The organism is Gimesia sp., assembly GCF_048262075.1.
Classification (GTDB): Bacteria; Planctomycetota; Planctomycetia; order Planctomycetales; family Planctomycetaceae; genus Gimesia.
In genome coordinates this window covers 1-115343 of the sequence record NZ_JBLXFK010000001.1, presented here as the reverse complement: position 1 = coordinate 115343, position 115343 = coordinate 1, and the positions used below count along the sequence as shown (strand labels likewise).

Below are 115343 nucleotides of genomic sequence, written 5' to 3'. Positions count from 1 at the left end.
TCGACGTGTCCGTGCAGGCACAGGTCTTGAACCTGCTCAAAGATTTGCAGGAACAATACAACCTGACTTACATTTTCATCAGTCATGATCTCAGTGTGGTGAAGTTCATGTCCGATATGATGGCTGTGATGAATGCCGGAAAACTGGTGGAACTTGGTCCTTCCGAAGCCATCTATCAGAACCCGCAACAGGATTACACACGCAAATTGATTGAATCAGTGCCTGTCGATGATTTGACACAAATTAAGGCACGAGTTGCACATAGGAAAGAACAGGCAACTAAGCACAAATAAGAAAAGATATGTGGATATGTCTATATGATTAGAGGTCTCCCATTTCTGCTTTCCGTACAGTAGACCACAGGAATTGCCATTGCTAACCTTGCCCTGCAGTCTACGGAACCGGCAAAGTTTATGCTGGTGAAATATTTTAACATCCTAGGTACGGAAAGATTAGGAAAGTGGTAATGACTATAAAACCATCATGGAAAGTCGTTTTAACAGGTCTGTTTTGTCTGCTGTTCATCCAGCCTGCTTTTTCAGAAGAAGAAAAGAAGGAAGGTGAACACGACTGGTTAGTAAAAAACCCTACCATTCAGAAGTTGTTAAAACTGCACAATGCAGAACGTGCACGCAATGGAATGCCCGCATTGACATTGAACACGAAGATGTGTCTACAGGCGCAGGAACATGCCAAGTGGATGGCTGAAACGGGATACTATCAGCACAGTAATCTGCCTTGGCCTGAAATTATTTTTCAAGGTCCCACTTCAGCTGCCGCGGCCGTGAATGGCTGGATCGCTTCGCCCGCTCATCATTCAATCATGTTGACTGGTAGCCAGGCAGGATTTGGTTTCATGGTTTTGAATGGCAACTATTACTGGGTCGGTGTTTTTAAATAAGCGCACCTGATGAATGAGCTGATTCGAAAGCAGTCGGCACAGATTTAAAAAAACAAGGCTGATTTTGGTTGACGGTAAGTCTAAATGTAACTTACCTTTAAACCAGAATCAGCCTTGTTCTATATGGATGAGTCTGCCACAATCTACGGATAGCGTCTCACACTCTGGTTCTGGATTAAAAAAACCAATTGACCTCCCGTGATTTTTCCGACTTTTCAATGGAGTAATTGAAGGAATATCCATGCATCAATATCGCCGTTTCAACCTGTTCTTCTTATCCCTTTTCCTGATGATGAGCCTGACAGGCTGCCCTGGTCCTGCTCCTGATGATGAAGGTGATAAACCAGATTCAGAAAAGAAAGAAGTACTACTGGAGCCCTTCGACGCTCCCAAACTTGCTGATTTAGATGCCGAGGTGGAGTGGGAAGAACAGCCCGTTCTGGACAGCCTGGAACTTTTACGGGAACGCCAGAGTCAGGAGAAGCCTCTGGTAAGTGTGAACGAAGCTCTTAAGCTGAAAAACACCAATCAGGAGATCAATGAAAAAATCCTGAGCGCTCTGGGGAGATTACCCAAAAACGACGAAGAGGTAGACTGGGGCGCGACGATCAACCGACACGTTGGTGCCGACCTGAAAAGTACCAACCCGATTATGGGAAGCTCGGCAGTTGAATTTGAAGTCTCTTCTCTCACTGGTTTTGGTCTATTCAGTTTTGACTGGAACTTCAAACCATTCGCTGTTTCCGACACGGTGGTTTCCTGGCAGTCCAGTAAAGACAAACTTTATGACAAAGTCGTTCTGCGGGATGACCTGACCTGGTCCGACGGAACCCCCATTACAGCCCATGATATCGTGTTTACTTTCAAGACGATCATGAACCCGGATGTGCCTGTTCCTGCGGTTCGTTCTGGAACAGACCAGATTCGCTGGATTCAAGCCTATGATGACCAGACCCTGGTGTTCTTCCATAAAGAATCCCTGCCAACCAACGTCTGGAATCTGAACTTTCCGATTATCCCCAAACATATTTATGAGAAAGAACTCAAATCAGATCCCACACTGCAGGATAGTCCCTACCATGTGAAATTTGAAAATGACCCCGTCACGGGGGGGCCTTATGAAATTGAGAAGCGAGAACGGGGACAGGAAATTCTGTTAAAACGCCGTGAAAGCTGGTACATGCAGGATGGCAAGCAGGTCCGTACAAAACCTTACTTTGAACGGGTGCGTCTGCGAATTATTGAAGATCCCAATACCGCGCTGCTTGCTTTGAAAAATGGCAAAATTGACGAGATGGCACTTAATCCTGAACTGTGGAAAACACAGACTGAGGATGATGATTTTTACAAGACCTGTACCAAAGCGAATGGCCTGGAATGGGTTTACTTCTACTTTGGCTGGAACTGTGAAACGTTGTTCTTCAAAGATAAAGAAGTACGACAGGCGATGTCCTACGCGTTCAACCACAAAGAGATGCTGGATGAACTGTGTTACGGGCTCTATCAGCCTTGTACCGGTATTTATCACGAAACGGCCTGGATGTCTCCCAAACCAATGAGCAAACCCTACACACAGAATCTGGCGAAAGCGGAAAAGCTGCTAGACGATGCCGGCTGGATTGACCACGATGGTGATGGTATCCGGGACAAAGAATTTGATGGAAAAATCATCCCGTTCCGATTTAGTATTATGACATCCAGTCAGCCGTTGTCCCTCTCGATCTGTACGCTGCTGAAAGAGAATCTTGCCCAGATTGGGATTATTTGTGAAGTCAAACCGACTGAATTCACCGTCATGCAGGATAAGGCCCGAAACCATCAGTTTCAGGCCATGTTTGGTGGGTGGGGAACGGGAACGGACCCAGACACCTCCATCAATCTCTGGAAAACGGAAGCAGCTCGTAATTACGTTAATTACTCCAATCCCGAAGTGGATAAGCTGTTCGAAGAAGGACGCCGCGAATTCGACAAAGAGAAACGTGCGAAAATCTACGGCAAAATCCATGAGCTGCTTTATGAGGATCAGCCTTATACCTGGCTCTACTTCCGTAATTCCTTCTATGGCTTCAACAAAGATCTGAGAGGCTATGTATTCAGCCCCCGCGGCCCTTATGGGTATGGGCCGGGCTTTTCCAGTCTCTGGAAACCTGTCGAAAACTAGTCTGTTACTGGCTCACCAAACTGATCAGCAGCCATTTCTGTTTTCATGCAGAAATGGCTGACAGATCTCTGGAAGTATGCTGTTACTCATTACGGATTGATTAAAAAGCATGTTCAGCTATCTCGTGAGAAGGCTATTCATCGGGTTAATTACCCTGTTGTTGATCACCTTCATTATTTTCGGCCTGATCAGAAACATGCCGGGATCTCCAATCTCTGTCAACATGGCGATGATCGACCCGGGAAAAGAACTGAACCCCGCAGATATCGAGCGTATGAGAAAAGCTTATGGTTTGGATAAGCCATGGCCTGAAGCTTATGTGCTCTGGGTGAGTAATGTCTGCCGACTGGATCTGGGACGTTCCATTTCCCGTAAGCAGCCTGTTACGCGACTGATTCATGAGCGCATTGGCCCAACACTGATTTTATCAATCACGTCTCTCTTTCTGACTTATCTGCTGGCAATTCCCTTTGGGCTGTATTCTTCAGCGCGCCAGGGAAAACTGGATGAGCGTACGCTGGGAACAATCTTGTATATGCTTTACTCGTTTCCCAGTTTTGTCGCCGCGTTATTTCTGCAAATTTACTTTGCCAACAAACTGGGATGGCTCCCCCTGTATGGCATGAAAAGTGATAATTATGCTTCGATGACCAGTAGTCAGCAGGTCTGGGATGTTTTCCAGCATGCCCTGATGCCGGTCATCTGTTATACGTATGGCAGTCTCGCGTATTACAGTCGTTTCATCAGAGCGAATATGCACGAAGTCCTGCGTCAGGATTACATCCGCACTGCACGGGCGAAAGGTCTGGGGCCGATCAACGTTCTGGTTAAGCATGCCTTTCGTAATACCTTTATCCCCCTGGTGACGTTAATTGGACTAACGCTGCCTTCGTTGCTGGGAGGCTCCGTGATTATTGAGCGGATCTTCAGCTGGCCTGGCATGGGGCAGTTGTACTTTGAGTCGATTCTGGAACGAGACTATCCCACGATCATGGGTTTGACATTGATGTTTTCAATTCTGACGCTGGCAGGCCAACTGCTGGCTGACATCTTTTATGCCCTGGCAGACCCCCGGGTTAAGATTTCAGATCACTGAGAATAATTGACAGTAAATTCTCGTGTTTATTGCAGATCATTTTTAAATCATTAAGCCACTATGCAAGAACCATCAGAAAACAATACAGCAACTTCAGCAGAGCTGAAAACCGTTAAAAAATCCCCGAGTTTCTGGGCCGAAACCTGGCAACGTTTCAAGGGGCGAAAAATGGCAATGATGGCATTGTTCTATATCGGTTTCCTCTGTTTTGTTGCGATCTTTGCCCCCGCCATTGCCGGGACAAAACCGATCATTTGCAAATATAAAGGCCACATTTATTTTCCAGCGCTGGGTTATTTCAGACGACAGTGGGAAAACCCGGTGTTTTATAAAGACCGCTTTCGCAATCGCTATCCGGAAAATCTGACACAGAAGGATCCGGATAGCTGGGCGATCTGGCCTCTGGTGTACCAGGACCCTTACCGTCGCGTCTATGACGATGAGTGGAAAGGGCGGCCTGGAAATCCGACACAGGATAATGGGGCCCCCAGTCTGCGAAACTGGTTTGGGACCGATCAACGCGGCGTCGATGTGTTTGCACAAATGGTGCATGGTACCACGATCGCGCTGCTGGTGGGTTTTGTCTCGATGGGAATTGCCGGAGTGATCGGTATTCTGGTCGGCGCTTTAGCCGGGTTCTACGGTAAATGGATCGATATGGGACTCAGTCGACTGATTGAAGTGGTGATGTGTATTCCTACCCTGATCTTAATTCTGGCTATCATTGCCATCATTGAGTCGCCGACCATCTGGCATATGATGGCCATTATCGGGCTCACCGGCTGGACCGGGATTGCGCGACTGGCGCGGGCGGAATTTATGAGACTTCGTGAAAGTGACTTTGTACTCGCGGCCAAGACCACGGGCGTCGGTCAATTTCGCATTATCTTTCGTTATATTCTCCCGAACTCACTGGCCCCCGTCCTCGTACCGATCACGTTTGGGATAGCGGCCGCGATCCTGATTGAAAGTGGACTCAGTTTTCTGGGCTTTGGTGCCCCACCTCCCAATCCCAGTTGGGGAACCCTGCTTAACCTGGGACGCCAGAACCTGCAGATGTGGTGGTTGATTTTCTTCCCCGGTATGGCGATCTTCCTGGCAGTCCTGGCTTATAACCTGATTGGAGAAGGTTTACAGGAAGCATCTGACCCGCGTTTACGGGACGCCTGAACTCACCTTTACTGATTTTCTGTCTGCTCTGTCCTGGTCAAAGCCGACTCCAGTTCTGCCAGCTTCTGCTGCAGTTCCTCTGACTGCTGCGGATTCAGCGGGTGATCGCCATAGCGAACCTGGTAAAACAATTGTGTGAACAGATCGGGAGTCTCATCCAGATGTGCCTGGGACAGTTCGGCTCTCAAATCGCTTTTGACATGATTTGTAAATTCTTTCTGCGTTTCAACAGGATTACGCACGAGACCACGGTTAGCCAGTAAAGCCTGAAACCTTTCGTAGAATGCCACATTCCCGGCCCGTAGTTGTCGCGACTGTTCTCCCTGACGCTGTAGCAGCTTTCTGATCAGCCTGAAAGCTACACCAAACAGCCATTTTAGTCCAAAGAACAATCCCGCAATGATAAAAACGGCAGCGCCCCCCTCCCAACTGAACCAGCGTCGCGGGGATGAAAGAAAGGCTTTAATCGACCTGACCAAGCCAACGACTGTTTCACGAAAGTCATAGAGTCGATTTCCTAATCGTTTCCCGGCTCTCAGCATCGGATCGTAGAAGGCTGATTTCTGGCGTTGAAATGAGACACCAATGACATAATCGGACCAGAATTGCGAAAGCGTATTAGAGATCCCTTTCCAGCTGCCCAGTGATGCCGCATTCTCGGCAACGCTTTCTGCGCGCTGCAGACTGGGTGTCGCATCCAGCGTCTGCCAGCGATCATCCAGAAAAGCTTCAACCCAGGAATGGGCGTATCGCTGCTGTACTTCAAACTGATTGGACAAATACTTCTGCTCGCCCCCTTTAAAACCACTGATCACGCGAGTCGGAATCCCTATGGCCCGTAACATTAAAGCCAAAGTAGATGCGTAATATTCACAATGCCCCGATTTTCGGTTAAAGAGAAAATCCTCAACCGGGTCAATTTCAGGGTCCTGAATTGACATATTCAACGTGTAACTGAACTCCCCGGAATCACGAAGATAAGATTCGAGATACCTGGCTTTTTCAAGATCGGTCTTCAATTCCGGGTGATCTGCGATTAGTTTCTTCGTAAATGCAATCAGTTGTTTCAGATCCTGCTCGGGTAATTCAAGATAAAGTGCTTCATTATCTAACTGATCCATTACGATATTTTCAGGCTGTTCTTTCGCAGTAAAGACATTGTACCTGGTTTCACCGTCATCCTCAGGCGGTTGTGTCTGCCGAATTTCCAGTGTCTCCAGGTTTAAACTGTTTTCAGTTTTGCTCAACATATCCATCCCGACAAAGGGTTGCATAATAAACAGAACCTCGGTTCCGATTGAATCCAGCACTAATTCCTGTCGGTAAAGCTGCTTGATGTCAAGTTCTTTCGAGTTATAGAGCCGCCAACGTGATCGTCGCCGTATTTTAGTCCAGCTCCCGTTTTTGTAACTCGAAAGTACCGCTCCTCGAAACAATGGCTCGTCTAAACCAAACTGCGCTATAAAATCTGAGACCGGCACGGGCTCATCGGTTTCGTTATCGAAAATGGAAAGTTGCAGAACGCGTTCGGAACTTTCCAGAATTTCTCCCATTTCTCCCAGCTGAACTTTTTCTGCAAACCCAACCAGCGGTTTGTCACTAGCAGCCAGGGATTCATTGTCGAATAGTGATCGATTCGCCCATAAGCGTGGAATTAACAAAAAGAAGCACATCGAAATCAGCAGAGCACTGAGAAAGTAACCAAAACAGGCACCCATAAATTCTACGGACAGCCATTGCCTGGAGAGATCAGACTGAATGCCACCACGAACGTAACTTTTTTGATTGAATGGAGTCTTCTGGGGATCGTGTGTGACAGTTGAGGGCTTTGGAAAAGGGGAACTCGAATCATGCTGCAGGAAGGAATTACGTGTTCGATGCAGTGAGAAGACGGAAAGCGTCCAGATTGACAGGAACAGATAAATCACCAGCAAGAAACCATAGTAACCTGATTCAGTCAGTACGGCGCCCACTGCAATTTGCAGAAAACCGAGCGCGCACAACCACCAGTACTGAGTATCCCCTTTTTTCTGCAGAAGAATAATCCAGGTCAGATAAACCAGGAAATGCGCTCCAGAGAGCAACCGACCTTCAATATTGGAAGAAAACTCAGCACAGACCATTAAAAATGCCAGCAGCCCCAGAATATTTGCCCAGAGTGGGCTGAGACTGAATTTATCCCAGCGGTCCGTAAAAAACAGCGTGATGAGCCCGAGAGGAATCGTCACCAGTTGCGGAAAGACTCCCCCCTCCGCCATCATGAACATAGTGCTTGATAGCGCTATAAGCAGGTAGATACTGATCTGAAAAGTGAGGGTTAATTTCACCAGTCACGCTCTCGTTTATAAAGTAGTTTCCGTCAGTTATTTTCCAGTACCAGCCAGCGACTGAGAATTTCGGGATCGGCCTCAATCGTTTTACAGGAACCAGGGATCTCTTTTCCCCGGGAGCCCAGCAGCGAACTGAAGCTGAAACGATTGGAAGAACCGTTTTCATCCCGGGTCGTCACAAGTACTGTGCGTGTGCGTGGTGAGGCTGTCTCGGAGACAGTTTTTGCAAACTCTCCTAACGCAGAGCCTTTTCCAGCATCCAGAGTTGCCAGAAAATCCAGCAGATACTCAAGCCCCTGTGAACCGATCCCAACTTCTAACACTTCCAGGGTTGCTGCCTGCGAAACGAGTGTTAATTTTGTATCTCGACTGTTCTTGAGGTGTTCTCGACACAGCGTTCCGACAAAAGAAACGGCCCACTCTACACGTTCCCGCTGTTGCTGCTCAGGAACGCCTGGCAGCCACAGGTCCAGACCAATTACCAGGTCATAGTTCCGGTTCTGATGATATTCCTGAACCATTAATTCTCCCTGTCGGGCCGAACTGCGCCAGTGGATCGCCCGTTGACTGTCTCCGGTACGATATTCGCGAATATGATTGAATTCGTCATCAAATACACCACGACGGCTGCGATTCTGTTGAGCCATCTCTGCGATCGAAAAAAAGTCCTCTGCCCAGTTTGAACTTAAACGTCCAATCTGTGGGTGTACTATGATTTCATTTTGTTCGTGAAAGATAGCCCCTCGTTTGACCAGCCCCAGTGGATAACGAGTCGAAACGTGAAGTGGTCCGAACTGATAAATCCCCCGATGCATCAGTTTCACATAATAATGCGCAGAGAGTTGCTGCCGAGGCCCGACGCGGCGAAATACGACCGAGGCTTCCAGGTCTTCATTGTTATTCTTAAACGTGTCGTTGACCTCCATCAGGTAGGCGGCGATGACCCGTTTATGATTCTCCATCAGAATTTCTGCCGTGAAAGTCTCTCCCACCATTACCCGTTGAGGAATAATCCGTTTCAACTGGATGTTCTTGAGCATGCTGTAGGTAATCCAGCCATTCAACACAAAAGGCCCGGTCATCATGGCGAAGACCAGCATCAGCATATTTTCACGAGACAAAACCGATCCGATAAATAGCACGGTCATCATTAATAGATAGACAACACCATCGCGGGGGAGTGAAACTCGATTTCGCCCGATCCGTTTTACCTGAAATCGTTCTAAATCAGGGAAAATGACCAGCAATATGTTCGACAGGCCCCACAAGACTAATCCCGCGCTGGCGAACCTCAGGATCAGAGGGAGATTGTGGTGTATTTCTTTCAGAGTCAGCGGGAACTGAAAGGTATAAGTAAAGATGAAGATTCCCACAAGCATTAAGATCAGCCAGGGACGCCATTCTCTTCTTTTGTGCCAAAACTCAAGCAGGTTATTTATCATGTATGGTCAATACTGCAGAATATCCTGAAAGGCTGATTATTTCACGAGAAGGAACACTCTCTTGATACATTTATTCTAGCAGCAACCGAAGAAAGATCTACGCTGAAAAGAAGAGAGATCCAGTAAGGTTTTGAATGCTGTCTATCCTGTCCAGATCGATTGAAGCCTTTATTTCAGCAGATGCAGACCGGCTTCACGCCGACGTTGATTGATTGCTGCGAATGCGCGAGGTTCTTTCTTTAGAAACTTGATTAACTGGGACGAAGAACAATTCAGAAACTCACTGGCGGCTTTCAAATCGAATTGATAGTACGTGATGGTATCCAGAGCCTCGGCAAGCAGTGCCGGAAACTCATCATGTTCTGAATTTACTTTAAGAGTTCCATTCATGATTCTGCGCTGCCAGAGCAATGAAGGAGAAGCAGAGATTTCCGGGATGCGATATCCTAGCGCCAGATTCACGCGCAAGCGGAATAAGGCCATCGACCGGTTTCTTCCCTGCTGTCGTCGTTCCGAAGCTTCTCCCACAATATTGGTGGGGATATGTTTGATGACAACTCCCGTTTCGACTTTATTTCGATGCTGACCACCAGGACCGGACCTCCTGACATGTTCAATCTGACAATCTTTCAACAGTAATTCCAAATTACAACATGCGGGATGTGTTTTTCCATAAAGTTCTCGGTCCGAGTCAATTGCTGCCATCATAGGTCACACTCACTTGAATTCATGTTCATGGCAATCGAATCAAAATTCCGGCAGCCATTCAATTTTAACAGTTAATTTTTAGTTGATAAAAGAAAGCGGGAGTTGTTTCAGCGTGCTTCACAGATCAGCAGTTACGGATTATGATGCACGAGTGACCTGTCATTATAGGCTGCTTTCTATTGTTTTCGCCAGCGTGTATTCAGGTATATATTATTTCGACTCTCAGGCCTGTCTGATTGTAATACGGGAAACATATTCTCTGTATTCAGGTACAGTGAATCCAGTTGCCGTTCACTCTGAAGCCTGGCCCTTGAAGATACAGGTATCACAGCATGCAAGCCATTTTCAGACCATCAAAATCAAGCCTCAGGCTGCTATGTGTACTGTTTACTGTCTGTGGACTGGTCGCAGGCTGTGGTAAAGCACACGATCCGAACAGTAAAGAAGCCACCGAATATGTACTCAAACTAGGTGGGACCGTGATACCGGTACATAGTGAACTTCCGATCGATACTCCAGCCAAAATTCCCGAGGGAAAATTTGCAATTCGTGAAATCGATCTGACCAATGCTAAGTTTAAAAATATTGATCTCGTAAAACTCTCAAACTTACCCTATCTGGAATCCCTGAACCTGCATCGAACGAACCTGACCGATAAAGGTCTGTCTTCAATCACTGATTTACCCAAACTGAAATCGCTGGAAATAGCCTATACACGCGTCAGTGATGCAGAAATCAGTAAGCTGACCCGATTTCCACGATTGCGCAAAATCTTTCTGTATGGAACCGCTGCAAAGGCTCAAACGCTTGAGGACCTGAAATCAAATCTGAAAGGCTGCGTCATCTATAAATGATCGTGCAGCATGTGGCTTCAATCTTTGGAATACGGCGAAAGTGGTTTTTGCCAGGGGACACTGCCATACCGCTGAATCTCTGCTCTTAATAATACTGAGAGCTGATTGAATTTTTGACGATTACTCTTCGCCAGATTGTTCTGTTCCAGAGGATCGGCCTGCAGGTCATACAGTTCCAGCGGTTCAAAGGGACTGTTCTGCAATAGCTTCCAGCGCCCACTGCGCACCGCTTCGATCGTTTTTCCTCCATAGCGATTTCCCCCTTCGCGTCTTCGGAAAAACCAGTGCTCGCGTAATGGCTTCTGCTGTTTCCCCTGCAGGGTGGGCAGAAAGCTGACGGCATCTAACCCTGCCGGAACTGGAATGCCACTTGCTTCACAAACCGTGGGAAAAATGTCCATACTCATTGCCATAAAATCCGTGTCTGATTGCGGAGTAATGTGATTCTCCCAGACCACGCCCGTGGGAACTTTTAATCCGCCTTCGTACATACTTTGCTTGCCATCACGCAATGCTCCGTTATTGGCGCCCACACTCAATTGCCCTCCGTTATCAGAACTGAAGACAATCAGAGTATTGTCACTCAAGCCCGTTTCATCCAGTGTCTGAACGATTTTCCCGATTCCAGAGTCCAGATGCTCTATCAATGCCACGAGTTTTGCCCGGTCGGGAGCAATCCCTGCTTCGCGTTGTTTAACTTTATCCAACCAGTCCCGGGGAGGCTGAATGGGAGTATGCGGTGCATTATATGCCAGATATAGAAAGAAGGGGCTTTTAGATTTCGACTGCTGCTTTAAATACTCACAGGTCCAGTCAGTAAACAGATCCGTCGCGTGCCCCTGGGGGTCGACTGTTTTCTGATTCCATCGCATATAGTTTACTTTGTGACGACGATGCAGATAATAATCGTCCATCATATCTCCCAGAAAGCCACGAAAGAGATCAAAGCCTCGTTCGTTGGGCGTATTCGGTGATTCCAGTCCCAGATGCCATTTCCCTATGATTGACGTCTGGTATCCCGCCTTATGAAAGACATCCGCCAAGGTGACTGCAGACGGCTTGAGATAACCCCAGCTGTTTTCAGGATGAGTACGAATCACTCCCGGAACTCCCACCATATCCTGGTAATGTCCGGTTAATAACGCAGCCCGGGTTGGAGAACAGACGGGGCAGTTCGCATAGAAATTTGTAAACTTCATACCCCGGTTTAGTAATCCGTCAATGTGTGGCGATTTTAAATCGGTGGCTCCATAACTGCTTAAATCGCCATACCCCAGATCATCCACCAGAATCACCAGAACATTAGGGCGAGTCTGTTGCGCCCCGGTTTCGCGTGCAATCGAGTGTGAAAACAGAATCAGTAGAATAAATAAAGTGGCTCTCGACAGGTTTGATTTTTTCATCTTCAGAGTTACTTTCTGATTGCGCGAAACCAGGGATTCAATCATTAATTTGACCGATATTATTATACATTAAAATCATTCCATAGTTTTTCAAATTCAGATTCAAAACGTATCAGCAGTTGCGGATCATTGGTGATCACCAGATTTTCTGAATTGTTGTAAGAAGCGCTGCGCGTCCAGTTGTAGCTGCCCGTTAAAACAAACTCGGAATCAAACAGGGCAAATTTATGATGCATATGAAATTCAGTCTGGTCGATTCTGACGGGGATGCCTGATCTTTCCAGTCGTTCAATGTCAGAGCCTCGATCAAACGATTTATCATTATCGGTAACGATTCTGACTTGAACCTGTCGTGTGTGAGCATCCAGAATGGCCTCTGTCACGCGATCATCTGTAATGGTAAACACGCAAATGTCGATCTTCTTTCGGGCGGAAGAGATGAGCCTGCAGATTCGATGCGAGCAGTCATCATGCGGACTGAATAATGCTTCCGAGCTGAGAGTGGATTCTTTTGTATTGGCGTTTGAGAGGATTTTCATCACATCTTCCAGCCAGGAAAGTGCCCGTGTATCGGGAATATCAGTGGGCTTCTTTTCACGAAAGATCTGAAACGCTTCATTGCGTATCAACGAGAGATTATGTTCTGTGAGGCTGATATGCGAGAAAATCTGATTTAATGCGGAACGTTCGCTGCGCGTCATCTGAAAATCTTCAAACGTCTGCAGTAACATATTCCGAATTTGTGAGCGATCCATATCCGATCGTTGCCTATAATGTTTGTGTAGGATTAAGGAATCGGCAGCTTGTGATCATGTACCCAATCTGCTTCAATTCATACTAGCGTGAATACTCTCTATCGAAAAGACACTCGAATGAAACTGTTGATTTCAGGCAGCTCCGGACTCGTCGGTTCTCACTTATGCCAAAAGCTGGATTCTGATTCTACCTATGAAACAGTACGGCTGGTTCGAAAGCAATCTTCAGAAAAGCAGGGTGCGACCGTTGTGTGGAACCCCAGCAGTGACAGCCTGGATTTGGGGCTCTTTGCAGGCGTCGATGCGGTGATCCACCTGGGTGGCGTGAATATTGCGAACAAGCGCTGGTCACCCGAGATAAAACAGAAAATCTATAACAGTCGTGTCCAATCCACCAGTCTGCTGGCAAATTCCATGGCCCAACTGGAACAGCCCCCCTCAATCTTTATCTGCGCTTCCGCCATTGGTTTCTATGGTGACCGTGGTGATGAACGACTCGATGAAAACAGTCCTCATGGCCGCGGATTCCTCGCAGATGTCTGTGCAGGCTGGGAAGCTGCTACTCAGCCGGCCAGAGATGCCGGGATACGGGTTATCAATACGCGGTTTGGCATGATACTGGACAAGCAGGGGGGCGCTTTGGCGCAAATGCTGACGCCATTCAAATTTGGTGTAGGAGGAAAGTTGGGAAGCGGCTCACAGTACTGGAGCTGGATCGCTTTGCCCGATGTCGTGAATGCGATTCTGTTCTGCCTGCAGCATTCCGAAATACACGGGCCTGTGAATTTTGTCGCTCCCGATGAAGTGACCAATCTGGAATTCACCAAAACGCTGGGAAAAGTCCTCTCGCGACCGACATGCCTGCCGGTTCCTGCCTGGGCGATTAAAACGATCTTTGGGGAAATGGGGCAGGAATTAATGTTGTGTAGTGCACGCGTCACTCCACAGAAACTTCAGACAGCAGGTTATGAATTCACTTATCCTAAACTGGAAGATGCATTTCGCGGCCTGCTGTGATGATCTGTAAGATTACTGCAGGATAGGCAGAGAGGAGCCGGGGTTGTGTTGAAATTCTTTTGTGACAATTCCGCCAATCAGAGTCGTCGGGGTCACATCGAAGATTTCCACACGTGCCAGGGATCCTGCTAATCGCGGGTTCCCATCAAAGACCACAATGCGATCGCAGTTGGAACGCCCCACCAGTTGCTCTGCCAGTGATTCTTCGATCGCTTTCTGAGCTGACTTACTGGGGCCTTCGACCAGGACTTCTACCTGCTTGCCAATGAATTCCGCATTATCTTCTTCACTGATCTGATTCTGCACATCCAGCATTTCATTGTTGCGACGTTTTTTGACCTCATCAGGAATCTCATCTTTAAACCGTTCAGCGGCTTTGGTACCCGGACGTTCGCTGTATTTGAAAATGAAACTGTTCTTAAAACGAAACTCGCGAATCGATTCCAGACTGAGTTGATGTGATTCTTCGGTTTCACCGGGATGGCCGACGATGAAGTCACTGGAAACAGAGCAGTCGGGGAGAATCTCGTTCACACGCTGCATCATCTCCCGATAATCTTCTACGGTATAACCGCGTTTCATGATTTTCAGAACATCATTACAACCATGCTGGAGTGGAACGTGCAGATAACGGGTTGCTTTCGGCAGATCCCGGATCGCTTCCAGTAAATCCGTTGTCATGTCTTTGGGATAACTGGTGACAAACTTGATTCGCTTGATCCCTTCCACATCGTGAATTGAGTACAGCAAATCAGAGAGTCGAAACAGTTTGCCATCCTGTGTGTGTTTATAGCTGTTGACGGTCTGACCGAGTAGCGTGACTTCCTTGACTCCCTGATCGGCGAGTACTTTGACCTCAGAGAGAATCTCGCGGGGGGAGCGGCTCTGTTCGGGACCGCGAGTCGAAGGGACGACACAGTACGAGCAGAATTTGTCACAGCCAATCATGATTCGCACGAATGCCTGATAGGGAGAAGGGCGCATCTCCGGATCGCGCAGTGGATCATAACTCTGAAAACTGTTGGTGATTTCCGCGAGTTTCCCATCTTTGCGTCCCAGTCCCACCGCCAGTTCACGGCTGCGCACATTCTGACTGTGATTCACACGTGCTTTGTCGATCAGGCTGGAAACCTGTGCCAGCTGGCCGGTCCCGACAACGAAATCGACCTGGGGCGCTTTTTGAAAAATCAGCTTCTGATCTTTTTGTGCCATACAGCCCATGACCCCAATTACTTTTCTGGGATTCTTCCGGGCCCCGTAACGCAGTCTGCCTAAGGAACTATAAATTTTATGTTCCGCATGTTCCCGGACACTGCAGGTATTAAACAGAATGGTTTCAGCTTCTTTCACATTCTGTGTCAGTTCATAACCACGTTTCCGCAGATCAGCCACAACCAATTCACTGTCCAGCATATTCATCTGGCAGCCAACGGTTTCAATATAGAGCTTGTGGTTATGATCCGTCGCTACCTCCGCCTGCCCTTCAGCAGTTTCAGCCGGCGTGTGTTCGGAATTCGAGTCAATGGATTGATCAACGTGAGACATGGACTGCTTTTACTACTGTTTAAAATGAATGGGTCAATGTTCGTGCCGTAAACGAAATTACTGGCGAGTACAAAACAGCGACGCCAGTAGTTAAGCTGCCGAAGCTTTTTGATCTGTAGCGTTCCGTTCGCTCTGCAGCTCGGAGGGATTATTTCCGGCCGCCTGGTTCCCTGATTGAGAGATTTCCTGGGTATATTCAATCGCCAGTTGCTGGACAACCACTTTCTTGTGATGCGTCATCAGAGAAGCCAACGACTTCAAAGCCAAAAGTGATGCGACGACATACAAAACCAGATTCCAGACATCCATGTCAATCCTCCTTGAGATCCATGGTGGCGTTCAGTGCGAATACCGTGAGATTCTACTTCGTAACTCCCTTAAACTCTTCGCTCAGTTACTGATACGAAGATGATTCAGCTATTTTTGGCGACACAAGTGAATAATTCAATATCATTTTCGCCTGATTCATGAAACCTACGCAAAAGAATCATAAAATCTAAGCATTCAGGTGCTATTCAGGGGCTTTCAGTTACAATTCAGGCAGAAAACTCAGAATTCAGCGTCCGACCTGCCCCCTTCTCAGTCGCGAATTCGCTCAACATACGAACCAGTTGCCGTATCCACTTTGATTTTCTCGCCGACATTAATAAAAGCAGGAACCTGTACCGTGCCACCCGTTTCAATCGTGGCTGGTTTAGTCACATTGGTGGCTGTATTCCCTTTGGCAGCGGGTTCTGTATAAGTGACTTCCACCACGACCTGCTGAGGAGGGTCCATACCGATTAACTGATCATTCCAGAACAGCAGATTGCAGATGGCACCATCCAGCAGATAATCAGCTGCATTTCCACAAACCGACTCATCAATTGTATATTGTTCGTAGGATTCATTATCCATAAAGTGCAGGCCGGTTGCATCCTTATAAAGATACTGCCCGTCTCCTTTACGGATATCGGCCTGTTCCAGGCTTTCGCCACCACTTTTATAGGTACGGTCAAGGATCGTGCCTTTGAGCAGATTCCGCAGTTTCGTACGGTAAAGGGCCTGGCCTTTGCCCGGTTTGACAAAGTTGACTTCAATCATTTCATAAGGATCACCGTCGACGATCACTTTGACACCCTTGCGAAAATCGCCTGTACTGATTTGTGGCATCGCTTAATTTCTCTGACAATAAAAGTGTTGGGAAAAGGTCATTTGAGTTTTGTTTCCAAGGGCGAGAGAATAACATATCTTCGAACCGTTGCAAACGGAGAGCAGCCGAAATGTCGTTCAATTTCTTCTGCCTGATCATTCACCGCTTCTCTCTGAAACCCTGAGATCACATACTGGATTACGAATTTTATAATGGCAACATCGCTTTCCGAAACAACCTGGCAAAAATCACTTTCCCAGGCGATCCGTGATCCGCGGGAACTACTTTCACGACTGAATTTGCCGCAAGAACTGCTGGAACCAGCTCGCAACAGTGCCCGTATGTTCCCTGTTATAGTCCCGGTCAGTTATCTCAATCGGATCGAGCCTGGTAATCCCAACGACCCGCTCCTGAAACAAATCCTGCCTGTGGAGCAGGAAAATGTTGATGTCCCGGGGTTTGAATCAGATGCAGTCGGAGATTTGAACGTTCGCTCCACACCCGGAATCCTGCAGAAATACCATGGCAGGGCATTATTGATGGTCAGTGGAGCTTGTGCGATTAACTGCCGCTATTGTTTCCGCAGACATTATCCTTACGGAGAAGAACCCCGCACGCTGGCAGAATGGGAACCGGTCTGGCAGTCTCTACAGGCTGATTCAACGGTTCAGGAAATCATTTTGAGCGGTGGGGACCCACTTTTACTCACCGATCTCCGCCTGAATGAGCTCTGTGAACGGATCGCTGCGATTCCCCATGTGAAGCGACTCCGAATCCATAGCCGTCTCCCCGTTGTATTGCCCGATCGAATTCATGCTGGCTTGCTGGAAATGTTACAACGTCTTTCAGAGCAGGGCACGATGCCCTGGATGGTGATTCACGTGAATCACCCCCATGAGATTGCCGCTGATGTAGAACTTGCCATCAAACAGTTGCTGCAGGCTGGCATCCCGGTTCTGAATCAGTCCGTATTATTGAAAGGGATTAATAACACCGCTGAGACTTTGATTGAATTATCCGAAAAATTGGTCAATCTGGGTGTGATTCCCTATTACCTGCATCAGCTGGATCGCGTAACCGGTACTGCCCATTTCGAGGTTCCAGAAGACCAGGGGCGGAAGCTGATTGAAGTACTCCGCACCCGTTTGCCAGGCTACGCGGTGCCCCAGTATGTCCGGGAGATTTCCGGGGAACCTCATAAAACATCGCTCCTGGGTTAGTCTGATTCATCATGCGTAGAAAGACGCCGGAACAGCGCAATAAAGCGCTCACCACGCTCGACGAAACTGGAAAACCAGTCGTAGCTGGCACAACCGGGTGAAAGCAAAATCACATCCCCTGGTGCCGATTGTTGAAAGGCCCAGTCAAACGCAGCTTCAAAAGTAGCCTGAGGCTGAGAAATCAAGGCGTATTTCTTATTCTGATCCGAACCCCGCTGTACCTGCAGTGAATCATGCATCAGTTTCCCGGTTTGTCCCATCAGCGCAGTGGCCTTGGTCTGGGACTGAAGTTGAGCCACAAATTCCGTGAGATCCACCTGTTTATTTGAGCCACCTGCCAGCAAAATGAGTGGATCATCCTGAAAAGCTTTCAGAGCACAGATGGCTGATTCCGGGGTCGTCGCCAGGGAATCATTGTAAAACTTTCTCTGCTGATATTCACCGATAAATTCCAGGCGATGCGGTAATCCCGTGAACGACTCGAGCCCCCGTTTCAAATCATGATGAGCAATGCCCGCTACCCGACATGCCAGCATTGCGGCTGCTGCATTCGTTCGATTGTGAGCACCTGGAACTTTTAACCTGGGGGTAAGTGAGACCATTTTTTCTTTGAACAGAAATTGCTCCTGGTCGACAACCAGATCAGGGTCAAGTTCAGCATGTGTACCAAAATCGAGAATGTTTCCACGAGTATGCCAGGTATGTAATTCGGGATCATCCTGGTTCAGGACTGCCACATCCGATCCCGTCTGCCAGCGCAGGATTGTCTGTTTGGCTTGACGGTAATGCGCCAGGGTCTGATGCCAGTCCAGATGATTGGGGCTGAAATTGGTAACCACTGCGATTTTTGGGCTGACATGGATACGATTGAGAGCGTCCAGTTGAAAACTACTCAACTCCAACACGACCCAGTCTTCGGATTGAACCTGCTCCAGTACAGGTAACAGGCTGATGCCTATATTGCCTCCCAGCCAGCAGCGCTTCCCAGCTGCTTTCAAGATGCAGTGAATCATGGCTGTCGTCGTCGATTTTCCATTGCTCCCCGTGACACCGATGACGCGTCCCGGATTTAGCTGCCAGAACAGCTCAATCTCACTGGTGACCGGAATCTGTTGCCGAGCGGCTTCCCTTAACAGGGCATGACCAGGGGGAATCGCCGGGTTAACGACCAGCAAATCTGTGTCAGGTAATCCTGGAGACTGGTCTCCCAGTTGGAAGGTCACGTCGGAACAGTCTTTCAACTCTTGCAGGGAAGCCTGCAAGGCCTGAGCTGGTTTGGCATCTATGACTGTAACCCGCGCCCCTCTCTCGACCAGAAACCGAACGGTTGCCACGCCACCACCAAATTTCCCGAGACCGAGCACAGCCACATGCTTCCCGACCAGGTCCTCATTCTGAATGAAATAGGGTAAAATTCTCATGGAACGTGTTTATGCTCTTTTGCTCTGCTCTGAAAGATCTATGCTGAAAAAACAAGCGTGGGATCGCTGGACCCTGCTAAGACATCAGTAGGTTTGCATATTTTGTGAATCCGCGGTAGTCTGATTTCGAAACAAAATTTACGAACTCACTCTTCTCATTGAGGGTCAGCCAATGTTGCTTGAAGCCGAAAAGAATACCTGGTTGGGACTACATACGGCCGACTGGATCATACTGGCTCTGTACTTTGTTGTCATTCTCGCCATTGGTCTCTGGTCTGTCAGAAAAGTCAAAGACATGGCAGACTTCTTCATGGGAGGCCGCCGATTCGGCAAGGTCTTCATGATGTTCTTTGCCTTTGGATCGGGAACGAGCAGCGAACAGGCCATCAGCGTCGTCGCTGGTACGTGGCGAGCTGGACTGGCGGGCATCTGGTGGCAGTTTCTCTGGTTGTGGGCCACTCCGTTTTACTGGATTGTCGCGCCACTTATGCGCCGCATGCGTGCCCTGACGACGGCGGATTTCTTTGAGACCCGTTTCAACGGTCCGACGGCAGTCATGTATTCGTTTTACGGGATTGCCATTTCGATTACGTTTATCGCCGGCGGTCTGTTTGGCACGGGAAAGATGGTCGATGCATTAACCGGAAATGAATTGGACCGGCTATCTGTAGAAGCCAATATCATGGTTCCAGCAGCAGAATGGGACACCACTGAAAAAACATTTCACATCACAGAACGCCGACTGCAGGGTTATGAATTTGCAATTCTGGCCGTGACAGTCATGTTTGTAATTTACGGTATGGCGGGCGGACTGGGAGCCGCTATTATCACCGACTTTATCCAGGGAATTTTGACGATCGTATTTTCATTCCTGCTGCTGCCGTTCGTGTTTTTCGAGATCGGCGGTTTTGGCATGCTCCATCAGCAGTCTGACCTCAAGAAGGGGATGCTGGATCTGACGGTCAGCCCCGAACTGGCTGCCACCATGGGGGAACCGATTACCCCGTTTTACGTCTGCATGCTGTCTATCACTGCGCTCGCGGGAATTGTAATTCAGCCACACATCATGGGTGTCTGTGGAGCAGGGAAGACCGAATACGAAGGCCGCTTTGGCTTCACCGTCGGTAATTTCCTGAAACGATTCTGTACGGTCGCCTGGACGTTTACCGGACTGGCCTGCATTGTCTGGTACATGGGGGATAACAGTCCGCTGAAAACTTCACCAGACCCGGCAGACCAGGCGGTTTACCAGTCTCTCATGCTACGAGCCAGCCCTGAATACGATCAGCTTTCTGACGAGGAAAAAGCAAAAGTTGAGACGACAGATAAGAATTTTGCAGACAAGCTGTTCGGGATGGCAGCCCATGATATTCTCCCTCGCATTGCCCCCGGACTGATCGGGCTGCTGCTGGCATCCCTGCTGGCAGCTGTCATGAGTACCAGTGATGCCCAGATGATTATATCCAGTGGTTTATTCACGGAAAATATCTATCGAAAGTGTATCGCCAAAAACAAGTCACAGCGACACTACCTTTGGGTCGGGCGCGTGGCGGGGCTGGTCATTGTGATCCTGGCACTGATTCTGCAGACGACATTTACCGACATTATCGATGCCTTGAAAATCATCGTAAAAACGCCGGCCTGTATCGGCATCAGTCTCTGGTTAGGCATTATCTGGCGTCGCTGGAATGTGATTTCCGTCTGGGTCTCGACGATTACAGGAATCGTGGTCTGGACCTTTGTCGCGTTTCACGCGGATACATTATATAGCTCGGGGCTATTGCCTGAGAGCATGTTCAAATCGGCAACGGAAATGAAAGATGTCTGGCAGATGTTCTGCTTCATGAGTCTGGCGATTCTCAGCGGGATTATCGTTAGCTTCCTTACGCCTCGGCAATCACAGGAAAAGCTGGACCATTTCTTCAAGCTGATGCATACGCCTGTAAAACTGAATGAAGTAATTGACTCTCCCTGTACGCTGCCAGCAGAGCCGGAACCGATGGGTAGAAAGATGTTTCCGAATTCGAAGGACATTGAGATCCCACGCCCCACTTTTCAGGACCTGGCAGGGTTTGCTCTGGCATGGGTTGCGGTTGCGGCGATCATTTTCCTGACCCAATTCCTGGCTAAAGTTGCCTGAACCGCATGCAGATCGTCTTAAATCAAGTCGGGAACAATCACTAATGAATAAAAAAACAGCCGAAAACAAAATGGTTTTCGGCTGTTAAATATTGTGATGAAGCTACTACTCTTTAGTTTAGCTGCGGTAAGTCACAGTGACTTTTCCACGGCGTGATTCGACAACCACGCTGTATTTCCCGTAATCAAAAATCTTGCGTCGTCCATCTTTAGTACAGCGAACGCATTCGCAGGCACAGGTGGGAGCACATATTTCCACAGCCACACATCCTGGTTCGCAACAGCTGTGTTTAGGTGCACAAGGATCAACAATCAATACAAGTTTTGGATTTGAACAGGGAGCAATGTTGCGAGAACGCTTGTATTTGACACAGTCAAATACGGGAATCTCTTGTGAAGCAACATGGTGTTCATACGGCTGGGGTGCCAACTCAGGCATCGGAACAGGACCAACTGACGGCGGTAATGCAGTCGTCTGATTCAGTACTAATGCTTGTCCCAGATTAAATGCAGGACCCTGAGCTTGCGCTGTTGAAACGGTCAAGGCAATCATGCCTAACGTGTAACAAACAATCTTGTTCATCTCTGAATACTCCTTTTGCTACCTTGGTGAACTCCATTAAGGTAGCTGATTGATAAAAATCAATGTTGTTTCCCCCGACAACGTGCTTGAAGCATTCTCCAGAATGCAGGTATCAAGCGGGTGAATAGTCAGTTCGTTTTCGCAGTTGTCCACCAGACAAATTATACTCCACTATCATTGCGAGTCGCCAATTAATCAGTCATGCAGGTGAAAAACTGGTATCAGTTACGTACCTGATAATGGTCAGAGATAATAAGTGGAGTTTGAGATGACAAGGGTGGGTCAACATTTTTTTGCGTAATCCACCAAACAGCCCCTGTCTTACTGACCGAAATATTTTTACAGGGGGACATAATTTATCTGTTCCTGTTCCAATGTCAGACTGGTTTTGTTTTGATTTAGACACATGGGATATTTGAAAAAGTCATAATCTGAATTACAAAACCTGTACAGAACAGAATAAGATTTTTACAATCCTGCAGGGATGCAGTTGCAAGCTGTGCTCGGATAACACATAATCTAATTGGTTTAATTTCAAGGACTTGAGGGAGACATCCATGAACAGACCGGCCTTCCAGTGGCACGGGAAACCGTTCTATTACACGCTTGCATTGATTTCTGGTACGCTATCATCTGTTTTTTTGACAGGATGTGGAGGAAGTGATCCTGCACCAGTTTCCACACAGGCAACTCCCCAACCATCAACGCCTGCACCCGCTACGCCCCCTCCGCAGGTCGCGCAAAGCACACAGACTACACCTGAGAAAAAAGAATCAGAGCAGGATGACGGTCGTAAAATGATCGATGGCATTCCCTACGATGTCTGGTTTGATAACCCTCTCGCTGTAGCAGGGAATCAACAGGCTGTCACTCCCGTCGCACTGCCGGGTAATACTGTGGCTGCAACTCCTGGTAGCACCACACCCGCTGCAGAAATGAAACCGGCAGGCACGCAGCCTCCCGCCGCATCTGGTGAAGTTGACTGGAAAACGATTATTCCAATGCCTGTTCTCGATTCGATAGTAAAAGATATTCGGAATCGATTGACGAAAAACATGCAGTCTGTCGGTACATATAATACGAGTTATCTGGAATTGCCTACCTTTACTTCAACCCTGGCGGCGCTGGCCGGTATCGCGACGGAGCACCCGGGTGACATCGGCTGGAAAAAAAACGCCAAGTACCTGCGTGATCTGGCAGCGGGTATTTCATCGAAGCAGTTGATACGTGGTGCGAAATCGTATCGTGAAATTCAAGTCCCTTATGAGCAGATGATCGTAATTATGAACGGTAGTCTACCCGCAGGGGTGCCTGATTCAGAGGATAAAAAACCGCTCAGTGATGTGGCTTCGATGGGGGATCTGATGAAGCGGGCAGATATTGCTTCCAAATGGTTGAAATCGAATGTTGGAAATGCAGATGCCTTAAAATCAGATAAAGAAAAAGTCATCGAAGAAGCGCATCTGCTGGCGGCGATTGCCAAAATCATCACGACGGAAGGCTATGGATATGTCGATGACAAGGACTTCCTGGGCCATGCTAATCCGATGACGGAGGCCAGCCTGCAGATGGTGGAAGCCGCGAAAGCTGATAACTTTCCTGAATTTGACAAGGGTTTAACCCGCGTTTACAAGGCCTGCACTGAATGTCACAGTGAATATAAAGAGTAGTACTTCCGGATATCAAAATTTTTGATCACATCAAATATCTGTACAACACAGTAATAGAGGAAATCGACGGAATGATTCGCAATTTATGGCACCTCGGACTACTGCTCGCTATTTCTATGACATTGCCTGCCTTTGTCAGTCACGCTCAAGCAGACTGGATTGAGCTGGTCAGTGGTCATAAAATCGAAGGTGATGTACTCAAGCAGAGCAACGATTATCTTCTGGTTGATATCGGGTTTGAAGTGTTAAGGATCCCGCTGGAGCAGATCCGTTCTCGGAGCAAATCGGAAAAAACAGCCGACGGAAAATCACCGGTTTCCAAAAGTAAGAACAAAATATACTCCGTAGCGGAACTGCCAGTCAAAAGTATCAAGGAACTGGCCCGGCTTTATGGAGAAGCGGTGACCCTCGTTCAAACTCCCAGTGGTCTCGGATCCGGTTTCATCATCAACGACCGGGGGTATTGTGTCACCAACTATCACGTTGTTGAGAAAGAGACCCGGATTGCCGTTACGATTTTTCACAGGACCGCCAATGGTGAGTTTCAGAGGCGTCAGATCAAGGATGTCGAGATTCTCGCATTAAATCCTTTTTTCGACCTGGCACTTCTTCGCATTCCGCAACAGAAGGATTTTGCGTTTCGCACGGTTTACCTGGCAGAAAATGATCAACAACGGGAAGGCGAGGAAGTTTTTGCCATTGGTAATCCTCTGGGACTGGAACGATCCGTTTCCCGCGGAATCGTCAGCACGCGTAATCGAAATATGCAGGGAATTGTTTATATTCAGACGACCACCCAAATCAATCCGGGGAACAGCGGTGGGCCCCTGTTTAATTCCCGGGGGGAAGTCATCGGTGTCACAAATATGAAGCTGATTCTGGGAGAAGGTCTGGGATTTGCGATCCCGATCACCTACGTGAAACATTTTCTTGATAATCGGGATGCATTTGCCTTCGATAAAACCAGTCCTAATACTGGCTATCGGTATTTTGATGCACCTCGCAGAAAAACTCCGATTTCCGAAAAGTAAATTCAAAAACTTGCAACCATTGTCTCAGTTTGATGGTATTTCCCATAGAGCGATGCTCGAAATCGTTTTTTGCCTCGGACCAGGATGAGCGTCAGGTTGGGGTTGTCAGAAAAAGTAGAATTGCTACAAATAAACAGTATGATTTTCGTCACGCGTAAAAGAATTAGACAGGGCCATAAAGTCGGATCTAGCGTGAGGTTCCCTTAATATCCCCTCTGAAAGAGAAAGAATGAAGGCTCCTATGAGAAAGCCACTTTTGTTACTCACCATCATGTTCATGCAGGCGATGTTCCTGCTGACTGCCCAGGACAGTTATGCGCAAGATCGTGTTTCCGCAGCACAGAGACTGCCTGAAGATTCGCTGTTTTACTTTTCCATCCCGGACGTTGAAGTCATGGAAGAAAAGTGGGCAGAGACTTCAATGGCTGAAATGATCCGCGATCCTGCTTTTGCTGGAATGCGTGAGGACCTGATAAAACTGGTGGAAAAATACTCAAAAATGTTTGAGGATGAAACCAGTCTGGGACTGAGTAATGTTCTAAGCATACCCAGTGGCGAGTTCTGTATCGCTTTCGTTAAAAGCAGCGAAGGTAAATTTGGTGGGCTGGCCTCACTGGAGTATGGAGAGAGCGGCGAAGTCCTGGAAAAAATTCTGGAAAAAACGGCTGATGCTCTGGATAAAGAAGGTGCCCAGCGATCCATTCGCAGTGTTTCCGGTACAAAGATGGTAATTTTTTCCTTTGAAGCAGAGGATGCTGACGACGAGCCGGTTAAAGTCCCCCTCGCCAAGCAGTTCTCCTACTTCCTTAAAGACAAAACGTTTGTTGCTTCCAATGATGATAAAATCCTGGAAGCCGTTCTGGCTAACTGGGATGGTCAGGACCAGCGATCTCTGGCTGCGAAAAAAGAGTACCAGTACATTCAGAGTAAGTGCACTGATCCCCAGTCTCCCGCAGTCGCAAAATGGTACCTGAATCCGATTGGCGCTCTGCAGTCGATTCTGGGAGTGGCCAGTCGCGTCAATCCTCAAGTTGGAATGGTCCAGGGTTTCCTGCCTGCGTTGGGAATTACCAACCTGAAAGCCGTAGGGGGAGCCAGTTTCATGGCGACCAAACAATTCGATGCCATCTCTAAAACATTCACCTATGTCGAGATGCCCACTTCCGGGATTATCGAAATGTTTAAATGCCCCGCCGTGGCTCAGCAGCCCCCTGTCTGGGTCTCAGACAAAGTCTCCTCCTACTATTCGATCAACTGGAGTATTATCGGAGCATATGATTCGATTGAGACTCTATTCGATGGTTTCCAGGGGCGACCGGGTGCCTTGGGTGCGGTAATTGATTCGATGGCAGATAATCCGGATGGCCCCAAAATTCACATCAAAAAAGATATCGTTGATAATCTCAGTGGCCGCATTCAGGTAGCGACTCAGATTGAAGAGGGAGAACAGCTGGATCTGACAAAAATGTCAGGTCAGTTCACTGTGGCGTTGGGGCTGAAGAATTCCGATGCCTTCCAGAAAATTATCGCTTCATTGACCGTCCGTGATGACTTTCCCGGCCAGGCACGCGAATTTCAGGGAACGACACTGTATGAAATTCCCGGTGCACTCATCAGCTCTCCCACTTCAGCAGCCTTCTGTATCTCAGAAAACCAACTGTTTGTCTCAAACGATGTACAGCAGATTGAAGGTATCCTGAGAAAAGACCGTGGCGCAGGGGCCCTGATTAACGACGCAAACTACAAACTTATTGCCGAAAACTTCCCTGAAAAAACGTCCATGATCACCTATCAAAATGCAGATGCCCAGGTACATGCCGTTTATAACTTCATTAAGAAGAATCAAGGAGAGATTGATATTGAAGGAATTGATATGTCAAAATTGCCTCCCTACAGCTTCTTCCAGAAGTATCTCCCTATCACCGGTGGTTATACGATTCCCGACGACCAGGGATTCTTTACCTCGACTTTTTCAGTCAGGAAAACAAAATAAGTTATTGATTTCGATAAATGATTAACGAAAACCCGGTGAGCTTTCTCGCCGGGTTTTTTACTTGAGCGAAGCGGTTTTTCAGAAAGGAGCAATACTTTTTTGACCGGGTCGAGTTAAATAGGGAGTAAAGGACTCTCACGGTTTTGGTCCTCGTCTGATTTCAGCATTCCCATGAAAGGGGCGACAATGCATTATTCTTTCTATTCACTGGCGGCACTGGCAGTACTGGGTTTCTCTGCAGGCAGCCTTTCAGCCGCTCCGGAACAGGACGAATCGGCGTCCCAGAATATTTTTCAACAACTTGACAAAAATTCAGACGGCACTGTTTCAGCCGAGGAAGTTCCACAGGATAAAGAACGTTTTTTTGACCATCTCATTCGAACTGGTGACCAAAACAAAGATGGGAAACTCACGAAAGCTGAGTTTGAATCGAGTCTGAAAAAAGAGGACCAGAAATTTCCTGCTGCAGGGGGAGGTGATCAAGGCCGGAATCGTCGTGGTATGCAGGACTTCATGAGTCGCCTGGACCGTAATGGCGACAAAAAGATATCCCGTGATGAATTACCCGAACCACTGCGTGATCGTATGGAACCCCTCTTCAAACGTATGAACACCGACGCAATTCCCCTCGATGCTCTACAGCGTTTGGGAGGAATGAATCGAGGCAGACCAGGTGGAGACCGTAAAGAACGTCCGCGCCCCGGTGATGATAAAATGTCCCAGGATCGGTTCGAGCGTTTTTTCCAGTCCCTGGATACGAACAAAGATGGCAAACTGACCCTGGACGAAGCTCCTGAAAGAGGAAAGCAGATCCTGAAGCAGATTTATCAGCAAGCCAATAAAGATCCTGATGCTCCTCTTTCCAAACAGGAATTCACAGAAGCGGTCAAACAATCTCGGCCTGAGCGGAGACCTGGCAACCGTGGACCAGACACCGAAATGAAACGCCCTGAAATGAGCGGTCGCCCGGAAGGCAGACGCGGCGATTATCAAGGAAGAATGCCTCAACCGGCGTTCATGAAATCACTTGATACGAACCAGGATGGAAAACTGGATTCCAAAGAACTGGAACAGATGAAAGATCTGTTGAAAAAGCTGGACCGTAACGAAGATGGTTCACTTGATCTGAGAGAATTGATGGGCGGCGACCGTGGTGGATTTAATCCCCGTGGCCGGGAACGCGATCGTATGAATCGTCCGCGACGCCCCTCTGCTGACACACAGGAAAAGGAAAAACAGTCAGATACTGATTCTAAAAAGCCAGATGCTTAGGCACAGAGTCATGAACTTCGCGTGAGATCATGACTGATCTTGAGAGGCAGTTTGCTCCAGCGCGGGTGAACTGCCTTTTTCTTTCTGCAGATGTTGAACCCAGGCGGGAGGCAGGTTGCACCAGACCCAGTTGCGGCGAATTCGGAATTGACGCGTATAGTCGCCCATAATCTGATCAATTTCACGAATTCGCTGATTCTCGTCCCCCTTGGATACGACCTTGCGGACGGGGCGTACATACATGTATTCAAAATAAGTCAGTACGCCTCCCGGTTTCAGCAGGCGAAAGTACGCTTTGAAAATTTCGCTGACCAGTTCCGTCGGAAAGTTATTTAACGGCAGTCCGGAAACAATATAATTATATTCCTCTGCTGCACCATAATCCTGTAAGGGACAATTATGGATCGCGGTCTGATGCTTGATTTCCTGAAAGCCTCGTTCGGTATCGAAGCGTTTATGCAGGATTTCGACAAATTTATCATTCAACTCGACCAGATCGAGTTGGTCTCCCGGACGAATCTGCTTGACGATCTCCCGAGTGACGGCACCGGTACCAGGGCCTATTTCCAGAACTTTCTTGGGCCCCTGATGTTGCTTCATCGGCCCGGCCATATTCGCGGCCAGAAAACGGCTACTGGGAGCAATGGCACCTGTGGTTTCAAAAGTGGTCCGAAACTGCCGGAAGAATTCCAGATAATGTGACAAGATTGTAATTCCTGATCGCTACTCAATATGAATTGGAAAAGATACCTGACTGTTATGAAAGTGCCTGGCGGCGCGCTGCCCCGATTTCCCGGGCCTGCTGTAAAATATCAACTCCCACCGCCTGGCTCCAGGCGGTAAGCAGTTTCTGGTAAACGGGGCCGGGAACTCCCTGTGACAGCGGGCGATCTTCAAAGCGGGTGACAGGCATCAGACAATATGCTGTCGAAGACGTCAATGCTTCGTCCGCTTCATGTATCATATTGGGTGAAATATCTGTTTCCTGATAGTCCAACCCCAGCTGTTTTGCTAACCGAATCACCATTTTCTGACTGATTCCCCCGAGAACATATTCAGGACGCGGAGAGAGAATCTGATTTCCCTTTACCAGAAAAAAATTACCTACTGTCGTTTCCGCCACATATCCTGCCGGATCAAACAATAAGGCGGATGCCTGCGGATTTTTCTGGCGAACCAGTTTGTCTGCGCGATAAAGATGGATTCTGCTGCGTGATTTTACACCCGGATCAAAAATAGCAGCGTTGAGTGGCTGAACCTCTGATCTTAGCAGATTCTGTCCATTTGAGTACTTTTGATCCCAGAGTTCAAAAGCCAGTGGGAACGTGTGCACACAAACTGTCGGGGTTTGACAGGCCTCAAGTTCAGCCAGCCCCAGGTAAGGCAGATTGTGACCGGCTGTTATAAAGACCGTTAAACCCAGATCATGCTGGCGAGGTAACAACGCTGCATTTCTCCCCACCAGAGTTTCGCAGACCTGCTTTAATTCCGAGAAAGGAACAGGAGTTTCAATGCCGACATACTCCAGCGCCCCAGACAAACGCTCCAGATGGTCTTCGAGCATAAACAGCTGATGTTGAAACGTACGTACCATCTCTGTGACAGAAGCGCCATACACGATTCCCAGATCCGTTACCGACAGCCTGGCTTCCGCGTCGGGAATGAAGACACCGTTCAAATAAGCCTGAGCTTCGGACATGGAGAAAGATTCATTCTGGAAAGAGAGACGGTAAGACAAATCAGGCAGTTGGTCATCTGCAGATCAGTATCCGTAATATGCAACAGGAGTCACATAGACAGGATAGGGCTGGGGAGGCGGATATGTCGCGGGATATTGTGAATTCAAATAAGGTCTCCTGCCAAATAACCGGGTCTGTAAATACATGGTATTGGCAATCATACGGCACCCCAGAGGGAAAACAGAACTGTCACACCTTCGATGTAATTCATTCCGGAACTGCAAATCACAATACCGCCGATTGATACCCGGAATCTGATAGCAGCGGTCATGCTGAGAGCAGCCGCCGCGAAAATCTGCTCCCATAAATCCCTGGGGAGTCAACATCTGTAGCAGGGGGGCGCCATCCGGACCGCAGGGATATCCGTTTCCGCAGGTTTGTGCCTGTGATTTAGAACTCACCAGGCAAATGCAGGCAAAACAGAACATCCACACCACAATATATTTCAATTTCATGACATAACCTGAACCTGCATCTGAAATGTAGTCAACCAGGATCTGGTACTGTTCAAAAGCTCGCACCCGATCGTTCGTTCGATTTTCTCTATTTACCTGTCCAATCGCAAGTTTCTTTTGCCCACGTCGCTGAATTCCTGTCAGAAAAGGGGGTACAGGCATGATAGTTGACAAAAAAATGAACCAGTCATATGACTTCTGGGTCCGACCTCGATATACTGCGAAGGAGAATGATTGGTCTAACTTGAGATATACCAATCATTTTTTTACGATTTCAATGAATGTAACGGCATTGAGAATTAAGTAATTCAACGAAACGGAATCAGATAAAAGGATTGAACGAGATGGCGATACCAACCATTCAACCAGGTCAGACAAAAATTGGCTGGATTGGAACGGGAGTGATGGGAGCCAGTATGGTTGGCCACTTGATGGATGCTGGTTTTTCGGCAACGGTGTATAACCGCAGTAAATCCAAAGCAGAGCCACTCATCAAAAAAGGGGCAAACTGGGCGGATTCTCCTAAAGCAGTTGCCGAAAACTCAGATGTCATCTTTTCGATTGTTGGTTTTCCTGCAGATGTCAGAGAGGTACTTCTCGGAGAGCAGGGGGCTTTGGCTGGTGCGTCAACTGGCAAGATTCTGGTGGACATGACAACCAGTGACCCGTCCCTGGCTGTAGAAGTGGCCGAAGCATCCCAGGCTCAGGGAATCTATAGTGTTGATGCCCCGGTTTCCGGCGGAGATGTCGGTGCCAAAAACGGAACCCTGTCCATCATGATTGGTGGCGAAGAAGCGGTTGTGGATGCACTCAAACCCTGCTGGGATGCCATGGGGAAAACAATTGTCTATCAGGGAGGGGCGGGATCAGGGCAGCATACCAAGATGGTCAATCAGATTCTGATCGCGACCAATATGATTGGTGTCTGCGAAGCGTTGCTCTACGGCTACAAGGCAGGCCTGGATCTGCCCACAGTACTGGAATCCGTCGGCAGTGGAGCAGCCGGGAGCTGGTCTCTCTCGAATCTGGGGCCACGCATTATGGATAACAATTTTGACCCGGGTTTCTTTGTAGAACATTTTATCAAAGACATGGGAATTGCATTGGCAGAAGCCAAAGCGATGAACCTGAGTCTTCCCGGCCTGGCTTTAGGGCATCAGCTCTATCTGGCGGTCCAGGCACAAGGTCATGGACGTGACGGAACCCATGCTTTGCAACTCGCCCTGGCATCATTGTCGAACGTCGACTGGGAACAGCGCGCATAGCATCAATCATATTCCACTGATCATAAAGAAGAACTAATCCAGCCGACTTGCACTGGCTGTAAGAATTTGTATTAAGGTATTATAAGCATGGCGAATCAAAGTGACCTGTTCGCAGGTCTTGCGGTAGCAATGATCACCCCGTTTCAGAATGGTGAAATCGATGAGACAGCGCTTCGCGCTCTGGTCGATTATCACGTGGAACAGGGGACAGACACCTTGTGCCCGGTGGGGACCACTGGTGAATCACCGACATTATCCCACGATGAACACAAACAGGTGATTTCGATTGTCTGCAAACACGCGGCTGGCCGGATTAAAGTGATGGCTGGAACCGGATCAAACAGTACACGTGAAGCCATCGAATTGACTAAATACGCACAAGGGGCAGGGGTAGATGGTGCTTTGCATGTAGCTCCCTATTACAACAAGCCGACACAGGAAGGGTTCTTCCAGCATTATCAGGCAATTGCGGAATCAGTGGATATTCCCATCGTCATCTATAACATTCCCGGACGGACAGCGAAAAACATTGAGCCGGAGACGATTATTCGACTGGCTGATATTCCGAATATTGTCGCCGTCAAGGAATCTACGGGCTCCATGGATCAGGCCTCTCATATCCTGTCTGCCTGTGACCTGGCTGTTTTATCAGGCGATGACAGCCTGACTCTGCCGTTGATGGCATTAGGTGGGAAAGGCGTGGTTTCTGTCGTGGGAAATATTGTTCCCGGCGATGTAAAAAGCATGCTGAATGCGTTCAACGCGGGAGACTTAGCGCTCGCCCGCGAATGGCATTTCAAACTGTTTGCTCTCTGCCGTAATCTGCTTGGCCTGGCGACTAATCCGATTCCCATTAAAGCCGCCATGCAGTTACTGGGGCGTGACAATGGCGAAGTTCGTCTACCCATGACTCAGTTGGACAGTGGTTCAATGCAGGTTCTGGAAAAAACCCTGCAGGATTATGGTCTGCTCTAAGAATTCCGCTAAACTAAACAGCTTCAACAGTTGCTCCGGGTAAGAGACTCCAGGAACAATATTCAGTTAGGCACTTAACCTGTTTCAAGAGGTATCTCTGGTGATATTTGGCTTTGGAAAATCCCGGGAAGAAGATGATGATGATTTCGAAGATGAAATCGAACCGGTCTCGTTTCAAGGGGCGCTCAATGGTCAGCCTGCAAATCTGAAAGACAATGCCCGGCTGGTAAAAGCAGGTCTGATGGCTGCTAAAAATATCGTTACCGACGGACTCGCATTGCGGGCAGAACACATGCGATTTGAACCCAAGGGTGAGCGGTACCAGGTTCTGTTTTATGTTGATGGAGTTCCTAATCCAGGACCGAAGCTTTCCAAACAACAGGGGATGGCCGTTGTCCAGGTTCTTAAACTGTTATCGGGTTTAAATATCCAGGAACGCAAACGCCCTCAGTCAGGGGGAGTCGCTGCGGAACTGGAGGAAGTATCCTACCAGTTACGGGTGGCAACGACGCCCACACCGGGCGGTGAGCGTCTTTCCATCAAAGCCATCAACATGAAATATCCTCTCGATCGTGCAGATGATATTGGCATTAGTGATGAATTCAAAGACAAGATCCGCGAATTGAGTCAGGGACGCAATGGGCTGATCTTGGTCAGCGGCCCTCCCAATTCCGGTACTACCACAACGACTGTCGGTGTAGTCCGTTCAGTTGATGCTTACCAATACACGATCTTTGCATTGGCCGACCCCGAACATCGTGAACTGAGTCATATTGCGACCCTCGACAAAAAAGAAGGCGACACATTTGATGATGAATTGCGGAGAATCATCCGCATGGAAGCAGATATCATTTATCTGAATCCCATTACGGATGAACAATATGTCGCGAGCATCCTGAATGTCGCTGACGAAATCACGATGATTGCGGAAATTTCGGCAAAAGATGCAATCAACGGTATCATGAAATACTGCAAACTGGCAGGCAGCCTGGAAAAGGGAGTGAATTCGCTAAAAGCTGTGGTAGGACACAAACTGATCAGAACCCTGTGTGATCAATGCAAAGAAGCGTTTCGCCCGAATCCGAAACTCATTGAGAAAATGGGGCTCCCGAAATCCACTAAAATGCTTTATCGTCCACCACGCGAGACCGTAGATGAGGACGGTATTGAGATCGAACCCTGTGAAAAGTGTGATGGCCTGGGATACTACGGTCGGACGCTCATGCTGGAAATGATCGAAATGACGGACGACATGAAGAAACTGATCATCAGTGGCGCCGAACCTGCAAAAATTAAAGCCTTTGCCAAAAAGCAGAATATGCCCAGCTTCCAGAAAGATGGAATTCGACTGGTTGCGGAAGGTAAAGTTTCAATGGACGAACTGCAACGCGCTTTTAAATCATAATTGATGCCAGAGCAAAGTAGTGAAGTACAACCAAATGCTTTACCTTAATTCTATAGCAGAGATGTAGTACAGTATTTCCCTGTCGGTGTTGAAGAACAGCTAACTAACCAGCGTGAAATACTGGAAGCATATCAAAAAGAACGCGCCCGTAAGTCTGCTCAGCCTGAACTGCGGTGAACTTTCGATGGACGAAGTCACTGGTTTCACTTCACGCTCCGCCTGTCCGTGTAAAACTGGAGAGATTTAGTAGCACACGTAACTTTCAAGCAGATCGAAACGCAGGTGCACTCTTGGTCACATTCCGCCATATCTATGTTCTACAGACTTTCTTTATACAAAATCTTGTCCGATTAAGCAGAATATACCGAAGATTCCGGTTTTACGTGTCGATAATAGAAGTACACACGTTGTAGTTTTGTGTGGCCTTGCAATCACTTTACATCGAAGTGACTGGATTCAGTACAAGGATGGACTGTTCCCAAGGTGTTCCCGGCTCCTGTCTTACCCTGTTTACACGTCTCCCCAACAGGTGCCTTTCGACAACTTTATCATTCCGAGGAAAATCATGGTGATTCGCCAGCTAAAAAATTGGTCAGGTGTTGGTGTTCTGGGTTTAGCATTAATCGGTTTAACCAGCACCGGTTGCCAATCCAGCATTGGTGGCCAGACATTGCCTTCAGCGTATTACCTGAATGACGATGTGCAATTCTACCCGGCAGGCCCTGAAGAACAGCTCTATAATCAGCGGGAAGTACTCGAACAATACAAGCTGGAACGCAAAATCCAGCAGGATCAATAATCATTCGATGAAAACTCCAGCAGGTGTGGTTTCGGCCCGCCTGCTGTTTTCACCCTTAGCGACTCCAAACAGGGGGGACCCTTTCGCGTCTCATGACAGTTCAATGCGCTGAATTATTTGAGCTGTCAGCGAAAGGATATTAGCCGGACGCAGAGAACGGGACTCTCGCCCGGCTTTTTTTATTTTACCGCTGCCAGTCTCTGTTTCAGTTTACTGCAGTGCTTCCAAAGAGCAGTGAGAACAGAAGACGCTTCGATCACAAGCAACACACGCTAAAGTGTTTTCGACATTTTATCTGCCAGGCGTGTCAGAGCCGGGCTCACATCAGTTGGCTTGAGATGCACGTTGATCACACTCAAACTGTCCTTATTCGCCAAGGCGGCTTTGACAGCTTTCTCCAGGTCCCCTTCCGTACTGACTTCAAAGCCCCAGCCACCTCCAATCAGATCGGTAATATTATGATATTTCCAATCGGGAATATCATTGAACGGACCTTCCTGCAGAAATCGCTCGGTAGTGTACCCCTTATTATTGAGCACGATGACAATCGGATTGAAACCCAGCTTGAGTGCCGTCGAAAGCTCCAGACACGTCATTTGAAACGCGCCATCGCCAACCAGCACGATTGGCCGCAACTTGTGATTAGCCACCTGTGCTCCCAGAGAAGCAGGAATTGCAAAACCCATTGATGTATAATAGGCAGGGCTGAGAAACTTGGTATGTGTATTGATCATCAAGTCGACCGCACCGAACAGGCAATCACCGACATCGGTTACCACCACAGTCTCATCAGTCAGAATCTGATTTATGCTTTCAAAAAGATGTTTTGTCGTGACAGGCTGTGCCGGCTTGACTTTGAACTCTACCTGCTGGGGACGGACATTATCAGGAATTTTCCGGGTGACCACTTTCATTTTCTGTTTTTCCAGTGCTGTGACAAAGTCCGAGAAAATCACGTCATGGAAATGATGATAACTGATTCGCAATTTTTCGCTGGTCGCATAGATGCATTTTCCCGGATCCAGATGCGCTGTATAAATCCCGAGATTTATGTCTGTCATAAATGTCCCCAGGAGAATGACACAGTCACTCTCTTCGACATATTTCTGAACTTCGCTGCGCCCCATTGCACCTTCATAGACTCCGAGGTAAAGCGGGTGAGACTCGCTCACCACGGACTTACCAAGAATTGTGGCACACATCGGAATTTTGAATTTTTCAGCAAACCCGAGCACTTCTTCCCGTAAACCAAAGCGATGGACTTCAACCCCTGCAATGATCACCGGCTTTTTACTGGCTTCGATTAATTCCTTTGCCTCTTCCAGCGATTCTCGTAATGCATTCTGATCACTGACTGGCTGACTGTCATCAGGCACATGGGGTATCACAGCCTGCTTGTGAACGCAGTCGCGAGGCAACTCCAGATAGACCGGCCGCTTAAATCTGACACAGGCTTCCAGACATCGATCGATTTCCTGGAAAGCCGTCATCGGATTATCAAGTAAAGCGGTTGCTACTGTAATTTTTTCGAACACATCTCGCTGTGTATGAAAATCTTTCACACGGTGATGGAGCAGGGGGTCCGTCTCCCGTTCTGACATGCCCGGCGCCCCACTGATGACAATCACCGGGGACTTTTCTGCATAGGCTCCTGCAATCGAATTACACAGACTCAACCCACCAACACAGTATGTGACACAGACTGCGCCCAAACCGTTGACCCGCGCGTAGCCATCGGCTGCATATCCAGCATTATCTTCGCGGGTTGTTCCCACAACACGAATCGGACTTTCTTCCAGCATCCCGTAGAACTGCAGAACAAAATCGCCGGGAATCCCAAATAGATCCGTGACACCATAATCCTGTAACCTCTGCACCAGATAGCTGCCAATGGTGTGCACCTTACCATTTTTCTTCTCTGAAGTGGTGCGGGAAGCGCGTTTTGAGGTAATACGCGATTTAGTTGAGGTGGGCTTTGAACCGGTAGTGGATTTGCGAGCTGACATCTCAATTCCTTCCTTACAGATATGATAATTCAATCAGAGAAATTGTGATCAAAGAACTTTATATGCCTATTATAACATACATGTGAGTACGAATAAGAGGCATTCACATAAGCCACTGCCAGACCAGGACTTATGGGTCAACGAAATCGCGGAAGACAGATACGTCAGATCCAACACGTTTAACGCTGGAGCAGTTTTCTGATTCCCCGACGTTCTGCATGTTTTACCGGATTCTGCTCACCAGCAGGTATGGCTGATGGTTCAACAGTCTCACCAAACTGGCCCCAGTAGCTGGTTAAGAGACGATAGCAGTCGAGATAGCGCTGTGAATCCCAGGCAAGAGAAAGCGTCGAGACCAGCTTCGTCAACTGGCGATCATCTTCAGGCGAAATCTGATGGATCTGCAGATCAACATCATCAATCCATAATTTTTCTGCCCCCAGCTTTTCGACTACAATATGGGCATTCCGGATTTGATCTGCGGGTATATCTTTCACACGAAACAGATACTTGCGCCATTGCTGATCTACAGAAATAATGGCTGATTGCACTTTCAGCTTTCCATTCTGCTCCGCCTCTAATGCAATCCGAACCCGCATATCACTGGCGGTTGACTTCATCCAGACACTCATATTCAGATAACGTGAATCCTGAAGCGGAATTTCATTTGTGCGCAGAAAGTTATTTCCCGGCGCACTTCCCAGAACCAGTGATGTTTTGCCCGAATGCGACTCTGTCGAATCAATGGTCCAGGCGTTTCCCTGGGAAACCTTTGATTCCCAGCCAGCCAGAATATAGTCCCGCGAACTTTTACTTTCAAAATCGGCATGAAAGACTACCGCTGTCAGCTCATCCATCGACTGATGAAGCTGTACCAGACTTTGTTTCTTCTGTTCAATTTTGGCCTGCAGATGCTTACGGTCCTGTTCCGCAATATTACATCGAACCGTTTCGATCTGAATCTGTGAATCATCTATCCGAAATGCCTGAAAATCAAATGGCTCCAGAGTGACTGTGTACCGCCTCACTCCTCCCCCCGACTGTATTGCTGTCAGCGCTTCACCAGATTTCAGATGAATCACCGGCGCCTTCGAAGGAACCAACATTTCGATTGAAACCTCGCATTGATAAGGAAAATCGTTCACGACATAGAAAAATGCTTTTTCTTTACCGCGGGACAAACGGGTAATTACCGGTTGTGATGCTGCGTGAACTGTCTGAAACGGGCGCGGAGGAAGTTGCTGAAACTGACTGCGGATTGATTCGGTCGCACGTTCCTGGCCAAACGGGATTGTCCAGCCTCCATCAAAGATGAAATAAGGATCCTGCCTGGCAATCGAATGAATATATCTAATTCGATTACTTTCCTCAGCGGGGGTGACTTGTGAAACCAGCCAGGTAAATGCCGGCTGCCAGGGCGAGATTCTGTCAAATTCGGCGATCCGGATTTCGACAGGGTTGTGATAAAACAAGGCGCCACTCAAGCGGGACTTAAATGCGTCATCGACTGACGGATGCGTATTCAGAACACGTATTAGAGAGGAGACCTGCTGTTGTGAATCGTATTGACCGGGCCTGAGCACAACGGCATTTTCGATCTGATCATAATGGGAAAAATCCAGCCCCAGTTCCATTAAGATGGGACGAAACATCGTTCCCGCCTTAAGCGCGGTGATCACATCACCTTCGTGACTGCGGGAAGGCAGTAACTCCCGGGCAGAGAAAACGATCTGGGCATCAGGTGATTCTGCCTGAAGCACATCGGCTAACAGTTGATGCAGCTCCCTGATTTTCTGGCAACGCCATAATGTCCATTGCGGTAAAGCTGTTGTCGTCAGATATCGAAAACGATCCTGGTACTTATTTACTTCCGTGCTAAAGGGAATCTTGATTCCGGTCTCTTTCTGAAACTGCTGAACAGTCTGATCATCATAGCCCCATTCCAGTCCGGGAAGCTGAAGGTAACCATTCAGGCTCAACTGAACGGCAACCCCTTGAAATGAGGGATGTTGTTTATAGCGAATCACCAGTTCTCGGAATATTTTGACTATCTCAGCCTGAACGCGCGGATCGAGGGGGTTATAAAAAGGAGCCTGTCCGCGTGAAGTCCCTTTCGCTTCACGCCAGGTCTGCCCGGTTGAATTCACCAGCTCAATTCCCGCAGATCTGTCGGACTCATCCTGCAGCATCAGTTCCAGTGAATACAACATGGAAGAAAACTGCAACTCCGGAACCAGTGTTAACTGCTCCCGGTTAAACATCTGAAATAACAGTTCCAAAACATCCTTACGCACAACATCCTGTCCTGATGAATGATAGACACCGGAATCATAACGGGGTGTCGGTGCCAGGAACCCGGAAGGATAGATTGTACTTCCATCTGCTGAAACAGCCATCAGAGCACTGTTGAAACGGTGGTATTTTAAATAGTAAACCAGGCGCTCACCCGCTTCTCGAAAAGTCTGCCAGTCGTCCAGACTACGATTACTTTTGCTGTCTAACACCTGTGTTGCACCAAATATTTCTGGCAACAATGGTTTCTGCAGGTAAGGTCCGGTCAGCCGACTCTTTTCTTTGCCAGAGCTGACTTCATGCTGAGACACAGATTGGGAATATAACTGTGCAGGGAGCTCGTAAACCTCAACTCGCGTGGCTTGTGCAGGATCTGCAGACCCCAGACTGTGAAACAGGAGTATCGGATTATCAACCTTAGGCCAGAATAGTATTTCAGCCTGTAACCCTTCGGACCGGTCTTTAACCGTCACTTCAGTATCGGCCTGATAGACACCTGAATCAATACCGACGGGAACCAGTTGTCCCGCGGCATCAGGTTCCAGAATACTGAATCCCAGTTTAGCGCCAGCGCGTCGCGGATAGGTTACCAGCAACTTGTGAGGACAATGTAGATTTTTAACCCTCAAGTGACAGGCTGACCAGGGAAGAGACTGTTGCCCCGACTGTTCACCCGCTGGATGGGAATTAAAAAATGACTTCAATGAATTCCTGAACCGACTGCCTGGACGCCGTTTGATCAGATCACGGTGATCAAGAGCACCATGCAGAGATAATTCATCTACCAGGATTCCGTCATCTGGAATTAATGCCTTAATGTGAGGCCGAGGTCGCGATTGCGAAAGAACGGCAAACTGAACCACTGCCTGGCGACCTCCCATTGTCACCACCAGATCATACTCACCTTTCGCAGGTGCCTTAACAGCCAGACTGACCCCCTGTTTCAGCAGTTCCGCGCGATCCAGCGTTGGTAACGCAAGCACTCCTGCTGCAACAGACTCCCCTGTACGTGCTCTCTGGATGTTCCAGTTTAATTCCTTACCAGGTGTGACTGCTTCATTGAAAAGAAAGTGGGGAAAGGCCTGAACTCTAATTTCTTCTTCTGGCTTGAAAACAAGATGAGGATGCCTGATGCGTAAGGCAAACGAGTCACCAGGTGACTGTTGTACGATCAACTGGGCAGCGGTCTGATTGACGGGAACAATAGCCTTTTGAACCAGAATGTCCTTCAAGTCGAATTGCTGTTTCAATGAAACAAGGGGATCATCTCGATCCTGCACCTGAATCTGGAGCTTTGCATCAGCCACTCCACGAACCATAAACTCAACACTGTTAAACACACGCCGTGAGTGTGGCTGGTATCGAATTACCTGGCCTGCTGTCTTTAAGACGGCGGCTTCATCCGCATCGACGCCCAGGGATTTCACTGAAAGCAGTTCACAGCCAGTTAAATCGAACTGTGCCCCCCAGTGACGGGGAACTGATTCTCCCCACTCAATTCGAAATTTAACGGGAATGGCAAGCGCATCTTCAGCCCCGGCGTGCGCGGGAAGTAACAGCACCAGCCAGAAGACAGAGCAAACTAATAATAAGGTTCGTTTCACAGAAACCTACTTTTCCGTGTGAGGGAGGACCGGAGATTCGGGGCCGCTCGAAATGAGCAATCGAATGAATGCCAACAGGCTGTGAAGAAATGAACTTAAAGGTGAGTCGCTGGATTATAGGAATTTTCTGATCTGGGCCAAGAGCAATAATTTTCTTAAAAGTACAGCAAAACACGTCCGTTTCCCCGGAAACCATCTTGACTCAAATTCAAAATAATGTCAAAAAACGCATCCTCTCTCACAGCTTGCTTCCGGGCTCTCAAACCAGAAGCAGTTGTCACGATTCAATTCCTTAGCCTGGAACACCTTGAGTTAGCTCAGTTCAACAGCTCCGGAATTGCAACTACAAATCTCACTCCTCTCAAAACCCAAATACCTACCCGGACTAATCATGATGTTAAAAAACGGTTTCGCTCTGGTAAGCTGCTTTTTCCTGCTGGCATTTGCGACAGGCTGTGCTTCATTAGTTGAAGTGACAGCGATTGAACAGTTTTCAAAGGCCATCGAAAATGAAGACATGAAGTCACTGAAACATCACACCACAATGAAATTCTCGAAAGTTGCCTTGCGGGACAAGACTTCAATGGATGATTTGAAGATCCTCAAGATTCCCACCGGTGAAACGACGATTGTCGAGATCACAGACATTTCCGAAAATCACAAGAAAGTGGTAGCCGAAGTCGGCAAAAACAAGAAAAAGCTGCTCTACGAACTTAAACGGGTTACCAAAACAGGTGAGTGGGTCGTCGATGATATTTATATCAATCAAAAACAAAAGAATTTGAACGTGATGAAATCTGTTACTGAGCAGATGGATTTACTGCTCACAGTACGGGAATTCGTCGCTGCCTGGGAAACGGGTAACCGTGACGACATCCTTAGTACAACCGAAGGCGAATTCAAAGAGTCACTCGAGCAGTTGCAACCTGCCTTCCTGGCCAAACTGTCCCAAAAGGTCGCTGGCAAATCCAAGAGTTCGAAAAGCCGACGTCCCGATGCCCAGTTGGATACGAACATCGCCATCGTCCGTCTGCCACGCAATTCTGGCGAGATGGTAATTTCAATGAAGTTGAAAGAGGGAAAATGGAAAGCGACCGATGTTGCCGTCGAATCACGAGTTGATGGACAACATATCGCCTCCGCCAAAAAGCAGGCAAAAATGCTCCTGGCCGTCAGCAACTTCCTTGATGCCTATAACCAGAATGACAAAGAAAAGCTGAAAGATTTTACAGCAGATCAGTTTTTTCGTGGCAGCCTCGATTTTGCCGACCTGAAACTGGCTGCATTACCTCAGTCGCATGATGCTGCTGCAGACTACGAATTACGCATCGAAAACAATCTGGCAAACTTTGTAACACAAAATAATGGTAAAATGATCAATTTATCTCTGGTCAAAATTGAATCAGACGAAATTGATGTTCCTGAAAAATATCTTGTCGAAGAAGTCACTCTCTTTCAGGACCAGGGAAATCAACAGGTCACGTTGACTTCCCTGTTCTCAAGCCGGGCCATCACCCTGGTATTCAGTGAAGCACTTTCAAAGCGTGACATGAAAATCCTGGACTTCAGTTCCACTCCCGACTTCTCATCACGTGTCTGGAAACGCGTCGAACCTCAACTGGTCTCACAGTTACCGCTGGATGAAATAACTGAATCAGGGTTTGAAATTCTGGACATTCAATTTAATGGTGCCATCACAAAGGTTTCTGCACGGCAGGGAAATCTGCCAGTTACCTACATCTTGAGAGAGCATCTCGGGCAACTGCTGGTTGATGACATTGAACTGGACCTGAAAGGCCGTCCTTCTTCGGTGAAAGCGACACTGGAAATGCTGGTGCAGGTTCAGAACTATGCCTACTATATGCACGAGCAGAGTATAGGAAAACTTCAGCGTCATTCTTCCCGCGACTTCAATGAACTGGTCTGGCGACAGGTGGATCAGGTTCCGCGGACTGCCTTTAACATTCCAGAGATCCTCATGTCCAAACTTGCCAGCCTCGAAATCAATGAAAATGAAGGCTACTCACGCATCCAACTGGGAACTGAGCAGAAAGGGGCAACTGTCCTGTTTAAAAAACAGCAGGGACAGTATGTCGTGGATGATATCATGATCCACTCCGATACCGTGGCTTCACGCTATCTCTCCACCAAGAAAGAACTACGCATGTCAATGGCCGCCAACGCGGGCACCTTGAAGCAGACTGCGGTTCAGGCTACCTACACCATTTCGAGCCAGACCGTGCCTGAGAGTTCCACTTCCTCTCAGCCTGTATCCACTCCAGAGATTCAGCCCACGGCATTTGAGATCCCCCAACAGGAGCCTTAAAACGGCTCGGAGTTTTCCGAAGCCCCATCGGTATTTAAATATCGAATATGTTTGTGAACACTGACATTAATACTTTGATACCTGGTTTTCAGGTGCCCGGTATCAAACAGGTCCTCGCGTAAGATTTCCAGATCATCGGAACCAACGGCATTCGCAAAGATCTTGGAGAGATAGTTCACGCCCTGTTTTGAAGGCTGATATCGGTGTTCATCGTAAAAGGCAGGATGCAGAGTCCGCGCGTGAATTCCCCGCCAGGCATCCCTCAATGAGTTCCCATTGATTGAACTGACATAAAATCCCCGCTGCTCACTCCACTGTAAAATTGCGACATAGTTATTCTGCCGCTGGACGAGCAAATCTACGGCCTTGCCTCCCAGTTGTGTTGCATAGTGACGATCAAAACGGATCGGACGGCCGCCGCGTTGAGTATGCCCGATTTTTCGCGTGAACGTTGCCTGCTTTGCGAGATCATGCCGCTTCCGGGATACGAAATAGTGATCCCCCAGGGATTCGATCAACATGTTCTGCAGGACTTCTGCAGCACCGCTGAAGATGACATTCCCCGCCGGATCGACGCTTTTGGAGATATCCCCCAGACGTTTTCCATCCTGGTCACGTAATCCTTCACCGATGACGATGACCACATTTTTCTGTATTTCGTAGAGATCGCGTACGCGCCGTTCGAATCGTTCATAGTCCAGCGGAATCTCAGGGATCAGAATGATATCGGGCTGACCGTACGCTGCACCTAATGCCAGATAACCGGATTCACGTCCCATGACTTCAATAATGGCGATTCTACGATGGCTCTCGGCTGTCGAACGAATACGCTGCACTCCCTGCACACAGACATAAACGGCTGTCGCATAGCCGGGTGTCGCAAAGTTAACGATATCGTCCAGTTCCAGATCCTGCTTACCAGGCATCTTACGAAATTTTTCCTTGTGAGTCTCAGGATTGGCTTCACGTACCCACTCATTGGGTTCATCAGGGTAATTCAGTCCCAGATCATTATCGATGGTTTTGGGGGCTAAGACACAGGGCATGAACTGCGAAATCGGCTGCATCCCGTTCAGGGTGCCATCCCCGCCAATGCAGATGAGTCCCTCGATTCCTAACTGGTCCAATCGCTTTTTCACCAACTGCAACTCGCCCGCATGTGACTCATCAATATAAGTACGAGACGAACCGAGAATTGTGCCCCCACAGCGAGGATCGAGCTCTGGTAGTGTTGAATACAGAGGATTTAATCGAATATGGGGGACGTTGGGATCGAGTAATCCACCAAAGCCTTTAATAATTCCGACAACCTCTACTCGAAGCTCATTGGCTCGTTCGACAGCCCCAAAGATAGTCGCGTTTAAAGCTGGGGTGTCGCCACCTGCTGTTAGAAGTGCAATCCGACGCATATTAATCCTTTCGTCACGCTGAAACGGGAACGCTGCTGGAAAACATCAGTGACTTTTCTGAAAGGAATCCAAGTAAGCCTGCTTCCACTGCCGGGGAGTAATTGAATTCCTATTTACGCTGGCGAAAGAATTGTGATAATGAAATGGAATTCTTTCGGCTGAAGTTCTATTTTATCAGCGTCAGAACTTCACTGACATTCCGGCAAGGAATTTTGATGGAGTTCCGCCAAGATTCCATGCTAAATTTTAAATTTATTTCAAAATCAAACTGCGACATCATTCTTCGTCAGCTCCCTGACTTCTTTTTTTACCCAGTTTATTAGAGTTTTGTGTTGTGCGAGGTGTCCCATGAAATATGTACTTGGTTGTTTTTTCTCCGCGGTGATCGGTGGTCTGATTGTGGCTTCATTTGAATCCCCCGGGTCAATGATGATGTCTACATCAGAGGCTCAGGCACCTCCCCGCCTCTCAGGTCCACAAATATTTCCGCCGACACCACTCGCCTCAGAGTCGCCTAAATCCACAGCCAACAAGACACTGGCCATTCCTGAAACTGCTATGTTCAATCAGCGCGGATTGTCGCCGGAAGAAGAGATTAACGTCAGTGTCTATGAAAAATTAAACAAAAGCGTTGTTCATATCACAACAAAGAGTACCAAATCGGATGGTTTTTTTCTGTTGGAATATGATACGGAAGGGGCCGGTTCTGGAGTGATCATTGATCAATCCGGACATATCCTGACGAATTACCATGTGATCGAAGACGCCCAACAGGTCAATGTGACTCTGTTCAACGGGAAATCTTATCCAGCCAAGTTTGTGGGCGCTGATGCGATTAACGATATCGCCGTCATTAAGATTGAAGAAGAGCCTGGTATTCTGAAACCGGTAGCCATGGCGGACTCCAGTAAACTGAAAGTCGGACAGCGTGTGTTTGCCATTGGTAATCCTTTTGGCCTGGAACGTACCATGACCTGCGGAATCATCTCCAGCCTGAATCGCTCTCTGAAACTCCGAAGCAATCGTACGATCAAGTCGATTATTCAGATTGATGCCGCCGTCAATCCGGGGAATTCAGGAGGCCCCTTGCTCAATTCGCATGGCCAGTTAATCGGCATCAATACCGCCATTGCCAGTAATACGGGACAGAGTTCCGGCGTGGGATTTGCGATACCGTCCAACCTGGTTTCCCGCGTCGTCCCGCAACTGCTGACCCATGGTCACATGATCCATCCTGAAATCGGGATACAACGTGTGTATGAAACCGAGCACGGCCTGTTAGTCGCCAAGCTGACTCCTGGCGGTCCTGCAGAGAAGGCTGGAATTCGCGGACCGAAAATTGAAACCAAGCGCAGGGGGCTGATCATTGTGGAGCGCGTTGATCGCGGCGCTGCTGATCTGATTGTAGCCGTTGATCAGAGTCCTGTTAAAACAGCGTCTGACTTCCTGGACTACATTGAAAGTAAAAAGCCGGGTGACACAGTTGTTGTGACCGTCTTACGCGGTAAAGAGCAGACTCCCACGAAAATCTCAGTCATTCTCACAGCGGGGCATACCAACCGGTAGACTGTATCCATTTTTACTGTAGCGTCTCCAAGACCATTTGAATTGAGTATAAGAAATCAGAAGTCGCTACGGTTACCTGGGATGCGATCTCAATAAAAAAGGCTTCCTGAATCGATCATTCAGGAAGCCTTCCAGTGTGTCTTGTTCGGAAGAGTATTAGTTCAATACAGGCTCAACGTTGATGCGTCGACCTTCGTTATCGAAGTAAACTTTTCCTTCCACCAATGAAAAGATGGTGTAATCACGACCTAAGCCGACATTTTTACCGGGGTGCCATTTTGTTCCGCATTGACGGGCAATGATGTTCCCTGCCAGCACGCTTTCGCCGCCGAACTTTTTAATTCCGCGTCGTTGTGCTTGTGAATCACGACCGTTACGGCTGGAACCCTGACCTTTCTTATGTGCCATTAATTCATTCCTCAGGTAGCAAAAGTTGCCCCTGTTCAGGAGCATTTTAAGAAAATACTGTTAATTGAGGCCGTATATTGGCGAATCCAGCCTTAAGTTGCAAGAGATAATCCGTTTTCTGGACAACTTCCCACTATATTTCGCTAAGAACGGCCCTATATCTGGTTCAGGAAGCTGGTTTCTCTTCCGTGTTCAGTTCTTTTATCATCTTAGCTGTATCTTCGGGATCATCGGGCAAATATTTCCAGAAAGGTTTGCCTTTGGGACGAAACTCCTGCTCCTGCTGTCCAAACTCATCGCCGGGACGCCAGTATTCCTGGATCAGAGTTTTGCGCCAGATCTCCATCTTGCCATCAGGACCTTCGACTTTCTTATAGCCATTTGTAAGACCATCAAAGCGTATCGTAAAATAATCCGTTCCCGGATCAATACCGGTCCAGATACAGACCCCATAAATGGCATGTTCTTCTTTGGCATTGGCTGGTGTCTCAGGAGGCAGTTCTCCGATAATGTCCACGGCATTTTTAAATTGCTGGCGTTCCCGTTGATTAATGATGAGTTCGGCTTCCGGAAGAATCTGATTGGGGTAAGTCTTCTGTTGCCCGTTATCATTCGTAATCAATGTAATTTCCGGAACAAATAAAGATGGTCCCGGGGGGAGGACTTCTGGATTTTCAGGAGTGAATTCATTGGTCGAATTCGGTCGTTCCATTGGTCGCAGTACACATTTATAAACCAGATACCAGACCAGGGTCTTCTCTTTTTTACCCGTTTGAGGATTTGTCAGATCCATCCGCACCATTCGCATTGGTTTGAAAACCGTTTCCAGAACCCACAGTGATTTTTGTGACGCCAGTTCCTCACCTGTGGCAACCAGATCCGGGCTGATCGAGAACCCACGATTCAACGCATTTTTCTGAGCGAATGCCTGATTTCCCAGGGAAGTGAAAAACAGGCAGCTGCAGGCAAAAACGCTCGCGAAAGTACATTTAAGTGATGGACGCATGAAATACCCCGGAGTTACTCTTCGATCAGAATAGAAAGTGGTTTTTGGCCGACCACAAACATATTAAAAGTATATCGTCTCATCCCGGGAAATTCCCACAGAGACTTTGCTGAATCAGGTTGAAAACCTTAAGTCCTGTATCCAGCAGCCAAAACCAGTGTCGAATGTACACATCGCATGCTGATCCGAGCCAGGATTCAATCTGTTCAACAAGATACGCAATTTTGATATGATATTGACTATATCAGTGTCAGGAATGGACGGTCAAGCTCTTGATTTAAGATCTCACTGGAATCGATGGGGATTCCGCAGCACCAAGTTGGCTCGCCCCAGTTTTAATGACTGTGTTAATAACGGGCATGTTTTTGCGAAACACCTGACAATGATCCCGATTTGTCTACTGGCATTTTTCAGCCACTGGCCAGCGGCGTTGAAAACACTGATCGATACAATCACTATAAGCGGACCTGGGCAGCTAAAGATCAAATGCTCATTTAATGGAGATCGTGTCCGGTTAACTTCTTTTCCACATCGTCGGCATGCTGTGCGACTGCGATGACGCTTTTACGAATATCCTCTGCATCCACGGTCGAGCGGGGGAAGGTATCCACCATGACAAATTTCGTTTCGCCATCCACTTCGCGAATTGAAATCCCACCATGTGATATTTCTGCATTCAGTCTGAGTGCTTCTTCGTAATACTCATGCTGCGCATCGCAACAGGTACTGTAAATCAGCAACAGACGCTCGTGCATCTGATGGTCGCTCGGCTCGATGAAGACCGTCTGCTTTCGCTGCCCTGATTGCCTGACCTCCAGAATGTATTTCTGATCTTTTCGTTTCCAGGAAACCTGACTGTTATCTGCAAATGCCTCATGAAGCATGGCTTCAATATTCTGCACCTGTCCCAAAACCGCATTCAGAAATAAAGCAGCCATGTATCCATTCTGAAATCGATTTGCGGGGCTCTTGTCGAGCATTAGAGAAACACACTCAGAAATCTCCAGCGGAATATCAGGACAGATATCCCGCACGCTGGGGGCAGGTTTCGTCGTGACTTCCTGAATAAGTGAATTAAAATTTGAACCTCGATGCGGTAACTCACCTGTCAGCAGTACAAAGAAGCAGACTCCCAAAGAATAGACATCTGAGGTTGCAGAGGCTGGCGCTCCCTGGAACAGTTCCGGTGCCATATAATTGGGTGTTCCAGCCAGATTCTCTGTTGTGGCCAGTTCTTCATTGGCATTGATCCGTTTCGCCAGGCCAAAATCGGCGATCTTGGGAATCCCTGTTGTGGTGAGCAGAATATTCTCCAGTTTCAGATCCTGGTGGATAATTCCCTTTACATGCGCAGTTCCCAGACCGGAAGCAACCTGTGAAATCAAGGAAGTGGCATGCAGAGGCATCAAGGGGCCATCTTCACGAACCACGTGACTTAAAGCGCGACCGGCAATCAGTTCCATTTCCAGAAATCGGTACCCCCGTTCCTCACCAATCGCATGCGCAGTGACGATATTCGGATGGCAGAGTGTCGCGACCGCGCGTCCTTCGTGCAAAAACCGCTGGACATACTCGGGGTCACGTTCTGCCAGATGTGGCAGGAGAATTTTCAAGGCACATTGCCGTCCCAGGTCACGGTGCATTGCCAGATAAACCATGCCCATTCCACCACGACCAATCAGTGACTGACAGCGATAGACGTGCAGATCCTGACCAGCAATCGGATCTTCCCACTCACTCCCTGCCTCCGAAGATTCAGGAACTCTGTGATCTTTAATCACGATTGTTTCCTGCAGGTTATCAACTGAAAGGTCATCGACTACCGCACCACAGTCTGGGCAGCGTACACGGTGATCTTTCTGAAAGAATGTCGCGTTACAATTCGCACAGTATTGCAACTGACTGTGTTGGTCTTCGATTTCAGAATTGGAATCTGGTAACATTTCAGAATCTTGCCCAACCACACGAGGAAAATCTGTAAAAAATGACTCTTTCATAACAGGGCCCTGCTGCTATCATACCCGTTTGTGAGGGAATTGAAATAATGAGTTTTCATCTGTCGTGTTTGTGTCACAGTCTAATTCGCTCAGCAATTCGGATTATTCCAGAAAAATTCCCGGTTTCCTCGAAAATTATCAAATTCAACCCCTGTCAGAACGACTATTAAGACATAGACTGAATGAGGAGAGTTCTGTGCTCTCTTTAATCAGACACTTCTCATAAAGCCCTGCAATTCATACACTTAATACGCATCCCTGTCTGCAAATGCGGGGAATTTTCATCGAACACTTTCCGGAAACTGAAATTTTCTATGGCTGCCTCCGAAAATCCCTCACCCGAACCATCGGAGCCGATATTCGATTCAGTGGATCAAACTGAAGGTTCTCAAAAGGAAAATACTCAGATTGATCCGTTCTCTGAAGAATCGCAGAGCACCATGGACGGTCTCCTGAATGAAGCAGTGCAGACTGCCAGCGCAGAAGATGTTCCCCGTCAAACCAAGCCGGGTCGACCGCCGGGTCCCGGGTTACTTGAAGCGTTCTGCTGGATGATTGGCGTGATCTTCGCGCATTTTGTCGGACTCATCGTATTTATGATAGGCTTTTTAGTCTTGCTGATGGCAACGAAACAACTCCCCGACACGGGAACCAAAATTGCCAAGCAGCTTTCTGAAATCACAGAGACTCATACCCTCGAACTGGCGGGAGTCGAGCAGGGCATCTTTGTATTCATCGTGATGGCTGCCGTCGCGTTACGGTTCGGTAAGGGAGTGCTCTCCAAATTGAACCTGCAACCATTTGCTGTCTCGACCGGTTTTCTGTTATTCATCTGCGTATTACCATTGTCCATGTTGTCTGGTGAATTTTATCGTATCGCCTACGGTATCTGGACGGCTTTTGCTGAGCAGATACCCTGGCTCCAGCAGTTTGACAAGATGCAGACGATGGAAGTCGTCAAGGAGATGGCAGAAAAGAGTTCGTTGTGGGCATTAATTCTGGTGATTGCTGTCTGTCCCGCGATTGGAGAAGAACTGGTCTTCCGCGGTGCGATTGGCCGTGGCCTGCTGGCCCGGTGGGGCTTAATTCCCGGCATTCTCATTACCTCTTTCATGTTTGGTCTGGTTCACATGCATCCGGCTCATGCCATTGCCGTGATTCCACTGGGTATGTTTATGCACTTCGTGTATGTCGTGACCAAGAGTTTCTGGGCACCGGTGCTGGTACATTTTCTGAATAATGCGTTCGCGGTCACAGTGGCCAAAATGATGAGCCAGTTCCCCGAGAATGCTGCCAAATTAGGCGATGAGACTCAGGCCGTGCACCCCATGATTACAGTCGCCGCTGGTTTGTTTCTGATCGTCGTTTGCCTGTATCTATGGAAAACACGCGTCAAGTACATCAAGCCGAACGGGGGGGAATGGACGCCCGGTTATCTTTCGAACGAGAAACCACCGGCGGGTGCACCGATTACCATGGAACGCACAGCCGCTGCTACAGGATTTTATCCCGGCCTCGCATTCCTGTTTTTGAACTTCCTGGCAATGATGTATCTGTTCGGCATGCAGCCGGAAGCGGAAGCAGGGATGTTGCAAATCATCAAAGCGTTTTAAGATATTCCAGGACTGCCTGCTTCTGTTCCTGTGTCAGCGCATCCGGGTAGTCGTGTCCTTTCGCTGATTTCCCAAACTGACTCGTATCAAAATAGAGTCGTTTTTGCGCCGTTGAAAGATCTTGGGGCATTTGTGTAAACGTTTGCACTTCCAGTCCCACCAGAGTCTGATCGTATCCATTTTCTGTGCGCTGCCAGATTTCAGGCCGCTTCTGTGGATTCAAGACATGCCACAGCGTCGGGACCGAACCGTTATGAAAATACGGGGCAGAGGCCCAGACTCCATTTAATGGAGGTGCCACATACCCGCCCGGGTCTTCCACCACGGGATCTTTGCCGTAGCGTGATAACCAACTTGAGTTAAGAGCGGCGCGATAATTGGGAGGCAGCGAATTCAAACGAACGGGATCGGTCTTGAGATCCGTAATCGAAACCGTCTTAAGTGGATAGACACTTTCACTGCCATAAGTTCCATGACAGTCGGCACAATGCTCGTTGAAAATCACTTCCCCCTGACGGGCCTTGCTTTCCTCAATTGCCCAGCGATAACGGGGGGCTTCCAGTGATTCAATGTAGGCCAGAATATCGACAAAATCGGATTCCCAGTTCTTGATTTGACGCGCATTATTTCGTGGAATGAGAATAAACTGCATCAACGCCCGGTGATTTTTGGTGATAAATGCATCGGCGTAAATTCGTGATTTCCGTTTGACATTCCACCACGGCTGGGGATCCATGTCATGATGCAGCAATCTGGGAACCGGACGGCTCCTGTCAAAATTCATCTCCGGATCACGAAGAGAATCGAGCACGACACCAAAGATCACTGCATTCGTTGTGCCATGCGTCGTACCCAGAGGAATTCCCAGCGCTGCCAGATCCATATGACTCAGCTTTTTTAACTGTTGCAGTTTTACTTTACTCACATCTTCAGTCAAGGTGTGCAAAGCGACGTGGCTGTTAGGTGCTCCGGGGATAACGGTCCCCGCCACTTTTCCCCCATGGCAGGTAAAACAGTTCATCACCCACTTCTGATCGGGAGTGACTACGTATCCCAGTGGTGCCTGTTCAGAACCAGGTCGGTGCATGATTCCATAATAGGAAAAGATCAGTTCGCGGCGTTCTTCCGGAGAAGCCTGTTCGGCTTTCTGTTTCCATTCCTCCGGCCAGACCTTCCAGAGGTCTTCCAATACCCCCTGATCAAAGTCAGGTGGCAAATAGGTCTGGGTCGTTAACAGGCGATAGCCTCGCTCGGCGGCAGTTTCCTCAGCAAGACTGAAATTAAGACTCGCCAGGAGACAAATTGCAGTGATCATCGACAGAACTGGTATTCGCATGGAATCAATATTTCTCATACAGTAAATTCGCAAGAGATCAAGGCAGGAAAGGGAACAGGACTTTGCGATTCTCTTCTGTTAATGGGGAACCGTATTCGCATGGCTCGAATGCTTCGATCAGTTGAATTTCCTGTCCCCGTTTTTCTCCATAAGTTTGAATGATTAAATCACGATATCGGTCTGCCAGCGGGCCGATGCGCTCTTTCATTTTTTTGCTTAAGAACGCTTTGCGCTCTGCAGGTTCTGCAGGGACTTCATCTTCATAAAAGTGATTATAAGGCAGCCAGTCATAAAACTGGGACTGGTGACAGTCCAGAGCGTCAATCATCCGGTTCCAGACCGGTTCCACATCAACCACCACTGTCGGTGAAAATGGGTAGGGGCGGGTAAAATGATCGGAGAGATACGCAATCACGGGATTATTCCGCAACGCAGGAACATCGGGCACGATGGGAGGGACCGTGACCATGTAGGCGGCGTCGCAGACTAATTGCGAAGTGTAACGGTGATCAGGATGATAGTCGTTGGGCCGATGGGTCAGGATCAGATCGGGTTGAAAGTTCCGAATCAGTCGAATGATTTCAAACCGGGCTTCAATCGTCGGTTGCAGATATCCATCCCGATTTCCGAGAACTTCATAGTCAATGCCCAGCGCTTTGCCTGCAGCGGTGGCTTCTGCACGTCGTATCTCTGCTAATTCAGATCCCGAAAGTCGCTGATGCCCTGACTCTCCATTTGTCACACTGACAAATTTAACGGTATGTCCAGCCTGTTGATAAAGGGCCGCTGAGCCCCCCGCTTTGATATCGCAATCGTCCGGATGAGCGCCAAAAACCAGGATTCGTAATGATTGATCTGCCATAGAGTTCTAAACCTTCAGGTAATTATATAGAATATCAACCGCTTGACGAGGATGATTTTCCTTAAACAATAGTACTGCAGTTGTACTCTAAAAGTTTCAAATCATCCAGTTTTACTAACTAAAGTTATTGAACTATTGACCGGTGGTCCGTGTCTGCAACAGATAAGGACTGTTAATACGTATTCTGAGGGTGAAAGCCAATGTCGTTGCCAACAATCGATCACAGTGATGAAATCTATGAAGATCCCCTTGATCTGATGGATGAAATTGAATCACTTAAAAAGGAGAAGGATGCAACCCTCCTGGCTCACTTTTATATCGATGGTGAGATTCAGGAAATTGCGGATTTCACCGGTGACAGCCTGAAACTGGCCCGTGACGCGGTTAACGTCACCACATCGACCATTGTGTTTTCCGGTGTACATTTCATGGCGGAATCCACAAAAATCCTCAGTCCTGAGAAGAAAGTACTGCTGCCGGACCTGACTGCGGGCTGTTCCCTGGCTGACAGTTGTCAATTTGGAGATCTGGATCAGTTTCAGCAGAAATTGCGTGCAGAAGGGCGTGATTTCGAAACGGTCGCCTACATTAATACCAGCGCGAAAGTGAAAAGCCTGTGTGACTGGATCGTTACCAGCGGAAATGCCCGTGAAATCATAGACCGGGTCCCCGCAGATAAAGAGATCCTGTTTGTGCCCGATCAACACCTCGGCCGTTATCTGCAGGAAGTAACCGGGCGGGAAATGATTCTGTGGCCTGGTTCCTGTATGGTTCATGAAATCTTCAGTGTTCAGGATTTACTGCGTGCCAAAAAGAATAATCCGGGGTCACTGGTCCTGGCACATCCCGAGTGTCCTCACTCGATTCTGGAAGTCTCTGACTTCATTGGTGGTACCGAAAAATTACGGCAATACGTGATGTCAATCAAAGAACCGGGAATCTTTCTCATCGCCACCGAAGCGAATATGATTTATCCTCTGCAGAAGTCGGCTCCACAGCACACTTATCTTCCGGTGCCTGGGATCATGGCTTCCTCTGGTGAAACCTGTGCCTGCAATCGTTGTCCACACATGGCGAAGAATACTTTGCAGAAAGTGCGCGATTGCCTGAAATACGGCAAACCGGAAATCGAATGGCAGCCTTATTTCGATCAAGCCAAAGAAGTCCTGCAGCGAAGCCTGCTGCAGTAGAATTCTTCCCACTTGCATAATATTTATGCCTGTTTTCTATGCAATCTGAGGGAAACACTGCATATTTATTAGAGTGGACATACGGCTCTACTAATATTTTTTGAGTGATTGAAACCGTATATTCGTCTTAAATAGTAGAATATTACGCTGATTTAATTAATGCCGCCCCTTTCTTAAGATAGTTGTCTTATTTTCCGGCATACACTTTGCCTTGATCATCAAATGACACTGCAAATTCATGTGTTATTCATCTCATGATTTGCTTTCCTTTGAATCGCGGTTGCGCTGACTGTGAATTCAAACCGACCATTTGAAGCCAAAGAGCAACTAATCACGATAGCAATAATTCGGGGCCTGCTGAGAACACCAGATGATCTAAACAGATCATTTTGAGTGATGATTCTCGCAATTGATTGCATGCCTCCAGTGTTGTTGACTCCGATCCCCGCGCTTTCAGTTCAGGGCTGATTGTGCGCCTTTCGATTGTCTGACAGTGAATTGCTATCGATCTTATTCACCTCATTAACGCTCTCAGACATCAGCAGAAGGCACTCAGAAAATGGAAATTCAAAACAAAGCAACCAGAATCAATCTGTTTAATTTTACCACGCCACAAATGCGGGCGTTTCATATGTCCTGGTTTGCCTTCTTCCTGTGTTTCTTTGCCTGGTTTGGTATCGCCCCGCTCATGAAGATCGTGCGTGAGGAAATGCATCTGACCCAGGAGCAGGTCGGTTGGTGCATTATCGGCTCGGTTGCGATTACTGTCATCGCCCGACTGTTTATCGGCTGGCTCTGCGATCAGATTGGACCACGACTCGCATATACATGGCTTCTGGTTCTCGGTTCGCTGCCCGTGATGGGAATTGGTTTCGCGCATGATTACACCACATTTCTCATCTTTCGAATTGCAATTGGAGCCATCGGTGCTTCGTTTGTGATTACCCAATATCACACATCAATCATGTTTGCTCCGAACTGTGTGGGTACGGCGAATGCAACCTCAGCGGGCTGGGGTAACCTGGGTGGGGGTGTAACACAGATTGTGATGCCTCTAATTTTCGCAATGTTTATCGGCGTATTGGGATTCAGTGAATCCATGGGCTGGCGGGCATCCATGTTTCTGGCGGGTCTGGTATGTGCGCTGACGGGAATCGCTTATTTCTTTCTGACACAAGACACTCCGGATGGGAACTTCAAAGAACTCCGTGAGGCAGGCAAATTACCGGAAAAGAAACTTCAGAAAGGTATGTTCTGGAATGCCTGCAAAGACCATCGAGTCTGGGCGCTGTTTGTGATTTATGGTGCCTGTTTCGGTATTGAGCTGACCATTAACAATATTGCTGCACTCTACTTCCTGGACTACTTCGATTACTTCAAAAACATGGACACTGCCAAAGCGATCAAAATGGCTGGTCTTTTTGCGGGGATGTTCGGGTTGATGAATATTTTTGCCCGGACCCTGGGTGGTGCCTTCGGCGACCGGTTCGGTCAGAAGTGGGGCCTGAGCGGACGAGTAAAATGGTTGTTTGTTGTCATCTTCTGTGAAGGAATTGCCTTGATGGTCTTTTCACAGATGAGCGTGCTGGTGATGGCATTACCGGCTTTGATTGTGTTCAGCCTGTTTGTGCAGATGTCTGAGGGAGCCACTTACTCAGTTGTTCCTTTCATCAACAAAAAAGCGCTGGGAGCGGTATCCGGAATTGTGGGGGCTGGTGGAAATGCCGGCGCGGTCTCAGCGGGATTTCTGTTTAAAACGCAAGCCATCAACTGGCCCACGGCTTTATTCATTCTCGGGGCGATTGTCACCGGCTGTGCTTTCCTGACTTTCCTGGTGCGGTTCACTGAAGAAACAGAAGAAGAAGCACGCCTGGCTCATGATTCTGCCATCACGTTAAAAGCGGGTGAAAAAGAACTGGCCACTTCCCTGGGGCAATAATTGATCGATAGGGAAAGACAATAATTACGCGCTCCTCTGATTGACAAGGTAGAGATAAAAGTGATTCAGCAAAATTCTGAAAAACAGAAAAATGTAGTCGTGATTGGGAACGGCATGGTGGGCTTGCGAATGTGCGAGCAACTTATTGAGAAGGACCAGTCACGCGAATTTAAAATCGTCACTTTCTGTGAAGAGCCCCGTGCTGCTTACGACCGGGTTGGATTGACGCAGTTTTTTGCCCACAACGACGCCGAAAAACTGATGCTGGCCCGCCTGGAATGGTACTCAGATAATAATATCGACCTGCATCTGGCAGATCGCGCTGTCAGTATCGACCGCCAGCATAAAATGATTCGCTCGCAGAAAGGGATTGAAATCCCCTACGACAAAGTGGTCATCGCGACTGGCTCGTATCCCTTTGTGCCGAATGTACCTGGAATTAAAAATCGCGGCGTCTTTGTTTACCGGACGATCAATGACCTGGAACAGATCATTGAGTACGCCAGACACTCAAAAAAAGCAGCCGTGATCGGTGGAGGTTTACTCGGACTGGAAGCAGCAAAGGCCGCCCTCGATTTAGGTCTGGAAACACATGTTCTGGAATTTGCCCCCCGACTGATGCCGCGCCAGATTGATGATGCAGGCTCGAAGGTCCTCGTACAGAAAATCGAAGAACTGGGGGTCCAGGTTCATTTGAACAAAGCTACAGACTCCGTTCTGGGAGAATCCAGCGTCACGGGCATCCGTTTCCAGGATGGCGAAGAGCTGGAACTTGACATGATTATTGTTTCCGCCGGGATTCGTCCCCGAGATGAACTGGCGCGCGAATGTGAACTGGAAGTCGGCGAGCGGGGTGGCATTCTCGTCAATGACAAGCTGCAGACATCTGATCCAGACATCTACGCGGTAGGCGAAGTGGCTTTGCATTCCGGGATGGTTTACGGGCTGGTTGCCCCCGGTTACCAGATGGCAGAAGTCGCAGCGACGCATTTATGCCATGGCGAAGCAGAATTTTCCGGCAGTGATCTCTCTACAAAACTCAAATTGATGGGAGTGGATGTTGCGAGCTTTGGAGATTATGAAGCGGGTCCGGATATTTCTAAAAGCCTGACATTCGAAGATCCTTTTAACGGTGTTTACAAAAAGCTCGTCTTCAATAAAGAAGGAACCCGATTGCTGGGTGGCATCCTGATTGGCGATGCGTCGGATTATGGCAGCCTGTCGATGCTGGCGAAATCCAGTGATTTACTTCCCTGCCAACCACACGAACTTATCGTGGGTGCAGGGGGTGGTATTCCGGGTGGCAGTGCCGAAGATATGTCCGACGACGCACAGATCTGCTCCTGCAATAATGTTTCAAAAGGTCAAATCTGTACCGCGATCAAAGAGCAAGACTTAACTTCGGTTGATGAAATAAAAGCCTGCACCAAGGCTGGTGGTGGTTGTGGAGGCTGCCTGCCTCTGGTGACGGATGTCTTTAAAGCCGAAATGAAAGCGGCCGGTATCACGGTCAGCAATCGGCTGTGTGAACACTTTGATTATTCGCGCACCGAGTTATTCGACATCATCAAAATCAAAAAGCTCAAAACTTTTTCTGCAGTGATCGAAGATTGTGGATCCGGAAACGGTTGCGAAGTCTGTAAACCAACTGTTGCCTCTATCCTGGCCAGCTTGTGGAATGAACATATTATTGATCACTCCAACTTACAGGACACGAATGATCGTTTCCTGGCAAACATGCAGCGAGGGGGACTGTATTCGATCGTGCCTCGCGTCCCGGGGGGTGAAATCACTCCGGAGAAACTGATCGTACTGGGAGAGGTCGGGAAAGAATACGGGCTCTACACGAAAATCACCGGGGGCCAGCGCGTGGATTTATTTGGCGCGGAAGTGCATCAACTCCCGGAAATCTGGGAGAGGCTGATTGATGCCGGCTTTGAAAGTGGTCACGCCTACGGCAAAGCATTACGAACGGTGAAGAGTTGTGTGGGGACCACCTGGTGTCGCTATGGAATCGGAGATTCCGTTGGTTTTGCGATTCGACTGGAAGAACGCTACCGGGGAATCCGGGCACCTCATAAATTGAAAGGGGGTGTCTCTGGCTGTGTTCGGGAATGTGCCGAAGCCCAGAGTAAAGACTTCGGACTGATCGCGACCGAACATGGATATAACCTGTATATCTGTGGGAATGGTGGTGCCAAACCCCGACATGCGGATTTGTTCGCCTCTGACCTTGATGAAGAAACCTGCATCAAATACCTGGACCGCTTTCTGATGTTTTACATACAGACCGCAGACAAATTAACGCGTACTGCCACCTGGCTGGACAAGCTGGAAGGGGGCATTGATTATCTGCGGGAAGTGGTTATTGAAGACAAGCTGGGAATCTGTGATGAGCTGGAAAGCATGATGCAGTCCCTGGTGGATTCTTACCATTGTGAATGGAAAGAAGTCGTCACCAATCCGGAGAAACGACGACTGTTCGAGCAGTTTGTCAACACGGATGAGCATGAGACTTCGATCGAGCTGATTCCTCAACGCGGACAGACACGGCCTGTCGACTGGGCACCTGATTTTGTCGCGTTTGACGACATCAAACAACCAGAGAAGAAGCCCGAGCAGAGTAGCGCGCCACGGGAGTGGGTTAAAGTCGGAACCGTCAGTGACTTTCCTGCCGAGTCGGGCTCGACCGTAAAATATGGCAATTCACAAATCGCGGTCTTCAACTTCGCAAGCCGCGGCGAATGGTATGCCTGCCAGCAGATGTGCCCCCATAAGAAAGCGATGGTTCTGTCGCGGGGGATTATCGGCGATTCTGCGGGCATCCCTAAAGTTGCCTGCCCGTTACACAAGAAAACGTTTTCACTGGAAAATGGTTCCTGCCTGAGTGGTGAATCAGAATATGAAGTCAGTGTCTTTAAGGTTAAACTGGATGAACAGGAAAATGTGTACCTGGAATTACCGGACTCCAGTGTACTGGACGAACTCATCAATCACACGGAATGTGCTGGCGCTCATTAAGCACAGGTTTTGGAATGATACTATTCAATCAACAAGACAGTAAAATACAAAAAGACCAACTGATATCGTTACCGGTCACGAATGTGATTCAGGAAGCGGAAGATGTTTGTACTTTTCGACTTGATAACTCTCAGGGATTAATCCCCCCGCATCATCCCGGGATGTTTGTCAAAGTCTGCCTCGACATTCATGGATCGGATATCTGGCGCAGTTTTTCCATCAGTTCATCTCCCCATCAAAGTGAACGCATTGATTTAACGATCAAACGTAACCACGCAGGACAGGTGGGGAATTATTTTTTTGACCATATTCATGTTGGCAGCCATGTACGGCTCAAAGGCCCGTTAGGGCAGTTTTATTTTGATCCTGCGCAACATACAGAACCAATTGTTCTCCTGTGTGCAGGGATTGGGATCACCCCCATGATGAGTATCGTGCGCTATCTGCACGCCACTAACATAAACCGGAACTGTTATCTGTTTTACGGTGCCCGCACCCATCGGGACATCATTTTTGATCAGGAAACCCGGGACCTGATCACCGAAATGCCGGACTTCCATTACTTTCTGACTCTTTCTCAGCCGGTACCTCACTGGCTGGGGTACTGCGGACATCTCAATTTTGACTTCATGATCTCAAAGATTCCCCAGGTTGAGTTATCCCGATTCTTTTTATGTGGCCCACGGAATTTCAATCAGGATTTCACACTTCGTCTTCTCGAGATGGGAGTTCCACACGAACTGATTCACAGTGAACAATTTCATAAAAAAAACAAAACCAGATAGAGACACATGAACTTCGACGTTGACGGACCTGATCTGAATCAGTCTTATCCCAGTGATACTGGATCTTCTGTAGCACAGCGGGGCGCTTCCTCTGAACAGGAATTCGATCTGATCTCACTGCTGCTGAAAGAGCAGCAGACACTGACAGCCATCGATCAGTTTGCCAGGAAATATGATGCAGACCAACTGCCGGCACAGTCACGTTATTATGCGGATTTGATTCCCTCGGCAACCCCTCAGTCTGGTGAGCAGTATGCGTTCGGCGTGGATCTGGATCGCTGTTCGGGCTGCAAAGCCTGCGTGACGGCCTGTCACTCTCTGAATGGTCTGGATGAAAATGAGACCTGGCGCGATGTCGGGTTGCTCACCGGTGGAACAAACCAGGACCCGATCTATCAGCATGTCACCACCGCCTGTCATCACTGCCTCGACCCGGGGTGCATGCAAGCCTGTCCGGTGAACGCCTATGAAAAAGATCCCATCACAGGCATCGTGCGACATCTGGACGATCAATGTTTCGGCTGTCAGTATTGCACGCTGGCCTGTCCTTATGATGTGCCTAAATATCACAGTAAAAAAGGAATTGTCCGTAAATGTGATATGTGCAGTCAGCGTCTGTCCGATGGAGAAGCCCCCGCTTGTGTGCAGGCATGCCCACACCAGGCAATTTCCATCAACATCGTGAATAAGGAACAGGTCATTGCCGATTCCGAAATTGATCAGTTTCTGCCCGCTGCCCCGGATCCACAACATACGTATCCCACGACTACTTATAAATCCAAAAAGCCGTTCCCCCGCAATACGATTCCCGCTGATTACTATTCTGCCAGCCCGCAACATGCCCACATGCCACTGGTGATCATGCTGGTGCTAACCCAGCTTTCGGTAGGCGCTTTTCTGACCAGTCTCGGACTCGAATATTTTCTCAGTGCCGAAACAACTGCTGTCATGGAACGCATGTCAGCAACCTTCGCTCTGTTCTTTGGCTTAGTCGCTCTTGGTGCCAGCACGCTGCATTTGGGACGACCACAGTATGCCTTCCGGGGAATCTTAGGACTCAAGCATTCCTGGTTGAGCCGTGAAATCCTGGCGTTTGGCGTCTTTTCCAATACCGCGATGGCCTATGCGCTGTTGACCTGGCTTTCAGGCGAATCATTTGCCGCTCTGAAAGCCTGGCAGCCACTGGCCGAGCAAGTGGTCGGCTTAACAGGACTCATCGGTATTTTCTGCTCGATCATGATTTATGTTTTCACAAAACGGGAGTTCTGGAGTTTTGAATCCACGCTGATCAAGTTCGGACTGACTGCCGTTCTACTGGGAATAACCTCGACCCTGCTCACACTCTATTTACTGGCGATTTTTTCAAGCTCTCCTGAAACAAAATTACTGGTTGGCCAGGCAGCCCCCCTGTTGTCAAAAGCTTTAATCGTTACTGCGGTCTGCAAACTGGGATTCGAAGCTTCTATCTTCCGCTACCTGCTGCGACGTCAGAACTCCCCCCTCAAGCGATCTGCTCTGCTGATGAGTGGGGAACTTTCCAATATCACGCTGGCACGGTTTGCCTGCGGTATTCTGGGAGGAATTCTGATGCCTGCATTTTTATTAAATCATCAGACTCAACCTTTACATACCTTGAGCCTGCTCATCATCGTTTCCTTCCTGTTTGTCGCCAACCTCGCTGGCGAACTGCTGGAACGATACCTGTTCTTCTCTGCGGTTGCCGCTCCCCGCATGCCAGGTGTATTACGATGACAAACTTTTTATCGCATAGGAATCAGTTCCGATGTCTATAATGGATCCCTCAAACTTAGGCTCCCTCATTCACCAGAAAGAGGGGCACCTTACCAGAGAATTATTACTTTCTCCCGGTGGATTTGGCCTGGGAAAGATTCCCGAAAAAAACCTGCCTGATTCGACAACTCAAATGGTGTGTGGTTTTTGTGGCACGGGATGTAATCTGAATATCCATTTAAAAGAGGGAGAAGGAATCTGCGTCAGCCCGACGACCGAGTATCCGGTCAATCTGGGAATGGCCTGCCCGAAAGGCTGGGAAGCATTATCCGTGCTGGAATCACCCAATCGTGCCATCAGCCCCCTGGTCAAGAAATCCCCCAACCACTGGGAACCGGTCGACTGGGATACCGCATTGAGTCTGTTTACCCGCAAATTCAAAGGTATCCAACAACAGCATGGAGCCGATTCGGTTGCCTTTCTAAGCACAGGCCAGATGGTTACTGAAGAAATGGCCTTCCTCGGAGCTCTGGCCAAGTTTGGCATGGGCATGAAACATGGTGACGGAAATACCCGCCAGTGTATGGCCTCAGCAGTTACCGCTTACAAACAGTCTTTTGGATTCGATTCCCCGCCATTCACCTACCAGGACCTGGAGGAATCCGATGTGCTGGTCTTTGTCGGTGCGAATCCCTGTATAGCGCATCCCATCATGTGGGAACGGGTGATGCGCAATCCGCATTCTCCCGAAATCATCGCCGTTGATCCTCGAAAAACGGAAACCGCGATGCAATCGGGTCTGCATCTGCAGATTTATCCGAAATCAGACATGCCGCTGTTTTACGGCATTGCTCGTATTCTGATCGAGCAGGGAGCCATCGACGAAAAATACATTCAGGAACACACCGAGGGATTTCAAGAGTTTGCAGATTATGTCTCCGCATATCCGCTGGAACGTGTTATGACAGAAACCGGATTGAGTCAGGCAGCGATTGAAAAGTTTGCCGATCTGATTAAATCAGGCAAACGGGTTTCCTTCTGGTGGACAATGGGAGTAAACCAGAGCTACCAGGGAGTCCGTACCGCGCAGGCCCTGATCAACCTGGCATTAATGACCGGCAATATTGGTCGGCCGGGGACCGGAGCCAACTCGATTACGGGCCAGTGTAATGCAATGGGGTCCCGTTTATTCAGCAATACTACGAATTTATTGGGGGGACATGATTTTCTGAACGCCGAGCACCGCGACAAAGTCGCCCGTACTCTTTCCCTTCCCACGGATCAGATTCCCGATCAGAACAGCTGGCCTTATCATAAAATCATCGAAGGAATTCTGGCCGGTAAAATTAAAGGTCTGTGGGTTATCTGTACGAACCCGGCTCATTCCTGGATCAACCAGGGACAGGTGCGTGACATTCTGGACCGTCTCGACTTCCTGGTGGTTCAGGATATGTACCATGATACAGAAACAGCAAAATTTGCGGATCTCATTCTGCCGGCAGCAGGCTGGGGAGAAAAAGAGGGGACCTTCATTAATGCGGAACGGCGAATTGGTCGGGTGAAACGTGTCAAACGCGCTCCGGGTCAGGCCTTGTCTGACTTTTCCATCTTTAAACTGATTGCACAGTACTGGGGCTGTGGCGAAATGTTTTCAAACTGGAAATCCCCAGAGCATGTGTTTCAGCTGATGAAACAGTTATCAAAAGGGCAACCCTGTGATTTCTCCGGGATCGAAGACTACACCGCGATCGACGAGCAGGGGGGCATCCAATGGCCTTTCGCTGATACAGAGACACAGCCGCCCGAGCCACAACGACGACTATTTACGGATGGTGAATATTTTCATGAGAACGGGCGGGCGCGGTTTATCTTTTCAGAACCCTCCAGAATGCCGGAACCACCTACCGATCAGTATCCTTTCATCCTGTTGACAGGACGAGGGACAGCATCGCAGTGGCACACTCAGACCAGGACCAGAAATTCGGATGTGCTACGCAAGCTGTACCCCGAACGGATTTATGTGGAGATCAATCCCCAGGATGCCCGCGCGCATTCCATTCAGCCTAATGACTGGATCATGGTGGAATCACAGCGGGGTCAGCTGAAAGCACGGGCTTTTATTACTCAATCGGTCCAGCCGGGACAGCTTTTCATCCCCATGCACTATGAAGAGACAAATCAACTGACAGATGCCGTGTTCGATCCGCATTCCAGTCAACCCTCTTACAAGTGTTGCGCTGTTAAAGTGAGTACCAACTGACCTCCCCCCATTGATTTCGGGTACTTGCTGAAACAATCACAGCATGTGTAGCACACTCTTTTGATCCTGCCTCTTCCATTTCCAGACCGCCCCTCAACCCGGCTTTAACAAAATGCTGGCGTTTCCAGCTTTCTTAAAACAATTCTTCACAGCAATCAGCATAACCGGAGATTGTATTAAATTGAACCTATCGGTTCAGAAGAATACCGATATGAGTTCTAAGCGCTGATCGCACGACTGAACAGGGAGTGCGCGCTGCATGTGAGAAAAGGTGCCCCCCAACACTCTTCCGTTGAATTCAATAAATCAGGCCAATGAATTTATTACAATCTCAATTCATGCAGCTTAAAGTCGTTTCTTTCTGCTGCCTGCTGTTGTTTGTCACACCAGGGTTTGCACAGTCTGTACCTCCAGCTCCCGCTTGTGATACTCCTGCTGCAGAGTGTCTCAATACACCCGACTGTGTCAGTTGTGTACCGGACATTAACTACTGGGTTGTCAGTAGCCGTTGCTGTATACAGAAAAGTAAATGCTGTTGCCCGTGCTGCGAGTTTGATGTGTATCATTCCAGCTCAGAAGGACGGGTTACCGAGCAGTCTATGGAGAGTTTAGTCCAGTCCATCGACCCGAATGCGCCCATCTGCATCATGGTTCATGGGAGCTTCGTCGGATGGGACAGCGTACTGACCGATTCATACAATACCTATCTCTGGTTGCGAAGTGCCGCACCACAGATGCCGTTGAATGTGATCTTCTTCACCTGGCCCAGCGATGAGACTCCTACCAAAATCCTCCCCCTGGATGTCAACATGCTGGGAAAACGTGCTGAATACAATGGACATTACCTGACGCGACTGATCGCGCAACTCCCTGAACATCATCAGATCAGTCTACTGGGACACAGTCATGGAGCACGTACTGTTGCTTCCGCCATGCATCTGATTGGAGGAGGCAGTGTGCAGGGTGTCTCACTCCAGGATTGTGGCATTCACATCTGTTGCCGCTGTCGTCATTTCAGGATCGTATTTGCCGCCGCTGCGATCAATCACAACTGGTTGAACCCGGGTGAACGTTATGGTTGTGGCCTCAACTGTACCGACTGTCTGATCAACTTACGGAACCACAAAGATCGGATCCTGCTGTTTTACCCGATCCTCGCTCCGATCTCCCGCCGGGCCCTGGCCCGCACTGGATTTACTTATCTGGACAGAAGAGCTCTGGGAGATGACGTCAACCGGGTCCATGATATCGACGTCTCGCAGTGCATCGGGGCCGGACATATGTTTCCCAACTATTACAGCCATCCGGAAATTGCGGAAACAATCGTTCCCGCCATCTTTTTCCAGAACGCGCAGTGAATCTGCCTGAACTCTTTTTACTAGTGCTTTGTCAAGCTGGAAATTGAGGGTTGGGGGTATTACTTACGTGCTCCGTTGTCGCACTCTCGGGATATCTATCAACCCAAAATTTAAAAATGACACTCCACTAGTATTGCAGCAGAACATATATTCCTGCGTATAGGCATTGGCCTGGAGAGTCTCGTTTAAACGCCTCTCGAAACCGGTAATTATTTTGCATCTTAACTCTCAGAAGTATATTCTGATTGAGGATTTCCCGCCTGCGGACATACCGAATTATCTGTATTCTCCTGCAAAATAAAGACTTACGCGAATTCCACCACTATCAGATTATTTTCATAAACCTTCCACTTGATGAAAATAAATCCGACTGCTCGTGCATCAGTATTACTAAAAGCCGTGGTTTTGTTATCAAACGGGAGTAGAAATTGGCCACCGGAAACGATGGCAAACTCGCCCCCGAGCTCGTCCATCAATTATTTGAAGACCATGCAGGCGAATTGCGCGCTTTTTTACTGGGTTTATTACGCAACCACGATCTGGTTGATGAAGTATTGCAGCTGACGTTTTCTAAAGCCCTGGAATCAGGGGGCACCTCGAAAGAAGAGACCCGCAAGGGCTGGTTGTTTCGCGTGGCCTACCATGCAGCGATGGAACAGATCCGTCGGAATAAGATACACAGGAAATCTTTGAATCAATTGGGACAGACCACGACGTTTTTCTCCACTGATTCACCAGATCAACGGCTGCTGAATGATGAAAAGATTGAACAGATCCGACTGGCACTGAATCTTTTGCCTGAGACTCAACAGGCGGTGGTGAAAGCCCGGATTTATGAAAATAAAACGTTTAACGAAATAGCACAGGACCTGGAAATCCCTCTGGGAACTGTGCTGACGCGAATGAGACTCGCCATTAAATCACTTTCAAGTCGGCTTGATAATCCCTCTGAATAATTCGGATCTCAATATCACCGCTACTTGCCAAGACCATGATTATGAATCCAACAAAATCTGAACCTGATAATCCTGCTGACAGTGATTTGAACTGGATCGCGTTCCAGTACATCACGAACGAACTCTCCGCCGATGATTCTCTCCAGTTTGAATCGCAGCTGGCAGAGAACCAGTTGGCACGTGAAGCTTTGGCACAGGCAACCCAGTTAATGGCAGGCCTGCATTCCATTGAATCCGTACCCGCCACAGTCACTCCCCAGGTACAGACTGTTGCTTCCAGCCGGTCTCTTAAATGGGGCGTGGTCAGTTGCTCTGTTGCAGTAATGCTGTTCCTGGCGATTTCCCTGCTGCCTGAACCCCAGGCTCCCGAAACCGAACTGGTTTCACAGTCAACTCTCACCGATGCTTCCGAGGAAGACCTGGAACACCTGTTGAACCTCTGGTCCGAGTCTGCAGAAGAGAATCAGCTGATCTCTCAAAATACCGCGACAGAATCCATCGATTCGCTGGATCAGCAGACAACACTGGCGGAAAGCCATTCACTCGAAATTCCAGACTGGCTTTATACAGCCGTCGCTCTCCCGGATGAAAGTGTGAACTGAATCCATGCCATCAAGCCCTGATAAATCTGATACGTACTCATGCCTGCTGCTGTTATTCCTCAGTTGCGGCTGCCTGCTGCTGCCTGCGCCTGTCTCTGCACAAAACGGAGTCCGTTCGGGAACTGTCAATGTCTCTCGAGACGCGTCTAAAGCCAAAGAGTCTGGCACCCCCAAAGCCGGCTCTGAAAAAGAGCAGAAATCATCCAATGCTGTCAGCGCAAAACGGGAAAAGCTGGCGCTCGAATTCGCCCGCACACATCACCCTGAACTGGCGGATCTGATTCAACGATTAAAAAAACGCAAACCACGCGAATACAAGCGTGCCATCCGCGACCTGGACACCACGCTTACCAAACTGGACCGTTTCAAAAAACGGGACGGTGATCGCTACCGCCTGACCCTGGAACGCTGGGAGGTCGATTCCCGTATTCGACTGCTGGCCGCCCGCGTTTCGATCATGGGCAGCGGCGATGATCAATCCGAATTAAAAACACTGCTGAAACAGCGTATAGACCTGCAACTGGAACTGTTAAAGCACGAAAAAGCCATGGCGGAAAAGCGTGTTCAGAAACTGGAAAAGTCCATCGCTGATATCGAACAGAACCAAGACAAGCTCGTCAATTCCGAGTTGACCAAAATCAACCGCAGTATCAAAAAACCGGGCCAGTCAAATAAAAAACAAAAGTAAACGGATTACTCTTTGACAGACTTTACGTCGTCTCTAATGCAAGGTGTGATATGAAATCAATTCGCATGACAAGTTGTTTCTTCTCCTTACTGGCCGTCATCTCGTTGTCCGCAACGATCGAGGCAGCAGACCAGGCCGACGTCAAACAGCCGGTCAATCAGCGATTCTCTGATCCAGCCAGTACAGAAGTCCCTCAGTTTCAACAACACGTTGTCCCCCTACTGGGTAAGCTGGGCTGTAATGGTCGTGCCTGTCATGGTTCCTTTCAGGGTAAAGGCGATTTTCGCCTTTCACTGTTTGGCTACGACTTCACCATGGATCACCAGCAGTTGACGGATAAAGAGGCAGAACGCGTCGATCTGAAGAACGCGACTGAAAGTCTGATCATTCAAAAACCTTTAAACGAAATTGAACACGAAGGGGGCAAACGCTTCGAGAAAAACAGCTGGCAGCATCGATTACTGTTGAGCTGGGTCAAAGCGGGCGCCAATGGTGTCCCGAAAGCGGCCCCCAAATTTGAACGTCTGATTATCACTCCCGATGCGATTCAGTTCAAAAAAGAAGGGGAGACTGTTTCGTTAAATGCAATCGCGGTCTGGTCTGATGGAACCCGCGAAGATGTGACTCCCCTCTGTCGCTTCCAGACGAATAATGAACAGATCGCAACCATTACCGAAGAAGGGCTCGTCACTGCCGCCAAACCAGGTGACACCCATGTCGTTGCCTTCTACGATTCCGGCGTGATTCCGGTTCCGGTTTTACAGCCGGTCTCCGAGCAGTATGGTGATCAATACCCTGAAATCGCTGCAACGACGAACATCGACCAGCATGTGGTGAATAAGTTGCAGAAGCTGGGGATGATTCCCGCAGAGAAATGTGATGATGCGGAATTCCTGCGACGTGTGAGCCTGGACATTTCCGGCACACTCCCCGCACCACATGAGATCGAAGCGTTTCTGAAAGACACATCACCGGATAAGCGGTCACTGAAAATTGATGAGTTGCTGGAAACCCCCGGGTATGCTGCCTGGTGGTCAACCAAACTGTGTGACTTCACTCAGAATAACTATGACGACCTGGTCAATGTCTCTCCCGTTCGTGAGCGTCCCAGCCAGGACTGGTACGACTGGATTAAAAAACGTGTCGCCAACAATGTAGGCTATGACAAAATCACCGAAGGGATCCTGCTGGCAACCAGTCGTGAACAGGGAGAAAGCTTCGAAGATTTTACGAAAAACATCAATGACATCTACCATGACAAAGCAGGGACAGATATTACCGACCGTGATCACATGCCTTATTACTGGGCACGTCGTGACCTGCGGAACCCCGATGATCGCGTGCTGGGCTTTGCCTACACCTTCCTGGGAATCCGCATTCAGTGTGCCCAATGTCATAAACACCCGTTTGATCAATGGACACAGAACGATTTCAAACAGTTCCGCGGGTTCTTTACCCGGGTGAACTTTGGCGTCAATCCGGAATCAAAGACAGAATATACTGCCATGGTGAATGAACTGGGTGCCGACAAGCTGCGTGGTAACCAGTTGCTCCGCGAGTTAAATAAAGAGGTCAAAAAAGGTAAAAACGTGCCTTTCATGGAGGTCTACGTCACCAAGGCACGACCGGCGAATAAGAACAATAAAAACAAGAAGAAGAAAAGAGGTCGCAACGGTCAGACTCCGGATACTGCCAAACTCCTGGGAGCAGAAGTGGTCCAGATCAATGAGCTGGCTGACCCCCGTACTGCTCTGATGGAATGGTTACGCCGAGAAGACAATCCTTATTTTGCGAAAGCCTTCGTGAACCGCGTCTGGGCTTCCTACTTCAATCGTGGAATTATCGAGCCCGCTGACGACTTGAACCTGGCCAATCCTCCCAGCAACGGACCACTGCTGGACTATCTGTCCCGCGAATTTATTCGACGTGACTTTGACATGAAGTGGTTGCATCGTGAAATCGCCAATAGTGATACGTATCAGCGCAGCTGGCAGACCAACAAAACCAACGAACTGGATGAAGTCAACTTCAGCCACTACATTCCCCACCGTCTGCCAGCTGAAGTGCTGTATGACGCAATTCATCAGGCCACGGCTTCTGATGATGCCATCGACAGTATGAAAAACAGCCTGAGTGATCGTGCCATCGCCATTGCTGCCTCGGGAACCCGGAACCGGGCTTTACGGGATCAACAGTATGCGTTGACTATTTTTGGACGATCAACACGTGAAAATAACTGTGACTGTGATCGTTCGGTCGACCCCAGCCTGTTACAGACGATGTACATCAAAAATGATAACGACGTGTACTCAGCCATCAATCGTACCAACAGCAGTTGGCTGTTCCAGGTCGGGCAGCAACTGGGTGCCGTACAGAAACCCAATGCTCAGAAAGAACAGATGGGTGATCGCCTGGAGAAACTTCAGGAACAGGCCAAAAACGCCAAACAGCGTGTGGCCCAGTTGAGAAAGCAGGATGATAAAAAGAAACTCCAACAAGCTCAAAAACGACTCAAGCAACTGAATGAGCAGATGCGAAAAACGCGTCAGATGGCCAGCAAGGCCGGCAATGCTCCTGCCAGACTGCAGACATTTGAAGAACCGATCTCCCCTGAGAAATCGGAAGAGATTATTACCAGCACGTATTTGCGAAGCCTGAGTCGCTATCCGACCGAAGCAGAAATTGCTTCTGCCAGAAAATATCTGGGTGACTCACAGAATAAAATTGATGGTCTGTATGACCTGATCTGGGCAGTGATTAACACAAAAGAATTTATGCTCAACCACTAAACTTCAATACTGAAACAACAGCGACAATAAACGGTATCACCAAACAACTTTCGCCTGACTCACAAACCAGGCATCACAATGTGAAAGGAATTCTCATGGCCGCATCAATGACCTGCGATGGAGTGAAACGCCGCGATTTTTTGAAAATCGGTACACTCGGTTTCACTGGCTTGACCCTCTCTTCTTACCTGCGAATGGTTGATGCCGGACAGGCGAAACCGGAAAAAGCCAAATCGGCAATCTTCATCGAACTTTCCGGCGGTCCTTCCCACATGGATACGTTCGACCTCAAACCAGAATCGTCGAGTGAATATCGGGGGGAATTCAAGCCCGTTAAAACCAATGTGAGTGGCATCGAAATTTCCGAGCATCTGCCTAAACTGGCCACCTGCATGGATAAGTTCGCTCTGCTCCGCGGAGTTTCACACTCCGTCGCCGCGCATGCATTGGGACGATCTTATGTCAACACAGGCAGCCGACCTCTTCCTTCTCTGGAGTATCCCGGTTATGGAGCCGTCTTTACCAAAGAATACCCGGGGCCGGACTATTTGCCTCCTTATGTTTCTATTCCAAATTCCACCCAGAAACCAGGATTCCTGGGAGTCAAATACGCACCGTTGAACACGGGCGCCACACCGCGCCCCGGTCAACCATTTAACGTAAGAGGGATCTCACTCCGTTCCGGTCTGACAGTTGAAAATATCGAACGCCGTGAATCACTGCTGCGGGAGATTGACCAGAAATTCAGCAGCCTGGAAAAGAACTCGCAACTGATTGAAGGACTCGATCGATTCGGTCAGCAGGCACAATCGATTATCACATCGAAAAAAGCCCGGGATGCGTTTGATGTTTCGAAAGAATCACCTAACTTCGTCAAACCATTTGGTGAATCCAGCTTTGGCCAGAGCTGTTTGCTCGCTTCGCGACTGGTCGAATCAGGCGTGCGGTTCGTGACGGTCTCCATGGGAGGCTGGGATACCCACCGCAATAACTGGGATTCGCTGGAAAACCGTCTGCTGCCCCCGTTGGATGAAGGTCTGTCTGCTCTGTTCAACGGGTTGGCAGAAAAAGGTCTATTGGAGTCAACCGCCGTCTATGTGACCGGCGAATTCGGACGTACTCCCAAAATCAATACACAGCGCGGCGGTCGTGATCACTACCCACGCTGCATGTTTATGCTGATGGCCGGTGGACAGGTCAAGGGGGGACAGGTACTTGGTAAGAGTACCGCCAATGGAACAGAACCAGAAGGCGATGGATTCTCTCCCGATGACGTCGCTGCCTCTTTCTACCACAACCTGGGCATCGATTTTACTCAAGAATATCACACCAACACCGGACGGCCGATTACCATCGTTCGTGATGGTGCTGTGATCAACAAGTTATTCTCTTAACAAAAACTGACTGTGGCACTTCCCGCCAAGATCCATGTAGGATGTCTGGCATACTATAATTATTTCCTGAGGGGGAATGAGAATGTTGAAAGTATCGAAAGCGCTTGTGGCTGTAGCTTTAATTATGGCATGTGTCGCATCTGTGGATGCTGCCGAAAAAGGTGCCAAAAAGAAGAAGGGCAACAAAAAACAGGCGAACGTCACAATCCAGGCTTTGAAATTACCTGAAACGATCGAACTGAATGCTGAGCAGAAGGAAAAAGTCGAAGCGCTGAAAAAAGAGTTCACACCACAATTCGCTGCTCTCCAGAAAAAGAATCGTGAGATTCTGACAGCAGATCAAGTCAAAGCACGTCGGGCAGCAATGAAGGAAGCCAAAGATGCCGGTAAAAAAGGCAAGGAACTTCGTCAAGCCGTCAATGCTGCTCTGAATCTGACTGATGATCAGGAAAAACAAATGAAAGCCGTCACCGGAGATATTCGTAAGTTGAACGGCGAAGTGATCGGTAAACTGGAAGGCGTCTTAACTGCTGATCAGTTTGCTAAAATCAAGAAGCCTGCTAAAGGTAAGAAAAACAAAAAGAAAAACAGCTGATCTTCAGATCAAGCTGATTGATTTTCTGCGCTGAATGCATTTGCAGGCCACGAAGCCATTTGCGTTTCCCCCTGATTCAGGTTTCTGAATCGGGGGTATTTTTTTGTCCTGTCTGAATTCGTACTCGCTAAAATCGATTCAAACGTCGTAAGTTCAGAAGTAGAGGGAATTTGACGGCGTCTCCCGGCTGAAAAAGAGTTGTTTTCGGTCTCAAATCCTGATATAAACATTAGTTGATTCACTTCCGATAAATGGACGAGCTGAAGGGTCATCCCCATACCGAGTGAGGAGCAGGCTGAATGTTGCGGACTGAACCAAAAACCTGCCTGATACGATTGTCAGTTTTGATACTGCTGGTGTCAGGTCTGATGTCACCTGCCTGGAGCGCGGAAGCTGCAGGAAAAGTGAGTGACAAAGGAATTGAGTTTTTTGAATCTAAGATCCGCCCGGTCCTGATCAAACACTGTTATGAATGCCACGCCGCCGATTCCAAATCGATTCGTGGTGGTCTCTTGCTTGACACACGGGCCGGCCTCTTAAAAGGCGGCGATTCCGGAGCCGCTCTGGAACCAGGTAAACCGGCAGAAAGTATGCTGCTGGAATCATTGCGATTTGAAAGCTTTGAGATGCCTCCCTCCGGAAAGCTGTCTCCGGAAATTATTGCCGACTTTGAAACCTGGATCGAAATGGGTGCCCCGGATCCCCGGGATGGCGAAAGTAAAATCGTCAAACAAAGCATCGACATCGAAGCAGGGAAACAGTTCTGGGCTTTTCGCCCGATCACGAAACATCCTGTCCCCACTGTCACAGATGCTGCCTGGAATGAAACCGACATCGATCGTTTTATCCGGTCGCGTCAGGAACAGGAGAATCTCAAACCAGCTCCTGCCGCTTCGCGCACCACGCTGGTTCGTCGGTTGTATTACGATCTGACCGGTCTGCCTCCCACACCCGCTCAAATTGATCGCTATCTGCAGGACCAGAGTTCCACGGCAACGGAGAAGCTGGTAGACGAACTGCTGGCATCCCCTCATTTTGGCGAACGCTGGGGACGTTACTGGCTGGATATCGCCCGCTATTCCCAATCCACGGGGGGCGGCCGCTCGCTGTTATATGACTCTGCCTGGCGGTATCGAAATTACGTCATCGATTCCTTCAACGCCGATAAACCTTACGACCAGTTTATTACCGAGCAGATCGCTGGAGATCTGCTGGAAGCGCAAGACTACCAGGAACGGCGCGAACAACTGGTTGCGACTGCATTTCTGCTGCTGGGGCCGACCAACTACGAACAGCAGGATAAAGAGCAACTGCGGATGGATGTGATTGACGAACAGATCCAGACCGTCGGCCGCGCTTTTCTGTCGATGACGTTGGGCTGTGCACGCTGCCACGATCACAAGTTTGATCCCATTCCTGCTTCTGACTACTACGCGCTGGCGGGAATCTTTCGCAGCACCAAAATGCTGACGCCCGGCAATGTCTCTGGCTGGACCAAACGTCTGTTACCGCTACCGGCTCCTGATAAAGAAAAATACGATGCCTATCAGCAGACCCTGGCCAGCCTGACTTCGCAAATCAAATCAAAACAGGGTGAATTAAAACTTCTGCGAACAAACCTGAATACGATCACCCTGGATGATTCCTCTGCGACGCTGATCGGCGACTGGAAAGAATCCACTTTTTACAAAGACTTTATCGGCAAAGGATACATTCACGACCAGCACACTGCCAAAGGGAAGAAGCTGGTAAAGTTCTCTCCCCGCAAGCTCAAATCCGGTCGCTATGATGTCCAGCTGGCCTATAATTCGGCTGAATCGCGAGCTTCTCGAGTCCCGATTACGATTAAAACCCCCAAAGGGAAGCAGACCGTTTATCTGAACCAGCGAATCCAGCCGACAGACGGTGCGTTCGCATCCGTCGGCGAGTTTGAATTCTCAGGTACGGAAGACGATGAGATCATCGTTTCCAACGAAGGAACCGACGGGTTCGTAATCGTCGATGCGATCCGCTTTATCTCCGCTCCCGTCATTGCTGCTGACAAGAATCAACAGCAGGCCGCGGTCTCGGAATACAAACAGACGCTGCTGAAGATTAAAGAAACCAAACACCAGCTTGCAGCTCTCAAGACGGAAATGGAACAACACAAAAAGGCGGCCCCTCCCGAAGTTCCCGAAATCATGTCAGTTTATGAGCAGGACGAGCCAGCCGACTATCATGTATTGATTCGTGGAGATGTCCATCATCCCGGAAAACAAGTCCCTCGCGGCTTCATCACCGTCGCGCAAACAGCGAAAGCCCCCACCATCCCCGCTGATGCCAGTGGTCGCAGAGAGTTGGCCCGCTGGATTACTAATCCTCAGAACCCGTTGACGGCCCGCGTGTATGCCAATCGAATCTGGCATCACCTGTTCGGTTCCGGCCTGGTACGCACGGTTGATAATTTCGGTTTTCGTGGAGAAACACCTTCTCATCCGGAAATGCTGGATCACCTGGCTTTGAAACTGATCGAAAACGGCTGGTCGACCAAAGCCATGATTCGCGAGATTGTCCTTTCGAAAACGTATCAGCGCTCCAGCAATTCCACTGCAGAGCAGCGCGAACAGGATCCGGACAACCGGCTGTTATCTCACCAGAATCATCGCCGCCTGGATGCAGAAGCGATCCGGGATACGATTCTGTTCGTGAGTGGAAAGCTGGATTTGTCACAGCAGGGCCAGACTATCCGCCCGGATACAAAATCGGAATATGGTTACCAGTTCCATAATCAGTTTCGCAGCGTCTATGTGCCGGTCTTTCGAAACCGCCTGCATGAGTTGCTGGCCATCTTTGATTTTCCCGATCCGAATCTCTCGGTGGGACGACGTAATACCAGCACGCTTTCCACACAGGCGCTATACCTGATGAACAACCCGTTTGTGATCGAACAGGCACAGAACATCGCTCAGAGACTGCTGGAAAAATACCCCGATAATGAATCGGCCCGCATTGATGCCCTGTTTCGCATGTCCCTGGGACGACTCCCCAGCCAGGCGGAAAAAAACAATACTGTTTCCTTCCTCAAACAAACCGATGCGCAGGATTCTGCAACCGAGCTCCAGCGCTGGACCGCCTGTTGCCAGACGATTATTGCCTGCATCGATTTTCGCTATATTAAATAAACCTGGAGTGACTCCATGTTGCCACAACATCAACCTGTTTCTCGACGTCAGTTACTGGCGAGTTCTGCCTGTGGTTTTGGTTCCCTGGCGCTCAACGGCATGCTGAATTCCGCCCGCGCGAACACTCCTTCCGTCTCACAGCAGAATCCGCTGGCTCCCCAGGAACCGATGTTCCCCCCGCGTGCTAAACGCATCATCTTTATCTTCATGCAAGGCGGTCCCAGTCAGGTTGATACCTTTGATTATAAACCGCTGCTGGCGAAAAAAGATGGGGAAGAACTAGAATTCAAGGACTCCCGCAAGATCGCCAAGACGGGCGGCTATGGCAAAGAAAAGGTCATGCAGTCCCTCTGGAAGTTCCGCCAGTACGGGGAAACCGGGCACTGGGTTTCTGATCTGTTTCCGGAAATCGGCAAACAGGTGGACGATCTGTGCTTCGTGCACAGCATGCACACCAACGGCGTGGCGCATGGCCCGAGTACGCTGTTCCTGCATACGGGCACCACCAACCTGATTATGCCTTCGGTTGGTTCGTGGGTCACTTACGGACTGGGAACCGAGAACGAAAACATACCCGGCTTCATAACCATTTCTCCTTCTTCTTCGAACGGCGGCCCCCGCAATTATTCCAATGCGTTTCTGCCTTCGCATTACCAGGGGACTGCGCTGGGAAGGGCCGCCCAGCCGGCAAAAGAAGCGCGTTTTAAAAATGTCAAAAATCAACAGTGGTCCCTCGCCAAACAACGTCAGCAATTGAAACTCCTGCAGTCACTCAACCGGAGCCAGTTACAGCCGACCCAGGAAGATGACGAGCTCGCGGCGGTCGTGAATTCATTCGAGCTGGCCTTCCGAATGCAGCAGCATGCACCGGGGCTGACTGATCTGTCGGGAGAATCAAAGGCCACATTTGATATGTATGGAATCGGACAGGCAGAAACCGATGATTTTGGACGCCAGTGCCTGTTGGCCCGTCGCATGGCAGAAGCCGGGACGCGCTACATCCAGGTGAATTACGCCGACAATGGCAATACGCCCCGTTGGGACCAGCACAGCAAAATCCAGAAACACGAATTTCATGCGAAAGCAAGCGATAAGCCGGTCGCCGGATTAATCCAGGATATGAAGCAGCGTGGTCTGCTGGAAGATACACTGATCTGGTGGGGCGGGGAGTTCGGTCGTAATCCATTCAAGCAGGGTGTTGACGGCCGCGACCATAATCCCAAAGGCTTCACCCACTTCCTGTGTGGTGCGGGCGTCAAAGCTGGTTTCTCGTATGGCGCGACCGATGAATTTGGCCACGAAGCGGTCGAAAATAAAGTTCACATGCATGACATGCACGCCACGCTGCTGCACCTGCTGGGCATCAATCACGAGCGCTTAACCTATCGGCATGCGGGCCGGGATTTCCGCCTGACCGATGTCGAAGGCCGCGTTGTTTCAGAACTCTTTTCCTGAAACAATTGCTGTCACGCTCAATGAAGATTCGATGAAATCAGCCACATCTGCAGTCCGTAGACTTAATCTGTCATATCCCTGCGCGATATAACCAGACTCACAATCACCGTCAGGCTCCTGCCATTCTACAGTCCCGCTGTTTCACAGTCCAAGGCACATCATGTCCCACCACTCCTGTATCCTGTTTCTCACACTCAGCCTGCTTGGCTTCACTTTGCCAGTTCAAAATACAATCGATGCTAAGGAACCGGGCGCTCAGATTTACCAGCCGACTCCCGTTCCAGACCGAATCATGCTGACATGGAAGCAAGACCCCGCTCATGCTCAATCAGTCACCTGGCGAACCGACACTTCCGTTACAAAATGTTATGGAGAAATCGCCGTCGCTGAAGCAGGGCCGGACTTTGCCAAAACAGCGCGTCAATTCAAGGCGGAAACCAGTCAGTTGAAAACGGATCTGGGGGACTGTCATTTTCATGCGATCACATTTACCGACCTCAAACCGGACACACTCTATGCCTACCGGGTCGGTGCTGATGACATCTGGAGTGAGTGGCTGCAGTTTCGCACCTTGAGTGATCAAGACGAGCCGATTACCTTTATCTACTTCGGCGATGCACAGAATCAGATCAAATCGCTCTGGTCACGCGTGATCCGACAAGCGGTACTCACCGCTCCCGAGGCCCGTTTTCTGCTGCATGCGGGAGATCTGGTTAATCGAGGTAATAAAGATGAGGAATGGGGGGAATGGAATTATTCCGGAGGCTGGATTAACGGGATGCTGACTAATATGGCCATCCCGGGGAATCATGAGTATGACATCAATCGTGTGAACCCGACGGCTGAGGAACAGAAAACCAAAAAGAGACATCTGGCGCGACGCTGGCGACAACGATTTGAATTTCCGGAGAACGGTCCCAGTGGAATGAAAGAAACTGTCTATTATCTCGACTTCCAGGGAATACGCTTCATTGGCCTGAACTCGATGGACGACATTGAGGCACAAGCCAAATGGCTGGAAACCGTCCTCAAAGAAAACCCAAACCGCTGGACGATCATCACACATCACCACCCCATTAATTCCGTCAGTGAAGGGCGGGACAACCCGGAACTTCGCATGCATTGGCAGCCGCTCTATGACAAATATCAAGTCGACCTGGTGCTGCAGGGGCACGACCACTCTTATGGTCGCACGGGATTACAACTGCAGCGCAACACCAAACGCAAGGCATCGCATCAATCGGCTGGAGGGACAGTCTATGCTGTCTCAGTGAGTGGCCCCAAAATGTATGAGCTCAAAGCAAAGAGTGATTTTCTAAGACGGGCGGCTGATACCCAGCTCTACCAGGTGATTACTGTTGAACCAAAAGAAATTCGCTACCAGGCATTTACTGCAACAGGCACCCTGTACGATGCGTTTACGCTACGTAAGAATTCTCGTGAGGGGGGGCCGAACAAGCTGATCAATCAGATTCCCGATACGCCGGAACGGACAGGCTCTGCGAAAAAAGATTGAATCAATAAAAAACGCCCGGAAGAAATCCGGGCGTTTTAACTGTAGAGTTCAGCGGTCTATGACCAGAGCGCATCACATTTAAGCATAGCGTCTCTTAATCTAGTATACTCGGTCCAAATGGCCCTGGAGACGCTACAGTAAAACTGGACACAGTCTAGTCGACAACTTTCACACCTGTCGCACAGGGACCTTTACGACCCTGACCGACTTCGTATTCGACCATCTGACCTTCCTGAAGTTCTTCGAGTGTCACACCCTGTACTTCAGAATAATGAAAAAACAGGTCGCCCCGTTCGCCTTCAATGAACCCGAATCCGCGATCTGAAACAATTCTCTTAATCTTACCTTGTGGCATTTCTGCTCTCCAACCAAATAAACCGGTGACACACGACAGCTCACATACAGAGCCGGCGATGGTCAAATAATGAAAGCAGATAAAGCTACAAAAATCGAAGCGGATACTTACGTAGTAGGCCAGCTACGCACAATGGAGCGGGAAGAGATGAACGACCCGAAGGAGGTTATTCTACACCTTGTCTCTGCTCGTCATACTTGCATGACAGGTTTATTATACTTGGTACTGTTTTTTTGTAAAGTTCGACTAAACGGCTTTAAACTATTTCTGACAGTCCCAAAAATACTGTTCCGAACCACCAAACAGGCATGAAAACAGGAAGATATTCGCAGGGCCCCCTATTTACCGAACAACTGGTTGATCCTGCTGGTCTATTTCAAGTTGAAACGTTTGCCCAGCAGAGACCAGATAGCGAAATCCCGGCATGATTCTCTCTATCCTGTATTGATACATCAAATGATTTTCACCCACAGATCGATATAAAATTCTGTCAATGGAGCCAGAACAGGGATCGAAAACAGGGGCGTGTAAAACAAGCCAATATAATACATGCCGGGCGTCGGCCCGACAGGACTGGCGGCAAACTGCCGACAAACCGCGATGACTGGTCCCACACTCAGCAGATAGAGTGTCAGCAGGATAGCGATACTGTAGCCGCAACGACGGATGATTTTTCTGGTGAGTTCATGACTGATTTTCACAGATCCTGACTCCTCAATAAAACTGAAACAGCGGAACTGGATTCCTGCAGGGACTGATTCTCCCGGGATTACCGAGTTTCATTTCCTTAAGCGAATGAGCTCGTAATACTCAGTGTAGAAGCTCGCGAATAATTCGCTTCTGTCCAGTGCCCCAATCACAGGTGCATAGAACATTTCCAGCCGCGCATGATACGCGCGGGGCACTTGTCCGTATTGGTCTTCCAGAAAGACCAGTACCGGGCCGAAACTCAAGACATAGATCAACAGTAAAATAATTACCAATGAGCCGCATGAACGTAGTATTTTCAATTTCCTGCTCTCGGCCATGCGGAATTTCTCCAGACAAGATCAATTGAAACGTGTCTAATTATTTTAGCGGTCCTGTTTCAGAAAGATATCATAATTCTCAATATTCAGCGACAACCTGCGACACCTGCTTTCCGTTTTGGTGCCAGTTTCCTTATCGTATATGATCACAATGACGATTTCTCATCGATCGAAGTCGTCTGGAATCATTCGACAAACCAGAAATCAGCTGCTACAGTTTCTATCAGGCAATTTGAGACCTTCCCACACATATTGCCTCTGCGGATGATTGAATATGGAACCATTAGCATTCAATGAGGACTTACTGACACGTCAACCACCCCGGTGGATTGACGTTGATACGACTCTCTCACACTTTGCCATCATCACCTGCCTGGTGGACCCCGAGATCGCCCGATCGCATATGCATTCGCGCTTTGAACTGGATCTCGTTGAAGTCAACGGTCGGGAATGGGCACTGGTCTCCGTGGTTCCCTTTGTCGATCAGGACTTTCGCTTTGCCCGCATCCCGTGGCTCAAGTGGCGGTTCGGGCAGACCAACTATCGGATGTACGCAACGGATACTGAAACCGGCGAACACATCGCCTGGTTCTTTGGAACGTCACTTGCTTCCTGGACCGTCTCTGTCCCGCGATTTCTCTGGAAACTTCCCTGGCATCGGACCCGTATTGAATTTGATTGTGTCTTCGATTCTGTGTTACAGCGCTACACGACCTATCGCATGCAGGCCACGAACAGTTGGGCCGACGCGGAAGTAGATCTGATCGATACAGGCGTGCCTCCGACAGAACTCACCGGATTTGACGATCTGGAATCGGGGCTGGTACTGTTGACGCATCCACGCAAAGGCTTTTTCTATCGGCGGGATGGCCACCTCGGTTCTTATTCCATCTGGCACGATCGACTACAGACGACCGTCGGCCAGGTTCAAACAGCCCGTTTCGAGCTGCTCACCGAACTGGGTCTGGCAGAACCGGGCGAGGCACTCCATGTACACAGCGTTCTGATCCAGCACCAGACCGAATTCACGATCTATCTGCCCCCGCATCGTGTGGAATCAACGATGGTGTGAACTGGAACTGCTGACTCACAGCATCATACACAAGTGTGTCTGCTTCGATTTCAAAACTGGTCAAATAATGAGCCGGACTGGGGCAGAAACAGGCTGCTGTAGAGGCGGCTGGCATACAGGTCGGTCATCCCCGAGACATAGTCAGACAGGACCCGTTTCGAGTTAGATGTTTTATAAAGCTCATACTCGTCCGGCTTCAGCAGTCGCTCCGGATTTTCCAGCAGGGCCTCGAACAGTTTGTCGACGATCATCTGGCCCTTGATTTCCAGAATCTGATTTTGACGCTGACGGATCACATGCTTGAGGACAAACGTTTTGAGGATATCAAGAATGGCAGCCGAGTCGTCTTTGAGGCAGGCATTATAACGGATCAACTCATGTTCGCCTGACTGCAGATCCCGGATTTCGGTATCGCGAATCAGTCCCCCCACGATGTTGCTGATGCCGTGCTTGAGCTGTTTATGCGAACCGGAAAACAGCTTTTCCGTATAACGGGTGACGACATCCGCCAGGTAAGAGTCTTCAAACGACTGAACCTGCTCCATGACTTCGGCATCCCAGATCTTCTGCGACACGAGTCCCAGCGCGATGGCATCTTCCAGGTCGTGCACGCCATAGGCAATGTCGTCTGCCAGTTCCATGATCGAGGTATCGAATGACTTGCGGACCGTTTTCGCATGACCACCCGGTTTTGTCTTGATCTCTGAGAGGATCGCTTTATCACTGGCGGAGAAGGGCTGCAGAATCCAGGCCAGGAGATCGGCGTCATCATCGTGAATACATTTGGGGGGACGATAGAGCGAGAGTTTCGAGGGAGAATCGTCGCTGTGGTTCTGCAGTTTTTCATAATTGGCCACCTGCGAATGCGTGGCGGGATATTTTAACAGGCCCAGCAGGGTTCGTCGGGTGAGGTCCAGACCATGATGATCGGAAAACTCACCCAGGCGGCAGACGATGCGTAGCGTCTGTCCGTTCCCTTCGAAGCCGCCATCCTGGTGCATGTGTTTATTCAGCGAATATTCGCCGCCATGCCCGTAGGGGGGATGTCCCAGGTCATGCGCCAGGCAGACCGCTTCGATCAGACTGCTGGAGGGGATCAGAGTGGAAAGCTGTTTCTGAGGAGAAGAGAACCGGAGATGCGAGGCAATACTGGCGCCGATCTGTGCCACTTCAAGGGAATGTGTAAGACGCGTGCGGTAAAAATCGCTGTCTCCCAGCGAAAAGACCTGCGTTTTGGACTGCAGCCGGCGAAACGCGGACGAATGAATAATCCGGGCTTTATCTCGCAGGAACTGTGATTCAAAGTTCTCCGAGTCGGGATCGTTAAACGTTTTTCGAGGGTGCCCCTCTTCATCCTCACGTCTGCGTAATATCCAGTGATCTTCCATCGTAGCCCTGAAGCGGTTTTCCTGTGAATTGGTGGTCTTGTTATGTCAGCACGGTGCAGGATTATACACACATCCGGTTCAAATCAGAAGCATGGCCAGAGCAGGGGACCGATCACTGAATTTTTGAGAGCCGAATCTGCTCAGATCAACCTTAACCAGAGATCAACGTAAGACTGGAACAGACTTCGATACGAGGCACTGCACTCGGTAGGCCAGCTTAAGGGAGCATACAGGAAATTGACAAGGCGAATCTGATCGGGGGACATGTAACCCGTGGAATAACTGAAAATGGCAATCACGGGGCCGACACTGAGCACATAAATCAGAATAAACAGCCCCAGCATGCAACAGAGCGAACGCAGAATACTGGTGACCTTCGTTTGTTGATGTGCAGGCATGTTCGGATTCCCCTTAGAGTTGCTGATCAGGCAGATAGTTTAATCAAATCGGGAATCCACGTAAGAGCAATCGCTGTTTTCAGCGCAGGTAGCGGATGAATTCACTCATAGAACAGGCCGCGAAGCTTACGAAACAAGCCTGCTCCAGAAGGGGATATCCCGATGCGCAGCGACGTATTGTGCCTCTGTAAATTCGGCATAGCGTTCCCCCGCATACCAGCCTTCTTCGTGCTCACCGAACTCCTGCTCGAAATAATCCCAGAGATTCTGACCGTAATAGATGATGTCGGTCTGATGCACCGAAAAGACGGGATTACCGGCTTCACGAGGCGCTGCGGGTATGTAGCGGTGACCATACACGGGAATCAATGTGGGAGCCTGTGACACATACCGGTGTGCCACTTCCATCGCTGCCTGGAGCACATCCGGTTTCTTGCCCCATTCATCTAACCAGAACGCGTTGTGTTCGATATCAAAGACCATCCCCTCCCAGGGCCAGTCGAATCGCTTTTGCAGATCACTTTGATTTCCTGCTCGCCAGTCGGGGAAGGGTTGTCGATTGCCTGCTGTTTTCGTGGAAGCCGGCAAGGCAGTTTGCAGAAACGCTCGTAAGTCGGGAGGGAAACGGAAGCCAAACGTCGTTTCTGTCTGTTCTACTTCCTGATCTGTAAGCCCCGGTTCGAAGTGAACGCCCTGGCTCTGCAGCAGGTCGACCGCTGTGCGAATTTCAGATTCAAACAGGCTACTCATCAGTTCCGTTTTCTTTTAATCGGCTACTGATCTCATCCCGCATTTGCTGCTGGTCCTGTATGACTGCCTTTATGATTTTTGCCGCCTCGGTATCTTTTTCTTTCAGCGCATCGACGGCCAATGCCAGCTGTTTCTGATTCGCAGTTAACAGATCTAATACGTTTTGATCGCGATCTGAAATGACCTTTGTGATTTCTTCGATCTGCTCCTCTAAGACAGTTGTCTGATATTCCAGCGTTTTGAGTTGTGCTTTGATGCCTGGCTCAGAATGGCAGGCAACAGCACCTGGCAGGAACAGGGCCACTAAAAACAGGGTTGCATATTATGTTTTCATTCTTGTTTCCCGACAGTTCCCACTCAGACGATTTAAGTAATGTGATTTTCACTGCCCATGCTAACCACTTTTTGAAACCCGGAACAGCCTTCGATCCAGTGAGACGTATTTTGAAAGTAACCGATAGTCACGCCGGCTGGACTTGAACTTCGTGATCTGGTCCCAGAATGCACAGAAAAAACAGCAAAGAAGGCGGCATACAAATCCAGATCAGAAACACGAATAATATCGATACATCGGCTCCGAAAAATCCGAGAATGGAACTATTATTCCTGTTTTTTGCAGGAGCGGAATAACGTTGCTTTACGAAGTATGCCGAGTCATAAGCAATGCCTAGATCAGCAATGGATTGAAAGGGGGACACAACTTCCTCAAATGGCCGGACTTCTGAACTGGGTGACTGAAGAAGCGCCAGCAGAATTGTGGCGAGCCCTATAGGAATAAAGTACAGGAATAAATGTAGTGTGAAACCGGTTAACAGCGCGATGAACAGACAGGTAACTAACAGAGCTTCTGCGACAGGCTGTGTCCAGAGTCGGTAAGGGGCAGCTTTCCAGGAAACCGTTGAATTGGAATCCAGGAGCAGCAGCAGGCGATGAATGTAATCCCAATCCTGTTTTGATAGAGTGCTCGCAGCATTCTCTGAGTAATACGAGAGCTCTAACGAAACATGATAAATAGCTTGATCAGCGGAAATGTAATTTTCTAATTGACACTTTTCGAAATCAGAAGCATCTGCTCGTCCATCAAGATAACGGCGTATCAGTGCCGCCAGCTGGTTGCGTCTTTCACGATCAATCATCGTCTGTCTTCCCGTTTGTCTTCCCGTTTTGAGAGGGGACTCAAAAAAAGATTCAGCAGCGCACGTCGTAAAACAGGGAGTAGCAGTTGACGGTACCAGCCTGATCGTAAACGGCCATGATCAATTCCCCCGGATTTTTGAACTGGATCTGTCCTTCCTCTTTGCCACACTTCCAGTAGAGTCCCCCTCTGCGGGTAAAGTCGTCCTGATCGGCATTGGCCCGGAAGATCCGCATCGACGCCGGCAGCATGCTGACTCCTTCCTTGAGATCGGTCGGTTTTCGCAGGGCCGAGGTGAAAAAGAGACGGTATCCAGATGGCGTGGTCTTGAAAGTCCGCTGAGCCGTGAACATGAACCGGGCCGGATTTTCGAGGGCATCCTGCAGCATTTTGTCTTCCGGCTGAGCGGTCTCCGCGCCCGCAGCATCTTGTGCTGCCAGTGCCCCCATACCCAGACCGAGCCCTGCGACCATTTTGACGGCATCTCTTCTACTTAAATCACTCATGTCTGTCTCCCGATGGCCAGGCATCGATCGCCTGTCAAATCGTTGTGAAAGAAACTGTTCCTCTGATCGAACCACGTGTCTATTGAGACTGTTATTTCTGCCTGAATCATATCAGACAGCGGACAGCATTCAACGTTATTCCGCGGGAGGTTTGTAATGGGAGAGAAACAACTGATAGTTCACTTTCGACTTGGAACTGGTCCTGGTCGATCCCTGTGTGCTATCTGAGTCTATTTCAAACCTGCCGACCCAGGTCTCTGTGTTGAGTTTCACTGCGACTGTCGTTTGGATTTCACTTCGATCCAGTACGGGTTCGGTGATGACGGTGCCATCCCTGTCGATGGAAACGGGCACGACATTCCCCACATCAAGCAGTCGCTGGTAGTGCAGGCGTACTTTTAATTCCCCTTCTTCAGCATAGAATTTGCCCGACAGCAGTTGTGTCTCCGGACCGGTTTTGACTTTGCTGTGAAACAGTTCATTGAGGCGCGCCACCACTTCGATACTTTGCATGACTTTCTCCTGAGGGGACTCCTCGGCAGATTTGTCATAACCGACTGCGTCCAGCCGCAGCAGGTAGAGATCCTCGGCTGCTGCAGTTACGCAGATGCTGAAAAAGCTGAGCATGAGTAAGATTGTTATTTTCATCGGAACTCCATTTCCTGTCAGAAGCCAGGTGGTGCTACAGAATGCGGTGCCAGAACTCGACGTATTTACCAGCGATTTTCAATATTAAATCACTGCTGTTTACTGCCCAGGTTATGGGAGCATAGAAATACTTGAGACGTTCAATCGTTTCAGGAGAGACATCACCTCGCAGACCCGAAGGAGTCGATAAATATCCGGAAACAGGCCCGACACTCAGGACATACACAACCAGCAGCAGAGGAAGCGCCCCGGACAGAAAACGCATGAGGATGAATCTTTTATTTCCCGACATCGGAAGGCCTCCTGTGGTCATCTATGTGAACGGTTCTATTTTAGTCGATCTCATCCAAAACGTAACCGCAATTTCTGAAAAAGCGTGCCCCAGGTGCAGTGCACGGTGTTCCTGTTACGGGGAACAGGCCCCATTGGCTGTTTTCGTGTCAGTTCGTGTTTTTCGTGGCAGAAGCAATGAATTCGGTGGTTTCATCGGTTCCCGTAACGGCGTGAACCGGTTCGAACATCGTCAGGCGGGAGGAGCTTACGAAGCCGTATCCTGCGGCAGGGGAAGTCGGTAACTTGAAACCTGGTTGTGCGATTGCTTTGACAGTTTCCTGTTGTCAGCGACACCCCCGGATTGTATCCGGGGGCACCCTTTCTTTCATTTACATCAGCCGTACGGCATTAGCCGCGGTTCTGACATATCTCGGTAAACGAACCGGAGCTAACGCTTAATGGCTCATCGGGAACGTTTTATAGTTAATAACGCCGACACCTATGGAATCCTGCTTTTTCATCAGTCAGTGGTTCGCGATTTTCATCTGCGAGGATCGGAGCTGATCTTTATAATTCGCTGTGAGCCAGGTTGGGGAGCCTTGATCTTAATTACGGTCGGGTGAGCCCCAACAGTGCCATCTGACGATCATGAATACTTAGGATGGGAAACTCGGTTCTGTATGAACGAGACAGCTGCAACCTCCTGCTCGCGGTGCTCGCCCCGGATTGCATCCGGGGTTACCCGTTTATGATGCTGCGTGAAAAGCGGAATCTGATTATCCCACCATCACTGTCGGACGGTTTGTTTTTCGATATTTTTCTACCACGAAAAGCACGAAACCACACGAAATTTCGGTAACTTTACTACAGGATCAACGAAGAAGCATGATGGATTGTTTCAACCCAATCTTTAGTTTTGTTATTTGTGTGATCGCTGATTTCAGGATCAGCCTTATTTCCGTGTACGTGAGAATATTTTCTGCCGGGGCGCGGGGGTGTCAAGGAGAGTTGAACAGAATCGGGTGGCGATATTTGTTGACAGGGGTCCGATATATTGCGACGCCGGGGCGGTTTCGGGGCGAAACTCTGCGATGTGCGGCGACCCGCAGGCATACATTGGGAACAGGTGCTGTTATGAGAACTGATTATCTGGAAAAAAGGGGCTGTTTTATGGTGAAGATCAGGAACAAGCGACGCGTGTTTCAGTGCACTGTAAACTGGGCACGCGCGCGACACAATTCAGCGTTTATCGCTGTTGGCGCGGCGGAGTCAAGTCGATTTGATGCAGTGAAATTGACGCAGTGCACATCGAGAGCCGGAACTATTTATAAAGTTCCGGTCTGGGCTTGAGCTGCTCGGAAAATTCGTGAGAATTCTCACAGAGATACGAGGTGTAGTGGTTACTGCCTCTTAATATTTTGACAGGGGGTGCGTCGCATTCTGGGCATTTCGCCTCAGAGTGAAAGATCGAATTCAGGCAACGATTATTTTTACATACCAGTTTTTCGGACGCTTCTGCATCAGAATTGATATTCACCATGGTCTGAAAACAGGCAGGACAAGTGAGCATCTTGTCTAACTCCTTGATTGACCCTTTATAAAAAAAGCCTGGAACCCCCGCGTTTATTAATTATAACCCGAAACTTGAAAGCAGGACATTAATGCCCCCCACATGAGCCGGATATAAAATAAAAAGCCCTGGGGTTGCCACAAATGCAGCAAACACAAGGCTTCAAAGTGCCCCCGCTAGGAATCGAACCTAGAACCTACTGATTAAGAGTCAGTTGCTCTGCCGATTGAGCTACAAGGGCGTTATTGTCTTGCGTATTCTAGTTCGGTGTAAATCATCCGGCAAGAGTACGCGGCATCTTCTCTCTGGTGATAAGAATAATTATCGTCCGAGAGGTCGTTCAACATCGATAAACTTATTTGAAAATCAGGAGTCGGCTGCGATTTCACAGCCGACTCCTGCATATAATCTGAACTTCCGTTAAACGGGCCGGGATCAGATCTGATCCAGAGCCTGTTTGAGATCATTGATCAGGTCTTCCTGATCTTCGGTTCCGACGGACAGCCTGATGAAATCAGGTGTGACGCCGGAGCTGGCCTGTTCTTCCGGCGTTAACTGCTGATGCGTTGTGCTGGAAGGATGAATAATCAAGGATTTACTGTCTCCCACGTTGGCCAGATGTGAGAACAGCTTGACGCTGTTAATCAGCTTCACACCATTGGCCTGCTGTTCTTCAGGAGTTGCTCCCTGAATACCAAAGCCGAAGACAGCCCCGGCTCCCTTGGGTAAATACTTCTGAGCCAGTTTGTAGGACGGATGTGATTCCAGACCGGCATAGTTGACCCAGGAGACCTTGGGATGGCTATCCAGGAATTTCGCGACAGCCATGGCGTTCTGGCTGTGACGCTCCATTCGCAGGTGCAGCGTTTCCAGCCCCTGCAGGAACTGGAAGGCGTTGAACGGACTCATAGCCGGTCCCAGATCCCGTAGCAGTTGCACGCGGATCTTCAGGACATAGGCGATATTCATGCCACCAAAGGTCTCATAGAATTTAAGACCATGATAGCTGGGATCGGGTTCGGTCATGCCCGGGAATTTTCCATTATCCCAGGGGAAGCCCCCTTTTTCGATGATGATTCCGCCGATCGAAGTCCCGTGACCACCAATGAATTTGGTACAGGATGCTACAATAATATCGGCTCCATGCTCAAAGGGACGAACCAGAGCAGGGGAGGCCAGCGTCGTATCCACGATCAGTGGGATACCTGCTTCGTGGGCGATCTCGGCGATGGCTTCGAAGTCGGGAATGTCACAGCGGGGATTGCCGATGGCTTCGACATAGACGCAGCGGGTATTTTCGTCGATGGCATTCTTGAAGTTCTCGGGATCGCTCTGATCGACGAACTTGGTCTGAATACCAAATTTGGGGAATGTGTAGTGGAACAGATTGTAGGTTCCGCCATACAGACTGGATGAGGAAACAATGTTCTGACCGGACTCGACGATGTTCAGAATCGCCAGAGTTTCTGCTGCCTGACCGGAGGCAACCGCCAGAGCGCCGGCTCCTCCTTCGAGCAGCGCGAGTCGTTTTTCGAGCACGTCACAGGTGGGATTCATCAGGCGGGAGTAGATGTTTCCGAATTCCTGCAGTCCAAACAGTCTGGCTGCGTGATCAGTATCGTTGAATGTGTAGGAGGTTGTCTGGTAAATCGGAACGGCGCGGGAGTTGGTCGCGCTATCGGGTTCCTGGCCGCCATGCAGACACAGAGTCGCTAGTTTCAATGCTTCGGCATCCATTGTTAATACCTTCTTATTTGATAATTCTTCAGGCTTGTTTAAGCACATTTGCTTTCAAGGGAACTCACCCATCGGAAAAACACGATTGGATTCGGCAGAATGATCCGAGATGAGTTGGAAAGAGGCAGTTTTACTGTTAAAAAGGCCTCGATTAGTAATGAGCCATCGTATCGATGTTGATCGTAAAAAACAATTCGCCGGCCTGTGTTCGCTGTTAGCCAGACTTAAGCATGAAAACTACCATTATTTCCAGACTTACGTTGAAATCAGGTACTATTTCCAGATTTACGAAGATTAGATTTTCGTTGCTAATTCCACTTTTCTACAATGAATGATACTCTGAACAGAGAACTCTGTATTCCTATCTCAAATTGCTGCCCCCCCTGGCGAAGAAGGTACAACTATGAGACTCTTATTATCTGTGAAACTGTCGGCTTGTCTAATGTCTGCTCTGGCTGTCTGCTTAGTCAGTCTGACACCAACGTTTGGAAAAGCCCCTGAGAAAACCACTCCCGATCAACCGGGGCTCGTCATGCAGGAATTTATCTACGATCAGGCTCCCTTTCCATCGTGTCATGCTTCGACGATCGCTGAGACCCCTGAAGGCATGGTTTGTGCATTTTTTGGTGGAACGGCTGAGAAGAACCCGGACGTCGAAATCTGGCTGTCACGTAACCAGGGAAATGGCTGGTCGGCTCCTGTCAGTGTTGCTGATGGCGTCAAAGATGCTTCGAAACGCTGGCCTTGCTGGAACCCGGTTCTGTTTCAGACGAAGCCCGGGACTTTGTTGCTGTTTTATAAGGTCGGTCCCAATCCGAGTGAATGGTGGGGCATGCTGAAGATTTCTCACGATCATGGTAAGACCTGGGGCAAAGCCCGGCGTCTGCCTGATGGATTTGTCGGCCCGGTGAAAAACAAGCCGTTCCTGTTATCTGATGGCACATTACTCTGCCCGGCCAGTACGGAGCATGATGGCTGGCAGTTACAGATGGAATGGACGCCTGATCTGGGTAAAACCTGGCATCGAACGGGTCCATTAAACGATGGACGTGAAATTGGTGCAATCCAGCCTTCGGTACTGAAATATGGAGACAAACTGCAGATTCTCTGTCGCAGTCGCCAGGGTAAGATTGTGGAAGCCTGGTCTGACGACAATGGTCGTTCCTGGAGCAAAGTAACGCCGACTTCACTGCCTAACCCCAACAGTGGAACCGATGCCGTTACTCTGAAAGATGGCCGGGCGCTGCTGGTTTACAATCCCACGAAAAAGGGACGCAGCCCGCTGCATGTCGCGATTTCCGATGATGGCAAACACTGGAAAACCGGACTGGTTCTGGAAGACAAGAAGGGGGAATACTCTTATCCGGCTGTGATCCAGACGTCAGATGGGAAGGTACATATTACTTACACCTGGAGACGCGAACTGGTCAAGCACGTGGTCATTGATCCCGACCAGCTGGAACTCAAAGAGATTGATTGAGAGGCGGAGAAATTGGCTGAAGTAAATCAGGTTTCTCCTCCCCGCAGTAATCGCAGGAATTTTCTCTGGATTCTTTTTCAATGGATCCTGCAGGTTTTCTTTGCGATCTGGCTACGCTATCAGTCGCGGGGCAAGGAGAATTTACCGGCTGAGGGAGGCGGCCTGCTGGTCAGTAATCACCAGAGTTTTCTAGATCCACTATTGATTGGCCTGCCTCTCAGCAGGCCCGTCAGCTTTATGGCCCGGGATTCGCTGTTTCGGATCCCGATTCTGGGGCCATTCATGCGATATGAATTCGTGATACCGATCAGTCGCAAGGCTGCCAGCTCGCAGAGTTTTCGTGCAGCGATACTGAATATCGAGAGTGGGAATTACGTCGGAATCTTTCCGGAGGGAACACGAACCACCGATGGGTCGGTCCAACGTTTCAAACCGGGATTTCTGGCTCTACTGAAACGGACTGAGGTCGCGATCTACCCGATTGGAATCGCAGGTGCTTTTCGCGCGCTGCCACGGGGGGCGTACTTTCTGCGTCCCCGCTCGGTACGGGTTGTTTTTGGAGAACCAATTTCTGCAGAACAGATTCGGGAATTCTGTGAACGGGGTGCAGAAAAAGATCTTTTGGAACTGACACACCAGCGGGTGATCGCATGTCAGCAGCAGGCTGAGTCCTGGGTGAATCCTGATCTGACCAGTTAATTTCTAGCCAGCTGTTTTCTCGCCGAGAAGGGATTGTCAATCTCAGTCATCTCGACTATGTTTCTCGTAAGATTGATTGATTTTTCACCCCCACTGTCTTGTCAGACCTGGAATGACTCGTTGGCCGACATAGTCCGCACGCTCGTTGTCGTGCTTACCTGACGGCAAATGCCCCTCAATACAGGATTGATGTACCACTACTTCTACTCCAGCTCAATCAGGTAATTTCATGTCAGAACGGATTCTCAGTATTTCCGGTTTACGCGGCGTGGTTGGTAATGGACTGACTCCCGATTATTTAACCCGATTTGCCGCAGCCGTTGGTACGATTGCGAACCAGGGAACAGTCGTACTCTCACGTGATGGCCGGGGCAGTGGTGAAATGGTGCGCCATGCTGTGATTGGTGGATTACTGGCAACCGGTTGCCGGGTGATTGATGCCGGGATCGCCACCACTCCGACCTGCGGTGTTCTGGTGACTCATTTGAAAGCGGCCGGGGGCATTCAAATCACCGCCAGCCACAATCCGATTCCCTGGAATGGACTGAAACCATTTTCCTCTGAAGGTTCCGTGTATAACCAGGAGCAGGGCGAAAAACTGCTGTCCGTTCTAACCAATGAAACCTTTAACTATGTCAGCTGGGATCAATTGGGATCTGTGGAAACACTGGAAGATGCCGCTGGGCCGCATATGGCGCGTGTCTTTGAATTGATCGATCGGGACCAGATCAAACAGCGTCAATTTAAAGTCGTGCTGGACTGCAACCATGGTTCGGGGGCTGTTTCGACACCTCGATTCCTCGAATCACTGGGCTGTGAAGTCATCGTACTCGGGGGGACCGCGGATGGCAATTTTGCTCATACGCCTGAGCCACTAAAAGAGAATCTGATCGGCTTGAGTGAAGCCGTCGTAAAAGCAGGAGCCGATGCCGGCTTCGCCCAGGACCCCGATGCTGACCGCCTGGCGATTGTTGATGAAACGGGCCGCTATATTGGAGAAGAACTCACCCTGGCGCTGGCCGCTGATTATGTACTCGCACGGACTCCCGGGCCGGTGGTTGTGAATGGCTCGACCAGTCGCGTGACTGCAGATATCGCTGCGAAATATAACTGTCCCTTCTTTCGCTCCTATGTAGGGGAAGCCCATGTCTGTGCTAAAATGAAGCAGGAGTCGGCGATTCTAGGCGGGGAAGGGAACGGCGGAGTGATTGATCCCAAGGTAGGCTATGTGCGTGACAGCTATGTGAGCATGGCTTACGTACTGGCAGGCCTTGCTGCTTCGGGTCAGAAATTAAGCAGCTGGTCAGATTCGCTTCCTCAATACAGCATTGTAAAAAACAAAATCACCTGCCCACGTGAAAAGGTGGCAGATGCTTGTAACGCGCTTGAATCTCATTTTGACAGCGCAACGGCTTCCCAGGGAGATGGTCTGCGACTGGACTGGGATGATCGCTGGGTACAGGTCAGAGCCAGTAATACCGAACCGATCATTCGTGTAATCGCAGAAGCCCCTGAGAGTGAAGCCGCCGAAGCACTCTGTGAATCAGCGATGCAGATTGTGGGTAAAGCGGTCCACTGATACAAAAAATGGAGTACACATTCAGCACGATGTATACTCCATTTTACTTTGGTCTGAAATACGAGGAGAGGGACTAACCTTCCCAGCGAGTTTTCATGAACTCCAGACCTTTGGTTGCCAGATGCTCTTCTGACGGGAACATTTTACGCCAGATGCGAGTAGCGGCCGCGAGATCGGGCAGAGCCAGTCCGAAGGCTTCGATTGTCATCCAGCCATCGTAGTTGACTTCTTTCAGAGCAGAGAAAGTCTCATCCCAGTTCACGCCCCCTTCGCCGGGAGTCGAGCGATCATTTTCAGAAATGTGAACGTGCACCATCTGGTCGGCACAGGCTTTGACAGCAGAGGTAATGCTTTTTTCTTCAATGTTTGCATGAAAGGAATCATACATCATTTTGAGATAGGGATGATTGACTTCGCGAGTGAACTGAGAGCAGTCTTCGGCTGTATTCAGGAAATAGCATTCAAAGCGATTCAGGTATTCGCAGACCAGCATTACCTTGTGTTCCTGGGCATAATCGGCCGCTTTAGCCAGTGTCTCTTTGCCATAGTTCCACTCATCGGCAGTGCGACCTGCACCGGAAAATTCTCCCAGAGCGGAATGGATGGGGCCACACAGATGGGTGGACCCGGCGGCGGCGCACATATCAATCATGCGTTTCAGTCGTTCCAGACCAGCTTCCCGGATTTTCGCATCACCAGAAATCGGGTTTTCATCTGGAGTACAAACGGTAACCGCCGTACTTTCGAGACCGAGTTCCGATAATTTCTTTCCCACCTGAGCAAACTTCTTTTCATCTGCTTCGAATACGGGAAGTTCAACGCCGTCGTATCCCCAACCTTTAATTTGTTCCAGAAGTCCAAAATGGGACTCGTTGACGTCCGAGGTCCAGAGCAGCATGTTTAAGCCGTACTTCATCGTTGTTATCTTTCAATCAATTGAGATTAAAAATGCTCAGGCGGCAATAAATCGTTGAGACGCTTTTCGACGATCTTCCGCCCTGTATTTAAAACTGAAATTGTTTCTGCTGGCAATGGTTGTAGTTTGACCCGATTCATGACCTGATTCAAGCGTACCAGCATTCTTTGTGAATCGAGGTAATCTCTTAAAAAAGCTTCTTTAGGAAAATGGGCCAGCCAGAGCTTGAGCTGATCTGTTTCTTTGGTCGTCATTTTATTAGTTACGATTTCGGTCTGCAGAGGATCAATTTCACTGAAGGCAGCGTAATACTGGTCTATGAGTCCTGGATTTTGTTCTATTAACACGCGATCCAGTAATAATTCGGTGACGATATGCCCCAGGAAACCGACCCGTGCTGTTTCATCATTGGCAAAGATCTGGCGGAATAAAATTGAGAGATCGGTACTGACTTCCAGAAATCCCTGAGTAGAATGAAACCAGTGATCGTCGTCGAGATGCTGTTTGATTCCTGAAGCGAGTTCAGCTTCGATGGACGGTTCATCGCTGACAAAAGGGGCAACATTCCTGATCCGCAGCCGCGCGCGTCGATCAACGACGGCCATCAGATCGGGCAGGGCTGTGCCTACCATAAAATAGGGGCGATCGACAAACCGCATTCCATGTGCGAAATAATTCATACAGACGTTGTACCGCTAGACATCAGGCTCAGTTCAAAAAGATCCTTCAATCCTAGCTCATCTGAATTCAAATTCACAGTTTACCACTGGTATCTCCCCTGCTGGTAAACGTTTTGTCAGAATTTTCATGACTCCATTAAATCAGAAGCACATCCGCATGATTGGATACTGATTCCGGTATGCGTATAATGCCAGACAAATAACTGTGTTTAATTCTCTTTGACTGATATCGTGCTGAAAGTGGAATATGTCTGAATCGCCTTTAAATCTGATGTTTCTACTGCGTGATCAAAGTACGCATATTCAGTCAGCCTGGGAGCAGATTCATAATCACATTCAGGCACAAACTTCTGTTTATGTTTCCTCTGTCTCAGTGATTGAAGATTTTATCCCTGACGATTCCGAAGCCGATCTGGTCGTAGTCCTGGGAGGAGACGGCGCGATTCTCCGGGCGTGCCGACAAATGAGTCTTAAACAATTACCGATGATCGGTGTCAATCTGGGGCGGCTGGGATTCCTGGCTGACCTCACTCCAGAGGGGTTCTGCAAAAATTTCTCCCTGCTGCTGGATCGAAAATACCGCATCGTCGAGCACCTGATGTTTGAATGCAAGCATTTCCGCTCTGATGGAACGGTGAATACATACCTGGGACTGAACGAAGTGGTTATCAGTTCCGCAGGAGCGATGGCAATGATTGATGTCGAATTAGCCATCGATAATGAAATGGTAACAACCTATAGTGGCGATGGTCTGATTATCAGTACGCCCGTCGGTTCAACTGCCCACAGCCTGTCTGCAGGCGGCCCCATCTTAAAACAGGACCTGCAGGCGTTTGTCATCACGCCGATCTGCCCTCACACTCCCTCAAACCGTCCGCTGGTCGATAACGCGAATGCCCTGTATTCGCTGACTGCTGCGAATGTTCCTGATGGGGCCATGCTGGTAATTGATGGACAGATCAAAGTTCCCTACTCCTCTGGTGATCGCCTGGAGCTGACACGGGCTCCTGTCACATTCAAACTGGCCCGCATTCCCGGTTTCAACTATTATTCACGGCTCAACCGTAAACTTGGCTGGGGCGGACAACCCAAATACGGGGCAGAATAAGCTTTTCTGAAAGAAATTCTTCCCTCTTCCTCGAAAATGCCCTCCCCATAAAATTACGGATCTGCTAACTTCTCCACAAGTTAAGGAGATTTATCAATCAGTTTAATAGGGAAGGAGTCCCTGATGCGGTCCTTTGTGTTCTGTGTGTTGTCACTTTTCGTTTGCCAATCTCTGGCTTCTGTTTCTGTCTTACACGCGGAAGAAGACGCAACGACCTACTCCTTGCGCTTTAAATTTACTCCCGGTGATTTTGCCCATTACACAGTCGATGCCCAGAATCAGTTCACAGTCGAACTGAATGAGGCTAAAGAGAAGACAGTCAACTCCACAAAAACCCAAAAACACTATCGGGTGGTCGCAGTTGATGAATCCGGTAACGCCACGCTCGAAACGATGATTGACCGTGTGCAGATGAGTGTGCAATTCAACAATGGTATCCCGGCGACTTTTGACAGCATCCAACCTGTGGAAAAAGACCTGGAACAGTTTGTCCCGATCCGTAAAACCATTGGTCGTCCTGCACGAATTGTTTACTCACCGACGGGCGAAGTCATCACTGTCCTGGAATTACAAGAAAATTCCAAAGGAGCTATTTTCAAAGAAGCATCTAAAAAAGGCTCTGAAAAGCTCGATAATGAAAAAACTCGCAGCCTGGGATTTCTGATTCCGCTTCCGGAAGACTCTGTCAAAATCGGGGAAAGCTGGAACGAGGATTTTGAAGCAGAAGTCTCTGTCAGCAAAACATTACGCAAAAAAGTCCCCATCCGTCGAATATTCACACTCAAGTCTGTCGAGGGTGATCTGGCGGTCATCAGCTTTAAAACCAAGATCATGGAACGGCTCAATGACCCTAAATTCAGCATTCAGCTGATTCAAAAAACTCCCTCAGGAACCATCAAACTGGACCTGGAAAAAGGAGTGATTGTTTCTCAGAATGTCTCACTGGATAAAGCCCAGGTCGGCGTCTTTGATGGTCAGGGCGCGATGCGGGCTATCACCAGCGTCTCAGAGCTACTGGTTGATCCGGCTTCGCTGGCTCAGAAAACAGCAGAGACCAGCAGCGAGTAATCCAATATCGGGCTCTGAGCAGGAAATTTATCTCTGACTTCAGGAAACGTCCTTTTTTTTAAGAGCCGATCGGTCTCTGTGTGTTGACGCTGGTGATAAATATTTTACACTTAGATGTCGCCGTAAAGGTATGTAATTCCTTGCAATTAACCATTTCACTTAGCCACCAGCTCCGTCCCACGCCCAAGTGAACACGAACGGAACACCTTTCCTGACTGCAGTATTCGTATGTCGTGAAAGATGCTGTTATCGCTATTTTTATAAAATGGTCAATTAACCTGAAATGGCACGAGCTATGAAATCAATGTGTCATTAAACACCAGTGCTGCGATTGAGATCGGATATGAAACGGGTAGAGCTTTCTCCACAATTGACCAGCTTATTAAAAGCGGCCAAGCGACTGGCCAGTGATTGTGAGATTGAGGTTGTCTTCCTGTTAGCCGACATACCTTATGATTTCCTGGAAATCAGTAAATCGTTGAGCAAACTGCGTCTGGTCGTCTCCTCAGACAAACCAGATGTCCAACGCGCTGCCCAGGAAGATGGAATTGCTTTGGTCCCCTTGATTCATGAACCCCAGACACGTCAGGTTCAGATCAGCCAGGCCATTCTGGAAGCAATCGCAGATGAAATCCTGGCTTCAGGCGACCGGATCATTGCCTTGTATGCAGGCTTCGAACGGGAACATGCAGACTCACTCAGCATTGTCAGCCTGGCGGACCATCTGGCAAAGTTGACTTCGCGAGATTTACAACGCCTGGAAACCAAGGTTCCCCTACAGACATTGCGGGCAGTCGTCGATCTGGCTGTTGAGATAGGTCGCGAAGGACGTGAAGGAAAACCCGTTGGTGCTTTATTTGTTGTTGGCAACCATCGGAAAGTCATCGCTGCCTCACATGAACAGGTTCACGACCCATTTAAAGGCTACTCGCAAAAAGACCGTATGGTCAGCAATCCGCGCGTCAAAGAAAGCATGAAAGAACTGGCTCAGATTGATGGCGCATTCATCATCAGTTCTGATGGAGTCGTGCAATCGGCAGGACGGATTTTAAACGCCTCTGCGGAAGGCCTGACCCTTTCTAAAGGCCTGGGAGCCCGGCACTGGGCAGCTGCTGCAATCTCAAAAGAGACCGGTGCCATCGCCATTGCCGTCTCAGAGTCGACCGGGACTGTACGAATTTTTCAGGATGGCTATGTCGTACTGCGAATCGAACCGATGAGTAGCGCCATGAAATGGTTTGATTTTGATACAGAGCCTCCCCAGTCAGAATAAGCTTCTGGCTCTCTGAATTACGTGTTGATAGCTCTATCATCATCTTTTGCAAGCAGATACGTAAATTTTCGCAAATATTCTCTTCCACTGAATTGTAATTTTTGCTATGAAACCCCCGCATGTTGTGGTGTTCGAGCCCAAACATAGATGGGGACCACATTTTGCAGCATCCAAAGTAGCAGAAAACGATCTGGAGATGGTATTAAAACTTTGATGCCAGTCAGGAATTTCTGCAGAACTTAAAGAGCTTATTCATCGGGAAGGGAGTCCCATGTCGAATGTAGCAATCAAGCTGGTCGCCGTCGCCGGAGTCGTAGGTCTCGGCGTATTAATGTTTCTTCAGGCGCAAAAAGGAATTCAGTCCGGCAGCCTGGAACAACAAATGAGCCAGATGAACGTTCTGGAATCGGAGCAGACGTCTGCTGCAACAGAACCGTCTCTCGGTGAGCCCGATACGGTTGCCTTGGACCAGGTACCCGCTGAGCTTTCAGAATTGGCAGCGCATAATGCACTCCCGCTCAAAGCAGACAAATCAAAAAAAGACGATTCTCCCTTTGCTCCCAATTCGAATTCGCCACTCTCCAAAATTAAACTCACTGCAGCAACAGAAGAATCGACGACAGGCGATCATGAATCAGCAGCAGACAGTGAATTTGAACCTGTTGAAAAAGCAGAACTCCTTTCGCCTGTGAAGGGGCTGGATTTTCGTGAACCTCCGGAAATGAAAACACCGGATTTCTCAGAGAATCCTTTCACAGTGACTGAAGAAACACCCGTTGTTTCTCAGAAAGAACCAGCAACACCAACGAAACCGATTCTCCCGGAATTCGATGCAGGTCCCCAGTTTGGCCCTGCCACAACAGCAGATGCTGCTGCCGACAAAGAAAACCCGGTTACTACGATCCCGCCACGAGAGGCGTTCGCAGACGAGTCATTTTCGTCAAATCCATTTGACGAACCAGCTGATAAAAAACCAGTATCCAGCCCAGAACCCACCAGGGTAAACCCGGAACCCGAAACAGAAGATAGTCCCTTCTCAACAGGTAGTATTCCCCCAAAAATGGAATTACCCGCACCCACTCCCAAGACTGTTGAGTTCCTAGAAACTCCGACACCGGCGATTGAGCTCAATCCCTTTGGAGATGCTCCACAGAATGAGCCCAAACCGGTTCCTGAGCCGGCACCCGAACCAGAAACTCTGTCGCTCACTCCAACCGTTGAACCTGAGTTCAATCCGTTTCAGTCTGAACCGGCAACTGTTCCTTCCAAACCTGCGCTGGAACCAAAACTTAATTCCAGCATGGCTTCCGAACCCGAGCCAGTGAAATTACCGGAAACCAAGCCTGTACCATTCACTGTGAAACCACCTGCGAAAATTGAATCAGCGCCTAAACCGGCGAAACAGGAATCAGATGTTGTCATCATCAAAAAACGTCAGCCAGAAGCGAATCTGCAAGAGCCACCTTTGTTTCCGATTGAGGGAAAGAGAGAAACCGCTAACGCTTCACAACCACAACCAATTGAGATTTCTCCGGCTGAAGAACCCAAACCACTCAGTCTGGTAGAAGGAAATCAGCCGCTTACTCGGCAACCGGCAGTTGCCGCCGTCCATCTCAAAACTCAGTCACCCAAAATGACCATCCAGAAAATGGCTCCCCCCGAAGCGGTGCTTGGCCAGCCATTCATTTATCATGTTCTGGTAAAAAACAGTGGAACGACATCTGCCCAGTCCGTGATTGTGGAAGACCGGATCCCCAAAGGAGCGAAGTTAACCGGAACCATTCCCCGTGCTGAGCAGATAGATGACCGGATCATCTGGCGACTGGGAGAGATGGGCCCGGGAGCAGAAAAGAAAATATCAATTCGCGTCATCCCGGAACACGCTGGCCAGATCGGCAGTGTCGCCACCGTCAATTTTGTGACGGAAGTCGCATCGGAAACCAAGATCACTGCGCCCAAACTGGTAATAAAATCGGATCAACCGGAGGCAGTCAAACCAGGGGATATTGCCGTCGTCAACTATACGATTACCAATAACGGAACCGGTGATGCCAAAAATGTTTATGTTCGCAGCATCATCCCCCCGCAGTTCACACACCCGGGAGGAGATGATCTCGAATATAGCGTCGGTATCATTCCTGCTGGTGAAACAAAACAGATTCAGCTGCAACTCAAAGCTGTGAAGCCAGGTGCTGGCAAAAATATTTCCAGCGTGGTGGGTGATGGAAATCTGAAAGCTGAAACCGAAGTCCCCCTGAAAGTTATTGGAAACGGGGAACAGTTTTTATTGACCCGCAAAGGTCCGAAAAGCAGATATCTGGGCAGCAAAGGTGAGTATGAGAACTCGATTACAAATAACACTGAAAAAACGATTCAGAACATCTCTGTTTTCGAATCCATTCCGCCAGGTATGAAGTTTCTATCCGCATCAGCAAACGGCAAATTCGATCAGGTTCGTAAAGTAGTCCAGTGGGATCTCAAGGATCTGGCCGCCGGAAGTACTCAGACGTTGACAATTGAACTCGAGCCTGTCGATGTCGGTAAGATGATCAGCACCCTCCAGGTTGTCACTGATAACAACACTCAGTTTTCCGCCAATCTTCAATCAGAAACCGTTGTGATCGGGCAGCCATTGCTGAAAGTGGAAACCAGTGAATTAAAAGGTCCGCTGGTCGTCGGCGAAAAGATGGCGATGCAGATTCAGCTCATTAACCAGGGAAGTGCCTCAGCCACGAATGTCGAATTCCGGGTCAAAATCCCCAAAGAACTGGTGTTTGTTGCAGTAAAAGGTCCAGGCCGTTATCAGCAGGCGGGCTCCTATATCATCTTCGAACCGGCTCAGGAACTGGCAGCCAAACAGTCATTAAACTTTGAGCTCACACTGGCGGCACGTGATAAAGGTGACGCGCGCGTTTTAGTCCAGGTACAGTCAAAACAGATGGAAAAGCCTCTCAATCAGGAAGAAGCGATTCCCGTTCTGGATAATCTGCAATAAAAAAGTCCCCCTGAGAATCAAACTCAGGGGGACCATTCTGCTTTAAGTTTCCAGTTCGACGTTCCAGTAGGTCTCACTGATAAATCGAGACCAGCTGTCGATCCTCATGTTCTGCATTGCATAGAACGGTTTCCATTTGGGACGAACCGGTTCTTTCTGCAGTTTCATCCCTGCCTGGCCGGGAGTGCGTGCTGCTTTCCGCGAGTTGCATTCCACACAAGCCAGCACACAATTGCTCCAGGAAGTCTCTCCCCCCTGAGAACGAGGCATAACGTGGTCAATCGTCAGTTCTTCACTCCCAGGCTGACAGCCACAATACTGGCAGGTGAAATGGTCTCGTTTAAAAACATTACGCCGACTGAACGTCACCACGTTGCGGGGCACACGGTCATATTTTAACAGCGTGATTACTTCCGGAACTCGAAACCGGGAATGGCTGCTCTGGATTGCCAGTTCATCATCCTCCGGTTTGAGTTGAGCCCAATCAGCCCAGGAATAGGTCTGATAGTCCGACGGATCAACAATCCGCGCCGTCTCGTTCCAGATCTTAACCACAGCCCGGGCAACCGTCGTTACACCTACGGGCTGCCAGTTTCGATTCAGTATCAGCGTTGGCCGCTCCAGCGTTGATGCCACCATGTTTGGATTCCTGTCTTTTCATAAAGGGGTGTTCGGGGGGAATTGAACCCACCTCTTTAACAGTCACAGAGTTATGTGCGAAACCATTACACTACAAACACCATATCGTATCTGAATATAAAGCGGAAGGCATGGGATTCGAACCCACACACCCTGGCAGGCATACGCATTAGCAGTGCGGTCCGGCAAACCGTATCCGGCTACCTTCCAATCACTTAAAATTTACGTTTTTTTCATCTTTTCCACCCAGGTTCTTCTCTCTTTTCAAACCTGTAGACCAGCACCTTTCTCCAGCGGAAGCCGTGGGACTCGAACCCACAAGCACTTTATCAGCGCCCTCTGTTTTCAAGACAGAGCCCTCATCCAGCCGGATGACTTCCTGATCTGCTCCAATGACTGTCATACTTCTGAGCCAGTCAGATTTTGAATACCCCGTGCGGGAATTGAACCCTGCGTCTCCGGCGTGAAAGGCCAGTATCCTGTCCGTTAGAAGAACGGGGCATAGATTTATGATTTCGAAAGTGGATCGGGAGGTGCTCGAATCCTCGTCTGCGGTTCTTCAGACCGCCGCTAAACCATCTCAGCTACCGATCCCTGTAAAAAAAGCCTGATGTCGCTGAACACCAGGCCAATTTGATAATTCTGTTGGAACGACCTGTTGCTACAGCATGAGCGTAAAATCCCCATTGGACTCTTCACTTCTTAAAGGAAGTGACTCATGACTGCCGTTCTGTGAATCCAGGTATCTCATGTTTCAGTTCAATTCTCTGTCTAGACTGTGTCCAGTTTTACTGTAGCGTCTCCAGGGCTATTTGAACCAAGTATAATAGTTTGAGAGACACTATGGTTAAATGTGATGCGCTCTAGCTTACTGTTCATCCTGCTGATAACGACTTCCATCTGATTTAACTTAAAGACGTCGCTGCGCAAGAAAAGTTCGCGCCAGTCAGTCATTTATTTACGCATTGATTAAAAAAGAGGACAGACAGAAATGCACCTGAAATTAAGAAGCAAGACTCAGACTACTTATTGAGAATCCGTTCCTGCATATGTTTCTCAACCACTTCAGCCGTCTTACGAATGTGCTGCTCCATCTCTGCATCTGCCTTCTCACAGTCATTGGACTGCAGGGCGGAAATTATTGCAGTATGATCAGACAACGCGATTTCCTGAGCCTGGCTTTCATTATCGACGACTTCGCGGATCGCCTGCACCAGTGTATTATAACGCCGTAATTCATCCTGCAATCTCATACTGCCACTATGCGCGGCTATCAAAGTATGCAGCCTGATATCCAACGCCATTGCCTTCTGCGACCAGTTAACATCGCGCGGCTCTTCAGCAATTGTTGTGAATTCACTCGCTAAAGTAGATAGCTGTTGCGGATCGATCTGACCACAGGCATTCCGAACCGCTTCGACTTCCAGAATCCGACGCAGTTGATAAATCTCGCGAATCTGTGTGACACCAAATTCACGCATCACCGCACCGCGATTGGGCAGATTCTCCACAATTCCGATTGACGCCAGTTCAACTAACGCCTCTCGCACCGGAGTTGCACTCACTCCAAACTGTTCTGCCAGATTCTGAATGACCATCCGATGCCCGACAGGAAAATCACCGCGAATCACTGCTGCCAGAATTCTCTGTACAACAACTTCGCGAATATTCCCCCGAGGCACAAGAGAGAAGGAACCTGGTAGATTGGATGTCGACATAACGTTTCCTCAATTAGCCTTGTAAAGGCTTATCATAAATAGACTAACACGTCGTGTATATTATATATGATTCGATGAGGAGAGAAAAGGAGTGTCTGGAAAGAACTCGCAAGAGGATCATGACTCAGAAAGAAAGCAACCAACGTCTGACCTCAGGCAATGATGTTATGTACAACTTCGCCGGCGACATCCGTCAGTCGAAAATCTCGACCAGAATAATGATAGGTCAATCGCTCGTGATTGATGCCCATCAGATGCAGAATCGTTGCGTGCAGATCATGGACGTGAACCTTATCCTGCATCGCACGGAAACCGAATTCATCCGATTCCCCGTGTACGGTACCCCCTTTGATGCCACCGCCGGCCAGCCACATACAGAATCCGAAAGGATTATGATCGCGACCGTTAATCCCCCCCTGAGCAGTCGGGGTACGCCCAAATTCGCCCCCCCAGACAACCAGCGTTTCATCTAACAGTCCGCGCTGCTTCAAGTCGGTCAGCAGTTGAGCGATGGGCTGATCGATGTCCTTACACAAACGTTCGTTGCTTTTATCATGATTACTGTGTGTATCCCAGGGCTGTCGATTTCCATAGTAAACCTGCACAAACCTCACGCCACGCTCACTCAAACGACGTGATAATAAACAGGCCTTCGAGAACTCGCTCTTCCCGTATGCTTCCTGAAGCTTCTCCGGTTCGCGCGAGATGTCAAACGCATCGGTCGCCGCAAACTGCATCCGGTAAGCCAGTTCCATCGATTTGATCCGCGTCTCCAGTTCATTATCACCGGACCGTTTTTCCAGATGCTGCTGATTGATCGCCTGAACCAGATCCAACTGCTTCTTCTGCTCTGCAGATGACATCACTTCATTTTTCAGATACGGAATCATCTTCTCGGGAGTGAGATCCTTATTGTTGATATGTGTCGCCTGATGCTTGCCAGGTAAGAAAGCACTGCCCCAGAGTTTGGGGCCCACTACTGGTTTACCCGGGCATAATGCCAGGAAACCGGGAAGATTCTGATTTTCCGTTCCCAGTCCATAAGTCAGCCAGGAACCCAGACTGGGGCGGGTGGGTGTCAATGTTCCCAGATTCATCATACACAGCGCCGGCGCATGATTCGGAAAGTCTGTATGCATTGAGCGAATCACCGCCATGTCGTCGATGTGCTCTGCAATTTTTGAAAAATGCTCTGAGACCGGAATTCCGGATTTCCCCGCATTTATGAATTTCACAGGGGATGGCAGAAGTCCCATTGTTTTTGAAGCAGTTCGGATATTTGCTGCAGCAGGTCGCTGGCCTTCATATTTCTTCAACAATGGTTTCGGGTCGAAGGTATCCATCTGAGAAGGACCACCACTCATAAACAGAAAGATCACCCGCTTCGCTTTCGGTGCGAAATGAGGTGTCTGCAGGGGAGGTTTTTGAGACGCCCCCTCGGCTGAAGCCAGCATGCCCGCCAGGCTCATCATGCCAAAGCCACTACCGACTTTCTCCAGGATTTCGCGACGATTGAACAGGTCCTGTCCGTTGAAATTCATCATAACTCAGATCTCGTTATTAGTTTGAAAGAATCGCTGACTGACCGGAAGCACTCTACCATCAGTCAACATACATCATTTCATTACTGCACAGTAACGCCAGGCAATATCGCTGCCAGCTTGTCAATTGTTTCGGGTCGATGTCCTGACGTCCTTCGTAAACACCATTATGTTTGTTCCCCGTGATGTCGGCAGCCTGGGACAGGTTCGGGTTATCTGTCCTTAATGGCCAGCAGGAAAGGGGATCGGAAGCCAGGATGGAAGCCACATAGTCTCCATGCGCCAGTTGATCCTGTTTCAGTTTCGCAGCAGCAAAATGTTTCTGCACTTCCTCTGTCTTCAAGGCACGATTGAAGACGGCCACGGCCCCCAGTTGTCCCTGGAAATTCGAAAAATTGTCACTGCGCCCCGCGATGGTTAATTCAGCCACACCATCAGCATATCCGGGCTCTGCTTCCCCCAGGATTTCCGGTTTCGAATTACCATTCAGATAGACGGCAATCTGCTTCTGGTCGCGAATCAACACCACATGATTCCACGTACCCGGCTGAATGACTGAGGTTCCAAATAAGGAATCCCGCTTCATATCTCCATTGTAAAAGAACAGGCGCCCCGCTTTATTCGGGCGATACTTCCCGGCAATTCCCAAGTGATCGCCGGCTGCTTTCGCTGCAGAATCTTTACCCCGGGAGAAAAAGTAACCGGTAATAATCCGCTGCTCATTGGGGACCTGGTTCTTAACCCAGAGCTCCACTGAATAGGAATCTCCCAGCTCTTTCACATCCGCCTTCATTCGCTTGCCGGCAAATGTGGGAATCTGCTCCATCTGACTGTCCGACTCACCCGTCGTATCACTGTTTTCCAGATACTTCAGACCAATCTGCATTTCAGACGGAGTCGGTTCCCGTGAGAACAACAATCGATAAACACCATCAATCCGTTTTTCAGAAGACTCACCTTCCAGTCGGGTCGCCAGCTGCTGTGCCTGCTGTCTGACAAAAGGAGAATTCAACACAAACAACTGCTGCAGCGGCGTTGTCGTTTTTGATCGACGTGCTGCATGAATCGCGGGATCGGGAAAATCATAAGACTGCAGGAACATACTCAATTTATGCCGGGAAACCGTGGCATAGATGCCACGGCGTTGAAATGTGGGATCATCAATGTCGCCGGAAGGCCCCGCCTGTCGGGCATCCAGATTATTTCCAGCAGCCAGTAACGCATCACGATAAATCTCGGCTTCCAGCCGACGACGATTAAAATACGAGAGCAACCTGTTGTTCGGATCCTGTTTCTTTTGTGCTTCGCTCAGTTCGATATTGGAGGCCTGCTGATACGTCGCCGACAGCATGATCAGGCGGTGCAGTTTCTTCATCGACCAGCCCTCATCCATAAACCAGACGGCGAGATCGTCCAGCAGTTCCGGATGACTGGGCAGGGAACCGGTTTTCCCATAATTACTCGGCGTATCGACCAGTCCTTCACCAAAATGATGCTGCCAGATCCGATTCACCATCACCCGTGCCGTCAGGGGATTCTCTCGACTGGCGATTTTCTTAGCCAACTCCAATCGACCACTGCCATTTTGAAAAGGTTCAGGCTGTCCTGCAGACAACACACGCACAAATCGACGGGGAACCAGTTCACCCAGGTTGGCCGCGTTCCCTCGAATGAAGACATTCAGGTCGCGAGGCTTGGGATAATAGACGATCTTCATTTTATCCTCAGTGATCTCCTCCACCCGCACCTGTTCTTCGGTGAGCGCGTCTGCCAGAGGCAACTCAAAACCGGGTGTCGATTTCTTGATTTCTGCCGCCTGCGTTTTATTCTCTTTGATCGTCTTATTATGAGCGGCGATCAATGCCGTATTCTGTTTCAACTCTTCGGGAGGAACCGGAAACTTGATTGCCGTCTGCTTTTTCAGATCTGGTCGAGAAGCAATCAGCGGGAACTCGGCTTTGCCTGCAGCCTTGATCATCTGCTTCAGCTCGGTATTACGTTTATTCAATGCTTTGACTTTAGCAGCCAGATCGGTATTCGCTTTGTTTAATGCGTCCACTTTGTCCCTGGCAGGTTGCGTCTTCGCGACTTCTTCATCAGGGATAATCGGCCGCGTCGTCTGTCTGATGGAAGCAAAGACACCGGCGATCCCATAATAGTCTTCCACGGTTAACGGATCATACTTGTGATCGTGGCAGCGGGCACAAGCCATCGTCAGCCCCAGCAGACCCCGGCACAAACTGTCAACGCGGTCTTCCCAGTCATCCGCATAGCGGTTTTCCAGGGTCAGCCGAGACAAAGCAACTTCCTTGTGATAGGAAGGCCCCAGCCCCATGAAACCCAGGGCAGGGTAGTCCTCGGGACCAGTTTCCGGCAGAAAGTCAGTTGCCAGCTGACGAATCACAAATTCATCGTAAGGCATATCTTCATTGAACGCTTTGACCACCCAGTCACGATAACGATAGGCGTGTGGAAACGGACCGTTGTGAGGCCCCATATTCGTATTGTCTTCCGCGTAGCGCGCGACATCCAGCCAGTGCCTGCCCCAGCGTTCGCCGTAATGAGGTGACTGCAGCAATCCGTCGATCACACGTGCATATGCATCCGGTGATTGATCCTTTACAAACGCATCTACTTCAGCAGGCGTCGGAGGCAGACCGATCAAATCGAAATAGGCACGCCGAATCAAAGTCTGCTTTGTAGCAGCGGGTGCGGGGGTGAAACCTTTCGCTTCCTGCGCTGCTAAAATGAATGCATCAATCTTGTTCCGCGGCCAGGATTTCTGTTTCACCTTGGGGGCAGGGTAATGGCGTGGCGGTTGAAACGACCAGAACTCGCGAGCCTTGTCGAAATCGATTTCCGTCTTTGTGGTTTTCCTGGAAGTCTCTGTACGCGGGTCCGCAGCTCCCATCGCGATCCATTTTTCGAAGTCAGCAATAATCTCATCTGACAACTTCCCCTTGGGCGGCATCTGGTAGCTGTCTTCCCCATACTGCATTGTTTCCAGCAACAGGCTCTCACCCGGTTTTCCAGGAATCAGAGCTGTTCCCGAATCGCCACCCTCCAGCAGTCCCTGTTGTGAATCGACCAGCAAACTCCCCTTCAGATTTTTCGAATCCGCGGAATGGCATTCGTAACAGTGCTGAATCAACACAGGACGGATCTTCTTCTCGAAGAAATCCAGTTGCTGCTGAGTCGGTTTAGAATCGGCAGCCGAGAGCGAAACAGCGGAGCAGAGAAACAGGCTCGTGCATACGATGACAGCTGTCACTTTTCGCAAAGTTTTCATAGTCATGTCTACGATGTTAGAGTCAGGTGGGAAAAAGCCGCGCAGGCTGGGGATGATTTAACTGTATCTCGTTAATCCACAATCAGATACATCAAGTCATTTTTATATCGTATCGGGAATTCCGTCGAATAACAATATAATATTTAAAAAAGCCTCTGTAATGAGAGAAGATTCACAGTATTCCCCTGTTTCAGAGGATTTACCCTGAGAACCTGTATTGAACCTCCCCTACCGCAACGTTAGTCTTGAAAATACACGTTGGTCCAGTAAATAACCATGCATTTCGGGCATTGTGATCCAGGTCGATTTACTCTGATTTCAAACACCTCTGACGTAAGGACTTGCCATGATTCCTCAAGCGTTCCTCCCGATAAAACTGGCGGTGATCTTTACTCTGATCTTCAGCAGTCAAATCAGTCGACTCTCTGCAGCCGATCCTCCAAAACAGGCTCCTATGGCGCCCGGCTTCACCATTCCCTATATCGATCTCGATGCCCAGTCTCATCGCCAGACCGTCGTCGATCGCGAGAAAGATCAGTACCTCGGCCATCCCACCACTGTTCTGCTCGAAGATAATAAGACCATCCTCTGTGTTTACCCCAAAGGACACGGGAAGGGGGGCATCGTCTATAAACGCTCCACCGATGCCGGAAAAACCTGGACCGATCGTCTGCCCACTCCCACTTCCTGGGCCACCTCGCGTGAAGTCCCTACGCTGCATCGTGTCGTTGATGCCTCAGGTAAAAAACGCATCATTATGTTCTCCGGTCTCTATCCCGCTCGCATGGCAGTCACCGAAGATGACGGCAAAACCTGGAGCGAACTCAAACCCCTAGGCGACTGGGGCGGCATCGTCGTCATGGGTGGTGTCGAACCACTCAAAACAGGCCCCGGTCATTACATGGCCCTGTTCCATGATGACGGTCGCTTCATCTCCAAAAATTCCAAACAGCAATCACCGGTCGTTTTCACTCTCTATAAAACACTCTCCACCGATGGCGGCTTAACCTGGTCCGCCCCCGAAGCCATTCACAAATCATCCGAATATCATATCTGCGAGCCCGGCATCATTCGCTCGCCCGATGGTAAACAGCTCGCCGTCCTCCTCCGCGAAAACAGTCGCCGCCACAATTCGCAAATCATTTTCTCCAACGACGAAGGTAAAACCTGGACCGAACCCCGCGATCTGCCCGGCTCTTTGAACGGCGATCGTCACACCGGCAAATACGATCCCGTCAGCGGACGTCTACTCATCTCCTTTCGCAGTAACACACCCAAAGGCCACACTGCGCCCACCGAAGGAGACTGGGTCGCCTGGGTCGGCACTTACGATGACCTCGTCAACGGCAAAGAAGGTCAGTACCACGTGCGGTTCAAAGATAATACCAAAGGAGCCGACTGCGCCTACCCCGGCGTCGAAGTCCTCCCCGATGGCACTTTCATCATCACCACCTACGGCCACTGGGAAAAAGACAAAGCCCCTTACATCCTCAGTATCCAGCTCAAATTAGCCGAACTCGACGAACTCGCAAAATAAACAATCGACGGTTCCACTAAACAACTTCCAACAAAAAAGGGGTGGTCCCGAATGCAATTCGGGATTGCCGCAGGCAACAGGAAACTGACGGTGTAAACTCTCGATGAAGAGAAACCTTCTTCCTCAATAACAAACTACGCCGTCTCCAACATCCCATCCTCATCATCCACAACCAGCTTCCGGGAAGAATCCACAAACAGCGATGCCACCCCCGCGATGAAAAACGCAATCGCACACGTGACAAACGCCATGTTCCAGTGATGTTCCACACCAATCACGGCGATCATTAACGAAGGCGCGACAGCCGCCCCCAGATTGCCCCACATGTTTCCCCACCCCAGCACCGACCCCACGTGTTTGCCGGCAATATCCTGGTTGAACGCCCACATCGCAGGCGATCCAAAATCAGTAGAAAACGCCACGATCGAAAACATAATCACCGAGACCCAGGGAGAAATATCCAGCAGACAGACCAGGTACGCCGCCATTGCAGTAAATCGCGAAAGCGCAATCGGCAGCACGCGGCTCCACCGCAGACTGATCCGTCGCATCAACCAGTCTGTCACTTTCCCGCCTGACAAAGTTCCCAGCCAGCCCACCGCCAGCGCAATCGTTACCATTTTCCCGCGTTCTTCCAACGGAACCTGGTACTCCTCATCCAGAAATCGCGGCAGCCACGTCACCAGAAACAACCAACCCACGTTCGTGCAGAATTGTGATAGTGAAAGCAACCACAAACTCTGATTCATGGCAATCGCCTTAAACGGAATGCCGCCAATCTGCTTCGAATGATCTTTATCCGACTCCAGACGACCATGTTCAATCAGTTCGAGCTCCCCATTCGAACAGGCCGGATGCGCACGCGGATAATCGCGAATCACCCACCAGAATATCCCGGCAATCAGAATTCCTACCAAGCCGTAGGTCATCATCATTTTTCGCCAGCCTTTTCCCTGCACCTTGCGAACGTCAGCTGAGTAGCGGGCTTCAAACAACAATCGATTCAACCGGGAGCGTTGTTCAACGTTCAGCTCTCCAGGACTCACATTCAACAACTGTTCCGCCTGCTGATTGAGCGTGAACCCTTCGAAATCGGCTGGATCATACAGCGTCTGTTCCTGTAAAATCGAATTCAGATTCGTTACAAAATCACCTTCCACCGCCGTACCAGATTCAATCTTGGGATCAGCAGCCGCTGCTTTCAGATACTCCCTGTCGCCTGACGTAAGTCCCTCATAGATCTTTGTTTCAAATTCCTGTTTTTCCTCCACTCGTTCCAGAAACGTCGTCGCCAGAGCGTGCGGATTCATAATATCGCCGGACTTCAGATCCGAGGATTCCGACATCGGCACGAACAGGATAATCAGAAACGCGGTCAACACCGGCGCCAATGCACCACCAATCCGTCCGCCAACAGTGACCATACTGCTGGCAAAGCCACGCTCTGTTAAAGGCATCCACTTACTGACGATGTTGGCACTCGTGGGATATGCACCAGCCTGGCTGAGGCCAAATCCCAGCCGAAATATCAGCAGCATGATGAATCCGGTCGCCAGCCCCGTCATTGCCGTAAACAGGGACCACATCAAAATGTAGATCGTCAACATTTTCCGCGCACCGAAGCGGTCACTGAACCACCCGGAAGGGACTTGGCACAATGCATAAGACACAAAAAACGATCCGAGCAGGATACCAATCTGCTCGTCACTCAATCCCAGCTCATCTTTGATAAAGACCTCGGCGAAGGAGATGCAGAACCGGTCCAGGTACAACAGCACCGCCATCAACATGCAGACAAAGATCACACGATAACGAACATACGAATTGGTCGGTTCCACACTGGCCATTAGAGATTCAGCTTTCATTCAGAGTCGGTGCGCATTGTTTGAGTGGCAGCAGTATAACAGCAGATTTTCTTGAAAACGAGCATCAAATCCGTTCCTCTCTCCCACTTTCTCAACGAAAACCACTGCACTTCACCTGAACTTACTGTCGTCTCTTCAGCTTGACAGCCTCCCGCCCCTCGATAATTTATGCCTAAGCGCGTCGCGCGCGTGGCTAATTTTTCGATCAGGTCTATCGTCATGAGAATTCAGCAGTTACCACAATCGAGTCTGAAACCGAATCAACCACTCCCATTCCCTGATGTGCTCTGGTTTAAAGGTTTTCCGTGTTGTCATAGTAGATTATATTCAATGTCACGAACCGCGTTAGTTCAATCTCATCACTATCGTATAACCGCATATATCGACGCACATCGACACGCTATCGACACCCCGTCGCACCAGTCTCGCCGGTCTATCACCCCCGTATCAACACAGATCAACGACTCCTTTTATCCACTTGCTCAAAACATACCGGTTTTGTTCACGATCAAACAAAATACACGCTCTCATTTCGATCTGGTCAACAGAACAGATTTCTCTTACTATTCGTCGGCACGATCTCACGAACGGATTCAACATCGGCAACGAAAGGATTCACGATGCTCCCTCGTCATCGAATTTATTTAATCGCTTTTCTGTTTCTGGGCAGCGTGTCACCCACCACACAGGCAGCCGATCAGCAGCCGCTGACGATCCAAGTCATCAATCAGACCTGGAAAGCACGACGCGAGCGTCTGCAGGCAATGCGGATTGAACTTTCAGTGGAAATGACGACCAGTAAACTTCTCCTGTATCCTGAAGAAGAGACTCCTGTCAATGAGACCAGTGACTATGTTTCTCTGACCAAAGCAGAATCCGAGCGCCTTAAAAAAGAACAGGTCATCAATCACGCCAGGTATTCGATGCTGCTCGATTCTCCCAAAATGCGTTACCATTACAGGGGACGCTTTCCTACCGCTCGCTTGAAAGAGACAGTATCTTTTGAATGTACCTGCTTCAGCGACGGACAGTCTTTTGCGAGACTCAATCAATCTCAAGAGACTCCCTCGATTCATATTTCAAAGGCGTCCAAAGCGAGTACTTTCTTCAATTCCCTGGCACAACTTCCACTTCGCTGGGCACTCCTGCCGGGAGATCCTGACTTGGGAGAAACCCTGGAAGGCTTCACTGTTCAAGCTAAAACAGAACCCATTCAGGATCTCGATTGTACCGTTCTGAATAAAACAGATTCAGAGGGAACAGCATATCTCTGGGTGGCTCCCAGGTCTCATGATTGTACCGTACTGAGATACGAGTATCACTATGCAGATAAAATATTGAACTCCTGTCATATTCAATACAAAAATGACAAAACATGGGGTCAGATCCCCCAGAATTGTGAAATCAAATGTCTATACGGAAATGAAGATATACTGCGAGATGCTTACAAATATACGTTCAATACATTCCATGCCGATGCCAATATTACAGACGATGAGTTTCAGTTGAAGTTTCCCCAGGGTGCTCGGGTCTATGACTATCGCAAACGAGATTCCCAGGGGAAAGTAATCAGCTATATTGTGGAATAAGATATTACGAAATCCTCTTTCAGTACGGAACGCTCCCCATGTTAACCCGCGCCGCTGTTCTTCATGAAATGCAACGCCCGACTCCCTACGCGAATTCAAAGCCGCTGGTCATCGAAGAAGTCAATCTCGCCGATCCCGGCCCGGGGGAAGTCCTCGTGGAAATGGCGGGCGCCGGCCTCTGTCACTCTGACCTCTCCACCATTGACGGTTCGCGTCCCCGTGTGATGCCGATGGTCATGGGCCACGAAGCCAGCGGCATCGTCCGCGAAGTCGGTCCCGGCGTTCACGATCTCCAGCCCGACGATCACGTCGTCTTTTCGTTCGTCCCCCTCTGTGGTCACTGCATTCCCTGTGCCACGGGGCGTCCCGCGTTATGCGAACCCGGCGCCGCAGCAAATACCGCCGGCACCTTACTCTCCGGCCGCCGTCCTTTCAGTAGCATGTCTGGTCAGGAAATCAACCACCACCTCGGCGTCGCCGCCTTTGCAGAACACACGGTCGTCGCCCAGGAATCACTGATCAAAATCGATTCACAACTCCCCCTCGGTACCGCCGCGCTGTTTGGCTGCGCGGTGATGACGGGCGTCGGCGCGGTCGTCAACACAGCGAAGATAGAACCCGGTTCCAGCGTCGCCGTCTTCGGCCTGGGAGGCGTTGGCTTGAGCACCGTCATGGGCGCACGGGCCGCAGGGGCCGAAACCATCTTCGCCGTCGATCTGCTCCCCGATAAACTCGAACGCGCCACCCAGGTCGGCGCGACACATACGATCAACGCCGGTGAAGAAGACCCGGTCCAGCTGATCAAAGACATTCAGGACGGCGTCGATTACACCTTCGAAAGCGTCGGCAACGAACGCGTCCTCCAGCAGGCTTACGCTGCCACCAAAAGAGGCGGCACCACCATCACCATCGGCCTGCCACACCCCAACAAAATGTTTTCCGTCCCCGCCGTCAGCCTGGTCGCGGAAGAGCGCACGATCAAAGGTTCCTACATGGGTTCCGCCGTCCCGCGTCGCGATTTACCCCGCTTCATCGCCATGTACCAGGCCGGCCTGCTCCCCGTCGACAAACTGCGTTCCAGCACCATTCAACTGGATGAAATTAATGAAGCCTTCGACGCCCTCGCCACCGGCACCGCCGTCCGACAGGTGATTACGTTTGAGAAATAACCGACCGGTCATTCTACGCAATCTTAATCAGGTTCGACAAGAACCGCGGCTAACGCCGTGCGGCTGATTTTTGCAGTCATCATCGTAATTTTTACTATGTCTACGACTCCGAACGAGACATACCCGATTAGCCGAAGGGCGTTAGCCTAATGGCACTTACTTTAGATCAGTGTGTTTCAATTTCTCTGGGGGCTTTTTTCTTTTTTCGAAATGGTCTCTCTTTGAACGTTTGGCGTAGCATTCTCTTTTTACGCTTCGGTTGGCAGCGCGATTGGGAAGTTTATCTTTGGTCGCATAGAACAGGGCTCGCTCGAAGGATTCACGCCATAATTCTGGCTCAGTGTGCAGGTGCCTTAAGAGAAACGTTTGGAATGTTGTCCAGGTTCGCTTAAAGCTCATCCGCCGTGGAGCAACCTGGTTCAGTTCAGCCGCCTGTCTGCGGAATTGACCAACTAAATTGTAGGCGACCACTGACGTATACAGCTCTTTCAAAAACGTGTCTACCTTCTTGGCGCGAATGTTCTCGGTGTCTAATACGACCTTCAAGTTACGGATATCAACTTCGACATTGACCCTTTGATTATAGAGGTTGCCCAGGATGGCAGCGTCTTGCGACAGGCTGGTAACGCAATACAGCGTCAAGGTTTCATTGACGATAATTTCGTGCAAAACAACAGCCAGCGAAGCGTCCCTGGGGAGCCCGGGTTGTGTTTTACGGTTTTTGGGGGTCGGAGTCCACTGGTGTTGATAGGTCTTATGTTTTGGGCTTTGCGATACGAGTTTTGCTTTGGCTCGAAGCGAGTCAAAGTTTAACTTCTTCATACGTAGAAAAAAATCATGCCCCAGGAGTTGTGCCTGGTAAGCAACTCCAAAGATCCCAAATCCTGCATCAGCCATGATGATCGATTGGTCTGGCAAGCAGTGCATGCCATTTCGGGCAAGTTCCGTTTCTGAAACCGCTTCAGGTCCATACATCGCCCCCAACTGCGGCA

87 protein-coding genes and 6 tRNA genes (1 of these 93 running past the window's edge) are annotated in these 115343 nt (G+C 49.2%); 47 read left to right on the top strand and 46 right to left on the bottom strand.

What is annotated here, in order from left to right; all coding sequences use genetic code 11:
• From ACN0YH_RS00465 to ACN0YH_RS00445, 5 genes are all read left to right on the top strand, one after another.
• Positions 1-293, top strand: the end of a protein-coding gene (locus ACN0YH_RS00465) for an ABC transporter ATP-binding protein (protein ID WP_417377590.1). It extends 1579 nt beyond the left edge of the window; 293 of the gene's 1872 nt are visible here — the last part of the coding sequence; the start codon falls outside the window, past its left edge; the stop codon is at positions 291-293.
• 173 nt (positions 294-466) lie between these two features.
• Positions 467-901 (top strand): CAP domain-containing protein, encoded by a 435-nt coding sequence (locus ACN0YH_RS00460; protein ID WP_417377589.1) that lies wholly within the window; start codon positions 467-469, stop codon positions 899-901.
• Between the two features lie 241 nt (positions 902-1142).
• Positions 1143-3062, top strand: coding sequence for a peptide-binding protein (locus ACN0YH_RS00455; protein ID WP_417377588.1), 1920 nt, complete (start codon positions 1143-1145; stop codon positions 3060-3062).
• Between the two features lie 109 nt (positions 3063-3171).
• A complete protein-coding gene (locus tag ACN0YH_RS00450; RefSeq protein WP_417377587.1) occupies positions 3172-4158 on the top strand; it encodes an ABC transporter permease in 987 nt (328 codons plus the stop codon).
• 60 nt (positions 4159-4218) lie between these two features.
• Entirely contained in the window at positions 4219-5328 is a 1110-nt protein-coding gene (locus tag ACN0YH_RS00445) for an ABC transporter permease (RefSeq protein WP_417377586.1), read from the top strand.
• An 8-nt stretch (positions 5329-5336) separates the two neighbouring features.
• Here the strand turns inward: ACN0YH_RS00445 and ACN0YH_RS00440 are convergent, their stop codons facing one another.
• From ACN0YH_RS00440 to ACN0YH_RS00430, 3 genes are all read right to left on the bottom strand, one after another.
• Positions 5337-7655, bottom strand: a complete 2319-nt coding sequence (locus tag ACN0YH_RS00440; RefSeq protein WP_417377585.1) for a transglutaminase TgpA family protein — start codon at positions 7653-7655, stop codon at positions 5337-5339.
• Between the two features lie 32 nt (positions 7656-7687).
• On the bottom strand, positions 7688-9037 hold the full coding sequence (locus ACN0YH_RS00435; RefSeq protein ID WP_417377584.1) for a DUF58 domain-containing protein: 1350 nt from the start codon (positions 9035-9037) through the stop codon (positions 7688-7690).
• Positions 9038-9268: 231 nt separating this feature from the next.
• Positions 9269-9808 carry a peptide chain release factor family protein gene (locus tag ACN0YH_RS00430; RefSeq protein WP_417377583.1) on the bottom strand — a complete coding sequence of 180 codons (540 nt, stop codon included), beginning with the start codon at positions 9806-9808 and terminating at the stop codon, positions 9269-9271.
• A gap of 332 nt (positions 9809-10140) precedes the next feature.
• Here ACN0YH_RS00430 and ACN0YH_RS00425 point away from each other — a divergent pair, with 332 nt between their 5' ends.
• Entirely contained in the window at positions 10141-10662 is a 522-nt protein-coding gene (locus tag ACN0YH_RS00425; RefSeq protein ID WP_417377582.1) for a hypothetical protein, read from the top strand.
• Between the two features lie 17 nt (positions 10663-10679).
• On the opposite strand, the gene ACN0YH_RS00420 is transcribed toward ACN0YH_RS00425, so the two are convergent.
• Both ACN0YH_RS00420 and ACN0YH_RS00415 read right to left on the bottom strand, forming a co-directional pair.
• Positions 10680-12065, bottom strand: coding sequence for a sulfatase (locus ACN0YH_RS00420; protein ID WP_417377581.1), 1386 nt, complete (start codon positions 12063-12065; stop codon positions 10680-10682).
• A gap of 62 nt (positions 12066-12127) precedes the next feature.
• Positions 12128-12820: a phospholipase D-like domain-containing protein gene (locus tag ACN0YH_RS00415; protein WP_417377580.1), complete on the bottom strand. Its 693-nt coding sequence runs from the start codon at positions 12818-12820 to the stop codon at positions 12128-12130.
• A gap of 117 nt (positions 12821-12937) precedes the next feature.
• Between ACN0YH_RS00415 and ACN0YH_RS00410 the strand changes: the two genes are divergently transcribed.
• The gene (locus ACN0YH_RS00410) at positions 12938-13837 is read left to right on the top strand and encodes a TIGR01777 family oxidoreductase (RefSeq protein WP_417377579.1); all 900 of its coding nucleotides are present in this window, start codon (positions 12938-12940) and stop codon (positions 13835-13837) included.
• A 12-nt stretch (positions 13838-13849) separates the two neighbouring features.
• Here ACN0YH_RS00410 and miaB read toward each other — a convergent pair whose 3' ends face one another.
• The 3 genes from miaB to efp form a co-directional block, all read right to left on the bottom strand.
• The gene (gene miaB, locus ACN0YH_RS00405; protein WP_417377578.1) at positions 13850-15382 is read right to left on the bottom strand and encodes a tRNA (N6-isopentenyl adenosine(37)-C2)-methylthiotransferase MiaB; all 1533 of its coding nucleotides are present in this window, start codon (positions 15380-15382) and stop codon (positions 13850-13852) included.
• A 90-nt stretch (positions 15383-15472) separates the two neighbouring features.
• Positions 15473-15691, bottom strand: coding sequence for a hypothetical protein (locus ACN0YH_RS00400; RefSeq protein WP_417377577.1), 219 nt, complete (start codon positions 15689-15691; stop codon positions 15473-15475).
• Between the two features lie 270 nt (positions 15692-15961).
• Positions 15962-16534: an elongation factor P gene (efp, locus tag ACN0YH_RS00395; protein ID WP_417377576.1), complete on the bottom strand. Its 573-nt coding sequence runs from the start codon at positions 16532-16534 to the stop codon at positions 15962-15964.
• A 192-nt stretch (positions 16535-16726) separates the two neighbouring features.
• Here efp and epmB point away from each other — a divergent pair, with 192 nt between their 5' ends.
• Positions 16727-17734 (top strand): EF-P beta-lysylation protein EpmB, encoded by a 1008-nt coding sequence (gene epmB / locus ACN0YH_RS00390; protein ID WP_417377575.1) that lies wholly within the window; start codon positions 16727-16729, stop codon positions 17732-17734.
• Here epmB and murD read toward each other — a convergent pair.
• Positions 17731-19155, bottom strand: a complete 1425-nt coding sequence (murD, locus tag ACN0YH_RS00385; protein WP_417377574.1) for a UDP-N-acetylmuramoyl-L-alanine--D-glutamate ligase — start codon at positions 19153-19155, stop codon at positions 17731-17733. The genes epmB and murD overlap by 4 nt on opposite strands.
• A gap of 172 nt (positions 19156-19327) precedes the next feature.
• Between murD and ACN0YH_RS00380 the strand changes: the two genes are divergently transcribed.
• Complete coding sequence (locus ACN0YH_RS00380) at positions 19328-21295, top strand: sodium:solute symporter family protein (protein WP_417377573.1); 1968 nt, start codon at positions 19328-19330, stop codon at positions 21293-21295.
• 117 nt (positions 21296-21412) lie between these two features.
• Here ACN0YH_RS00380 and ACN0YH_RS00375 read toward each other — a convergent pair whose 3' ends face one another.
• Positions 21413-21877, bottom strand: coding sequence for a hypothetical protein (locus ACN0YH_RS00375; RefSeq protein ID WP_417377572.1), 465 nt, complete (start codon positions 21875-21877; stop codon positions 21413-21415).
• A 557-nt stretch (positions 21878-22434) separates the two neighbouring features.
• On the opposite strand from ACN0YH_RS00375, the gene ACN0YH_RS00370 reads away from it, so the two are divergent.
• The 4 genes from ACN0YH_RS00370 to ACN0YH_RS00355 all read left to right on the top strand — a co-directional run bounded on the left by ACN0YH_RS00370 (position 22435) and on the right by ACN0YH_RS00355 (position 27843).
• Positions 22435-23547, top strand: a complete 1113-nt coding sequence (locus ACN0YH_RS00370) for a hypothetical protein (RefSeq protein ID WP_417377571.1) — start codon at positions 22435-22437, stop codon at positions 23545-23547.
• A gap of 71 nt (positions 23548-23618) precedes the next feature.
• Complete coding sequence (locus ACN0YH_RS00365) at positions 23619-24578, top strand: S1C family serine protease (protein ID WP_417377570.1); 960 nt, start codon at positions 23619-23621, stop codon at positions 24576-24578.
• Positions 24579-24819: 241 nt separating this feature from the next.
• Entirely contained in the window at positions 24820-26571 is a 1752-nt protein-coding gene (locus ACN0YH_RS00360) for a hypothetical protein (protein WP_417377569.1), read from the top strand.
• A 186-nt stretch (positions 26572-26757) separates the two neighbouring features.
• Positions 26758-27843: an EF-hand domain-containing protein gene (locus ACN0YH_RS00355; RefSeq protein ID WP_417377568.1), complete on the top strand. Its 1086-nt coding sequence runs from the start codon at positions 26758-26760 to the stop codon at positions 27841-27843.
• A 27-nt stretch (positions 27844-27870) separates the two neighbouring features.
• Here the strand turns inward: ACN0YH_RS00355 and ACN0YH_RS00350 are convergent, their stop codons facing one another.
• The 3 genes from ACN0YH_RS00350 to ACN0YH_RS00340 all read right to left on the bottom strand — a co-directional run bounded on the left by ACN0YH_RS00350 (position 27871) and on the right by ACN0YH_RS00340 (position 30037).
• The gene (locus tag ACN0YH_RS00350; protein WP_417377567.1) at positions 27871-28548 is read right to left on the bottom strand and encodes a class I SAM-dependent methyltransferase; all 678 of its coding nucleotides are present in this window, start codon (positions 28546-28548) and stop codon (positions 27871-27873) included.
• A 52-nt stretch (positions 28549-28600) separates the two neighbouring features.
• The gene (locus tag ACN0YH_RS00345) at positions 28601-29542 is read right to left on the bottom strand and encodes an aminotransferase class IV (protein ID WP_417377566.1); all 942 of its coding nucleotides are present in this window, start codon (positions 29540-29542) and stop codon (positions 28601-28603) included.
• 63 nt (positions 29543-29605) lie between these two features.
• Complete coding sequence (locus tag ACN0YH_RS00340) at positions 29606-30037, bottom strand: hypothetical protein (protein WP_417377565.1); 432 nt, start codon at positions 30035-30037, stop codon at positions 29606-29608.
• A gap of 344 nt (positions 30038-30381) precedes the next feature.
• Between ACN0YH_RS00340 and ACN0YH_RS00335 the strand changes: the two genes are divergently transcribed.
• From ACN0YH_RS00335 to ACN0YH_RS00320, 4 genes are all read left to right on the top strand, one after another.
• Complete coding sequence (locus ACN0YH_RS00335) at positions 30382-31302, top strand: NAD(P)-dependent oxidoreductase (RefSeq protein ID WP_417377564.1); 921 nt, start codon at positions 30382-30384, stop codon at positions 31300-31302.
• An 87-nt stretch (positions 31303-31389) separates the two neighbouring features.
• Positions 31390-32277 (top strand): 4-hydroxy-tetrahydrodipicolinate synthase, encoded by an 888-nt coding sequence (gene dapA / locus ACN0YH_RS00330; RefSeq protein ID WP_417377563.1) that lies wholly within the window; start codon positions 31390-31392, stop codon positions 32275-32277.
• A gap of 100 nt (positions 32278-32377) precedes the next feature.
• Positions 32378-33682 carry an ATPase, T2SS/T4P/T4SS family gene (locus tag ACN0YH_RS00325; protein WP_417377562.1) on the top strand — a complete coding sequence of 435 codons (1305 nt, stop codon included), beginning with the start codon at positions 32378-32380 and terminating at the stop codon, positions 33680-33682.
• Between the two features lie 565 nt (positions 33683-34247).
• The gene (locus tag ACN0YH_RS00320; RefSeq protein WP_417377561.1) at positions 34248-34481 is read left to right on the top strand and encodes a hypothetical protein; all 234 of its coding nucleotides are present in this window, start codon (positions 34248-34250) and stop codon (positions 34479-34481) included.
• 272 nt (positions 34482-34753) lie between these two features.
• Here ACN0YH_RS00320 and ACN0YH_RS00315 read toward each other — a convergent pair whose 3' ends face one another.
• Entirely contained in the window at positions 34754-36487 is a 1734-nt protein-coding gene (locus ACN0YH_RS00315; protein ID WP_417377560.1) for an alpha-keto acid decarboxylase family protein, read from the bottom strand.
• 179 nt (positions 36488-36666) lie between these two features.
• A complete protein-coding gene (locus tag ACN0YH_RS00310; RefSeq protein ID WP_417377559.1) occupies positions 36667-40383 on the bottom strand; it encodes a family 10 glycosylhydrolase in 3717 nt (1238 codons plus the stop codon).
• A 391-nt stretch (positions 40384-40774) separates the two neighbouring features.
• Here ACN0YH_RS00310 and ACN0YH_RS00305 point away from each other — a divergent pair, with 391 nt between their 5' ends.
• Positions 40775-42709 (top strand): hypothetical protein, encoded by a 1935-nt coding sequence (locus tag ACN0YH_RS00305; RefSeq protein ID WP_417377558.1) that lies wholly within the window; start codon positions 40775-40777, stop codon positions 42707-42709.
• Here the strand turns inward: ACN0YH_RS00305 and ACN0YH_RS00300 are convergent.
• Positions 42706-44118 carry a 6-phosphofructokinase gene (locus ACN0YH_RS00300; protein ID WP_417377556.1) on the bottom strand — a complete coding sequence of 471 codons (1413 nt, stop codon included), beginning with the start codon at positions 44116-44118 and terminating at the stop codon, positions 42706-42708. The genes ACN0YH_RS00305 and ACN0YH_RS00300 overlap by 4 nt on opposite strands.
• A 348-nt stretch (positions 44119-44466) precedes the next feature.
• Here ACN0YH_RS00300 and ACN0YH_RS00295 point away from each other — a divergent pair, with 348 nt between their 5' ends.
• Positions 44467-45684, top strand: coding sequence for a S1C family serine protease (locus ACN0YH_RS00295; RefSeq protein WP_417377555.1), 1218 nt, complete (start codon positions 44467-44469; stop codon positions 45682-45684).
• A 156-nt stretch (positions 45685-45840) separates the two neighbouring features.
• On the opposite strand, the gene rpmA is transcribed toward ACN0YH_RS00295, so the two are convergent.
• From rpmA to ACN0YH_RS00280, 3 genes are all read right to left on the bottom strand, one after another.
• Complete coding sequence (gene rpmA, locus ACN0YH_RS00290) at positions 45841-46092, bottom strand: 50S ribosomal protein L27 (protein ID WP_417377554.1); 252 nt, start codon at positions 46090-46092, stop codon at positions 45841-45843.
• Between the two features lie 166 nt (positions 46093-46258).
• On the bottom strand, positions 46259-47098 hold the full coding sequence (locus ACN0YH_RS00285) for a hypothetical protein (RefSeq protein ID WP_417377553.1): 840 nt from the start codon (positions 47096-47098) through the stop codon (positions 46259-46261).
• 494 nt (positions 47099-47592) lie between these two features.
• Positions 47593-49041, bottom strand: coding sequence for a protein kinase domain-containing protein (locus ACN0YH_RS00280; RefSeq protein ID WP_417377552.1), 1449 nt, complete (start codon positions 49039-49041; stop codon positions 47593-47595).
• 368 nt (positions 49042-49409) lie between these two features.
• On the opposite strand from ACN0YH_RS00280, the gene ACN0YH_RS00275 reads away from it, so the two are divergent.
• The gene (locus ACN0YH_RS00275) at positions 49410-50708 is read left to right on the top strand and encodes a CPBP family intramembrane glutamic endopeptidase (protein ID WP_417377551.1); all 1299 of its coding nucleotides are present in this window, start codon (positions 49410-49412) and stop codon (positions 50706-50708) included.
• Here the strand turns inward: ACN0YH_RS00275 and ACN0YH_RS00270 are convergent.
• A complete protein-coding gene (locus ACN0YH_RS00270) occupies positions 50695-52044 on the bottom strand; it encodes a cytochrome c (RefSeq protein WP_417377550.1) in 1350 nt (449 codons plus the stop codon). The two genes, ACN0YH_RS00275 and ACN0YH_RS00270, sit on opposite strands and share 14 nt — an antisense overlap.
• 37 nt (positions 52045-52081) lie before the next feature.
• Positions 52082-52906 carry a PIG-L deacetylase family protein gene (locus ACN0YH_RS00265; protein WP_417377549.1) on the bottom strand — a complete coding sequence of 275 codons (825 nt, stop codon included), beginning with the start codon at positions 52904-52906 and terminating at the stop codon, positions 52082-52084.
• A 200-nt stretch (positions 52907-53106) separates the two neighbouring features.
• Between ACN0YH_RS00265 and nadA the strand changes: the two genes are divergently transcribed.
• The 16 genes from nadA to ACN0YH_RS00185 all read left to right on the top strand — a co-directional run bounded on the left by nadA (position 53107) and on the right by ACN0YH_RS00185 (position 78346).
• On the top strand, positions 53107-54096 hold the full coding sequence (gene nadA, locus ACN0YH_RS00260; protein ID WP_417377548.1) for a quinolinate synthase NadA: 990 nt from the start codon (positions 53107-53109) through the stop codon (positions 54094-54096).
• Positions 54097-54655: 559 nt separating this feature from the next.
• On the top strand, positions 54656-56035 hold the full coding sequence (locus tag ACN0YH_RS00255; RefSeq protein ID WP_417377547.1) for an MFS transporter: 1380 nt from the start codon (positions 54656-54658) through the stop codon (positions 56033-56035).
• 60 nt (positions 56036-56095) lie between these two features.
• A complete protein-coding gene (nirB, locus tag ACN0YH_RS00250; RefSeq protein WP_417377546.1) occupies positions 56096-59056 on the top strand; it encodes a nitrite reductase large subunit NirB in 2961 nt (986 codons plus the stop codon).
• A gap of 14 nt (positions 59057-59070) precedes the next feature.
• Entirely contained in the window at positions 59071-59841 is a 771-nt protein-coding gene (locus tag ACN0YH_RS00245; RefSeq protein ID WP_417377545.1) for a ferredoxin reductase, read from the top strand.
• A gap of 6 nt (positions 59842-59847) precedes the next feature.
• Entirely contained in the window at positions 59848-61593 is a 1746-nt protein-coding gene (locus ACN0YH_RS00240; RefSeq protein WP_417377544.1) for a DmsC/YnfH family molybdoenzyme membrane anchor subunit, read from the top strand.
• A gap of 40 nt (positions 61594-61633) precedes the next feature.
• The gene (locus ACN0YH_RS00235; protein WP_417378203.1) at positions 61634-63832 is read left to right on the top strand and encodes a molybdopterin oxidoreductase family protein; all 2199 of its coding nucleotides are present in this window, start codon (positions 61634-61636) and stop codon (positions 63830-63832) included.
• Positions 63833-64431: 599 nt separating this feature from the next.
• Positions 64432-65190: a hypothetical protein gene (locus ACN0YH_RS00230; RefSeq protein ID WP_417377543.1), complete on the top strand. Its 759-nt coding sequence runs from the start codon at positions 64432-64434 to the stop codon at positions 65188-65190.
• 428 nt (positions 65191-65618) lie between these two features.
• Positions 65619-66146: an RNA polymerase sigma factor gene (locus ACN0YH_RS00225; protein ID WP_417377542.1), complete on the top strand. Its 528-nt coding sequence runs from the start codon at positions 65619-65621 to the stop codon at positions 66144-66146.
• Between the two features lie 41 nt (positions 66147-66187).
• Positions 66188-66748: a hypothetical protein gene (locus ACN0YH_RS00220; protein ID WP_417377541.1), complete on the top strand. Its 561-nt coding sequence runs from the start codon at positions 66188-66190 to the stop codon at positions 66746-66748.
• Between the two features lie 4 nt (positions 66749-66752).
• On the top strand, positions 66753-67436 hold the full coding sequence (locus tag ACN0YH_RS00215; RefSeq protein ID WP_417377540.1) for a hypothetical protein: 684 nt from the start codon (positions 66753-66755) through the stop codon (positions 67434-67436).
• Positions 67437-67486: 50 nt separating this feature from the next.
• Entirely contained in the window at positions 67487-70225 is a 2739-nt protein-coding gene (locus tag ACN0YH_RS00210) for a DUF1549 domain-containing protein (RefSeq protein WP_417377539.1), read from the top strand.
• Positions 70226-70320: 95 nt separating this feature from the next.
• The gene (locus tag ACN0YH_RS00205) at positions 70321-71619 is read left to right on the top strand and encodes a DUF1501 domain-containing protein (protein ID WP_417377538.1); all 1299 of its coding nucleotides are present in this window, start codon (positions 70321-70323) and stop codon (positions 71617-71619) included.
• Positions 71620-71701: 82 nt separating this feature from the next.
• A complete protein-coding gene (locus tag ACN0YH_RS00200; protein WP_417377537.1) occupies positions 71702-72214 on the top strand; it encodes a hypothetical protein in 513 nt (170 codons plus the stop codon).
• Positions 72215-72513: 299 nt separating this feature from the next.
• Positions 72514-75375 (top strand): DUF1553 domain-containing protein, encoded by a 2862-nt coding sequence (locus ACN0YH_RS00195; protein ID WP_417377536.1) that lies wholly within the window; start codon positions 72514-72516, stop codon positions 75373-75375.
• Positions 75376-75390: 15 nt separating this feature from the next.
• A complete protein-coding gene (locus tag ACN0YH_RS00190; RefSeq protein WP_417377535.1) occupies positions 75391-76830 on the top strand; it encodes a DUF1501 domain-containing protein in 1440 nt (479 codons plus the stop codon).
• A gap of 160 nt (positions 76831-76990) precedes the next feature.
• Positions 76991-78346 (top strand): fibronectin type III domain-containing protein, encoded by a 1356-nt coding sequence (locus ACN0YH_RS00185; RefSeq protein ID WP_417377534.1) that lies wholly within the window; start codon positions 76991-76993, stop codon positions 78344-78346.
• A gap of 154 nt (positions 78347-78500) precedes the next feature.
• Here the strand turns inward: ACN0YH_RS00185 and ACN0YH_RS00180 are convergent, their stop codons facing one another.
• Both ACN0YH_RS00180 and ACN0YH_RS00175 read right to left on the bottom strand, forming a co-directional pair.
• Positions 78501-78701, bottom strand: a complete 201-nt coding sequence (locus ACN0YH_RS00180; RefSeq protein WP_002646585.1) for a cold-shock protein — start codon at positions 78699-78701, stop codon at positions 78501-78503.
• Positions 78702-79153: 452 nt separating this feature from the next.
• Positions 79154-79402, bottom strand: a complete 249-nt coding sequence (locus ACN0YH_RS00175; RefSeq protein ID WP_417377533.1) for a hypothetical protein — start codon at positions 79400-79402, stop codon at positions 79154-79156.
• Positions 79403-80003: 601 nt separating this feature from the next.
• Here ACN0YH_RS00175 and ACN0YH_RS00170 point away from each other — a divergent pair.
• Positions 80004-80801: a DUF2071 domain-containing protein gene (locus ACN0YH_RS00170; protein ID WP_417377532.1), complete on the top strand. Its 798-nt coding sequence runs from the start codon at positions 80004-80006 to the stop codon at positions 80799-80801.
• A gap of 50 nt (positions 80802-80851) precedes the next feature.
• Here the strand turns inward: ACN0YH_RS00170 and ACN0YH_RS00165 are convergent, their stop codons facing one another.
• From ACN0YH_RS00165 to ACN0YH_RS00120, 10 genes are all read right to left on the bottom strand, one after another.
• Complete coding sequence (locus ACN0YH_RS00165; RefSeq protein ID WP_417377531.1) at positions 80852-82189, bottom strand: anti-phage deoxyguanosine triphosphatase; 1338 nt, start codon at positions 82187-82189, stop codon at positions 80852-80854.
• Positions 82190-82329: 140 nt separating this feature from the next.
• Entirely contained in the window at positions 82330-82587 is a 258-nt protein-coding gene (locus ACN0YH_RS00160; RefSeq protein ID WP_417377530.1) for a hypothetical protein, read from the bottom strand.
• 126 nt (positions 82588-82713) lie between these two features.
• Entirely contained in the window at positions 82714-83337 is a 624-nt protein-coding gene (locus ACN0YH_RS00155; protein ID WP_417377529.1) for an SMI1/KNR4 family protein, read from the bottom strand.
• Positions 83330-83641 carry a hypothetical protein gene (locus tag ACN0YH_RS00150; RefSeq protein ID WP_417377528.1) on the bottom strand — a complete coding sequence of 104 codons (312 nt, stop codon included), beginning with the start codon at positions 83639-83641 and terminating at the stop codon, positions 83330-83332. The genes ACN0YH_RS00155 and ACN0YH_RS00150 overlap by 8 nt, the downstream gene beginning before the upstream one ends.
• A gap of 157 nt (positions 83642-83798) precedes the next feature.
• Entirely contained in the window at positions 83799-84473 is a 675-nt protein-coding gene (locus tag ACN0YH_RS00145; protein WP_417377527.1) for a hypothetical protein, read from the bottom strand.
• A 52-nt stretch (positions 84474-84525) separates the two neighbouring features.
• Positions 84526-84978 carry a hypothetical protein gene (locus ACN0YH_RS00140; protein WP_417377526.1) on the bottom strand — a complete coding sequence of 151 codons (453 nt, stop codon included), beginning with the start codon at positions 84976-84978 and terminating at the stop codon, positions 84526-84528.
• Between the two features lie 135 nt (positions 84979-85113).
• On the bottom strand, positions 85114-85626 hold the full coding sequence (locus ACN0YH_RS00135; protein WP_417377525.1) for a hypothetical protein: 513 nt from the start codon (positions 85624-85626) through the stop codon (positions 85114-85116).
• Positions 85627-85660: 34 nt separating this feature from the next.
• The gene (locus ACN0YH_RS00130) at positions 85661-85918 is read right to left on the bottom strand and encodes a hypothetical protein (RefSeq protein WP_417377524.1); all 258 of its coding nucleotides are present in this window, start codon (positions 85916-85918) and stop codon (positions 85661-85663) included.
• A 1719-nt stretch (positions 85919-87637) separates the two neighbouring features.
• Positions 87638-87710: transfer RNA gene (locus ACN0YH_RS00125), tRNA-Lys, on the bottom strand.
• A gap of 194 nt (positions 87711-87904) precedes the next feature.
• Complete coding sequence (locus ACN0YH_RS00120) at positions 87905-89206, bottom strand: O-acetylhomoserine aminocarboxypropyltransferase/cysteine synthase family protein (protein WP_417377523.1); 1302 nt, start codon at positions 89204-89206, stop codon at positions 87905-87907.
• A 403-nt stretch (positions 89207-89609) separates the two neighbouring features.
• Here ACN0YH_RS00120 and ACN0YH_RS00115 point away from each other — a divergent pair, with 403 nt between their 5' ends.
• From ACN0YH_RS00115 to glmM, 3 genes are all read left to right on the top strand, one after another.
• Positions 89610-90686 carry a sialidase family protein gene (locus ACN0YH_RS00115; RefSeq protein WP_417377522.1) on the top strand — a complete coding sequence of 359 codons (1077 nt, stop codon included), beginning with the start codon at positions 89610-89612 and terminating at the stop codon, positions 90684-90686.
• A gap of 12 nt (positions 90687-90698) precedes the next feature.
• The gene (locus ACN0YH_RS00110; RefSeq protein ID WP_417377521.1) at positions 90699-91385 is read left to right on the top strand and encodes a lysophospholipid acyltransferase family protein; all 687 of its coding nucleotides are present in this window, start codon (positions 90699-90701) and stop codon (positions 91383-91385) included.
• Between the two features lie 229 nt (positions 91386-91614).
• Complete coding sequence (gene glmM, locus ACN0YH_RS00105; protein ID WP_417377520.1) at positions 91615-92964, top strand: phosphoglucosamine mutase; 1350 nt, start codon at positions 91615-91617, stop codon at positions 92962-92964.
• 73 nt (positions 92965-93037) lie between these two features.
• Here the strand turns inward: glmM and ACN0YH_RS00100 are convergent, their stop codons facing one another.
• Both ACN0YH_RS00100 and ACN0YH_RS00095 read right to left on the bottom strand, forming a co-directional pair.
• Positions 93038-93880 carry a sugar phosphate isomerase/epimerase family protein gene (locus ACN0YH_RS00100; protein WP_417377519.1) on the bottom strand — a complete coding sequence of 281 codons (843 nt, stop codon included), beginning with the start codon at positions 93878-93880 and terminating at the stop codon, positions 93038-93040.
• A gap of 26 nt (positions 93881-93906) precedes the next feature.
• Complete coding sequence (locus tag ACN0YH_RS00095; RefSeq protein WP_417377518.1) at positions 93907-94560, bottom strand: hypothetical protein; 654 nt, start codon at positions 94558-94560, stop codon at positions 93907-93909.
• 247 nt (positions 94561-94807) lie between these two features.
• On the opposite strand from ACN0YH_RS00095, the gene ACN0YH_RS00090 reads away from it, so the two are divergent.
• The 4 genes from ACN0YH_RS00090 to ACN0YH_RS00075 all read left to right on the top strand — a co-directional run bounded on the left by ACN0YH_RS00090 (position 94808) and on the right by ACN0YH_RS00075 (position 101004).
• Complete coding sequence (locus ACN0YH_RS00090) at positions 94808-95668, top strand: NAD(+)/NADH kinase (protein WP_417377517.1); 861 nt, start codon at positions 94808-94810, stop codon at positions 95666-95668.
• A gap of 123 nt (positions 95669-95791) precedes the next feature.
• Positions 95792-96736, top strand: coding sequence for a DUF6263 family protein (locus ACN0YH_RS00085; RefSeq protein ID WP_417377516.1), 945 nt, complete (start codon positions 95792-95794; stop codon positions 96734-96736).
• A 343-nt stretch (positions 96737-97079) separates the two neighbouring features.
• On the top strand, positions 97080-98009 hold the full coding sequence (locus tag ACN0YH_RS00080; RefSeq protein ID WP_417377515.1) for a DNA integrity scanning protein DisA nucleotide-binding domain protein: 930 nt from the start codon (positions 97080-97082) through the stop codon (positions 98007-98009).
• A gap of 271 nt (positions 98010-98280) precedes the next feature.
• Positions 98281-101004, top strand: a complete 2724-nt coding sequence (locus ACN0YH_RS00075) for a hypothetical protein (protein ID WP_417377514.1) — start codon at positions 98281-98283, stop codon at positions 101002-101004.
• A 42-nt stretch (positions 101005-101046) separates the two neighbouring features.
• On the opposite strand, the gene ACN0YH_RS00070 is transcribed toward ACN0YH_RS00075, so the two are convergent.
• From ACN0YH_RS00070 to ACN0YH_RS00030, 9 genes are all read right to left on the bottom strand, one after another.
• Complete coding sequence (locus tag ACN0YH_RS00070) at positions 101047-101643, bottom strand: HNH endonuclease (protein WP_417377513.1); 597 nt, start codon at positions 101641-101643, stop codon at positions 101047-101049.
• A 27-nt stretch (positions 101644-101670) separates the two neighbouring features.
• A tRNA-His gene (locus ACN0YH_RS00065) sits at positions 101671-101744 on the bottom strand.
• Between the two features lie 22 nt (positions 101745-101766).
• Positions 101767-101852 (bottom strand) — tRNA-Ser (locus ACN0YH_RS00060).
• Between the two features lie 85 nt (positions 101853-101937).
• Positions 101938-102023, bottom strand: a tRNA-Ser gene (locus ACN0YH_RS00055).
• A gap of 48 nt (positions 102024-102071) precedes the next feature.
• Positions 102072-102144 (bottom strand) — tRNA-Glu (locus ACN0YH_RS00050).
• Between the two features lie 21 nt (positions 102145-102165).
• A tRNA-Phe gene (locus ACN0YH_RS00045) sits at positions 102166-102237 on the bottom strand.
• A gap of 428 nt (positions 102238-102665) precedes the next feature.
• Positions 102666-103361 carry a GntR family transcriptional regulator gene (locus tag ACN0YH_RS00040; RefSeq protein ID WP_417377512.1) on the bottom strand — a complete coding sequence of 232 codons (696 nt, stop codon included), beginning with the start codon at positions 103359-103361 and terminating at the stop codon, positions 102666-102668.
• A 152-nt stretch (positions 103362-103513) separates the two neighbouring features.
• A complete protein-coding gene (locus tag ACN0YH_RS00035; protein ID WP_417377511.1) occupies positions 103514-104905 on the bottom strand; it encodes a DUF1501 domain-containing protein in 1392 nt (463 codons plus the stop codon).
• A gap of 58 nt (positions 104906-104963) precedes the next feature.
• The gene (locus ACN0YH_RS00030; RefSeq protein WP_417377510.1) at positions 104964-108191 is read right to left on the bottom strand and encodes a DUF1553 domain-containing protein; all 3228 of its coding nucleotides are present in this window, start codon (positions 108189-108191) and stop codon (positions 104964-104966) included.
• A gap of 346 nt (positions 108192-108537) precedes the next feature.
• Between ACN0YH_RS00030 and ACN0YH_RS00025 the strand changes: the two genes are divergently transcribed.
• Positions 108538-109728 (top strand): sialidase family protein, encoded by a 1191-nt coding sequence (locus ACN0YH_RS00025; protein WP_417377509.1) that lies wholly within the window; start codon positions 108538-108540, stop codon positions 109726-109728.
• A gap of 134 nt (positions 109729-109862) precedes the next feature.
• Here the strand turns inward: ACN0YH_RS00025 and ACN0YH_RS00020 are convergent, their stop codons facing one another.
• A complete protein-coding gene (locus ACN0YH_RS00020) occupies positions 109863-111575 on the bottom strand; it encodes an MFS transporter (protein ID WP_417377508.1) in 1713 nt (570 codons plus the stop codon).
• A 638-nt stretch (positions 111576-112213) separates the two neighbouring features.
• On the opposite strand from ACN0YH_RS00020, the gene ACN0YH_RS00015 reads away from it, so the two are divergent.
• Both ACN0YH_RS00015 and ACN0YH_RS00010 read left to right on the top strand, forming a co-directional pair.
• The gene (locus ACN0YH_RS00015; RefSeq protein WP_417377507.1) at positions 112214-113182 is read left to right on the top strand and encodes a hypothetical protein; all 969 of its coding nucleotides are present in this window, start codon (positions 112214-112216) and stop codon (positions 113180-113182) included.
• Positions 113183-113220: 38 nt separating this feature from the next.
• Positions 113221-114351, top strand: coding sequence for a zinc-dependent alcohol dehydrogenase family protein (locus ACN0YH_RS00010; RefSeq protein WP_417377506.1), 1131 nt, complete (start codon positions 113221-113223; stop codon positions 114349-114351).
• Positions 114352-114507: 156 nt separating this feature from the next.
• Here the strand turns inward: ACN0YH_RS00010 and ACN0YH_RS00005 are convergent.
• Positions 114508-115343: transposase (locus ACN0YH_RS00005; protein WP_417377505.1), on the bottom strand; the 836-nt coding region annotated here is incomplete at its 5' end.

Excerpts from the sequence above, each read along its gene's own strand:
- ACN0YH_RS00275 (WP_417377551.1), top strand. The coding sequence starts at position 49,410 with ATGGCTGCCTCCGAAAATCCCTCACCCGAACCATCGGAGCCGATATTC.
- ACN0YH_RS00400 (WP_417377577.1), bottom strand. The coding sequence starts at position 15,691 with ATGGATGTCTGGAATCTGGTTTTGTATGTCGTCGCATCACTTTTGGCT.
- ACN0YH_RS00360 (WP_417377569.1), top strand. The coding sequence starts at position 24,820 with ATGAGAAAGCCACTTTTGTTACTCACCATCATGTTCATGCAGGCGATG.
- ACN0YH_RS00020 (WP_417377508.1), bottom strand. The coding sequence starts at position 111,575 with ATGGCCAGTGTGGAACCGACCAATTCGTATGTTCGTTATCGTGTGATC.
- ACN0YH_RS00160 (WP_417377530.1), bottom strand. The coding sequence starts at position 82,587 with ATGCCTGCACATCAACAAACGAAGGTCACCAGTATTCTGCGTTCGCTC.
- ACN0YH_RS00320 (WP_417377561.1), top strand. The coding sequence starts at position 34,248 with ATGGTGATTCGCCAGCTAAAAAATTGGTCAGGTGTTGGTGTTCTGGGT.
- ACN0YH_RS00345 (WP_417377566.1), bottom strand. The coding sequence starts at position 29,542 with ATGTCCGAAGCTCAGGCTTATTTGAACGGTGTCTTCATTCCCGACGCG.
- ACN0YH_RS00040 (WP_417377512.1), bottom strand. The coding sequence starts at position 103,361 with ATGTCGACATCCAATCTACCAGGTTCCTTCTCTCTTGTGCCTCGGGGG.
- nadA (WP_417377548.1), top strand. The coding sequence starts at position 53,107 with ATGTCGTTGCCAACAATCGATCACAGTGATGAAATCTATGAAGATCCC.
- ACN0YH_RS00135 (WP_417377525.1), bottom strand. The coding sequence starts at position 85,626 with ATGAAAATAACAATCTTACTCATGCTCAGCTTTTTCAGCATCTGCGTA.
- ACN0YH_RS00285 (WP_417377553.1), bottom strand. The coding sequence starts at position 47,098 with ATGCGTCCATCACTTAAATGTACTTTCGCGAGCGTTTTTGCCTGCAGC.
- rpmA (WP_417377554.1), bottom strand. The coding sequence starts at position 46,092 with ATGGCACATAAGAAAGGTCAGGGTTCCAGCCGTAACGGTCGTGATTCA.
- ACN0YH_RS00305 (WP_417377558.1), top strand. The coding sequence starts at position 40,775 with ATGATGTTAAAAAACGGTTTCGCTCTGGTAAGCTGCTTTTTCCTGCTG.
- ACN0YH_RS00300 (WP_417377556.1), bottom strand. The coding sequence starts at position 44,118 with ATGCGTCGGATTGCACTTCTAACAGCAGGTGGCGACACCCCAGCTTTA.
- ACN0YH_RS00165 (WP_417377531.1), bottom strand. The coding sequence starts at position 82,189 with ATGGAAGATCACTGGATATTACGCAGACGTGAGGATGAAGAGGGGCAC.
- ACN0YH_RS00080 (WP_417377515.1), top strand. The coding sequence starts at position 97,080 with ATGAAACGGGTAGAGCTTTCTCCACAATTGACCAGCTTATTAAAAGCG.
- ACN0YH_RS00070 (WP_417377513.1), bottom strand. The coding sequence starts at position 101,643 with ATGGTGGCATCAACGCTGGAGCGGCCAACGCTGATACTGAATCGAAAC.
- ACN0YH_RS00210 (WP_417377539.1), top strand. The coding sequence starts at position 67,487 with ATGAAATCAATTCGCATGACAAGTTGTTTCTTCTCCTTACTGGCCGTC.
- ACN0YH_RS00145 (WP_417377527.1), bottom strand. The coding sequence starts at position 84,473 with ATGATTGATCGTGAAAGACGCAACCAGCTGGCGGCACTGATACGCCGT.
- ACN0YH_RS00375 (WP_417377572.1), bottom strand. The coding sequence starts at position 21,877 with ATGAACAAGATTGTTTGTTACACGTTAGGCATGATTGCCTTGACCGTT.
- ACN0YH_RS00425 (WP_417377582.1), top strand. The coding sequence starts at position 10,141 with ATGCAAGCCATTTTCAGACCATCAAAATCAAGCCTCAGGCTGCTATGT.
- ACN0YH_RS00430 (WP_417377583.1), bottom strand. The coding sequence starts at position 9,808 with ATGATGGCAGCAATTGACTCGGACCGAGAACTTTATGGAAAAACACAT.
- ACN0YH_RS00455 (WP_417377588.1), top strand. The coding sequence starts at position 1,143 with ATGCATCAATATCGCCGTTTCAACCTGTTCTTCTTATCCCTTTTCCTG.
- ACN0YH_RS00265 (WP_417377549.1), bottom strand. The coding sequence starts at position 52,906 with ATGGCAGATCAATCATTACGAATCCTGGTTTTTGGCGCTCATCCGGAC.
- ACN0YH_RS00410 (WP_417377579.1), top strand. The coding sequence starts at position 12,938 with ATGAAACTGTTGATTTCAGGCAGCTCCGGACTCGTCGGTTCTCACTTA.
- ACN0YH_RS00220 (WP_417377541.1), top strand. The coding sequence starts at position 66,188 with ATGAATCCAACAAAATCTGAACCTGATAATCCTGCTGACAGTGATTTG.
- ACN0YH_RS00090 (WP_417377517.1), top strand. The coding sequence starts at position 94,808 with ATGTCTGAATCGCCTTTAAATCTGATGTTTCTACTGCGTGATCAAAGT.
- ACN0YH_RS00255 (WP_417377547.1), top strand. The coding sequence starts at position 54,656 with ATGGAAATTCAAAACAAAGCAACCAGAATCAATCTGTTTAATTTTACC.
- ACN0YH_RS00170 (WP_417377532.1), top strand. The coding sequence starts at position 80,004 with ATGGAACCATTAGCATTCAATGAGGACTTACTGACACGTCAACCACCC.
- ACN0YH_RS00115 (WP_417377522.1), top strand. The coding sequence starts at position 89,610 with ATGAGACTCTTATTATCTGTGAAACTGTCGGCTTGTCTAATGTCTGCT.
- ACN0YH_RS00435 (WP_417377584.1), bottom strand. The coding sequence starts at position 9,037 with ATGCTTGTGGGAATCTTCATCTTTACTTATACCTTTCAGTTCCCGCTG.
- ACN0YH_RS00460 (WP_417377589.1), top strand. The coding sequence starts at position 467 with ATGACTATAAAACCATCATGGAAAGTCGTTTTAACAGGTCTGTTTTGT.
- ACN0YH_RS00195 (WP_417377536.1), top strand. The coding sequence starts at position 72,514 with ATGTTGCGGACTGAACCAAAAACCTGCCTGATACGATTGTCAGTTTTG.
- ACN0YH_RS00215 (WP_417377540.1), top strand. The coding sequence starts at position 66,753 with ATGCCATCAAGCCCTGATAAATCTGATACGTACTCATGCCTGCTGCTG.
- ACN0YH_RS00380 (WP_417377573.1), top strand. The coding sequence starts at position 19,328 with ATGTTGCTTGAAGCCGAAAAGAATACCTGGTTGGGACTACATACGGCC.
- ACN0YH_RS00180 (WP_002646585.1), bottom strand. The coding sequence starts at position 78,701 with ATGCCACAAGGTAAGATTAAGAGAATTGTTTCAGATCGCGGATTCGGG.
- ACN0YH_RS00240 (WP_417377544.1), top strand. The coding sequence starts at position 59,848 with ATGAACTTCGACGTTGACGGACCTGATCTGAATCAGTCTTATCCCAGT.
- ACN0YH_RS00025 (WP_417377509.1), top strand. The coding sequence starts at position 108,538 with ATGATTCCTCAAGCGTTCCTCCCGATAAAACTGGCGGTGATCTTTACT.
- ACN0YH_RS00365 (WP_417377570.1), top strand. The coding sequence starts at position 23,619 with ATGATTCGCAATTTATGGCACCTCGGACTACTGCTCGCTATTTCTATG.
- ACN0YH_RS00130 (WP_417377524.1), bottom strand. The coding sequence starts at position 85,918 with ATGTCGGGAAATAAAAGATTCATCCTCATGCGTTTTCTGTCCGGGGCG.
- ACN0YH_RS00085 (WP_417377516.1), top strand. The coding sequence starts at position 95,792 with ATGCGGTCCTTTGTGTTCTGTGTGTTGTCACTTTTCGTTTGCCAATCT.
- ACN0YH_RS00190 (WP_417377535.1), top strand. The coding sequence starts at position 75,391 with ATGTTGCCACAACATCAACCTGTTTCTCGACGTCAGTTACTGGCGAGT.
- epmB (WP_417377575.1), top strand. The coding sequence starts at position 16,727 with ATGGCAACATCGCTTTCCGAAACAACCTGGCAAAAATCACTTTCCCAG.
- ACN0YH_RS00030 (WP_417377510.1), bottom strand. The coding sequence starts at position 108,191 with ATGAAAACTTTGCGAAAAGTGACAGCTGTCATCGTATGCACGAGCCTG.
- miaB (WP_417377578.1), bottom strand. The coding sequence starts at position 15,382 with ATGTCTCACGTTGATCAATCCATTGACTCGAATTCCGAACACACGCCG.
- ACN0YH_RS00415 (WP_417377580.1), bottom strand. The coding sequence starts at position 12,820 with ATGGATCGCTCACAAATTCGGAATATGTTACTGCAGACGTTTGAAGAT.
- ACN0YH_RS00185 (WP_417377534.1), top strand. The coding sequence starts at position 76,991 with ATGTCCCACCACTCCTGTATCCTGTTTCTCACACTCAGCCTGCTTGGC.
- ACN0YH_RS00035 (WP_417377511.1), bottom strand. The coding sequence starts at position 104,905 with ATGATGAATTTCAACGGACAGGACCTGTTCAATCGTCGCGAAATCCTG.
- ACN0YH_RS00340 (WP_417377565.1), bottom strand. The coding sequence starts at position 30,037 with ATGAAATTGAAATATATTGTGGTGTGGATGTTCTGTTTTGCCTGCATT.
- ACN0YH_RS00235 (WP_417378203.1), top strand. The coding sequence starts at position 61,634 with ATGGATCCCTCAAACTTAGGCTCCCTCATTCACCAGAAAGAGGGGCAC.
- ACN0YH_RS00245 (WP_417377545.1), top strand. The coding sequence starts at position 59,071 with ATGATACTATTCAATCAACAAGACAGTAAAATACAAAAAGACCAACTG.
- ACN0YH_RS00270 (WP_417377550.1), bottom strand. The coding sequence starts at position 52,044 with ATGCGAATACCAGTTCTGTCGATGATCACTGCAATTTGTCTCCTGGCG.
- ACN0YH_RS00155 (WP_417377529.1), bottom strand. The coding sequence starts at position 83,337 with ATGAGTAGCCTGTTTGAATCTGAAATTCGCACAGCGGTCGACCTGCTG.
- ACN0YH_RS00420 (WP_417377581.1), bottom strand. The coding sequence starts at position 12,065 with ATGAAAAAATCAAACCTGTCGAGAGCCACTTTATTTATTCTACTGATT.
- glmM (WP_417377520.1), top strand. The coding sequence starts at position 91,615 with ATGTCAGAACGGATTCTCAGTATTTCCGGTTTACGCGGCGTGGTTGGT.
- ACN0YH_RS00200 (WP_417377537.1), top strand. The coding sequence starts at position 71,702 with ATGTTGAAAGTATCGAAAGCGCTTGTGGCTGTAGCTTTAATTATGGCA.
- ACN0YH_RS00140 (WP_417377526.1), bottom strand. The coding sequence starts at position 84,978 with ATGAGTGATTTAAGTAGAAGAGATGCCGTCAAAATGGTCGCAGGGCTC.
- ACN0YH_RS00280 (WP_417377552.1), bottom strand. The coding sequence starts at position 49,041 with ATGTTACCAGATTCCAATTCTGAAATCGAAGACCAACACAGTCAGTTG.
- ACN0YH_RS00015 (WP_417377507.1), top strand. The coding sequence starts at position 112,214 with ATGCTCCCTCGTCATCGAATTTATTTAATCGCTTTTCTGTTTCTGGGC.
- ACN0YH_RS00095 (WP_417377518.1), bottom strand. The coding sequence starts at position 94,560 with ATGAATTATTTCGCACATGGAATGCGGTTTGTCGATCGCCCCTATTTT.
- ACN0YH_RS00205 (WP_417377538.1), top strand. The coding sequence starts at position 70,321 with ATGGCCGCATCAATGACCTGCGATGGAGTGAAACGCCGCGATTTTTTG.
- ACN0YH_RS00120 (WP_417377523.1), bottom strand. The coding sequence starts at position 89,206 with ATGGATGCCGAAGCATTGAAACTAGCGACTCTGTGTCTGCATGGCGGC.
- murD (WP_417377574.1), bottom strand. The coding sequence starts at position 19,155 with ATGAGAATTTTACCCTATTTCATTCAGAATGAGGACCTGGTCGGGAAG.
- efp (WP_417377576.1), bottom strand. The coding sequence starts at position 16,534 with ATGCCACAAATCAGTACAGGCGATTTTCGCAAGGGTGTCAAAGTGATC.
- ACN0YH_RS00100 (WP_417377519.1), bottom strand. The coding sequence starts at position 93,880 with ATGAAGTACGGCTTAAACATGCTGCTCTGGACCTCGGACGTCAACGAG.
- ACN0YH_RS00450 (WP_417377587.1), top strand. The coding sequence starts at position 3,172 with ATGTTCAGCTATCTCGTGAGAAGGCTATTCATCGGGTTAATTACCCTG.
- ACN0YH_RS00230 (WP_417377543.1), top strand. The coding sequence starts at position 64,432 with ATGGAGAGTTTAGTCCAGTCCATCGACCCGAATGCGCCCATCTGCATC.
- ACN0YH_RS00075 (WP_417377514.1), top strand. The coding sequence starts at position 98,281 with ATGTCGAATGTAGCAATCAAGCTGGTCGCCGTCGCCGGAGTCGTAGGT.
- dapA (WP_417377563.1), top strand. The coding sequence starts at position 31,390 with ATGGCGAATCAAAGTGACCTGTTCGCAGGTCTTGCGGTAGCAATGATC.
- ACN0YH_RS00295 (WP_417377555.1), top strand. The coding sequence starts at position 44,467 with ATGAAATATGTACTTGGTTGTTTTTTCTCCGCGGTGATCGGTGGTCTG.
- ACN0YH_RS00010 (WP_417377506.1), top strand. The coding sequence starts at position 113,221 with ATGTTAACCCGCGCCGCTGTTCTTCATGAAATGCAACGCCCGACTCCC.
- ACN0YH_RS00315 (WP_417377560.1), bottom strand. The coding sequence starts at position 36,487 with ATGTCAGCTCGCAAATCCACTACCGGTTCAAAGCCCACCTCAACTAAA.
- ACN0YH_RS00445 (WP_417377586.1), top strand. The coding sequence starts at position 4,219 with ATGCAAGAACCATCAGAAAACAATACAGCAACTTCAGCAGAGCTGAAA.
- ACN0YH_RS00355 (WP_417377568.1), top strand. The coding sequence starts at position 26,758 with ATGCATTATTCTTTCTATTCACTGGCGGCACTGGCAGTACTGGGTTTC.
- ACN0YH_RS00335 (WP_417377564.1), top strand. The coding sequence starts at position 30,382 with ATGGCGATACCAACCATTCAACCAGGTCAGACAAAAATTGGCTGGATT.
- ACN0YH_RS00370 (WP_417377571.1), top strand. The coding sequence starts at position 22,435 with ATGAACAGACCGGCCTTCCAGTGGCACGGGAAACCGTTCTATTACACG.